This is a genomic window from Cellulosimicrobium sp. Marseille-Q4280, from assembly GCF_943181405.1.
Classification (GTDB): Bacteria; Actinomycetota; Actinomycetes; order Actinomycetales; family Cellulomonadaceae; genus Cellulosimicrobium.
The window spans coordinates 286578-401341 of record NZ_CALPBY010000001.1; the positions used below are offsets into that span (position 1 = coordinate 286578).

Below are 114764 nucleotides of genomic sequence, written 5' to 3' on the forward strand. Positions count from 1 at the left end.
GCCGTGCGGGGCGGGGCGCCGTGCGGCGTCGGGACGGCGGCCGCGCGAGGGTGGCGGTGCGTGGGGCGGGGTGCGGTGAGCGTGGTCATGGTGGCTCCGGGTGCGTCGGGCCGACGGCGGCACCGGGGATCCGGCGGGTCGGCGGGTCAGGGTCTGAACGAGACGGGAAGGTGCGTTCAGGCCTGACAACAGACGCACATGACCGCTCCCGGGAGCACGCCGGACGGCGTGCTGACGGGACGGGTCGAGGTGCTCACGAAATGCAGCATGGCAGGGCGCGGGCAGCACCGCCAAGAGCAAGCGCGGAAAGTCTCACGATCCGGGACGATATCGTCTCGCCGTGCGGGCCTCGGCGGGGTGCGGAGGGGTCAGACGACGCCGTACAGGCGGTCGCCCGCGTCCCCGAGGCCGGGCACGATGTACGCCTTGTCGTTGAGGCGCTCGTCGACGGAGGCCACGACCACGTGCACGTCCACGCGGTCGCCGACGGCGGCCTGCAGCACCTGGAGGCCCTCGGGAGCGGCGAGCAGGCACACGGCCGTGACGTCACGCGCCCCGCGCGCGAAGACGTAGTCGATCGCGGCGACGAGGGTGCCGCCCGTCGCGAGCATCGGGTCGAGCAGGAACACCTGACGACCCGTGAGGTCCTCGGGGAGGCGGTTCGCGTACGTGACCGCCTCGAGGGTCTGCTCGTCGCGCTGCATGCCGAGGAAGCCGACCTCAGCGGTCGGCAGGAGCCGCGTCATGCCCTCCAGCATCCCGAGCCCCGCGCGCAGGATCGGGACGACGAGCGGACGCGGCTCCGCGAGCCGCACGCCCACCGTCGTCGTGACCGGCGTCTCGATCTCGTGCGGCTCGACCCGCACCTCGCGCGTCGCCTCGTACGCGAGGAGCGTGACGAGCTCGTCGACGAGGAGCCGGAACGTCGGCGACGCCGTGTCCTTGTTCCGCAGGACGGTGAGCTTGTGGGCCACCAGAGGGTGGTCGGCGACGTGCAGGCGCATGGCCTCCACGGTACTGGACTGCCGGCGCGGGTCGTCAGCGTCACGTCGGTCTAGCCTGGTGGACGGCTGACACGTCCGGGACGGCTCCGGCCTGCCAGCCCCCTGCCGCTCCCTGGGGCGGCGTTCCGCCGACAGCTCCGGAGGTCCCGTGCCCGACGACGACCCCCACGTCGACGACGCGTCCCGCCCTGGCCTCGCCCTCCCGTGGTCCGAGGGGTCGTTCCCGCCGGCCACCCTCTCCGCCCGCCGCCAGGTGTGGGACGCGCTCATGGGGCTCGCGCTGCACGAGGCGACCCACGCCCTCGCGAGCGACGACGTGCCCGTGGGGGCGCTCGTCGTCGGGCCGGACGGGCGCCTGCTGGGAGCGGGCCGCAACCGCCGCGAGGAGACCGGCGACCCGACGGCGCACGCCGAGGTCCTCGCGCTGCGGCAGGCCGCCGCGACGCTCGGGACGTGGCGGCTCGAGGGGTGCACGCTCGTCGTGACTCTCGAGCCGTGCGTCATGTGCGCCGGGGCGCTGGTCCTGGCGCGGGTCGGGCGGCTCGTGCTCGGCGCGTGGGACCCGAAGGCCGGCGCGACGGGCTCGGTGTGGGACCTCGTGCGGGACCAGTCCGCGAACCACGAGGTCGAGGTCGTACCGGGCGTGCGGGCGGACGAGTGCGGACAGCTCCTGCGGGACTTCTTCGGCACGCAGCGCTGAGCGCGGGTCTCCCGTGGTTCGGGGTGCGCCCGGGAGGGACGACGGCGCCGGGTCTACCATCCGCGGGCCTCGTTCCTCGGCCCGCTCCCGCCAGACCCGCCACGACCCGGCGCCGTCGTCCCTCCCGGCCGCACCGCTGTCTTCTCGCCGCAGCGCGTGGGCCTTCTCGCCTCAGCGCGTGAGCGTCTTCGTGGCGGCGGGTCGGCGTGAGGTCGGGGCGTCCGTCCGGCGGGACGGCGTCAGGTCAGGGCGTCCGCCAGAGCGGTGAGGGTCTCGGAGACGCCGGCCTCGACCTTGAGCGTCGCGAGGGGGTCGCCGCGGGTGGTGCCGCGGTTCACGATGACGACCGGCTTGCCGTCCTTCGCCGCGTGCCGCACGAACCGGAGGCCGCTCATCACCGTGAGCGACGACCCCGCGACGAGCAGCGCGTCGCCCGCGTCGACGAGCGCGTACGCGCGCTCCACGCGCTCGCGCGGCACGTTCTCGCCGAAGTAGACGATCTCCGGCTTGAGGACGCCGCCGCAGAACTCGCACGGCGCGGGCCGGAAGTGCGACGTTCGCTCGATCACGGCGTCGGCGTCCGGCGCGATCTCGACGTCGCCCACGTCGCCGATCGACTCGAGGAAGCCCGGGTTGAGCGCCGAGAGACGCTCCGCGAGGTGCTCGCGCGAGACCACGCGCCCGCACTGCAGGCAGATCACGCGGTCGTAGCGGCCGTGCAGGTCGATGACGTTGCGGCTGCCCGCGTCCTCGTGCAGCAGGTCGACGTTCTGCGTGATGAGACCGACGAGCACGCCCGCCTCCTCGAGGCGCACGAGCGCGCGGTGCCCCGCGTTGGGGTGCGTGCGGTGCACGTGCTGCCAGCCGACGTGGTTACGGGCCCAGTAGTGCCGGCGGAACGCCTCGTCCTGCACGAACTGCTGGTACGTCATGGGATTGCGGGGCGGCGAGTCGGGACCGCGGTAGTCGGGGATGCCCGAGTCGGTCGACACGCCCGCGCCGGTCAGCGCCGTGACGCGCAGGCCCCGCAGCAGCTCCGCCGCGTCCGTGACGGTCCCCGTGCGCGGTGCCGGGCCCGGGCCCGACGGCGGCGGCTGGCTCGGCCGCCACGTGAGCCTCGACGAGACCGTCGGGACGGGTGACGGCGGCGACGGCGGCACGTCGGCGGCGGAGGTCGCGACGTGCGCGGGGGAGGTGGTGGGGGCTGTCTGTGTCGGGTCAGGAGTCGGGTCGGGCACGCTTCCACGGTACGACGGTCCTGCGGGACCGGGTGTTCGGCACCGTGCGTCGAGGCTGGCGGCGCCGCCGTCGCGAGGTAGTAACGCGGTCGTGCGAGGTAGTACCGCGGTCGCGCGGGGTAGTACCGCGGTTGCGCGGGGTAGTACCGCGGTTGCGCGGGGTAGTACCGCGGTTGCGCGAGGTAGTACCGCGGTCAGGCGGGGTAGTACCGCGGTCGTTGTGCCCGACGGCGTGTGGTCGCCTGGCGTGTCGGGGGGTGGGAGCGCCGCGTCGACCATCCGCGCCGTTCGTCCCTCGCGACGGACCCGCCAGACCCGCCACGACGCGGCGCCCCACCTACTCCTCCTGGTATCGCTTCACCCTGGTCTGTGGTCACGTTGACCCCGGTACTACCTCGTGTGACCGGGTACTACCTCGCGTGACCGGGTACTACCTCGCGTGACTGCGGTACTACTTCGCGGGGTCGTCAGGAGGTGGTGGTCGCGTCGTCGTCGGTGTCCGGTGTCGTGTCGTCGCGGCGGCCGCCTCCCATCCCTCCGCCCATGCCGCCGCCCGACCACTCGCCGGCGGTCACGGGGGTCGAGGCGCTGCCGGTGGTGACGGTGTAGGACTCGCCGGTCGTCACGTCGGCCGAGGAGAAGACGACGTTCGAGGTGTCCTTCGTGACCGTGTACGTGACGAGATCGGAGCCGTCGGGGGCCGAGATCGTCACCGTGTCGCCGGCGCTCGCGGTGACGTCCGTCGCGAGCCAGCCCTGTGCGGAGTCGGTGGACGGGGCGACCGCCATGCCCGAGCTGCCGGCGGCGAGGAGCGTGCCGCCGGAGACGGCGAACGTGCCACCGACGTCGAGCGCACCGTTGCCATCGTTCGTCGGGCCGTTGACGACCGTGTCGCCGCCGGAGATCGTCAGCGTGCCGTTCGAGTCGAGCCCGTCACCGCCCGCGTCGACCGCGAGGGTGCCGCCGGAGATCGTCAGCGTCGAGCCGTCGTCCTGCTCCATCCCGCCGGCCCCGCCACCCTGAGGCATGCGGCCACCCGTGCCGCCGCCCTGCGGCATCTCGCCGTCGGTCGGCGGTTCGGGCATCTGGCCGTCGGCCGGCATCTCGGGCGGGGTGCCGCCGTCCGCCGGTGCGCCCTCGGGCGGGGTGGGCGTCGCGCTGTCGGTGCCCGGGGGCACCTGGTCCTGTGTGCCCGACGCCGTGGCGTCGCCCCGGTCGGTCGTCGTGCCCTCGGTCGTCGTGGTCGACCCGACGGTCGCGTTGAGGCCGTCGTCGCTCGCGGTGACGTCGACCGTCCCGCCGCTGACCGTGATGTCGGCGCCCTCGACGCCCTCGACCGACGTGAGGACGGTGAGGTCGCCGCCCGCGAGGGTGACGTCGCCGTCGGCGTGCACGCCGTCGTCGCCGCTCGACAGCTCGACCGTCCCGCCGGACACCGACACGGCGCCGTCCGAGTGCACGCCGTCGTCCGCGGCGTCGACCGTCACGTCCGCGTCGTCGCCGACGACCACGCCGACATCTCCCTTCAGGCCCTTGGCGGACGCGTCCTCCGCGACGGCCTCGCCTGCGCCCCCGGCGGTGGTCACGTCGACCGTCCCACCGGAGACGACGACGTCCGTGACGGACTGGACCCCGTCGTCGCCGGACGCGATCCGGATCGTCCCGCCGCGCACGTCGACGAAGCCGAGCGTCTCGTCGGCGTCCTCCGTGGACTTCAGCCCGTCGGCCGCGGCGGTCACGTCGAGCGTCCCTCCCGTGACGACGAGGTAGTCCTTGCCGCGCACGCCGTCGTCGCCCGCGTCGACCGTGAGGTCGCCGCCCGCGATGACGAGGCCGTCCTTCGAGACGATGCCGTCGTTCGCCGCGGACGTCACGCTCAGCGCGCCGGAGCCACCGATCACGAGGTCGCTCGTCGAGAACAGCGCGCCGTCCGGCTCGGAGTCCGCGTCCTGGCCGGAGTAGGTCGCGGCGTCCGTGAGGCGGTTCGTCGAGCCGTCGGCGAGGACCACGGCGACCTTCTCCGCGTCCTGGACGTCCAGCGCGGCGTTGGCCGTGGCGCTGACGTCGGCGCCGTCGAGCACGACCTGGACGAGCCCGTCGTCGGCGGTGTCCACGACGAACTGGCCGTCGAGCGTCCCGCTCAGCACGTACGTGCCGGGCGCGGTGATCGTCACGGTCGAGCCGTCGACGCTCACGCCCTCGCTCGACCCGCCCTCGACCGACGCGGTGTCGCCGTCGAGCACCACGGTGACGGCAGAGCTCGCGTCGTACGCGAGGTCGGTGTCGTCCGCGGTCACCTCGGTGTTGTCGGCGCGGGCCTCGTCCGGGGTCAGCCCGGCGACGGCCGTCGAGGCGACGGTCGTGGTGGTCGTGGATCCTGCCGTGGTGGACCCGGTGCTCGCCGAGCCGCCCGGCACGGAGCAGCCGGCGAGGACCGCGGCGGCCGCGGCGGCGGTGAGGTAGGTCAGAGGGCGGCGGATACGCATCAGAGGCTCCTGTCGTCGTGCCCGCGCGTGCGGGTGGGGGTCGTGGGGTCGTGGTCGGCCGGCGCGAGGGCCGCGCACGAGACCGTGGAAGAGGGCTCGGTGAGGTGGCGGCGGATGACGCGACGCCACGGGCCGTCGGGGAGGTCCGGCCGCAGGAGCGCCATCCCCGTGCCGTACTTGGAGATCCGCTCGGGCCGGTGGCCGTGCCGCCACAGCAGCCGGTCGAGGCCCGACGGCGTGGAGCCGCCCTTCGTCTCGACGATCACCAGGTGCGGCACCGCCCGCGTGGCGGGTGCGCCGTCGGGCAGGGTGGCGAGCTCCCACGCGAGCCCGGTGTCGACCGTGGCGCGCGCGCCGCCGTCGGGCCCGGGGAGGTGCAGGGTGGTGCGGCGGTAGCGGGAGACGAGGCCGGGCGCGAGGCGCAGGTGCGACGCGGACGGCACGCCCTCGTGGGCGAGGGTCTTGGCGACGAAGGCGTCTCCCTCGCCCAGCGTCGCCGGATCCTCGGGGTGCGGCTCGCGCTGCTTGAGCGTCACGCCGCGCGCGGCGCGCGTCTTGACCTCGAGGAAGCTCTGCCCGGAGTCGAGGTAGGTCCGGGTGCGGACCTTGAAGCGGCGCCGGCGGCGCGTCGCGGTGAGGTGGAACGACACGAGGTCCGGGGTGTCGAAGTAGACCGACTCGTAGCCGAACTGGCGCTCGCCGTCGATCTGCAGGACCCGGGCGTCGCCCGTGGTGACGAGACCGCCCAGGACGGCGACGGCGTCGTCCACGGTGAGGACGTACTTCCGGTCGACCCGGGCGAGGAGCGCCGCGGACGTCACGAGCTCGTCGAGGCCGACGGCGTCGAGCGGGTGGAGGGCGTCGCGGACTCGCCTGTGCGCGGTCGGGGCCCCGGGGACCGCGCGCGCGGTGGTCGAGGACCCGGTGGTCACGGTCGCGGCGGTCACGCCGGCACCTCCACGCGCTCGCCGGGCGGGAGCGGCGTGGGCGGTGCGGTCGTGGCGACCTCGGGGACCGCCAGGTCCGCGTGGTGGCCGGTCGGGCGACGTGCGTCGCGGCGGGCGTCGTAGCGGACGTCGACCCACGTGGTGTCGTTGACGAGGTCGACGCGCTGGACGCTCGCGCCGCGCACCCGTGCACCGAGCAGGTCCTCGACGTGGGCGACGAGGGCGTCCTCGTCGAGGAACGCGCGGTCCAGGACCATGCTCTGGGAGCGGGACCGGCGCAGGACGCGGGGGTGGTCGACGACGGCGATGACCGCCAGGACGAGGGCCGTGCCCGCGACGGAGAGCCAGCCGGTGGTGGCGCCGAGCCCGCCGAGCAGGCCGATCGCGAGCGCGGCGAAGTAGTAGGCGACCTCGGTCTGCGACAGCTCGGTGGAGCGCAGCCGGATGATCGACAGGACGCCGAAGAGCCCGAGGCCGAGCCCGGCGCCGACGGTGCTGGTGGCGAGCGTCGCGGCGACGGCCAGGACCCCGACGTTCACCCCGAGGTACGCGACGACGAGGTCGCGGCGCCGGTGGCGCGGGTGGTAGAGGCCGAAGGCGAGGACCGTCACGGCGACGAGGTCGACGACGTAGAGGAGTGGCTGGGACACGAGGCGGCTCCGGGGCCGGGGCGCTGAGCGCGGTGGTTGCTGACCCGTCCATTCCGCCGCTCGCCGCTGTGAGCCTGCTGTGCGAGGCACAGGACGCGTGTATGAGTCCTGTTCGCTCGCCGCGTCGCCGGGGTTCACCGGAGCGTGGCGCCGGTCGGCTGTGACCCGCGCCATGCGTCGGGCGCCCGGAGCGCCCAGGAAGTGATGTTAGCCTCACCTAAGCATCGACGGCCATGGACGAGAGGCAGGCATGTCGACCACCCCCACGCAGGCTCCTCGGCGAGCGCGCCCGCAGACCGTCCTCGACGTCCTCGAGACGACGTGGATCGCGCCGCACATGGTGCGCGTCGTCGCCGGCGGGCCCGGGTTCGCCGCGTTCCAGGGCAACGAGTACACGGACAAGTACGTCAAGGTGCTGTTCGCGAAGCCCGAGCTCGGCCTCGAGCCGCCGTACGACGTCGCGGCGCTGCGCGAGACGCTCGCCCCCGAGGACCTTCCTGTCACCCGCACGTACACCGTCCGCTGGGTCGACGACGCCGCGCAGCGCCTCGCGATCGACTTCGTCGTCCACGGCGACGAGGGCATCGCGGGGCCGTGGGCAGCGAGCGCTCGGCCGGGGGACCGGATCGTCCTCTCCGGCCCCGGTGGGCTCTACGCCCCGGACCCGGACGTCGACTGGCACCTCCTGGTCGGCGACGACTCGGCAGTCCCCGCGATCTCGGCGGCGCTCGAGGCGATGCCGCGCGACGCCGTCGGGCAGGCCTGGATCGAGGTCGCGACCGAGGCGGACGTCCAGGCGATCGACGCGCCGTCGGGCGTCGAGGTCACCTGGCTCCACCGCGGCGACGCACCCGCCGGGACGACGACGCTCCTGCCCGACGCCGTGCGCGCGGCGCCGTGGCGCGACGGCCGCGTGCAGATCTTCGCGCACGGCGAGCGCGAGGCGATGAAGGCGCTCCGCCGCGTCTTCGCCCAGCGCGGCGTGCCGCGCGCGGACCTGTCCCTGTCCGGCTACTGGGCGTACGGACGCGCCGAGGACCGGTTCCAGGCCGAGAAGCGCGAGCCCATCGGTCAGATCTTCGAGGACTGAGAGAGACCATGAACGCACTGACCCGCCGCGGCGCCGCCGCGCCCCGCCGCGCCGCCCTCGCGGGCGTCTCGGCCCTCGCCCTGCTGGCCCTCGCGGCCTGCTCCGCCGACTCCGGTGACGACACCGGGGACGGCGACGCCGCGCCGTCGGGCACGGAGAGCGCCGCGGGCGAGCAGTTCCCCGTGACGATCGAGACGGCGTTCGGCGAGGTCGAGATCCCCGAGGAGCCGACGCGCGTCGTCGCGCTCGGCTGGGGAGACGCCGAGACGGCGCTCGCGCTGGGCGTCGAGCCCGTCGGAGCGAGCGACTGGCTCGCGTTCGGCGGCGACGGCGTCGGCCCGTGGCTCGCCGACGCCTACACCGAGTCGCCGGAGATCATCGGCACGCTCGAGCCCTCCTACGAGCAGATCGCCCTGCTGGACCCCGACGTCATCCTCGACGTGAAGTCGTCGGGCGACCCCGAACGGTACGAGCGCCTCGCGGAGATCGCGCCGACCGTCGGCGTCCCCGAGGGCGGCGAGGCGTACCTCGCGCCCATGGAGGACCAGGTCTCGATGATCGCCACGGCGCTCGGTCGTGCCGACGCGGGGGAGGACCTGCTCGCCGAGGTCGACGACGCGTTCGCCGGCGCGCGCGAGGAGAACCCCGACTTCGAGGGGAAGACTGCGGTCATCGGGTCCTACTGGGCCGAGGGCTTCGGGGCGTACGTGTCGTCGTCGAGCCGCGGGGAGTTCATGCAGAGCCTCGGGTTCGTCACCAAGCCCGAGATCGACGAGGCCGCCGGCGAGGAGTTCTCCGCCAACCTCGGCACCGAGAATGTCGCCCTGCTCGACGCCGACCTCACCGTGATCCAGCCCATCGGCTTCGAGGCGGCCGACGTCGAGGCGCAGCCCGCGTTCCAGACCGTGCCGTCCGTCGCCGACGGCCGCTACGTGGTGTTCGACGACAAGGACCTGTCCAACGCGTTCTCGCTCGGCACGCCGACCGCCGTCGTGTACGCGATCGACAACGTCGTGCCGCTGTTCGCCGAGGCGCTCGGGGGCAGCTGACCGGTCGGCTGCCGGTCGGCTGCCCGGTCAGCCGGGAGGCCGATTCGGTGTCCGGGGCCCGGACCAGGTATCCTTCCTGGGCCGGTGCACCCGGCGAAGGTAGCGTGTCCGAGCGGCCTAAGGAGCACGCCTCGAAAGCGTGTGTGGGTGAAAGTCCACCGTGAGTTCGAATCTCACCGCTACCGCCACCCGAAGGGCCCCACCCGCGAGATTCTGCGGATATGGGGCCCTTCGTCGTACCCGGCCCTCCGCCTTCACTCCGTTTTGGCCTGTCGAGTGCACCATGAGTGATCCCTCGGGGCGGAGACTGCGGCCAGAGGCGAGCGGTCCTTGACTCAGTCGCCGTTAAACACCAGGTAGCGATGGGGTCGTTCGGCGACCAGCTCGACCATCTCCTTGAGTTCGTGCAACCCGCGCTCGAGACCAGGCGACGTTCGGGCGATCTGCTCGAGCTCGTCAGCGACCAGGCGCAGCTGATGGCGGTTGAAGACCGTGTCGTCGTACTCGTCGACGTTCCCGAGGAATGGGAGCCCCTGCCCCGTCGCCACTCGGAGGATGCCCCCGAGGTCGAGGTTGCCAAGACTGAGCACGGAGCCGCGGTAGTCGCGCACGAGCGCTGTCGTTCCCACGCCCACAAGTGTGCCAACGAGGCGTCGTTCATGGCAGATCACGGTCCACGGCGACCGCCTGGGTGACAAGCTGGTCGATCACTGTCCGCAGGTCCGGGGCGACGTGGGTGCGCTTCACGTAGTGCCTGACGGTCGTGCCCTTGTCGGAGTGGCCGAGCAGCACCGTGGCGTTCCCGATCGTCGTCGAGTTCGCGGCCTGGGTCGCGACGGTGTGTCGGAAGTCGTGCGGAGTCACCCTGGTGCCTATGGCCAGCTGGGCGTCGCGGAGCTGGTCACGAATTCGGCTGGGGGAGCGGGGCGTGCCCCGCGTGGACGGGAACACCAGCTCGTCGGGCCCGCCGTCGAGGCCGACGTCCAGTGCCTCGGTGATCGACGCGACGACGAAGGCCGGCAACGTGATCGTCCGGCGGGACGAGTCCGACTTCGGCTTGCCCTGCCGCACGAGCCGACCCTCGGCCCGGACGACCGTCCCGGTCACCGTGAGCGTCGGGACCTCCGCGCCGAGGTCGACGTCCGCCTCACGCAGCGCCAGGCACTCGGCGATCCGCAGCCCGGTGCCGAGCATCGTGTCGACGATCTGCGGCAGGAGCGTGACATTGCGACGGCCACGGGGCAGCGCAGGTCGGTTCTCCCATTCGCGGACGGCCTTGCGCAGCAGCGTGATGTCCTCGAGCCCGAGCGTGCGGACTTCGGCTCGTCGCGGCTTGCGTACGGTCACCGCGTCGCGGACCGGGTTGAACGGTGCCGCGCCGTAGCGGACGCACATCAGCATGACCTGGGACATGACGTTGCGTGCCTGCCGCGCGGTGTCGTACTTCTGCGCCGTGCTCAGCGCCATGAGCACGCGGTTCACCGCGACGGGTGTGATCTCCCGAACGCGCAGCGCTCCGAACGCGGGTCGCAGGTCCCGTTCGAGGACACCTCGGTACGTCTCCAGCGACTGCGTCGTTATCTGTCCCTCAACGCGCTTCTCGGCGACCCAGTGGTCGAAGACGATGCCCATGCGCGTCGCAGGGGTGACCTTCGCCGTCCCGGTGACCGCGGCCTCCGTACTGGCACGGTGCAGCCTGTCCTCGAGCGCGCGCTGAGCGGCCGCTCCGGATCGGCCTCGAGCTTCGACGGTCCGGAGGTTCCCGGCGAGGTCGCGAAACCTCGCCCGTGCGCGCCACGTACCGGGGGAGATCTCCGTCCGTGTGATCCGGCCCCAGCGGCCAGGCTCGATCGGCGTGCGTGCCATGCCTCAGCCCGCCGTGCCGGAGTCGGTCACGCGGTCGAGCCACTGCTCGACGTCGGTCGGCCGGTACCGGAGCCGCGCCCCGACCCGCACGACCTTGGGGCCGCCGCCCCGGCTGGACCACGCGTACACGCAGTGCAGCGTCACGCCGAGGTGCTCGGCCAGCTCCTCGGGCGTCATGAGGCGTCGGCGGGTCGTCGCGCCCTCGATCTGGCTCACGCTGGTGGTGCTCATGGTGGTTCCCCCTACGTCGTCGTGATGATGGGTGATCTGTTCTCGTGCCGTCGTAGCGGCGCGGTTCCGTAAAGGCCTGTTGGCGGCCAGATTCGGCGGTCTACGCTCTCCTCGAACCCGCCCAAGGCGGCCTACCCGGTAACAGCGCGTCCAGCCCGCAGTGTGGAGAGGGTGGCAGCCCGTTCAAGCCGGGCCGGGTCCGGGAGACCCTCACGCTGCGGGCGTGATCGGGACTCCGCCCTGTTGAGGGATGCGCAGCCCCAGTCGTTGGCCGGCTCCCTTCTGTGCCTTCCACTGCGCGTACTCGCGGGCGCGTGCTGCGGCCGCGTCGGCCAGTGCCTTGTCGCCTGGGTTGGTCCACCCGGAGCCCACGTAGGTCCAGGAGCCGACGACGAGGGTCGTCTCGTCGTCCTCTGCGAGGAGCCGCGTCTCGAGGTCGGCGACGTCCATCGGCGTCCCGTCGCGCTCGGCGTCGGCCTGAGCCGCTGAAACCGGACCCGAGCACGGCGCAGGCGGCCGAGCGGGATCGAGTAGCGCCGGGACTTGCTCGAGAAGTGGCCGCGAAAGCCCAGCATGTGCGCCCACTTCGCGAGCAACCGGTAGGGGCTCTCGACGCCACTGCCCGCAGACGCAGCCCTCGTCGTCCTCCGGGTCTGGCCCGGCGAGGCCGCGACACGCGGTACGGGCGCGCTCGGCGAGCCACCGGCACGTGCGGACCATGCGCTGGTGGTGCGGGCGCGGCATCGCGAGATCGGTCCCCGTGCCTTTGGTCGAGTACTTCGCGAGGTAGCCGGCCACCTGCTCGGGCCAAAGGTCGTCGGAGCCGTCGTCGTTCTCCGGTACGCCAGTGCGCACGCACCGCAGGTCGAGCTGCGTACCGAAGCGCAGCACGCGCGGGATGTTAGCGGCAGATACTGGATCGCGGAGGCGGTACCTGCCGCAGCGAACCATGCCATCACGATGCGGTCGAGTCACGACGCAACGTCCCGGCTCGTCCTAGCGACGGACGGTGTCTATAAACCGATGCAGCACCTCAAAATCGACTCCTGGTCGGAGGTCGCCGCCAAAGATCGCATCGAACGCGCTTCCTTGCTAAGTGGCCTAAGTCATTGGGAGGCCAATAACGATCCGGGCGGACGAGAACTACCTCGCGCCAAGTGCCATGACGATAAAGCCGTCGCCGTCATCCGTCGTCCATAGATCGCTGAAGCGGTGCGACCAGCAATAATTACGACCAATGCACATGGGTAGAAGGCGGGGACAAGGCCACAACTTTCGTGGCCGCTCGCCCGTAAAGGGTCGAAATAGAGTGCAAGTGTACGCCGAAACGGGAAGTGATCAATTTCGCTGAGCGGCGCCGTTGACGGATGCAGACTCTGAGGCTGTGCGCTCGTACCAGGCAAGGACGCGGCGGTGCACCGCCGACTGCACGTACCGAAAAACTGATGGCAGACCAATGCCGAAGAACATGGATGCGAGTGAAACCAGGGAGTATGCCACGACGCACGCTGCGGCGATGAACCCCAGAATTCCACCAAGCGCACTAGTTGACATGAACGGAATGGCAAAGACGGCCCCGGTCGTCGCAATAAGTCCAACAAAACTGAGCACCGTGGCGGCGATTACTCGCGATACCTTTCCGGCTACCGCCTGCAACCCAAGTGCGTGAGCCTCGAGGCGACGAGAGAGTTCTGTACTGTTGGCTTCTGACGCAGTTTGAATTGCAACGATCCGCTGATTGGCAGCTGCCGTGGCCTCGTGAGCGGTGCGCGCATCCTCGAGTGCTTCCTCTTGGATCGCTCGCCTGGCGCGCTCGAGGACTCTGCGCGCGCTTCCCTCGGTAAAAGCCTCAGGATCTGAGTGTGTCTCAAGCATTATCAGCGAACGTACTTGTAGGGACTGCCGAAGTAGAACGTAGTCGACCTCCGAAACTCTCTGAGTGACGCGGAGATCCTCGATCTTCTCCAGATACAATCGCCATACGTGATCCTCGGCGCGCATTATCGAATAGCTGTCAGTGACCAGGTTGCGCACGGGCAAATCCGGCGCCTTGATTTCCTGAGAGACCCACAGGTGCGTCGTTAGGGCAAAGTCGGGCATGCAGAGTGGAATCGACCCGCGGTCGATCTCGTCGAGTTTCTCAAAGGCCCTACCCGCCCTAACAAGAGCCATGTTGTGGGTTACGAAGATTGCGCTCGTCCGGTGGAGCGTCGTGGCGGATCGACCGCGTCGTAGGCGGTAGATTGCCGTGATCGAGCCCAGGTCTTTCTGGCGTGCGCTGGAACTGCTGTAGTTCACATGTTCCTGAAGCGTCCGTTCGAGAAGGTCTTCATCCAGAGTAAGCGCCGCTACGTGAGCTGGTTTAACTCGCACTTCGACGCCTATCGCGTCAAGCCGATCCTCCAAGCTGTCTGATAGCGCGATGACGTCGGTGACCTCCCAGCCCGCTGAGACCATGTATTCTGACGTCTCACCATAGTATCTCGCGGTTCCCCGCCTTACAATCTCCGTACAAGCGGCAAGTATCCCGCGGATCTCCCTGATCGTATGTTCGAAACAGGCGATCTTTGCCCCGCGGCCTGCTGCGAGGCGCGCGAGGTCCGAGGCGAGGTCCTCGAAGGCTGGGCCGCTGGCCCCGACGAGACGCAGAATGACTGTCGTGTCGAGATATATGGTCAAGCCGTCGAGTCTTGCGTCAAATTCTGCCGGGTCAGGGAAGTAGAGCGCGGAAGCAATGATGGCTCCCTTTGCGACGTGGGAAAGATACTCAAAAGCCTGAGCATCTCTTTCCTGCGCCTCGACTACAAAGGAGGCCACCACGAAATCGAGCGGTTCTGAACCATCCTCGATGGGAGGAAGCGAGGTGTTGTTGACCATTGCCGCAAGGAGGGGGGAGGTGTGGCGCTGGATGAAAGACCATAGCGCGTTGCCAAACTCCTCAGGCGAGACCTTGTGTTCGAAGACACGTTCGGCATGGGACGCGCCCTGGTAAATGAGGGCCTCGTACTCCCGGCTAGTTGCTGCCCGAACGCCGCTCAAGTCAAACCTCGCAAGGCGCTCTCGATCGATGTGCAGGACGCCATGCTGGCGCCTCAAGAGTTCGTTGCGGGCGGCACGACGGCTTATGGTCTGCAGCGCGGCGCCGGGCATGGTGAGGGCGAACTCGTCCTCGATCTCTCGTTGTAGCTCGGGTATCGCAACCACGTCGGTGCGTGAGTGGTAGAGCCGGTCAAGCACCATCGGTTCGAACCGGGAGAGGACGTCGCGTCCGAGGCGATTGGCATCAACAGTCAAGATTGCCATGGAGACTGCGGCGTCGGTCACCGTATACCTACCTGGCTCAGGCCAAGCGCCTTGTGCGCCCGGCTAGTCGGATGAGGACGACTCAAGAATGAATATGCGATGACGTGCGCGCGAGGTGAATTCAACGGATGCGAATGGATTCGCAGCAGAACTTGTGCTTTAGGCCGCTTCCGCAATCGCACGGTCGGTAGTTCCCCTCGACATACCCGCGAACTTCAGGATCTTCACGGCCGGCAGAGAACCAATCTGAGATCGAAGCGCCCTCAGAAACGCTTACGCTCATGGATGGTTCCGGAGGGATTCCCCACCGGTCACCCATCTGACTCGTGGAAGTCTGCACCCCCGATACCTCTTCGCTAAATTGCTGCTGGTGCTTGACGAGAGCTGTCCAGATCGGCAGGGAGCTCTTGTCCGTTTTGCGCCCTTCCACATAGGAAGACACCACAGGCACACCCGCGCCGGCCGCGGTTGCGAGCCCAGGCGTACCAGCCAAGAGATCCACCGTAAAACCTGCCAGAATTCCAAACGAAGAGTTCTTGAGCTTTACTCCAAACTCTCTCAGAAATCCTGAAGAAGCTGCAGACTCAGCTCTCTCGATGCTAGGGGTGAGAATCTCACGGTCCTGGTCGCGCGCAAAAAGGTCCAGGGCGTCCGCGTCCCCGACTGGAGCATTCTGGTAAGCGAAGTGGAGATCTCTCCGAAAAGCCCCGAAGGCGTCATCGTCATGTACGCGTGCAATGAGATCCGGTGATAGGCGAGTAAAGATTGGCATCTTGGACGCCAGCAGCGCTGAGGAGACCTGACCGGAGGGGGACGGGGCGCTGTCCAAACCTTCGGAGGCCAGCCACATTTCGTGTCTGAATGGGGCGGTATATGTGGCACCCATAGTGGTTGAGATTGCATACTCGCGCGCAAAATAGCGGATAGCGTGACCCTGGGCCCGTAGTAGTTGCTCATTCCGTTCCCCCCCAACGAAAGCGAATAAGCCTCTAACGTTGTCTTCGGTCGCAAGATCGCTGGGGCTGAATCTGCGAGCGTATGCGTCCATGTCGCCACTAAGCGCCGTGCTCAACATTTCCCTGAGTTGATCGATCCTATTACGTTCCCGCTTGACGAGTAGCTCGCCTGGTGCGAGCACCACAATGCCGCGATCAATCAGCGGCTTCAAATATTCGAGTCTTGCTAGGGCGTTCTCCATGAATGCGCGGGTGGCTCGTACGTTCGGCACTCCGTCAGGCCCAAGGAATCCTGGACGCGCGGACATCATGTGCTCGTTCGTGTACTGTTCGGGTGCGAACCAATCGTAAACCGGATCTCGTACAACAATCTGATCGGTGTAAAGCAGGCTTGTCAACAGTAGGTCGCCGTGTACTGACCCAAGGTTGGCCGATGGCCATCCGCCTAGGTACGATCTGTGACCCTTCGGTGGTTCGGTATTGATTTGCTCGATGTAGAGTTTCTGAACCTCTTCTCCAAGCTCGTACAGGGCTGACCCAGGCACGCTCCAGAAACTGCGCGAGTTCCGCAGCGTGAAAAAGTCCGAGATGAGTTCGACGACATTCGTTGTCACGAGGTGCTCCGTCTATTGCCCAGCCGCTGGTGCGTGGGGGACAGCATAACGATTGCCGCCCCGCGATGAGATCATCCCGCCGGGTGATTTCCGCGCTCTGGACCATGTACTGGCCCAGGCGCGCGGTGAGAACTTTCCGTACTGGCTCAAGGCGCGGCTTCGCCGCGCATCCGCCGTCCGGCGGGGCCCCGCGCTCCGCTCGCAAGCTCGCTGGCGCGCACCCCGCCGGATCGCCAGACGTCACGAAGAAGGCGGCTCCGGAGCTGGTCCGGAACCGCCTCACGCCTTGCACTTCACCCTGCGCGACCTCGCCCGTCGCGACTCGTCTTCACGCCATGCTCGACCACCACGCCTCATCCCGCGGGGCAGTCTCCAGCTCCTCTCTACGAGTCCGGACGTGCTCGATGAACCGGTCTGGGAGTCGGACGCCGTGGTCCACCACATAGTGCCGCAGGCCTTCGGGCCAGACGAACGTCCCGTCCGTGAACTCGAGATTGCCGTTTCGCTGTCCGCAGATTCGGCACGTAGACCAACCCATGTATGCGCTGGCGACGTGACCACGGGCGAGATAGTCGGCGGCCATGTCGCGATCCTCTACGTCCCACTCGGTGTCGACGAAACGGACCGGATTCGGCCAACCCGGTCGCGTGTGCGGCCCGTCCCAGTAGCCCATGACCGTCAAGGTCGCGTTGTGCACCTGCATCACCTCTCCATCCGGCCCCGTACCGACAGCCGAGCATCCGGCCGACTCCAGCCCGTGTCAAGGGCGCCTGCGGCGTCGCTGCGCGATGGCCTGCGCCACCCGTGACCCGGACCTCCGCCGACCTCTTGTGCTCCGCTATCGGTTCGGCGCCTCCGAGTGTCCCCGCCTGGCGTACGGTCACCGCGTGGACGAACTTCCGATTGGCCTGCGACTTCTTTCTGCGGCGGCGACTAAGGAACAACTCATCAACGCTGTCTGGGACCTCCGTGACTCGGCCTACGACGCCCCCGACACATGGACCGCGTTCAGTCAGAGGTGTTCTTCCAGTGCCTTGGCGAAGAGCTCGAACGTGGATCGGCCGACGGGGGCAGCGCTGTGCCGGCCGATTCTCTGGCCCGGGCTGTCGGTAGGGCGCGCGGGTAGTCGAACGCCGGTGAGGCCGCCACTTACCCTCCTCTTTGATGTCCAAGCGCCTCCCGAAGGGTCTGGCGCGCTGCATACCGCGACGAGCCATTTGGCCAGGTCAGGAGCGAGATCGTCCGGTACGAACAACCTCGTCCTAGGTCTGCGACCGAAGCTCACCGCTACCGCCACCCGAAGGGCCTCACCCGCAGAATCTTGCGGCTGTGGCGCCCTTCGTCGTACCCCGGCCCTCCGTCTTCACTCCGTTGTGCTCCGTGGACTGCGCGAGCGGGCGACGTCGGGCGCCCCAGCGCAGCCGCTGCGACCATGATGTGCATGGCCGTCCACGACCTCGGACCCCGCTGGAGATTTCTGCCAGTCACGCTGGGTACCTCGTTGGGCGTTCTGGGACTGGTCCTCGGCAACACGATCTGGAATGCTCCCACTCTCTGGGGGCCCTGCTTGATCGGTGGGTACCTCCTTGGCGGGGGCGTGTTCGCCATTCGGTACTTTCGCCAGCGCGGCGACGACGGCTGAACCCCATGCAGATGCTCCGAGACGCGCGTTAGGCGCGGTGCCGCGCGATCGCCGTGGCGCCGAGAACCCGGCACGGCAGCGGTGCGGGCCCGCCGTCGTCTCCCACCGCGCGGCGGGTGCGGGCGGCGAGCGCGCCGTCGTAGAGCGCGAGGAGCTCGGCAGCGAGAGCGCCCGGGTCGTCGGCGCCCGCGGCCTCGGCGAGCGCGCGCAGCCGGTCGTCGAGCAGCTGCGTGTCGGCGGCGAGCCACCGGTATGCCGGGTGCTCCGGGTCGGTGACCTCGACGGCAGCGGCGAGGAACGCGCAGCCCCGCGCGCCCGCACCGCTCTGAAACGTCTCGAGCGCGTCGAAGACCGAGAGTGCCCGCGCGTCGGGGTCGTCGCCGCAGCGGTCGAGGGCGTCGTCCCACGTGGCGCGCCAGCGCTCGTGACGACGCTGCAGGTACGCCGCGACGAGGTGGTCCTTGCCGGCGAAGTGCGCGTACAGGGTCGCCGGCGCGACCTCGGCTCTCCGCAGGATCGCGTCCACGCCTGTCGCGGCGATCCCGTGCTGGAAGAAGAGCTCCTCCGCGGCGTCGAGCAGTCGCTCCCGCGCCGGCCGCCGTGCGCCCGCTTTGACCATGCGGGTAGTGTAACGATCACTATGGTGAAACGATCGTTACGCCCCACGAGCACCACGCCCGTCGGGCTCGTCGCCTCGGGCGCCGGGTTCATCGCGGTGACCTACGGGATGGTCCGTTACGGATACGGTCTGCAGCTCCCGCAGCTGACCGCGGAGCTCGGGCTCTCGCCCACCGCCGCCGGGGCGATCGCCTCCGGCAGCTTCGCCGCCTACTGCGCGGCCGCGCTGTGGGCCCAGCGGTCGATGGCCCGGCGGTCCCCGAGGGTGGCCCTGTGGTTCGCCGCCGCGCTCGCGGCGTCCGGCGCCCTCCTGGTCGGCGCGTCCTGGTCGACGGCGAGCCTCGCGGTCGGCGTGCTCGTCGCGGGAAGCGCGGCCGGCGCCGCCTCGCCGGCCCTGGTCGCGGCGGTCGGCTCGACGGTTCGAGGCCCGTCGGCGGATCGCGCCCAGGCGGTGGTCAACGCCGGGACCGGTGTCGGCGTCGCGCTGGTCGGCGCGGCGACGCTCGCGGCGCCCTCGGTGTGGCGGCCGGTCTGGTTCTGCGCCGCGGCCGGCGCGCTGCTCACGGCGGTGGTCGTCGACCGGCGCGCCCGGTGGCCGCTGGGCCCGGAGGGCGCGGGCGACGGCGCGCGAGACCCCGACGCCGGCACCGACGCAGCCAGGACGATGCTGCGACCTCTCGTCGCCGCGTTCGTCGCCGGGACGGGCAGTGCCGCGGTGTGGACGTTCGGGCGCTCCCTCGTCACGGACATCGGCGGGCTGCCCGAGCGCACGACGGCCGCCCTGTGGTGCCTGCTCGGAGCGGCCGCGGTCCTCGGCGCGCTAAGCGGTGACGCGGTCCGTGCGCTCGGACTGCGTCGGGCGTGGGTCGTGACCGCGGCGGCGGCGGCGGTCGGCACCGCCGCTCTCGCCCTCGCGCCGGGGAGCGTCCTCGTCGCGGCCGTCGCGGGGGCGTTGTTCGGCGGCGCCTACACCGCGCTCAGCGGCGTCCTCATCGCCTGGGCCGGGATCCTCCGGCCGCTGGCCGCGGGGCGGACCACCGCGACCCTGTTCGTCGCCCTGACCGCCGGGCAGGCCGTCGGCGCCCTGGCGGCCGGAGGTCTCGCCGGGCTGGCCGGCGCACAGTCGGCGTTCTGGGCTGGAGCGGCGCTCCTGCTCGTCGCGGCCTCGATCCGTCCCGCCATGCCGCCATGCCGCCATGCCGCCATGCCGGCGTCCCGGCGTCCCGGCGTCCCGCCGTGCCGGCGGCGCCGGTCGAGCGCACACCGCACAAGGGCTCTGAGGGGCGGACCGCTGGGGAGTGACCGCTGAGCCCGAGCGCGTGGAGCTCCCATCGGGCGAGACCGCGACACGCGAACGTCATCAACCCGTGACGAGATGGTTTCGTTCGGACTCTGGCCGAATCGGGTGTCGGCCGATAGTGTGCAGGAGACCGAACAAACCCCGGAGCCCCAGTCCGGCGCACGAAGAGCAACGAGGCCTTCATGTCGTATCGCTCATCCCCAGCACCCAGACCCTCGAGGCGTGATCCCGTGAACACTGCACCCAGCCGGTCCCGATCCCGTACGGCGGGGGTGGCGCTCGCCGCCGCCACCGCCCTCGCCGCGGGGGCGCTCGCCGCGCCCGCGGCCGCAGCACCCCTGCCCACCGCGAAGCCCGCCGCGTCGGTCGACGGCCCGGCCGACATCAACGGCTACCGCAGCGTCGGCTACGTCATGTCCGACTCGCGCGTCACCCGCGACTTCCAGGTGGCCGACCTCGTCCGCACGGGCGCGATCGAGGACCTCACCCACATCAACTACGCCTTCGGCAACGTCACGTCCGACCTCGTGTGCGACATCGCCGACGTCCCGGGCGAGGGCGACCCGCTCAACGACTTCGTCGCGGAGGTCGCCGCCGCGGACTCGGTGGACGGCAAGGCCGACAAGCCCGGCCAGGCGCTCGCGGGCAACTTCAACCAGCTCCGCAAGCTCAAGGCGGTGAGCCCCGAGACCAAGATCCTCATCTCCCTGGGCGGCTGGACCTGGTCCGACAACTTCTCGGAGGCGGCCTCGACGCCCGAGGGCCGCACCGCGCTCGTCGACTCGTGCCTCGACCTCTACATCGACGGCGACCTGCCGGAGATCGACGGCAAGGGCGGCGCGGGCGCCGCGGCCGGCATCTTCGACGGCATCGACATCGACTGGGAGTGGCCCGTCACCGGCGGGGAGACGGCCAACGCCCGCCCCGAGGACAAGGAGAACTTCCTGCTCCTCATGGAGGAGTTCCGGGCCGAGCTCGACGCGCGCGGCGCGCAGGACGGCGAGGACTACCTCCTCACCGCGTTCGCCCCGGCGGGCGGCTGGAACGCGGGTCAGGGCGGCTGGCTCGACCCGCGCCTGTTCGCCGTCGTGGACTTCCTGAACGTCCAGGGCTACGACTTCCACGGCGGCTGGGTGCCGAACCAGACCGGTCACCAGGGCAACCTGCACCCCGACGGCACCCAGAACTGGGGCCTCGGGCTCGACGGCGCGCTGGCCATGTACGTCAACGCCGGGGCGGACCCGTCGCAGGTCAACGCGGGCCTCGCGGCGTACGGCCACGGCTGGTACGGCGTCGAGGACGGCACGCAGGGCTGGCAGCCGGCCGCGGGGTACGTGGGCACGAAGACGTACGCGGAGCTGCGGTCGTTCGGCGAGGCCTTCTTCGACCCCGAGATCGGCGCCAGCTGGCGCTACGACGGCGACCAGTGGTGGAGCTTCGACGACCCGACGTCGGTCACCGCCAAGGCCGAGTTCGTCGCGACCCAGGGCTACGGCGGCGCGATGTGGTGGGACCTGTCCGGCGACTACCGCAACGAGCTCGGCGACGCGCTCGGCTCGACGCTGCGCGCGGCGACGCCAGGCCCGGGCGTCGCGGACGAGTGCGCCGTGCCCTGGTACGGCACGGGCGTCTACACCGGCGGCGAGGTCGTCTCGCACGAGGGCTCGGAGTACACGGCCCAGTGGTGGACCCGCAACCAGGAGCCGGGTTCGAGCTCGGCCTGGAAGAAGGTCGGCCCGTGCGGCACGGCGCCCGCGGTCGAGGTGGCGGACTGCTCGGCGGAGTGGTCGCGCGAGACCGTCTACACCGGGGGCCAGAAGGTCTCCCGCGCCGGCGTGACCTACGTGGCCCAGTGGTGGACGAAGGGCGAGCTGCCCGGCTCCGTCACGTGGGGCGCGTGGGACCCGGTCGGTCTGTGCGCGTGAGCTGATGACGGCCGGGTGGCCACGCGCGACCCGGCCGGACGACGACGGCGGGCCCGGTCAGGACGACCGGGCCCGCCGTCGTGCTCCGGGCCGCTCAGCCCGCGCGCGCGTCGCGGCGCAGGTAGTTCCAGGCCAGGGCGCAGCAGACGATGCCGTTGACCAGCCCGACGACGACGTCCGCCGGCCCGTGCGCGCCGCGGTACAGGCGCGAGAACCCGATCGCCAGCGGGACGAGGCAGCACAGCACGGTCACGACGACGCGGAGCACGGGGTGCGTGATCCGCTGCGAGAGCAGGGCCAGGGTCAGGTAGAACGCGGCCGACGCGCCGGTGTGCCCGGACGGAAAGCTCGACGTCGGGGGTGCCTCGTCGAGGCGCGAGACGTCGGGCCGCTCCCGGCCCACGACGATCGAGGACGTGAGGAAGATCAGTGCCTGCAGCGCGACGGCGAGGGCGGGCACGATCGCGAACCACCACTGCCGCGTCCGCCACCACACGAGCAGCACCGCGAGCAGCGTCCCGCCGATGATGAACTCCGTGGTCCCGATCAGCGAGAGCACGTCGGTGACGGCGTCCCACGTGGGGGTGCGGCGCTCCTCGAGCCACCGGTTGACCGCCACCTCGCCCGGGAGGTCGCCGAGCGGACCGGTGACGAGGAAGCCTGTCGCGACGATGAGGACCCAGAGCAGGGCGCCGGGCAGGAACGCGCGGAGCCCGACGTCGCGCAGCACCTCCTTCGCCGTGGGCCGGGTCGTGTCGGTCTCGTAACGGTGCACGAAGGAGTGCATCAGTCCTCGTTCCTGGGAGCGGCACCGGGGGTGCCGGGGGGACGGGTGGTCGTCCATCCGTGGTATCCGACGGCGGACGCGCCGGCGACGGCGCCGCCGAGCAGGAGCCCGGCGACCACGTCGGACGGGTAGTGCGCGCCGAGGAGCACGCGGTCGGCGGCGGTGACGAGCCCGAGCGTCGTCGCGCCGACGACCGCCGCCGCGCGGCCGCGGCGGCCGAGCAGCGGCCAGACGAGGACGGTGAGCGCGACGCCGACGGCCGCGGCGTTCATCGCGTGACCGGAGGGGAAGCTGCTGCCGGGGACCGTCGTGACGACCTCGTCCACGACGGGCCGGGCGCGGTCGACGACCTCCTTCGCGCCGAGCCCGAGGGCCCACGCGCCCCAGATGGTGCCCGCGGCCCACGCGGCACGCGACGCGAGCCCGTGCCGGCGCCACGCCCAGACGCACACGCCCATCGCGCCGATGTTGAGCCACCGCGCCGCGAGCACCTCCTGGCCCACGAGCAGCCCGCGCTCGAGCACGGGCCGCTGAGCGGTGAAGCGGGTCGCCGCGGCGACGGCGGCCCGGTCGGCGTCGACCACGAGGCCCGACTCTGCCCGCACGAGCCAGGCCAGCGCGAGGACCGGGACGGAGGCCACGACGCCGTACACCGCGGCGCGCGAGAGCGCGCGTCGTCGCAGCTTGTCGGCGGGCACCCCCGGACACTAGCGGGAGAGAACCGCTCTCGCGCGAGGTCTGCCGGTTCAGGCGGGGAGCGCGGCCACCGCCTCGATCTCGACGAGCGCGCCCGGCCGGCCGATCCCGACGCGCAGCACGGTCACCGCGGCCGGGTGGGGTCCCCACACCTCGCCCACGACGGCGAAGCCCTCCATGAGGTCGGCCTCGGGAGCCAGGTAGATCGCGAGCCGGGCGACGTGCTCGGGGCCCGCGCCCGCGGCGTCGAGCACGGCGAGGACGTTGCGCAGGGCCTGGGCGGTCTGCGGGGCGATCCCGCCCTCGACGAGCTCGCCGTCGGGACCGGTCCCGTTCTGCCCGCCGACGTAGAGCGTGCGGCCGCTCTCGACGATCGTGCCCTGCGAGAACGCCGGGTTCGCGTGCAGCCCCGGCGGGTTGACGTGCGTGACGGTGCTCATCCTGGTCCTCCTGGGTGGTCGATCTGCGGACGGTCTGTCCTCACCGACGGTACGAGCCACCCCCGACACCGTTGAGTGCTGGGCATTTTGTCGTCCATAGGCCTCGTGAACGACAGATACCCAGCACTCAGCGGGCCAGGTCGGTCACGGCTGTGTAGGAATGGACAGGTGAAGCAGTCAGCAGGGCTCGTGCTCCACCGCGAACGGGGCGGCGTCGTGGAGGTGCTGCTCGGGCACATGGGCGGCCCGTTGTGGGCGCGCAAGGACGCCGGGGCGTGGACGATCCCCAAGGGGGAGATCGACCCGGGCGAGGACCCGCACGCCGCGGCGCTGCGCGAGTTCGCCGAAGAGCTCGGCGTGCCGGCACCACCGAGCGACGAGCCCGACCTCGACCTCGGGACGGTGCGGCAGCGCGCGGGCAAGCTCGTCACGGCATGGGCGCGCGAGGGCGACCTCGACGTGTCGGCGGTCGTGAGCAACGCCTTCGCGATCGAGTGGCCGCCGCGGTCGGGCCGCATGCAGGAGTTCCCCGAGCTCGACCGCGCCGGCTGGTTCCCGCTCGCGACGGCACGGGGCCTCGTGGTCACCGGGCAGGTCGAGCTGCTGGACCGGCTCGACGCGGCGCTCGCGACGCGGGAGAGATCGTCCGAACCGCAGTGAACCCGGGCAGTGCGAGGCCCCGGGACCCGACGGGTCCCGGGGCCTGCTCGTGCGGTCCGGTCCTCCGGAGAGAACCGGTCGGCCCGGGAAGGGCTCCGGTCAGCCCAGGAGGTACGGGGCGGCGACGAAGCCGGCCAGGAGGCCGACGGCGACGACCGCGACGGCGGACAGGTGCGATCGGCGTGCCCGTGCGGTCGCGCGGCGCGCGGTGTGGCCCAGGGCTTCGGTCATGGCGGTCATGACGGTCCTCTCGTCGTGGACGGTGTTCCAGGAGGAGAGACCGCGACCGGCGCGATCCATGACGCGGTTTCGGCAACCAGCTGACGCGATCCACGTCACACCTGACCGTCGAAACGCGTCGACCCTGGTTCATCATGATGAACCAGGGTCGTTCAGCACGCGCGCGCAACCGCGCCAGGGCTCAACCGGCGCGCAGGATCAGAGCGTCGCCCTGGCCGCCTCCGCCGCAGAGCGCGGCCGCACCGGTCCCGCCGCCCCGTCGCCGCAGCGCGAGCGCGAGGTGCAGCGCGAGACGCGCGCCCGACGCGCCGACCGGGTGGCCGAGCGCGATCGCGCCGCCGTCGGTGTTGACGACGTCCTCGTCGATCCCGAGGTCGGCGACCGACTGGAGCGCAACGGCCGCGAACGCCTCGTTGATCTCGACGAGGTCGAGGTCCGACGCCGCGAGACCCTCGCGCTTCAGCGCCGCCTCGATCGCGCGCGACGGCTGGGAGTGCAGCGAGCTGTCGGGCCCCGCGACCTGGCCGGCCGCGCCGATCTCCGCGAGCCAGTCCAGCCCGTTGCGCTTCGCGAAGGCGCGGCTCGCGACCACGACGGCTGCCGCGCCGTCGGACAGCGGCGAGCTCGACCCCGCGGTGATGGTGCCGTCCTCGACGAACGCCGGGCGCAGCCGCTCGAGCGCCTCGAGGGTCGTGTCCGCCCGTACGCCCTCGTCGTGGGCGACGACGACCGGCTCGCCCCGGCGCTGCGGCACGGTGACGGGGGCGATCTCCTCCGCGAGGTGACCGGCGTCGCGGGCGGCGGCCGCCCGCTGGTGCGAGCGCAGCGCGTAGGCGTCCTGCTCGGGGCGGCCGATGCCGCGCGTCGCGCAGCCGCGGTCGGTGAGCTCGCCCATCACCTCGCCGCTGAACGGGTCGTTCAGCCCGTCGTGCGTGAGCGAGTCGGCCATCGTCACGTCGCCGAACGCGAAGCCCGCGCGCGACCCCACGACGAGGTGCGGCGCGTTCGTCATGGACTCCTGGCCGCCCGCGACGACGACCGTCGCCTCGCCGGTACGGATGAGCCGTGCCGCGTCGATGATCGCCGTCAGCCCCGACAGGCACAGCTTGTTCACCGTCACGGTCGGCACGTCCCAGCCGATGCCCGCGTGGATCGCGGCCTGGCGGGCGGGTCCCTGCTTGGCGCCCGCCTGGACGACCTGACCGACGATCACCGTGTCGACCTGCTCGGGCGAGACCCCGGCCGCGGCGAGCGCACCGCGGATCGCGTGCGCGCCCAGGTCGGCGGCCGACAACGACGCGAGCGCGCCGCGGAACCGCGCGAACGGCGTGCGGGCCCCGTGCAGGAGGACGGGGGTGACCTCGTCCTCGGGGGTGACGGCTGCGCCGTCGGTCAGGGTGCTGGCGTCGTTGCTCATGGGATCCGTCCGGGAGTGCGGGGGAGGTGCCGAGGGAAGGGCCCGGCGCCGCGAGGAGGGGCGACGCGGCGCCGGGAGCGTGAGGGGCGCGCGCAGTGCGCGCGGCCCGGTCAGGCGAAGGCCGAGACGCCCGTGATGTCGCGACCGACGATGAGGGCCTGCACGGACTCCGTGCCCTCGTACGTGTGCAGGGCCTCGACGTCCGCGAAGTGCCGCGCGGCGCGGTTGCGCAGCAGGATGCCGTTGCCGCCGAGCAGGTCCCGCGCGCTCGACGCGATCTCCCGCGCGCCGCGCGTGCACGTGTACTTCGCGAGCGACGCCTGCGGGCCGGTGAGCTCGCCCGCCTCGTCGAGCCGCGTCATCTGCGCGACGAGGAGCTGCATCTGCGTGAGCGTCGACAGCATCCGGGTGAGGCGCTCCTGGATCATCTGGTTCGCCGCGAGCGGGCGGCCGAACTGCACGCGCTGCGTCGCGTACGCGACCGCGGTCTCGTAGCACGCGACCGCGTGCCCGACGGCGGCCCACGCCACCCCGAGGCGCGTCGCGAACAGCACGCGCGAGGTGTCCTTGAAAGACCGCGCACCGGGAAGGGCGTTCTCGGCAGGGACGAAGACGTCGTCGAGCACGACGTGCGCCTGCCAGATCGCGCGGAGCGACACCTTGCCGGTGATCGTCGTGCCGGTGTAGCCGGGGGAGTCCTGGGGGACGACGAAGCCGTGGACCTGGTTGTCGCCCTCCCCGCCCTCGCCGTCGACGAGCCGCGCCCACACGACCGTGATGTGCCCGGACGAGCCGTTGCCGATCCACTTCTTCTCGCCGTTCAGCACGTAGCCCTCGACGCCGTCCCGGGTCTCGCGACGGGCGGTGGTCTCGAGCGAGACGGAGTCGGAGCCGTGGGTCGGCTCGGTGAGGGCGAACGCGCCGATGATCTCGCCGCGCGCCATGGGCTCGGCGTACCGTGCGCGCTGCTCGTCGGAGCCGAGCATCTGGATCGAGCGGAGCGCGAGCCCGCCCTGGACACCGCAGATCGTCGCGACCGAGCCGTCGCCGCGCGACATCTCCATCGCGGCGAGGCCGGCGCCCATGAGGCTGACGTGCTCGCGACCCTCGACGTCGACGCCGTCGCGCAGGAGGTCGAGCTCACCGAGGCGCTTGACGAGGTCGAGCGGGACCTCGGCTCGCTCCCAGTACTCGTCGATGACGGGCAGCACCTCGTCCTGGACGAAGGCGCGCACGCGCTGCTGGTGCGCACGGTCGGCGTCGGTGGCGTCCGCGAACGCCCCGGCGTAGTCGACGTCGAGCGGCGTGGTGAGGTCGTAGGCGGGTTCGGTGACACCGGGCTTGATCGGCGTGGCGGGCATCGGTGCTCCTGGCTCGGACGGGCTGTCGGCCCGCCGGGAGGGTCCCCCTGCGCAGCCGCTCCCCTCCATCGTGCGCCGATACCCCGTCTCAGGTCAACCCGAGACGCAGTATCACGATGCTCCGGGCGCGGCAGCGCCCTGCGCGGCCGTCGCGGCGCTCTCGCGCAGTGCCGGGTCGCCGAGGAAGGCGCGGACGTCGGCGGCGACGTCGTCGGGCCGCTCCATCGCCGGGAAGTGCCCGCCGCGCGGTCGCTCGTTCCAGAACGGGAGCATGCCGTCGGGGTCGAGGATGCGCCGCATCAGCGGTTCGGTCCCGAACGCCGTCATGCCCTGCGGGCGGTCGTGGTGGCGTCCCCACGCGGCCGCCGAGTGCGCGGTCTCGTAGAGGAGGTTCGCGGCACCGTCGCCGGCCCGCCCGAACCAGCTCACGCTCACGAGGGCGAGCAGGTCGTCGACGTCCACGGCCTCCTCGGGGAGGTCGTGCGCCGGGTCGGTCCACTCGTGGAACTTCTCGACGATCCACGTGAGCTGCATCGCGGGCGAGTCCGTGAGCCCGTACGCGACGCTCAGCGGGCGAGTCGCCTGGACCTGGAGGTAGCCGAAGTCCTCGGTGCGCGCCGCGACGAGGGCCTGGTGCCGCTCGGCCTCGGCGGGCGTCAGGTGGTCGGTCGGCGGCGTGTACGCCGTCGCGATCGCGCCGGGGTCGGTCGACACGAGGGACGCGACGACCCGGTCGCCCGCGTCGAGGCACAGCTGCTCGGCGACGCCCGCGCCGACGTCGCCGCCGAAGACCGCGTACCGCTCGTACCCGAGCGCCCGCACGACCCGGTCGAAAGCGTCCGCGGTGCGGACGATGTCCCAGCCGTGCGAGGCCAGCGGCGTCGAGAGGCCGTACCCCGGCATCGACGGCGCGACGACGTGGAAGGCGGGTGCATCCCCGTCGGGCTCGGCGAGCAGCGGGGCGAGCCGCGCGAACTCCACGCACGACGTGGGATACCCGTGGCAGAGGAGCAACGGGGTCGCGTCCGCGCGCGTCGACCGCACGTGCAGCCCGTGGATCCGCTGTCCGTCCACCTCGGCGACGAACTGCGGCAGGCGGTTGAGCCGGACCTCCTGCGCGCGCCAGTCGAACGTCGTGCGCCAGCGCTCCGCGAGCCGGCGCGCGTAGCCCACGGGCGTCCCGCGGTCCCAGGCGTCCGTCAGCTCGGCGGGCCAGCGCGTGCGCGCCAGCCGCTCCCGGAGGTCGTCGACCTCCTCGGCGCTCACGGCGATCTCGTACGGTCGGACGTCCACGTCGGTACCCATGACAGGTCCTCCTCGGGGTGGTCGTGACCACCTCAGCGAACCGGGGGACGGGCGGGGTGTCTTGAACGGACGCGACACCCTGGCCGTCAGACCGGCTCGCCGCGCTCGCGCGACCGACCCGGCGTGTGCCCCGTCAGACGCTTCAGGTCGCGCGTGAGGTGGGCCTGGTCCGCGTAGCCGAGCCGGTACGCGACGTCGGCGATCGAGCGGCCCTCCTGCAGCCTCGCGACCGCCTCGCGCGCCCGCTCGATCTGGCGCACGCGACGCGGGGCGATCCCGACGGCGCGCGCGAAGTGACGCTCGACCGTGCGGACCGAGCAGCGTGCCGCGCCGCCGTCGAGCGCCGCCTCGACGACGTCGTCGTGCCGCACGACGCCCGCGGCGCTCAGGGCGGCCACGAGCCGGTCGACGTCGGTCGCGCCGAGGCGGACCGACGGGAACGGCCACAGGTCCCCGGCGAGCAGGAAGGCGCCGGGCGACGGCATCGACAACCGGTCCGTGCGGTCCCGCCACGTCGCGACGGGCTCGTGGGCGAAGTACGTGCCGGACGAGAAGCGCACCCCGAGGTTGTGGTTCCCGGCGAGGTACGGGACGGGCGTCGGCTTCGAGGACGGTCCGGAGAGCAGGACGCGGCGGGTGTCCGCGTGGACGGTGAAGACGAGGTCCCACCGGGCGTCCGCGGACGCGACATAGGTCCCGTCGGTGAGGTCCACGGTGGCCCACACGACGTCGACGGCGGGGGAGGATGCGGCGCGCTCCTCGTAGAGGAAGCTCACGCCCGCAAGTCTAGGACGGGGGTGCGACGCCTCCCCGGCGTAGGGTCGCCGCATGGTGACGTGGGACGACGACGCCTCGGCGGGTGCCTGGATCGCGGAGCGGCTCGGGCCTTTCGGGCCGCGCGTCGACGGCACGGTCCCGCGGGGCTACGCGGCGTACGCGTGCGTCCCGTTCCCCGAGGCGCACGGGACTCTGCTGTACGCGACGGAGGACGGCAGCCCGGCGCCGCTCGACGTCCTGGTCGACGTGCTGGAACCGTTCACCGGCGTCCAGCCGGTGCACGCCGGGCTGTGGACGGGGTTCTCGTTCCTCTACGACCACGGCACCGACCCGCGCCACAGCTCGGGGATCGGGGTGCTCGTCGGCTGGGCGGAGGACGAGCCGCGGCCGAGCGAGGAGGAGATCGCCGCCGCGCAGGCCGAGGCGTGGGACCAGCTCGCCCCGACGCTCGTCGAACGACCGGCGGCGCCGATGCTCCTGCTCCCGCACCGCGAGCACCATCTGTGGACGGGCACGCTGGCCGACGTCGCGGCGTTCCGTCACCACGGCCAGGCACCGAGCCTGTGGTGGCCCGAGGACCGGTCGTGGTTCGTCGGATCGGACGTCGACGCGGCCGCGGCCTACCTCGGCGGGAGCGAGGCGCTCGTCGACGCGGTGTGCGCGGAGCCGACGCTCGGCGCGTACCGGGTCGCGCCGTCGGACACGATGCTGTTCGAGGACGACTGAGGCGTCGCTCGCGCCCGTGCGGTCAGGCGGGTGCGCCGGCGGCCAGCTGCTCGGCCGTCGCGCGCCGGTTGATCCGCCACCACACGAAGAACCCGACGAGCGTGAACGCGCCGTAGAACACGTACATGAACGCGGACGCGTAGTAGCCGGCGGACACGAGGAGCGGCACGCCGACGATGTCCACCGCGACCCAGATCAGCCAGAACTCGACCCAGCCCTTGGCCATGCCGTACGTCGCGAGGAGCGAGCCCATGAAGATCCAGGCGTCGGCCCACACCGGTTCGAACGAGCCGAGCGCGCGGAACACGGGAGTGAGCACGGCGGTGCCGACGAGGAGGGCGACCACGAGGGCGATCCGCTGCCGCGCCGTCGCCCACTGCGGGACGACGCTCACGCCGTGGCTGTCGGCGTCCGCGTCACCGAGACGCTGCTGCGTGCGGCGCCACTGCACCCACCCGTAGACGGAGACGATGACGAACATGACCTGGCGGCCGGCCTGGCCGAGCAGGTTCACGGGGTTGGGCGTCGCGAACACCGCGCCGAGGAACACCGTGAGCAGCAGCAGGTTGCCGACGATGCCCACCGGCCACGCCCACACCTTGCGCCGCATGCCGCCCAGCGCCGATGCCAGGCCGAACCCGTTGCCGACGATCTCGCGCCACAGCAGGTGCTGGTCGCCGATCGTGAGCTGCGCGTCGAACAGCGCCATCAGGTCCATCGCTCGTCCCTCGTCCTTCCCGGGCACGAGGCTCCGGGGTGAGGGCGGGCGGGGCGTCGTGGGACCCGTGCGGGCCGCCGACGCCGTCGCTCACCACGGCGAGGAGGACCTCCACGGGTGCGGGCTCGTCGAGTGCTCGACGGACCCGTCCCCTCGGGGACGACCGCGCCGCACGTGCTTCCTCCCATCCGGACTGTCACCGTCGGTCCTGGAGTTCCACCAGGTCAACCGCGCATAGGGCGCGGGTCGCGGACTGTCACCGCCGGCTCGGAATTGCACCGACCCCGGAGCACGTTCGTGCGTACTGCGTTCTGCAACGGCCGATGCTACCCGGGCATTCCCCGAGCGCTCGTGCCCTGCGGGAAGACGGTCTCGAGATCGGCAGGTCGACGCGAGACCGGTCCGACGGCGCGAGATCGGTTCTCTGAACGACCGGTCTCGCGCCGTCCTACCGATCTCGCGATGGGGTCGGGATCAGGCGAGGGCGTCGCGGACCGCGCGGGCGACGTCGTCCGCGACGTCTGCTGCGCTCGCGCCGGCGTCCACGACCGTCACGACGACGCGGCGGCCGTCGGTCGTGCCGGTGCCGCGTGCCGGGGCCCCGGCGGTGTCGTCGGCGGTGAAGCGCCCGGCCGCGGCGCGGCGCAGCTCGGCGAACGCCTCCTCGAGCTGCGGGCGCAGGTCCTGCTCCGGGTTGCGGAGCCAGCGGCGCAGGAGCGCGTTGTGCACGGCGACCACGGACGCGGCGAACGCGATGGACGCGGTGGAGCGCCGCGCGTCGGGCGGCAGGGCGTCGCGCAGGTAGGCGGTGAAAGCACGCTCGTAGCGGTGCGTGGTCACGAGCTCGCGGTCGCGGAGCGCGGGCACCTGCTGCAGCAGGCGGTGGCGCGCGAGCGACGTCTCGCGCTGGCCGACGTGGTGGTCGAACACGAGCCGGGCGGCGCGGCAGACCTCGAGGTACGGGTCGACGGCCGGGTCCGGGACGAGGTTCCCCGCGGCGTCGGGCACGGGCCGGGTCCCCGCGAGCATGACGACCACCTCGTCGAGGAGGAGCTCGTGGTCCGCGAAGACCACGTCCTCCTTCGAGCGGAAACGGCGGAAGAAGGTGGCACGGCTGACCTGTGCGGCGTCGGCGATCTCCTCGACGGTGGTCTGCTCGTACCCCTGGCGGGTGAAGAGCTCGATCGCTGCGTCGACGGCCTGGGCATGGGTGCGGCTGCGGACGTCGGTCATGGACGGGACGGTACACCGGTACCGGGTTCCCGCTCGGGGGAGCGTGCTGGTGGGGGACGCGGCCCGGTGGCACGCTGGCCCGGTGACCGAACCACCCCGCGTGCACTCGATCCACGTCGCGAAGGCCCGGCGGCTGCCCACCCGCACCGTCCCGGCGGTCGAGGCGGAGGAGGGACGCGGGCTCGTCGGCGACCGGTACCACGGCTCGAAGCACCGGCACGTGACCGTGCAGACGCTCGCGGACCTCGCTGCGGCGTCGGCGGAGCTCGGGCAGGAGATCGACCCCGGTCTCACGCGGCGCAACGTGACCCTCACGCACGGTGACCTGCCGACGAAGCCGGGGTCGTTCCTCACGCTCGGCGACGTCGAGCTGCAGGTCCTGCGCATCGCCGCGCCGTGCCGGCTGCTCGACGACTGGATCGCGCCAGGGGCGATGCGCTCGATGCATCGGCGCGGCGGGGTGGTGTGCCGGCTGCTGTCGTCCGGGACGATCCGCGTCGGCGACGAGGCCCGCTGGAGCGCCCCGGCCGACGCCGCGGGGTCGGGTCAGGGCACGAGGCGGTAGAACCGGAAGAACGCGAAGTCGTCGACGGGCAGCACCTCGACGTCCGAGTACCCCGCCTCGCGCGCGTACCGCCGCAGCGTCGCGGGCCGCATGACGGTCCCCGTCCCCGCCGACGGCTGCGTGGAGAGGCCGTCGGGCAGGCACACGAAGAGGCTGTAGCCGTACATGATCCGGTCGACGTCGTCGGCCGGGGCGCTGAACTCGTCGGCGACCGCCTCGTCCATGACGACCACCACGCCGTCGGGCCGTACCGCCCGGCGCACCGCGTCGAGCACCTCGACAGGGCGGGGCAGGTCGTGCACGCACTCGAACGCGAAGGCGGCGTCGAACGCCCGGTCGACCGGCCCCTCGGACGTCGCGAGGAGGGCGAGCTCGGTCGCGTCGCCCAGGTGGAACGTGACGCGGTCACCGAGACCCGCTGCGTCCGCGGCAGCACGTGCCGCCGCGACCGACGGCCGGTCCACGTCGATCCCGTGCACGACGGCGCCCGGGTACGCCCGCGCGATCGCGAGCGTCGACCAGCCGAACCCGCACCCGACGTCGACGACGCGCGCCCCCGGCCGCGACAGCACGTCGTCGATCTCCGGCAGGCTCGCGAGCACCGGTCCCAGCTCGCGCTCGAACCACGGCCGGTTGACGTCGGCCTGGGCCTCGCGCGCGTCGTCGCCGAGCTGGTCCCACGACACGCCGCCGCCCGAGCGGTAGGCGTCCAGCAGGTGCGGGAGCTGCGGCCCGATGGCCCCGAGGAACCGCGCGAGCGGCGCGGAGTACGCGAGCGACGTCGTGTCCGTGAGGACCTCGGCGTGCGCCTCGGGGAGGGCGTAGCGGCGCTCGCGGGCGACGTCGTGCGGGTCGGCGTCGAGCGCGGGCCCGGCGCCCGGGTCCTCGGCCGCGAGGATGCCGGACGCCGCCTGCTGCTCGAGCCACTCGCGTGCGTAGCGTTCGTGCGTGCCGGTCGCCTCGGCGAGGGCCGTGGAGGTCAGCGGGCCGGACGAGGCGAGCGCGCGGTACCAGCCGAGCCGGTCGCCGACGTGCACGGAGAGCACGTCGATCGCGCCGAGCGTCGCGGTGAACAGGCGCTCCGCGAAGGCGTCGACGGGCGACGCGTCGTCCGCCCCTCCGTCTGGATCCCCCTGCTGCACGCTCGTCCGCTCACCGGTCGTCACGACGATCCCGTCCCACGTTGGCCGGGCGTACCGAGAGCGGCAGCGCCCGTCCCCCGACGGTAGACCCGTGAGAGGTCCCGCGTCGACGGGTCGAGCGGCTGAATCTCGACGGCCTTCCCGCCGAGTCTGCACGGACGCTGGTCCGCCCCTCGTCAGGCGGCTTAGGTTCGCCTATCCTGTGCTGCGTGACCCGGGACGAGACGCCGACCGGCGCGTCCCCGGGCGTGCCGACGCTCGCCGTGCGCGACGTGAGCATCCGCCACCACGTCCACCACGACGACGTCGCGCCGGACCTGCCGGGCTCCGCCGACGACGCGCGGAACCACCCGGCGCCGACCCCGAGCGGCGTGACGTTCCAGGTCCGCGCGGGCGAGGCGGTCCTCCTCCTCGGCCCGTCGGGGTGCGGCAAGTCGACCCTTGCGCTCGCGACGAACGGGCTGGTGCCGCACGTGGTCGGCGCCGACCTGAAGGGTTCCGTCCGCGTGCGCGGCAGGTCGACCCAGGACCACGCTCCGCCCGAGCTGTCGCGCGACGTCGCGATGGTGTTCCAGGACCCTGACGCGCAGGTCGTGACGGGGACCGTGCTCGACGAGGTGTGCTTCGGCCCCGAGAACCTGCTGCTGGCGGTCGACGAGGTCCTCGCGCGGGCCGAGTCGGCGCTGCGCACCGTGGGCCTCTGGGACCGGCGCGCCCACGACCCGGCGACGCTCTCCGGCGGCGGCCGGCAGCGCCTCGCCGTCGCGTGCGCGCTCGCGCTCGGCTCTCCGCTCCTCGTGCTCGACGAGCCCACGGCGAACCTCGACCCGGTCGGCACCGAGGAGGTCTACGCCGTGCTGCGCGACGTCGTGGCGCGCGGAGACCGGGCCGTCCTGCTCGTGGAGCACGACCTCGACGCCGCGGTCTCGCTCGTCGACCGGGTCGTGGTGCTCGACGCCGCGGGGCGCCTCGTCCTCGACGGCCCGGCGCGCGACGTGCTCGCCGGCCACGCGGAGGAGCTCGCCGGGCTCGGTGTCTGGCTGCCCACCGCGACGCTCGTCGCGCTGCGGCTGCGCGCGGCCGGCGTCCACCTCGACCCGGTCCCGCTCACGCCGGACGAGCTCGCGGCGGCGCTCGACGCGGTCCCCGTCCTGCCCGACCCGCGCCCGGCCGACCCTCGCCCGACCGGTACCCGGCGGACGGGCGCGCGGGACGGCGTCGGGCACGACCGCGACCGGACGGTGGAGGCGCCCGGCGCCGAGGCCCCTGTGCTCGTCGTCGACCGCCTGACGTTCCGCCGCGGCCGCGGCCGCGCGGCGACGACCGTGCTCCGCGACGTGTCCCTGACCGTCGCGCCCGGTGAGCTCGTCGCCGTCGTGGGCGCGAACGGCGCGGGCAAGACGACGCTCGCCCAGCTCGCCGCGGGCGTGCTGCGGCCGCGTCGCGGCGCGCTCGACGGACGCGTGACCGTCGCCGGCCTCGACCCGACATCCGCCGACCCCCGCGAGCTCGCGCAGCGCGTCGGCTTCGTGTTCCAGAACCCGGAGCACCAGATCGTCACGACCCGCGTCGACGACGAGCTCGCCCTCGGGCTGCGCGTGCGCGGCGTGCCGGAGGACGAGGTCGCGCAGCGCGTCGACGACGTGCTGCGGCGCCTCGGCCTCGCCGACCTGCGCGACCGGCACCCCTTCCTCCTGTCCGGCGGGCAGAAGCGGCGGCTCTCCGTCGGGACCGCGATCGTGTGCCGTCCCGACGTCCTCGTGCTCGACGAGCCGACCTACGGGCAGGACCGCGAGCGGGCGGCCGAGCTGCTCGACCTGCTCACCGCGCTCCACCTCGACGGGACGGCGGTCGTCGTCGTGAGCCACGACATGCAGCTCGTCGCCGAGCACGCGACGCGCGTCGTCGCGCTCGCCGACGGTGCCGTGCTCGCCGACGGCCCGCCGTCCGACGTCCTCGCCGACGAGGACGTGCTGCGCACCGCCGGTCTGCGCACACCGCCGCTCGCGCGCGCCACGCGGCACCTCGCGCACCCCGCGTGGCGGACCGTCACGCGCCTCGCGGACCTGCCCGCCGCAGACCTGACCGTCGCAGCCACGACCTCTGCGGGGGTCACGGCATGACGGCCGCCGCCGTGACGCGCGCGGCCGAGCCCGCGCACCTCGGCACGTTCGCCGGTCCCGCGTGGGACCTGCGCACGTACGACCCGCTCGTCACCGCCTTCGGCCCGCTGCCCGTCGTCGTCTACGTCTTCACGACGCGCGACGTGCTCACCCCGGCCCTCATCGGGCTCGCCGCGCTCACGGTGATCCTCGTGATGGTCCGGCCGCCCGGCCGCGTCGTGGCGTCGCTCCTGGTCGGCCTCCCTGCGCTCGCCGCCGTCATGACGGTGTCGTTCGGCGTGCTCACCGACCCGCGCGACGTCGACGACACGACGCTGCTCCTGACGGTCGGTCCCTTCGAGCTGTGGTCGGGTGCGCTCGCCGTAGGGCTCGCGACGAGCCTGCGCACGTGCGCGCTGCTGCTCCTCGTGCTGATCGGCGGTCTGTCGACGACCGGGCAGGACGTCGTGCGCGCGATGGTCCAGCAGCTCCGGGTGCCGTACCGCGTCGGCTACGCCGCGCTCGCGGCGCTGCGGTTCGTCCCGCGCTTCGGCCACGAGCTCGAGGTCATCCGCGCCGCCCACCGCGTGCGCGGCGTCGACCACGGCCGCGGGCCCCTCGCCGCCGCGCGGCGCCAGGTCGGCTACGCGGTGCCGCTGCTCGCGGGCGGGATCCGGCACGGCGAGCGCGTGTCGCTGGCCATGGAGGCGCGCGCCTTCGGGGCGCACCCCACGCGGACCGAGCGCGTCGTGGTGCCGTTCCGCGTGCGGGACGTCGTGTTCCTGCTCGCGACGTGGGGGCTCGCCGCCGCGGTCGCGCTCGTCGTCGTCCCCGCGCTCTCCGCCTGACCGCTCGACCGTCCGTCCACCACACCTCGACACCCGGAGCCACCATGTCCTCCGCACCTCGCCGTCAGTCCTTGACCACGCGGTACCTCATGACCTGCGCCGCGATCGGTGCCGCGACGGGCGTGCTCCTCGTCCCGGCCAACTTCGTCGCGGCGGCGCTCTCCTCCACCGTGCCCGTGCTGTACTCCGCGATGCTCGGCCTGTGGATCGTCGGGCCCGTGCTCGCCCTCGCGCTCGTGCGCCGCCCGGGTGCGGCCGTGCTGACGATGCTCGTCGCCGGGGTGATCAGCTCGGCGTCGCCGCTCGGGGCGTCGTCCATACTCACGTGCCTCATGGTCGGCGCGGCGCTCGAGGTCGCGTTCCTCGTGACGCTCTACCGCGTGTGGGCCCCGTGGCTCTTCTACGTGGCGACGTTCGTGTTCGCCGCGCTGTACACCTGGTCGGCGTTCGTCGCGTTCGACGCCGCGTCGATGGCGCCGGTCGTGCAGGTGCTCATCGTCGTGCTCATGATCGCGAGCTCGCTCGCCGGGACCTGGGCGGGTCTGCTGCTCGCGCGCCGTCTCGAGCGGGCGGGCGTGGCGCGCGGGCTCGCGCCGGCACGTCGTCCTGCGGCGACTGCGCCCGTCGTCGCGCCGGCCGAGCAGGGCTGACCGGAGCCGAGGAGGACGGGACCAGTCAGCCGCCGAGGAACGCGTTCATCGCGAGGACCGAGAACAGCACGGCCCCGGCGGCGACGGCGATCGCCACGACCCACCCGTTGGCCCGTTCGACGGGTGGCCCGGCCGGCCGGGCGGGTGCGGGCGTGCGGCGGCCACGGCGCGCGCTGAACCGCAGGCCGCGCGCGGCGGCGCGCGTGGGTGGGGTGGGCGGGGTCGTCGCGCGGGCTGGGGTCTGGCTCGTCACGGGTGCCTCCGGGATTCTCGGCGCCGCTACCCGACGCCGTACCCCAGTCTTCTCGGCCGGACGCCCTCCGCGCGTCGCCCGTTCGGTGGATCCTGCCGGCCGCAGGTGTGCGACCTGCGGATGACCTCCCGGTCGGCTCGGTCAGCGCGGCGCGTTCTCCTGGTACCGCGGGCCGCGTCGGCCGCCGCGGGCCACACGCTGGAGGTAGCGCACCTCGCGCAGCGCGACCGCGGCGGCGAGGACGCACGGGATCCACGCCCACACCCGTCCCCGCAGGACGAGTCCCAGGCACAGGACGGCGACGACGACGCCACCGAGCACCGTCGCGACGCTCGACCACCGGGTCCCGGTGCGGACCTCGTCGGCACGCTGCCACCAGCGGCGCAGCCGCTCACCGACGCCGCGGTTCTGCCCGTCCGCGGGCGGACGGCCGTCGGCGGGCGGACGGCCGTCGGCCGCCGTCACGAGGGGTTCCGAGCGGGCCGGGCGAGGGCCACGCCCTCGATGCTGCGCAGGGCCATCCGGAGGGCGTCGGCCCGGGACACCTCGCCCTCGGCGGCCATCGACCAGGCGTTGAACAGGGTCCACCACAGGGTGCGCACGAGCCACGAGACGCTGAGCTGGTCGTCGACCACGCCGTCCGCCTGCCCCCGTCGCAAGAGCGCGCGGACCGGCTCCTCCGCCTCCTCGGCCTCGGCCCAGAACTCGGGCTCGCCGTCGGCCACCTCGTTGAACAGCACCATGTACCAGGGGCCGAGGTCGAAGTACTCGAACGCCAGCCGCCGCAGCGCCGCCGCAGGATCACCGACGTCGAGCCGTGCGGCGGTGATCGCCGCGCGCGTCCGCTCGACCGCCTCGGCGCCGATGGCCTCGACGAGGTCCGCGCGCTCGGGGAAGTAGCGGTGCAGCGTCGTCCGCCCGACGTGCGCCGCCTGGGCGACGTCGGCGAGCGAGGCCGACTTGTCCGCGCTGAGCACCGACGTGGCCGCCTCGAGGATCGCGCGTCGCGTGCGCGCGCGGGCGGCGGTCTCCGTGGTCTCCGGGACCCCGGAGCCCGTTCCGAGGGTGCCGCGGGTCCGGGTCCCGTCGCTCGTCCGTGCCGTCACGTGCCTCACCCTAGCGACCGAGTGGATGGCACACACCTTGCCGACTGTGGAACATGCGTGTTCCACTTAGGATCACTCCGCTCCCGCATCCTTCCCCACAATGCCGTCAACTACAGTTGACAGCAGATCGGATGTCAACCATGGTTGACGGTATGGCCACCACCGACACCGCCGGCCCCCTCGCGGGTCCCGAACGCGCCGCTCCCGAGACCGAGCCGAAGGGGCCTTTCCTCCCGCGCCTCAAGGTGCTCTGGGAGTTCGTCCGTCCGCACCGCCGGACCCTCGCGCTGGGCCTCGTCCTCGGGCTCGGGACCACCGCGGCGACCCTCGCCACACCGATGGTGACGAAGTGGGTGCTCGACACGCTCGGCACCGGGGCGTCGCTCACGCCGGCCGTCCTGACCCTCGTCGGGCTCCTCGTGGTGGGCCTCGTCCTCGGGCTCTGGCAGTGGGTGCTGCTCGGCACGCTCGCCGAGCGTGTCGTGCTCGACGCCCGGTCGTCGATGGTGCGCCGGTACTTCAGCGCGAAGATCGGCGCCCTCACCGGACGGCCCACCGGCGAGCTCGTCACCCGGGTCACGTCGGACACCGTGCTCCTGCGCGAGGCCGCGTCGTCGAGCCTCGTCAACCTCGTGAACTTCGCGGTGTCGCTCGTCGGGACGATCGTGCTCATGGGCGTCCTCGACATGGTCCTGCTCGGCACCACCCTCGCCGCGATCGTCGTCATCGGCGTGCTCGTCGGCGCGCTCATGCCGCGCATCGCCAAGGCCCAGGAGAAGGCGCAGGAGTCGCTCGGCAGCCTCGGCGGCACGCTCGAGGGTGGGCTCCGTGCCGTGCGGACCATCAAGGCGAGCCGCGCCGAGGGCCGCCAGGTCGACCGCGTGCTCGCCGACGCGCAGGAGTCCGCGCGGCACAGCGTCCGCGCCGTGCGGACCGAGGCCGTCGCGTGGACCATCGCGGGCGGCGGCATCCAGCTCGCGATCATCGTGGTCCTCGCCCTCGGTGCGTGGCGCGTCGACCAGGGGCTCCTCGCCGTGTCGGGCCTCGTAGCGTTCCTGCTCTACGCCTTCCAGATCGTCGAGCCCGTCACCGGGCTGACGATGAACGTCACGCAGCTCCAGGCGGGCATCGCGGCTGCCGGCCGCATCCGCGAGGTCCAGGCGATCGAGGCCGAGGAGGACGAGCCGGGTGCGGCCGCGTACCGCGCGGCCACGCCGTCGCCCGCGCCCGCCGGCGCCGAGGCAGGCGAGGAGCGCGACGCAGGCGCGGCGTCGGGCACGGAGGCGGTGCCCGACGACGTCCCGCGCCTCGCGCTGCGCGGCGTCACCGCGCGGTACCTGCCCGGCGGCGAGCCCGTCGTGCACGACCTGGACCTCGACGTGCCGCACCGTGGTCAGGTCGCGATCGTCGGGCCGTCGGGCGCGGGCAAGACGACGACGTTCTCTCTCCTGCTGCGGTTCCTCCAGCCCGAGTCGGGGCAGATCCTGCTCGACGGCGTCCCGTACGACGCGCTGACGTTCGACGACGTGCGCCGCCGGTTCGCGTACGTCGAGCAGGAGACGCCCGTGGTGCCGGGCACGATCCGCGAGAACCTGCAGCTCTCCGACCCGGAGGCGAGCGAGGACGCGATGTGGGAGGCGCTCGAGAAGGTGCGGCTCGCCACGAAGGTCCGCTCGCTCGAGGACGGTCTCGACACGTCGCTCGTCGGCACGACCGTCTCCGGGGGCGAGCGCCAGCGCGTGGCCCTCGCACGCGCCGTCCTGCACGCGCCCGACGTCCTGCTCCTCGACGAGGCCACCGCCCAGGTCGACGGGCTCACCGAGGCCGCGGTGCACGCCGTGATCGAGGACCTCGCGCGCGACCGCGCCGTCGTGACCATCGCGCACCGGCTCTCGACCGTCATCGACGCGGACCTCATCCTCGTCATGGAGGCGGGTCGCGTCCGGGCGCGCGGCACGCACGCCGAGCTGCTCGCGACCGACGAGCTCTACCGCGAGCTCGTCGCCGCGCTGCGCATCGCGACCCAGGAGGCCCCCGCCGCCGCCTGAGCCCTGGTAGTACCTCGGTCCCGCGAGGTAGCACCCCGGTCCTGCGAGGTAGTACCCCGGTCATGGCTCCGGTCGTCGTCGGCGATGAGTTGGCCGGCCCGGCCCGGTCGGAGCAGCGTCAGGACGACGACGGCGGCCCGTGCGGGCCGCGGAGAGCGAGGGTGTGTCATGGGTCGTGTGACGTTCGACGTGGCGGTGTCGGTCGACGGGTTCTCGTCCCGCCCGGACCAGACCGCCGAGCACCCGTTCGGCGAGGGTGTGGACCTGCACGCGTGGATGTTCGAGACCGCGGACGAGAACGCCGAGGAGCTCGCGGCCATCCTGTCCGCCGGTGCCTACGTGATGGGTCGCAACATGTTCGGACCCGACCGGGGAGAGCTCGACCTCGACTGGTCGGGCTGGTGGGGGCCCGAGCCGCCGTACCACGCGCCGGTGTTCGTCCTGTCACACCACGAGCGCGAGCCTCTCGTGATGGAGGGCGGCACGACGTTCACGTTCGTCACGGACGGCATCGAGTCGGCGCTGCGCCAGGCACGCGAGGCAGCGGGGGAGAGGGACGTCTCGGTCACGGGCGGCGCCGCCACCATCAACCAGTTCCTCGCCGCCGGCCTCGTCGACGAGATCCGGCTGCACGTCGTGCCGCAGGTGCTCGGGCACGGCGACCGGGTGTTCGACGGCGTGCCGCCTCAGCAGCTCGAGATCGTGTCCGTGCGCGCCGCCTCGCGGGTCACGCACATGGTCTACCGGCCCGCCGGTCGGCTCGGCTGACCGCTCGCGGCGACCGGACGACGTGCCGAACCCCGGGTTGTGGGGCACCACGGAGCCTGATCGACCCATGACCCGGGGCTCGGCGGGGCGGCGTCGTCACGCTGCGGCGAACGGCAGGAGGAGGGGTGCCGCGACGACCAGGGCGACGGCCGCACCGGCCGCCACCACCGCCCACCACGGGCTCGCGGCGCCGCGTCCCGCCTGCTCGCGCTGCCGCGTGAGGGTCGTCCACGACACGCCGTCGAACCACCGCTCGCTCGCCGCGCTCGTCGTGTCGGGGTACCAGCCGGCCGGTGGCTTGCGCACGTCGCCTCCTCGCGTCGCGATGCTCTCGGGACGTGTGTGTCCCGAAGGAGGCGGATCTTGCGTCGCGCCGACGCGTCGGAGACGTCAGAGCGTGGCGACCTGCCGCGCGCCCTCGGTGGCGATGCGCTCGAAGACGGCCTGGTCTGCGGCGAACTGGGTCCCGGGGATCGGGCGGTGCAGCACGATCTCCGTGATGCCCGCCGCTGCGTACCCGGCCGCCGTCTCGACGAACGCGTCGACGGACTCCAGGGCGGGATCCGGGGTGAATCCTGTGAGCAGGATCCGCTCGACGTCGGACGGGTCTCGTCCGGCGTCGTCGCACACGGACTCGAGGCGCTCGACCTGCCCGCGGACCGCCGCCCGGGACTGTGCCGGCGTCGCGTCGTCACCGAGGCGCCCGTCGCCCGTCGTGACCCACGCCTGCCCGTACCGCGCCGTCAGCCGCAGCCCGCGCGGCCCGGTCGCGGCGATCGCGAACGGAACGCGCGGCGCCTGCACCGAGCCCGGGATCGTGCGTGCCTCGTGCGCGCGGTAGTGGCCCTCGCCGTGCGTCACCGCGGGCTCCGTGAGCAGCCGGTCCAGGAGCACGGTGAAGTCCCGCAGGCGGTCGGCCCGCTCGCGCGCCGACCACGGCTCACCACCCAGCACGCTCGCGTCGAAACCCGTGGTCCCCGCGCCGAGGCCGACCGTGATCCGCCCGTCCGAGACGTCGTCGAGGGTCATGACGTCCTTCGCGAACGTCACCGGCTCGCGGAAGTTGGGCGAGGTCACGAGCGTCCCGAGGCGGACGCGTCCGGTCACTGCTGCCGCCGCAGAGAGCGTCGGCACGGTGCCGAACCACGGGCCGTCGCGAAACGTGCGCCACGACAGGTGGTCGTACGTGTACGCCGTGTGGAACCCCAGGTCGTCGGCCTCGCGCCACACCTCCCGGCCCTCGCGCCACGGGTACACGGGCAGGATCACGGTGCTCACGCGCATGGGACGACACTACGGGCGCGCACCGTCGTCGCGCGTGCGCGCCGTCGCGTCGGGACGGGTCGGCGCCCGTCTAGGGTGGCGGGTGTGATCCAGCACACCGTCGCCTTCCGTCTCGTCCACGCCGCAGACAGCCCCGAGGAGGCCGAGTTCCTCACGACGGGCCGCAGCACTCTCACGGCGATCCCCGGCGTCCGGGACTTCACCGTCTCGCGCCAGGTCAGCGCGAAGAGCCCGCTCGCGTTCCAGTTCTCCATGGTGTTCGACGACGACGCGGCGTACGCCGCGTACGACGCCCACCCCGCGCACCGGGCCTTCGTCGCGGAGCGCTGGGTGCCCGAGGTCGCGGAGTTCCAGGAGCTCGACCTCGTGCGTCTCGACGCCTGAGCCGGCACCGAAGGACTGAGCGGGCACCGAGGGGTGCGTGCCGCCTCAGGCGCGTGCCGCGTGCCGGCCCCGCCGCGCAGGGGCGGGGGCGCCGTCGTCCTCCGACGCCGCGCCGTCCTGCGGCTCGTCCCGGCGTCCGCTCGGGACGAACGCGATCGCGACGAGCGCCGCGACGGCCACCAGGCCGGGGATCGCCACGGACGGTCGTTGCACCGCAGCGACGAGCGGGCCGACCCCGGGGACGCGCACCACCGGGACGAGCGCCTCGTCCACGACGTACGGGACGGCGTCGGGCGCGTCGTTGGCGTCCCCCTGCATCACGACGCTCGCGGCACCGGCAGACGCCGGTTCCGCGCTGACGACGCGGTGCGTGATGAGCCGGCCGGTCGCGTCCTCCAGGGTGGCGACGTCCCCGGTTGCGAGACGCCCGGCGTCGACGCTCCGGCTGATCACGACGTCCCCCACGTCGTACGTCGGGCGCATCGACCCCGAGGTCACGACGAGCGTCTGCACGACGCCCGCCTGGACGAGCACGAAGAGCACCAGGCCGAGCACTCCCGCCACGGCCGCGACCGTCAGCGCGACGTCGGCGAGACGCCTCACGACGCTCACGGAGCCGCCGCCCACGACTGCGTGACCGGCACCTCGGGGCGAGGCGCGAGCGTCTGACCGGCACCCGTGCCGAGCGTCCTCCCGGCCCCCCAGCAGTACACCTCGTCGTCGCTCGCGGTCGCGCACGCGTGCGACTCGCCGACGACGACGGACGTGAACGTCACGCCCTCGGGCAGCAGGGACCTGTCCACCGCGACGGGGGTGTCCGTCGACCCTCCGATGCCGACCGCGGTGCTGCCCAGCTGGCCGTCGGTGTTGCTCCCCCAGCAGTAGGCCGCGCCGTCGGTGGCCAGCGCGCACGCGGTTCCGCCTCCTGCCGCGACGTCGGTGACCACGACGCCCGCCGGCAGGGCGACCCGAGCCGGTGCGTCCTGCGTGCCCGTGATCCCGCCACCGTCGCCGATCTGGCCGTTCGCCCGGATTCCCCAGCAGTACGCCGACCCGCCGGCGGCCGCGCACGTGTGGAACGTCCCGCCGTCGATGTCCGTGACAGGCCGCGCGGTCATCGCGCCCGGCACCACGGCGGTGGGAGCGAGGACGGCCGTCCCGTTCTCGCCGTCGCCGACCTGACCCTCCTGGTTGCGGCCCCAGCAGTACGGCTCGCCGGCGGCCAGCACGCACGCGTTCTGGAAGTCCGTCGTGACGTGGTCGATCTGGACGCCTGGCGGGAGCTCGCTCGTTGGGTCGTCCGCGCTCGTCGGCAGGGCGATGGGGGCGTTGGCCCGGCTCTGCGGGTCGGACGGGTCGGTCGGGCGGGGGAACCCGACGTTGAGCCCCCAGCACGCGGCAGAGGCGTCGTCCGCGACCGCGCAGCTGGCGAACTCTCCCGCTCCGACGGTCGTGACCGTGCGACCGAACAGGGGGGACTCGTACTCGTTGGCGCCGGTTCCGGCCGGCTGGGCGTAGACGGCCACCGGGACCGGGGAGGGGGGTGCCTCCCAGGGCTGTGCCGTGTCGAAGTTGCCGAGAACACCGACGCCCCAGCAGTACGCGGCACCCCCCGCGACCGCGCAGGCGCGTGCGTTGCCCGTGTCGATGTCGGTCATGACCGCACCGCCCGTCGCGCCCGGCGCGACCGCGACGGGGACGTCCGAGGTCGTCGACGTGCCGTCGCCCAGCTGTCCGCTGCCGCCCTCGCCCCAGCACCAGCCCGCACCGGCCACGAGCGCGCACGTGAAACCCTCTCCCGCCGCGAGCATCTCCGGTGCGACGGTCGCGTCGACCACGACGGTCGCGCGGGCGTGCACGGGATCGGTCCACGTCGCTGACGTCGGTCGCACGACGGCCGGGCCGAGAAGTCCCACGACGAGCAGCACCGCCAGCACGGCGAGCGCGGCGAGCAACGGGCGCGGCGCGGGCCGGGTCGTACGGTCGCCCTCCGCCGGGATCCGGCGGACTCCGTCCGCTCGGGACACGCGGCCCCCTTCCGCCCGGGTCACGTCGTCTCGCCTCGGTCGGTGGGCCGTCGGCCTCGGTGCAGGACCGCGCCCAGCGCGACGAGCGCGAGCGCGGCGGCACCGATGGCGGCGACGTCCGCCCCGGTGGTCGCGAGCGGCGGTCCGCCGCTCCCTCCCCCACCCCCCGCGCCGTCGTCCGTCCCGCCGCCCTCCGCGTCGTCACCGACGAGATCGAGGCGGTAGACGACGGTCCCGCTCGTGTCAGGGGGCGCGCTGTCGGACAACGTCATCCCGACGCGGACGTGCACGATGCCCGTCGCCGGGACCGGGACCGGGACCGGGACCTGGAGCGCGGAGTCCGAGGAGGAGACCGGCCCCTCGACGAGCAGCGTCGCACCCGACGCGCACCCGGCCGCCGTCCACGGCTCGTCGCAGGACTCGACGACTGTCGTCAGGTGCGGCACGAGCTCGCCCTGCGCGCTGACGTCGGCCCGCACGATCGTCGCGGCCGACGGCGCGTCCACCCGGAGCGTCGTGACCGCGGACGAGGTCTCGCCCGGGGCGAGCGCGTCGAACACGAGGAGCTCGGGGTCCACGACGGCGTCGGCACCGGACGCGGGCAGCGCCGGGCCGACGTGCACCACGACGGCGAGGAGGGCGCCGCCGAGCGCACGTCGCGCGTTCCGTCGCGAGCGGGAGGGCACGTCGTCTCGTCAGGTCACGGGGTGACGGGCGCGACGGACACGCCGTCGACGGTGACCGCGAGCTCGCCCGACGCGTCCTGGACGACGGTGTCGTCGGCCGTGACGGTGACCTCGAACGCCACCGAGTCGCCCGGGGCGAGGTCCGCCGGGTCGTTGCCGCCGGTCGCGTACGCGACCGACGCCGTGACGCCGTCGGGCAGGAAGGGCGTGACCGTGATCGCGCTGACGTCGGCCGTCCACGTGCTCGTGGGGTCGTTGCGCACGTAGCCGGTCAGGACGGTGGTCTCCTCCGGGGCGACCTGCGCACCGCCGAGGTCCAGCTCGATCGTCGCGACGCCCTCCTCGGTGCCGTCCCACGTGTCCGACTCGGCCCAGGTCGTCGGCTCGACCGGTGCGCTCTGGTCCGCGGGCACGGCGCCCTGGATGTTGAACGTCCCCGTCGAGACGTCGGCCTGGAAGAAGACCTGGTCGGTCCACTGCGCGCTCGTGAGCGCGGCGCCCAGTCCGAGGACGGCCAGCCCGGCCAGCCCGATCTTGATCTTGCGCGCTCTCGTCGCCTGCATGGGTGCCTCCGTCGGTCGTGGGTCGGTCGGGTGAAACGTTTCGGCCCGCTTCCGCACGCTCTCCGATGCGAGGCGACCCTGCAACCGGAAGGCGTGCTCGACCGGCGGTCCCGGCCGACGAGCGGTGTGACAGGCTGAGCGCCATGACCCAGATCGACCTGCGCATCTTCACCGAGCCTCAGCAGGGCGCCTCCTACGAGGACATCCTTGCCGTGGCGAAGGCGACCGAGGACCTCGGTTTCGACGCCTTCTTCCGCTCCGACCACTACCTCGTCATGGGCGACGGCGACGGCCTGCCCGGCCCCACCGACGCCTGGACGACGCTCGCCGGGCTGGCGCGCGAGACGAGCCGCATCCGCCTGGGCACGCTCGTGTCCTCGGCGACGTTCCGCCATCCCGGCGTCCTCGCGATCCAGGTGGCGCAGGTCGACCAGATGTCCGGCGGCCGGGTGGAGCTCGGCCTCGGCGCCGGCTGGTTCGCGCGCGAGCACGAGGCGTACGGCATCCCGTTCCCGGAGAAGCGGTTCGGGATCCTCGAGGAGCAGCTCGCGGTGATCACCGGCCTGTGGGAGACCCCCGTCGGTGAGACCTTCTCCTTCAGCGGCGAGCACTACACGCTCACCGACTCGCCGGCGCTGCCCAAGCCCGCGCAGGAGCGCATCCCCGTGATCGTGGGCGGCCACGGCCCCCGGCGCACCCCCGCCCTCGCGGCGCGGTACGCGAGCGAGTACAACGCGGCGTTCCCGGACCCCGGCGTGCTTCCCGAGCGGTTCGAGAACGTGCGCGCGGCGTGCCTCGACGCCGACCGCGACCCCGACTCGCTCGCCTACTCGGCGGCGTTCGTCGTGGCCGTGGGCAAGGACGAGGCGGAGTACGCGCGTCGCGCCGCGGCGATCGGCCGCGACCCGGAGGAGCTGCGCCGCAACGGGATCGCCGGGACGGTCTCCGAGGCGGCGGACAAGCTCGCCGCAGCGGCCGAGCAGGGCGCGACGCGCTTCTACCTCCAGGTGCTCGACCTGCACGACCTGGACCACCTCCAGCTCGTCGCGGACGAGGTGCGCCCTCAGCTCGGCTGAGCACCACAGGCACGACCGCGGTGCCGCGTCGCGCGTCCGAGGGCTGGACACGCGACGCGGCGCCCCGGTGAATTCTCGGTTTCGGCCGGTGAACGGGTTGTTTCCGGCCTGTGGAGTCGCGACGTCCGCGCAGCCGGGTCGTGCGACGGCGAGCGACCTCCGGACGCGAGGGCGCACAACGACCCGTGGTCCGGTCGGGTGCTCCGGCGCCGGTCCGTTCGACGTCCGCGACCGGCACTGGCGTACCAGGACACGACCCGGCGCCGGCGAGCCTTCACCCGTGACACCACCCCGGGTGCCGGATACGTTCGCCGCAGACGACGAGGTGGCCCGCTCCCGAAGCGGGCCACCTCGACCCGTCTCCGGCCTCGTCCCGCGGGACGCGACCGGCAGGGGGCTCGACCGCACGCACGCAGGACCACTCACGACGCCGACGACGTCGCCGCACTCCGGGCGCAGAGAGCCCCGGCGTGGGCTCACGCCCGCGCCGACCCTCGGCACCCGTCTCTCGAGCCCACCGAGACCCGAGGACACGCGATGGCCGTCTCCGAGTTCGACCGTCTGGTCGTCACACCACGCCGCACCGAGTACGTGCGGCCCGAGCCCTTCGGTCCGCGCACCGAGCCCGAGCGCCTGACCGGCCCGCCCCGCGACGAGAACTCCGCGGCGCGCTCGCCGTCGCTCGTCATGATCATGCTGCTCGCGACGCTCGGGGTCGTCGCGTACGCGGTCTTCCTCCTCAACCCCGCCAACCGCGGCGACGCCCTCCCGTACGCCATGGTCATCACCGCCGAGACGGTGCTCGTCGCGCAGGCGCTCCTCGCCATGTGGACCGTGCTGTCCAGCGGCCACGACCCGCGCGGCTTCTCGTTCCACCACGCGAAGGACAGGCTCTTCGACGTCCCCGAGATCATCCGCGACGGCGCCGAGGACGACCCGACCCGCTGGAACCTGTACCTCCACGACCGGCCCGTCACGATCGACGTCCTCATCACCACGTACGGCGAGGACCTCGACACCATCGCGCGCACCGTGCGGGCCGCGGTCGCGATGCGCGGCAACCACCGCACGTGGGTGCTCGACGACGGCCGGTCCGACGACGTGCGCGACCTCGCCGCGCAGCTCGGCGCCCGCTACGTGCGGCGCCTGTCGAGCAACGGGGCGAAGGCCGGCAACGTCAACCACGCGCTCGCCATCGCGAAGGGCGACCTGTTCGTCATCCTCGACGCCGACTTCGTCGCGCGTCCCGAGTTCCTCGTCGAGACCGTGCCGTTCTTCGTCAAGGACGACGTCGCGTTCGTCCAGACGCCGCAGACCTACGGCAACCTCGACAACCTCATCTCGCGCGGCGCCGGGTACATGCAGGCCGTGTTCTACCGGTTCGTCCAGCCCGGGCGGAACCGGTTCAACGCCGCGTTCTGCGTCGGCACCAACGTCATCTTCCGCCGCGCCGCGATCGACGACATCGGCGGCATGCACACCGACTCCAAGTCGGAGGACGTGTGGACCTCGCTCATGCTCCACGAGCGCGGGTGGCGGACCGTGTACATCCCCACGACGCTCGCCGTCGGCGACACCCCCGAGACCGTCGAGGCCTACACCAAGCAGCAGCTGCGCTGGGCGACCGGTGGGTTCGAGATCATGCTCCAGCACAACCCGCTGAGCCCGCGCCGCAACCTCACGCTCGACCAGCGCCTGCAGTACACGGTGACGGCGACGCACTACCTGGCGGGCATCGCACCGCTCGTGCTGCTCCTCGTGCCGCCGCTGCAGATCTACCTGGACCTCACCCCGATGAACCTGACGATCTCGTGGGGCACCTGGCTGCTCTACTACGCCGGGTTCTACGTGCTGCAGATCGCCATCGCGTTCTTCACGCTCGGCTCGTTCCGGTGGGAGGTGCTCATGCTCGCGTCCGTGTCGTTCCCCATCTACACCCGGGCCCTGTGGAACGCGATGACGGGCAAGGAGCAGGCGTGGCACGTCACCGGGCAGAAGGGGAGGGCGTCCTCGCCGTTCAACTTCATGATGCCGCAGGTGCTGTTCTTCGCGTTCCTGCTCATCACGTCGGCGGTGGCGGTGTGGAAGGAGTGGGGCGATCCCCTGCCGAGCCTCGCGCTCGCGTGGAACGTCACCAACACGTTCATCCTCGGCGCGTTCGTCGTCACGGCGTTCCGCGAGTCGTCGGCGGCGAAGCGGGCAGCTCGTGGTGCTCGTGGTGCTCGTGGCGTCCGGGGGCGGGGAGGGGCGGCCGCTCGTCCCCACCACCTCGCGGGCGGCACGGCGTCGTGCGTCGTCCGTGACCGACGGCGCGCCCGCGCCGATCGCCGCTCGTCCTGCCGGAGGTGTCGCATGACCTGGTCCAACCGATTGCGCCTCGTCGCGGGGCTGCTCGCCGTCGTGCTCGTGTGCGCCGCGCTGACGCTCGTCATGAACAGGCGCCTCAGCCAGGCCACGAGCGAGACCGCCACGATCCGGGCCGAGTCCCTCGGGATCGGTACCGACTACGCCGGGACGGTGACCGAGTCGCTGGTCGACGAGGGCGACGAGGTCACCGAGGGCGACCCGCTCTTCACGGTGAGCAGCCTGACGCTGCAGCACGACCTGGCGATCGGCCTCGTGAGCGCCGACACCAAGGCGTACCAGGTGAGCGAGGACGGGACGATCACGCTCGTCGCGCCGTACGACGCCGTCGTGACCGAGCTGTCCGCGCGCGAGGGCGCGTTCGTCGAAGCCGGGTCGACGATCGCGACGCTGGACCGTGCGGGCTCGTTGTTCGTCGACGCCGAGGTGTCGCTCGACCCGAGCGACTACGCGCGCGTGCGTCAGGGCGCCCCGGTGACCATCGTGCTGCCCGACCAGAGCGAGATCCCCGGAGAGGTCGCGTCCGTGTCCGTGACGAACGCGGACGACACGGCGGAGGCGACCGTCGAGATCACGAGCGACGCGCTCGTCGACGCCGGGCAGGACGGCGCCGCGCAGTCCGGCCTCCTGAGTCCCGGGACGCCCGTGACCGCGAGCATCGAGCTGTACGACGACGGCGTGCTCGCCGGCGTCAACGAGACCTTCGGCCAGTTCCTCCGGAAGGTCGGGCTGTGACGCCCCGCCGGGGTGCCTCGCGTGATCGACCCGTGCGTCGTGACGTCGACCTGCGGAGGGTCGATCTCGCGCGCCCGGGTCGATCTTGTGGGCACCGGCCGCTGGTCGGGCGCGCTGCGGGCCTCGCCGCCCTGGCCGGCGCGCTCGCGCTCGGCGGCTGCGCGCTGTTCACGTCGGACGCCACGCCCGGCGACGCGGGTGAGGAGCGCGCGGTGGTGCCGGCTGCGGCGGACCTGACGGGGACCGCACCTGAGGTGGACCCGGCGATCCTGCCGCAGGAGTCCGTCGCGCCCGAGCCCGCGATGCGCCTCGCCGACGGGCTCCTGCCACCGACGAACCGCTGGTTCTCCGGGCTGGTGTTCGGCGAGGAGCCGCTTCCCGTCTTCCCGGTGCCCCTGGCGTTCGGGGTCACCGACGGCGGGTTCGGGGTCGGGCTGCCGGAGGTCCAGATCACCGAGACGTCGATCCTCGGCCCGTTCGTGCCGCAGGTCGGGGTGGACGTCGGGGCGACGGCGTCGCGCGTGACGGCGTACGACACCGCCTCGGTGACGCTCGAGCTGCAGGACGCCTCGGGGGCGGCCGTGGGGACGGTGCTGCTCGTCGAGGGCTCGCCCGTGCTCCGCTACACCGCGGCGACGGACCAGACGGCGGGCCTCACGCAGGCGTTCGCCGCGTCGGACGGGCTCGTGACCGCCGACGTCGACGGGCGCGAGTGGCTGCTCGTGGGACCGGGCGGCCCCTCGGACGAGTCCGTGCTCGGCGAGGACGGTCGCTCGCTCGACCTCGCCGCGGGGGAGTCGGTCGCCTTCCTCCCCGTCCCGGACGACCTGCCCGACGACGCGCTGACGACGCTCGCCGAGGCGGCCGCCGCCACCGTCACGGGGACGACGCTCGCCTACGGCGTGGCGGACGACGCCGTGACCACCGCGATCACGTACGCGACCGACGGCGGGGCGGACGGCCCGGGGACCGTCGTCGTGCGCCTGCCGCACCAGCGCGAGAGCGACGGCGCGGAGTGCGGGCTGGGGACCTACGCGACCGTCCGAGGCACGGTCGAGGTGTGCACCGCGAGCACGCTCGCGTGGGCGAGCCCCGCCGTCGAACCCGCCGGGACGCTGGACGTCGCGGTCCTCGACGAGGACGCCCAGGCCGAGCTCGCGGACCAGGTGCGCGCCGACTGGGGCGCGCACGAGCCGCTGCCGTCGGACACGTACTTCGGCGGCAAGTCCCTCGCGCGCGACGCCAACCTGCTCTCGCTCGCCGAGCAGCTCGGCGTCGACGAGGTGTCCGGGCCGCTCCGCGAGGAGCTGACCGCGGCGCTGCGCGAGTGGGCGGAACCGGACGGGTGCTCGGTGCGCTACGCGCGGTGCTTCGTCTACGACCCCGCGGTGCGCGGCGTGGTCGGGAAGACCCCGTCCTTCGGGTCGGAGGAGTTCAACGACCACCACTTCCACTACGGCTACTTCCTCTACGCGGCGGGCGTCGTGGCGGCGGAGGACCCGGCGCTCGCGGCCGACCTCGCGCCCGTCCTCGACCTCCTCGCGGCGGACGTCGCCGCGGGGGCCGGGAGCGACGATCTCCCGGCGCTGCGCGTGTTCGACGCCTACGCCGGGCACTCGTGGGCGTCGGGGTACTCACCGTTCGCCGACGGGAACAACCAGGAGTCGGCGTCCGAGGCGGTGTCGGCGTGGAACGGGCTCGCGCTCTGGGCGGCGGCGTCCGGGGACGACGAGCTCGAGGCGCAGGCGCGCTGGCTGCTGTCGGCCGAGGCGGCCTCCGCGAAGGCCTACTGGACCGACTTCGACCGCGACGACCCGGCGATCGACGGCTTCACGCCGAGCGTGACGTCGCTCGTGTGGGGCGGCAAGCGGGACTACGCGACGTGGTTCAGCGCCGAGCCGGGCGCCATGCTCGGCATCCTCGTGCTGCCCTCGCAGCCCGTCGCGGACTACCTCGCGGGGGATCCCGAGCGCATCCGGGCTAACCTCGACGCCGAGCTCGACGGCGCGCGCGACGCCGCGGCGTCGTGGGACGTGATGTTCGGCGACCAGCTCCTCATGTACGCGTCGCTCGCCGGACCCGACGACGCGACGTCGGCCCTGGAGGTCGCGCGCTCGCTGCCGGAGGAACGCATCGACGACGGCAGCACCCGCTCGTACCTCCTGGCGTTCCTCCTCACGCACGCCGCGGGCTGAGTCGACCTGCCGAACCCCGGGTTGCGTGGCACCTGAAGCGTTCCGTGCCGCTCAACCCGGGGTTCGGCGTGCTGTCAGGTATCTGCGCGGGGCCCGGAAACGGGTCGGTGACGTGCGGGCACTACCCTGCACCGGGGGTTTCCCACGAACGGCACGGACAGGAGAGTCATGAGCGCCATCGGGTGGCGGGTGCACGGGAACGGCAAGACGGTCGCGCCGGGGGACGTCGTCGACCCGGACGAGCGGCTGTCGTGGCCGCGGACCATCGGCATCGGCATGCAGCACGTCGTCGCCATGTTCGGCGCGACGTTCCTCGTGCCGCTCATCACCGGGTTCTCCCCGGCGACGACGCTCTTCTTCTCCGCGATCGGGACCGTCGGGTTCCTGCTCATCACGCGGAACCGGCTGCCGAGCTACCTGGGGTCGAGCTTCGCGTTCATCGCGCCGATCAGCGCCGCGACCGCGTCGCAGGGACAGTCGGTCGCGGTCGGCGGCATCCTCGTCACCGGTCTGGTGCTCGCGGTGATCGGGCTGGTGGTGCACCTCGCGGGTGCCCGCTGGATCGACGTCGTCATGCCGCCGATCGTCACCGGCACGATCGTCGCGCTCATCGGGCTCAACCTCGCACCGGTGGCGTGGGGCACGTGCACGCAGGAGGTGGTCGACGGCGAGATCGTCCAGTCGTGCACCAACGGATTCCGCGCGGCGCCCGTGACGGCGTTCATCACCCTCGCGTCGATCATCCTCGTCACGGTGCTCTTCAAGGGCATCCTCGGCCGCCTGTCGATCCTCGTCGGCGTCGTGATCGGGTACGTGGCCGCCATGATCCAGGGCGAGGTCGACTTCACGGCCGTGCGCGAGGCCGGCTGGTTCGGCCTGCCCGAGTTCGTCACGCCGACGTTCGACGTCGCGGTGCTCGGCCTGTTCGTCCCCGTCGTGCTCGTGCTCGTCGCGGAGAACGTCGGTCACGTGAAGTCGGTCGCCGCGATGACGGGAAGGAACCTCGACGACCTCACGGGCCGCGCGCTCTTCGCGGACGGGCTCGCGACGACGTTCGCCGGCGTCGGCGGCGGGTCGGGCACCACGACGTACGCCGAGAACATCGGGGTGATGGCCGCGACGCGCGTCTACTCGACCGCGGCGTACTGGGTCGCCGCGGCGACCGCCCTCGTGCTGTCGCTGTCGCCGAAGTTCGGCGCGCTCATCGCGACGATCCCCGCCGGGGTGCTCGGCGGCGCGACGACGATGCTCTACGGGATGATCGGCATCCTCGGCGCGCGGATCTGGGTGCAGAACCGGGTCGACTTCTCCGACCCCGTGAACCTCACGACCGCCGCCGTGCCGCTCGTCATCGGCATCGCGAACTTCACCTGGGTCCTCGGCGACCTGTCGTTCGAGGGCATCGCGCTCGGCACGGCCGCCGCGCTCGTGATCTACCACCTCATGCGGAACATCGCCCGGTGGCGCGGCACGAGCCAGGAGCCCGCCAGCCCGGCGTCGGCACCGGGCGGTGACGAACCGGCTGTCCACGACGCGCACTGACCCTGCCGAACCCCGGGTCGTGCGTCAGACGGAGTCCGTCCTGCCGCACGACCCCGGGTTCGCGGCCGACGCGTCGCGGGCAGCCCCGGGTTCGGCGAGCCGACGTCAGAGGCGCAGGCCCAGCGTCATGCCGCCGTCGTCGCCGGAGAGCTCCGTGAAGCCGAGGTGCCGGTAGAACCCCACGGCGCCGACGTTCGCGTGCGCCACGCCCAGGTGGACCCCCGGCACGCCGTCGGCGCGCAGCGCGTCGAACAGGGTCCCGAGCAGTCGCCGACCGTTGCCGCCCCCCTGCGCAGCGGGCAGGAGGTCGACGTGCAGGTGCGCGGGGAACTCGTCGACCACGCCGGGTTCCGGGCGGTGCGGCGTGTGGATCTGCTGCACGAGCGCCTCGTCCGGCGAGCCGTCGGGGAACGAGCCCAGCGGGTACCGCTCGCGCAGCGGCGGCCACCAGTCGCGCTCGCACGCGGCGTCGAACGCGACGGTGTCCCGCGCGCCGACGACATAGCCGACGGCGTCGCCGCCGTCGTCGAGGACGAACGCGAGACGCGGCTCGAGCGCGAGGTACGCCCCGAGGTAGACCTCGCCCAGCAGACGCGGGTCGGCGTAGAGATCGCTCGCGTCGTTGCCCGACGCGCCGGTGCGCAGGCAGATGTCGTAGAGGCGGTCGACCTCCGCGGGGTCGTCGACGCGCGCGGGACGGAGGGGCAGGGGGTTCATGAGGCAGCCGTTCGGGTGTCGCAGGGGTTCCGCCAGGCGGCGGACCGTCAGCCCTCCGCGGGCGGGACGGGCAGCGGGCGCGGCGTGATCTGGTCGGCCGGCACGCAGCCCTCCGGGTTCTCCAGCGGGACGTCCGCGGCGATCCCGATGAGCTCGAGGTCCACGAGGTCCTCGAAGTCGGCGCCGACGTACAGCGTCACGCTGGCGTCCTGGCGGGTGTCGAGCACGTACCCGGGCTCGGGGTAGTGGGCACCGAGCGTGTAGGCGGGGGCGATGCCTCCGGCCCCGAAGTGGATCTGCGTCCTCGCGAGGGCGTCGGGCTCGCCGTCACCGTCCAGGTCCTCGGCGTTCCCCGTGCCGACGACGGTGAACCCGCGCTCCGTGAGCACGTCCTGGTTGATGCCCGCGAGGGGCTCGTCCCGGCCCGACGCGTTGACGATCGTGACGTGCACGTCGCCCGACGCCGCCGGGAGGGCGCCCTCAGGGAGGCAGGGCACGTCGACGTCCGCGAGGGCGTCGACCACCTCCGGCGTGGAGAACGGCCGCGAGAACGGCGCGTCGATCGCGCCCGTGTACACCGCGAGCGCACCGAGGCCGGTGACCGCCAGGGCGGCGATGAGCAGCCCGAACACGACGGCCTGGCGCTCGTGGATGCGCCGGCGGCGCACGGAGCGGGCGCGGTCGGGCTCGGTGGTCACGCCAGAAACCTACCCGACGGCGCGGTCATCGGAGCGTCAGGACGCGGGCGTGGAGGATCGCGCGCTGCTGGAGCGCTGCACGGACCGCCCGGTGCAGCCCGTCCTCGAGATAGAGGACGCCGTCGTACTCGACGACGTGCGCGAAGAGGTCGCCGTAGAACGTCGAGTCCTCGGCGAGCAGCGCGTCGAGGTCGAGGGTGCGCTTGGTCGTCACGAGCTCGTCGAGACGCACCTGCCGGGGCGGCACGTCCGTCCAGTCCTTGACGCTCACCTTGCCGTGGTCCGGGTAGGGGCGCCCGTCTCCGACGGCCTTGAAGATCATGCGGCACATCCTAGGTGGCCGACGGCGGCCCGCACCCCGCGCTTCCGCGGGCGGTCACGCGGTCGTCACGTTCTCCCCACGAAGCGTCCGGCGCCCCGGGCCGGATCCGCCGGTCAGGATGTCGTCAGGGACCGGAGACCGGGCGTCAGGGTTCCGTCAGGACGGACCCGAGGCGCGTGCCGGCGGACGTAGAACGGCAGGGAGCGCGGATGTCGCGCTCCGGCCGCCGCGCTGAGCGCGACCGGCCGCCCGTCGTCGCGAAGGCGTCCTGCTCATGGCCGACCTGGCCTACCTCCTCCTCACCGTCGCGTTCTTCGCCGCGGTCGCGCTCGTCGCGCGCCGGCACGGATCGTCGGGAGGCACCCGGTGATGCTCCTCGACTGGGTCGCGCTCGCCGCGATCGTCGGCACGCTCGGCTACCTCTTCGTCGCGCTGCTGCGCAGCGACCGGGCACGGTGAGCGCGCCGTGCCCACGGACGTGACCACCGCACTGGACAGCGCACTGAGCACGGCGGCGAGCACCGGCACGGACCCCACGGTCGTGTGGGCCGCCGTCGGGCAGGTCGCGCTGCTCGTCGTCGCGCTCGCCGCCGTGCACGCCCCGCTCGGCGCGTACATGGCCCGCGTCTACACGTCGCCGCGCCACCTCCGGCTCGAGCGGGCGGGCTACCGCGCCGCGCGCGTCGACCCCGACGCCGAGCAGACCTGGAGCACCTACCTCTTCTCCCTGCTGGGCTTCTCCCTCGTCTCCGTGCTCGTGCTCTACGGGCTCGGACGCCTGCAGGAGCACCTCCCGCTCGACCTCGGGTTCACCGGGCTCGACCCGGCCGGCGCCTGGAACTCCGCCGTCTCGTTCGTGACCAACACGAACTGGCAGTGGTACTCCGGAGAGGCGGCCGCCGGGCACCTGCTGCAGATGGCCGGCTTCGCCGTGCAGAACTTCGTCTCCGCGGCGGTCGGGATGTCGGTGGCGATCGCGCTCGTCCGCGGGTTCGCGCGCTCCGGCACCGACGCCCGCATCGGCAACTTCTGGACCGACCTCACGCGCTCCGTCGTCCGGATCCTCCTGCCGATCGCGTTCGTCGCGGCCGTGGTCCTCGTCGCGAACGGCGTGATCCAGAACCTGAACCCCCACACCGCCGTCGAGACGCTCGCGGGCGGGACCCAGCACGTGCTCGGCGGGCCCGTGGCGTCCCAGGAGGCGATCAAGGAGCTCGGCACCAACGGCGGCGGGTTCTTCAACGCCAACTCCGCCCACCCGCTCGAGAACCCCCACCCCTTCACCAACCTCCTGGAGATCTTCCTGCTCCTCGTCATCCCCGTCACGCTGCCCCGCACGTTCGGGCTCATGGTCGGCGACCGCCGCCAGGGCTGGGCGATCCTCGGCGCCATGGGTGCGCTGTTCACGGTCGCCCTGGCCCTCACGACGTGGGCCGAGCTCGCCGGCCCGGGAGCCGCGCCCGCGGCCGCAGGTGCGGCCATGGAGGGCAAGGAGACCCGGTTCGGGCTCGCGGCGAGCGCGTTGTTCGCCACCGCCACGACCGGCACCTCGACCGGCGCGGTCAACGCCATGCACGACTCGCTCACCGCGCCGGGCGGGGGAGTGGTCCTCTTCACCATGCTCCTCGGCGAGATCGCGCCGGGCGGCGTGGGCGCCGGTCTCTACGGGATGCTCGTCCTCGCGATCGTCGCCGTGTTCGTCGCCGGGCTCATGGTCGGCCGCACGCCCGAGTACCTCGGCAAGAAGATCGGCCGCCGCGAGATCACGCTCGTCGCGCTGTACATCCTCACGACGCCCGCCGTCGTCCTCGTCGGCACCGCGCTGTCCGTCGTGCTGCCCGCCGGTCTCGCCGGCCAGCAGGAGACCGGCCCGCACGGCCTGTCCGAGATCCTCTACGCGTTCGCGTCCGCGGGGAACAACAACGGGTCCGCGTTCGGCGGGCTGACCACCGGCACGCCGTACTACGAGACGCTGCTCGGCCTCGCGATGCTCGTCGGCCGCTTCGTGCCCATCGCGCTCGTCCTCGCGCTCGCCGGCCGGCTCGCGAGCCAGAAGGCCGTCCCCGCGTCGGCCGGAACGCTCCCGACCCACCAGCCGCTGTTCGTCGGCCTGCTCGGCACCGTCGCGCTCGTCGTCGTCGGCCTCACCTTCATCCCCGTCCTGTCCCTCGGTCCCGTCGTGGAGTCCTTGTCATGAGCACGTCGTCCTCTTCGTCCGAGCGTCCGGTGGTGGCGTCACCTCCGAGCGCCCGTGGTTCCGTCCCCGACGGCGGCGGCTCGCCCTCCGGTGGTTCCGTGCCCGACGGCGGTGGGTCGGGTTCTGCAGGTCCCGTGCCCGACGGCCGTCGGTCGCGGCCGGCGCGGGCGCTCACCGGGGCGCAGGTGCGGGCGGCGCTGCCGGCCGCGGTGCGCAAGCTCGACCCGCGGGTGCTGTACCGGTCGCCCGTGCTGTTCGTCGTCGAGCTCGGGGCCGTCGCGACGACGGTGCTCGCGGTCGTCGAGCCGACGGCGTTCGCGTGGTGGATCACCGCGTGGCTGTGGGCGACCGTGCTGTTCGCGACGCTCGCCGAGTCGGTCGCGGAGGCGCGGGGGAAGGCGCAGGCGTCGAGCCTGCGCGCGACCCAGCGCAGCACGACGGCTCGGCGCGTCGTCTCGGCGAGCGCCGCCGGTCCGGTTACCGACGCGGCCGCCGCAGGACGCCTGCACGCGCTGCCCGCGACCGACGTCGCGTCGTCGGAGCTGCGCGTGGGCGACGTCGTCGTGGTCGAGGCGGGCGGGACGATCCCTGGCGACGGCGACGTCGTCGAGGGTGTCGCGTCGGTCGACGAGTCCGCCATCACCGGGGAGTCCGCACCCGTGATCCGCGAGTCGGGCGGTGACCGGTCCGCCGTGACGGGAGGGACCGTCGTGCTCTCCGACCGGATCGTCGTGCGCATCACCGCGCCCGCGGGGCAGACGTTCGTCGACCGGATGATCGCGCTCGTCGAGGGCAGCGAGCGCCAGCGGACGCCCAACGAGATCGCGCTGAACATCCTCCTGACGTCGCTGACGATCGTGTTCGTGCTCGCGGTGGCGACGCTCCAGCCGTTCGCCGCGTACTCGGGGGCGAAGCAGTCGATGGTTGTGCTCGTCGCGCTGCTCGTGTGCCTCATCCCGACGACGATCGGCGCGCTGCTGTCGGCGATCGGCATCGCGGGAATGGACCGTCTCGTGCGGCGCAACGTGCTCGCGATGTCGGGCCGTGCCGTCGAGGCCGCGGGCGACGTCGACGTGCTCCTGCTCGACAAGACCGGCACCATCACCCACGGCAACAGGTTCGCGACCGAGGTCCTGCCCGTCGGCGACGTCTCGGTGGACGAGCTCGCGGCGGCGGCGCGCCTCGCGTCGCTCGCCGACGAGACGCCCGAGGGGCGCAGCATCGTCGACCTCGTGGAGCGCACGTTCCCGGGTGCCGGCCTGCACGACGACGCGGGCGACCTCGCCCGGACGGGCGACCCCTCGCCGTCGGCCACCGACGACAGGCGCGACGAGCTGGCGGGCGCGACGCTCGTCGCGTTCACCGCGCAGACGCGCATGTCCGGGGTGGACCTGCCTGTGGCCCTGCCTGCGAACCTGCCCGGTGCGGGCGGCCCCCGGCGCCTGCGCAAGGGGGCGGGCAGCGCGGTCGAGCGGTGGGTGCTGTCGACCGGCGGCACGCTCGCCGGCCGCGAGGCCGACGCGCTGGCCGCCCACGTGGACGCCGTGAGCTCGCAGGGCGGCACGCCGCTCGTCGTCGCGGAGCAGGTGGGCGACGGACCCGCCCGGGTGCTGGGCGTCGTCCGGCTCAAGGACGTCGTCAAGGACGGGCTGCGCGAGCGGTTCGACGAGCTGCGCGCGATGGGCATCCGCAGCGTCATGGTCACGGGCGACAACGCGGTGACCGCCCGCGCGATCGCCGCCGAGGCGGGCGTCGACGACGTCCTGGCCGAGGCGACGCCCGAGGACAAGCTCGCGCTCATCCGACGCGAGCAGGAGGGCGGGCGGCTCGTCGCGATGGCCGGCGACGGGACGAACGACGCGCCCGCGCTCGCGCAGGCAGACGTCGGCGTCGCGATGAACACCGGGACGACCGCCGCCAAGGAGGCGGGGAACATGGTCGACCTCGACTCGAACCCGACGAAGCTCCTCGAGATCGTCGAGATCGGCAAGCAGCTGCTCATCACGCGCGGTGCGCTGACCACGTTCTCCGTGGCGAACGACGTCGCGAAGTACTTCGCGATCCTGCCCGCCATGTTCATGGGCGTGTTCCCCGCGCTCGGCGTGCTCAACGTCATGCGCCTGTCGAGCCCCGAGTCGGCGATCCTCTCCGCGGTGATCTTCAACGCGCTGGTCATCGTCGCGCTCGTCCCGCTCGCGCTGCGCGGCGTGCGGTACCGCCCGGCGTCCGCGTCGTCGATGCTGCGACGCAACCTGCTGATCTACGGCGTCGGGGGGCTCGTCGCCCCGTTCGTCGGCATCAAGCTCGTCGACCTGCTGGTCTCCCTCCTCCCGGGCTTCTGACCGCGCCACGCGGCCGGTTCGGCCGTCGCTACGGCCGGCACTCCCCACCACCCACCACCCACGACACGAGATCGAAGGACTCCTCATGCCCAGCACCTCGCCCACCCGTCCCGACGGCGGTCCCGCGGGAACGCCCCGCGCGTCGGTCGGCGGCGGCGTCGTCTCGCTCACCCGGCAGTCGTTCGCCGGGCTGCGCGTCCTCCTCCTCATGACCCTGCTGCTCGGCGGTCTCTACCCGCTCGCGGTGCTGGCCGTCGGCCAGCTCGGGTTCGGCTGGCAGGCAAACGGCTCGCTCGTGCGCGCCGACGGGTCGCGCGCGACCGCCGTCGACGACGCGGGTCCCGACGGCGCGCCGGTCGTCGGGTCGGCCCTCGTCGGCCAGGACTTCGGCGTGCCGGGCGCCGACCCGCAGTGGTTCCACGGACGTCCCTCGGCGGCGGGCGACGGGTACGACACCCTCGCGTCAGGCGGCTCGAACCTGGGGCCGAACAACCCCGACCTCGTCGCCGCGATCGAGGAGCGGCGGGCCGCGGTCGCCGCGGAGGACGGCGTCGACCCGGCCGTCGTCCCCCCGGACGCGCTCACGGCGTCGGCCTCGGGGCTCGACCCGCACGTCTCCCCGGCGTACGCCGAGCAGCAGGTCGAGCGTGTCGCGACGGCGCGCGGTCTGGACGTGGCGGAGGTCCGCGAGCTCGTCGAGGCCGAGGCGGCCGGGCGCGTGCTCGGCGTTGTCGGCGACCCTCGCGTGAACGTCCTGTCGCTCAACCTCGCGCTCGACCGGCTCGACGCGTCGGGCGCCGCGGGGACCCCGTGACTCCCGCACCCGTCCGGGTCGTGGTGGACTGCACGCATGGACGCTGAGCAGCCGCGCCGAGGTCGTCTCTCGGTCTACCTCGGCGCGGCGCCGGGCGTCGGCAAGACCTTCGCGATGCTCGACGAGGCCCACCGCCGCCGTGCCCGCGGCACGAACGTCGTGGTGGGCCTCGTCGAGACCCACGGACGCGACGCGACCGCCGCCAAGATCGGCGACCTCGAGGTCGTGCCGCGCCGCGTCGTCGGGCACCGCGGCGTGGAGCTCACCGAGCTCGACGCCGACGCGGTCCTCCTGCGGCGCCCCGACGTCGTGCTCGTCGACGAGCTCGCCCACACCAACGCCCCCGGGTCTCGTCACCCCAAGCGGTGGCAGGACGTGCACGACCTGCTCGCCGCGGGGATCGACGTCGTGACGACCGTCAACGTCCAGCACCTCGAGTCGCTCACCGAGGACGTCGAGGCGATCACCGGCGTGCGGCAGCGCGAGACCGTGCCCGACCACGTGGTCCGCGAGGCCGACCAGATCCAGCTCGTCGACCTCTCGCCGCAGGCGCTGCGGCGCCGGCTCGCGCACGGCAACGTGTACCGGGCCGAGCAGATCGACGCGTCGCTGTCGTCGTACTTCCGCGAGGGCAACCTCACGGCCCTGCGCGAGCTCGCGCTGCTGTGGCTCGCCGACCGCGTCGACGACGCCCTCACGCGCTACCGGGCCGACCACGCGATCTCCGGCACGTGGCCCGCGCGCGAGCGGGTCGTCGTCGCCCTCACCGGCGGACCGGAGAGCGCGACGCTGCTGCGCCGCGGCGCCCGGATCGCCGAGCGCGCCGCCGGTTCGGAGCTGCTCGCCGTCCACGTCCTCGCGACCGACGGGCTGGCCGCGGCGTCCCCTGCGGCGCTCGCGGCCGACCGCGAGCTCGTCGAGTCCCTCGGCGGGACGTTCCACACGGTCGTGGGGGAGGACGTGCCGTCCGCGGTCGTCGACTTCGCGCGCGGGGTCAACGCGACGATGGTCGTGGTCGGGGTGTCGCGGCACTCCCGGTGGCGCGAGGCGCTGCTCGGCTCGACGAGCGCCGAGATCGCGCGGCTCGCGGGATCGCTCGACGTGCACCTCGTGACCCACGAGCGGGCGCGCGCGGGCAGGGTCTCGCGGCGCGCCCTCAGCCCGCTCTCGGCCCGACGGCGCGTGGCCGGCTGGGTGCTCGCCCCGACGGCGCCGGCGCTGCTCACCGCGCTGTTCGTCGGCACGGGGGAGCTCGTCGGCCTGTCGACACAGGTGCTCGTGTTCCTGGCGCTCACCGTCGGGGTCGCGCTGGTCGGCGGGATGTGGCCGGCGCTCGCGTGCGCCGTGGTGTCGTTCCTGTGCATCAACTGGTTCTTCACGGCGCCCACCGGTCTGCTCACCGTCGCCGACCCGGAGAACCTGCTCTCGCTCCTGCTGTTCGTGCTCGTCGCGGTCGCCGTCGCGTCGGTCGTCGACCTGTCGGCGCGGCGGTCCGTCCAGGCGTCGCGCGCCCGGGCCGAGGCGTCGACGCTCGCGGGGCTGTCCCGCTCGGTGCTGTCGGGGGAGGACACCGCCGACGCCGTCGTCTCCCGCCTCGCCGAGACGTTCGCGCTGCGCCGGGTCGCGCTGGAGGAGCGCGCGGGCGGGGGCGGTGCGGCGGCCGGGTGGTCGACGATCGCCGAGGCGTCGCGCCCGGTCGACGAGCCGAGGCGCGACGTCGCGGGCCGCGCCCGTGCGAGGGGGCGCGACACCCACGGCGACGACGACCGGACGCTCGTCCGGGTCGACGACGACCGCCGCCTCGTGCTCGACGGTCGCCCCCTGCCGGCCGGGGACCGGCAGGTGCTCGACGCGTTCGGCGCCCAGGCGGGCATCGTCCTGGAGTACCGGCGCCTGCGCGAGCAGGCCGCGCGCGCCGCGGTGCTCGCCGAGGCGGACGCGACGCGCACGGCCCTGCTCGCGGCGGTGTCGCACGACCTGCGGACGCCGCTCGCCGCGATCCGCACGGCCGTGGACGGGCTACGCCTCCCGGACGTCGCGCTCGCGCCCGAGGACGAGGACGCGCTCGTCGAGACCGTCGCGACGGCGACCGGGCGGCTCGAGCAGCTCATCGACAACCTGCTCGACCTGTCACGGCTCCAGACGGGCGCCGTCGTGCCGGTCCTGCGAGCCGTGTCGCTCGACGAGGTCGTGCCGTTCGCCGTCGAGCCCGCGGCCGACCGCGTCGAGCTCGCCGTGCCGGACGACCTGCCCCTGGTGCGCACCGACCCGGGGCTGCTCGAGCGCGTGGTCGCGAACGTCGTCGGGAACGCGGTGCGCTTCTCGCCCGGCGACGTGCGGGTCACGGCTTCGGTCTCGCGGGACGGCGTCGAGCTGCGCGTCGTCGACCGCGGCCCGGGGCTGGACGACGCCGCGAAGGAGCGCATGTTCGAGCCGTTCCAGCGGCTCGGGGACACGAGCGGGAGCGGTGTCGGGCTCGGCCTCGCCGTGGCACAGGGCTTCGCGCGGGCCGTGGGTGCGACGATCCTCCCCGAGGACACCCCGGGCGGCGGCCTGACCATGGTCGTCACGGTCCCGGTGGCGGACCCCGGGCCGCGGACCGCCGACGCGTCCGGGGCGGCCGACAGGGACGAGGAGGAGCGATGAGCGCCGAGCGCGAGACGGCGGGGAACCGGGTGCTCGTCGTCGACGACGACCCGGGCCTGCTGCGGGCCATGGAGATCACGCTGCGCGTGCACGGCTGGGACGTCACGACGGCGGCGAGCGGGCGCGCGGGGATCGACGCCGCGGCGACGGCCCACCCCGACGTCGTGCTCCTCGACCTCGGTCTGCCGGACGTCAGCGGGATCGACGTCATCACCGCGGTCCGGGGCTGGAGCCGGGTCCCGATCATCGTGCTCTCGGCGCGCCAGCTCGGCGACGACAAGGTCGACGCGCTCGACGCGGGTGCCGACGACTACGTGACGAAGCCGTTCGCGATGCCCGAGCTGATGGCGCGGCTGCGGGCCGCGGTGCGTCGCGCGTCGAGCGAGCCGGTGCCCGACGACCCGGTCGTCGAGGCCGGCGACCTGCGCATCGACCTCGCGCGCCGCCAGGTGCAGCGCCGCGGCCACGAGGTGCGTCTCACGCCGACCGAGTGGGCGCTGCTGGAGCTGCTCGTGCAGCACCGGGGGCGCGTCGTCGGGCGCGAGCAGATGCTGCGCGAGGTGTGGGGACCCGCGGCGACGCGCGACACGCACTACCTGCGCGTGTACGTCGCGCAGCTCCGGCGCAAGCTCGAGGACGACCCGGCGTCGCCGCGGCACCTGCTCACGACGCCGGGCATGGGCTACCGGTTCGAGGTCTGAGCCGTCACCCGATCACCGCGGCGCTCTCCGGGTGTCGGAAGAGCCGTGGCCGGGACCGCAGCGCCAGGGCCGAGCCGAGCGTGATCGGGCCGAGCCGGCCGAGAAACATGAGGCCGACGAGGATCAGCTGGTGCGGGGCCGAGAGGTCTGCCGTGATGCCTGTCGACAGGCCTGTGGTGGAGAACGCCGACGTCACCTCGAAGAGGACGCGGTCGAGGCCGAGCGGTGACGTCGCGGTGATGATCAGCGTCGACAGCAGCACCGCGGCGACGCCGAGCAGCGCGACGCTGACGGCCTGGCGCTGCGTCGCGGCGGCGACGCGCCGGTCGAACGCCGTGACGTCGGGGTCGCCGCGCAGCTCCGACCAGATGACGAACGCGAGCACCGCGAACGTGACGACCTTGATGCCTCCCGCGGTGCTGGCGCTGCCTCCGCCGACGAACATGAGGATGTCCGTGCCGAGCCATGTCCCGCTGTTCATCGCGGAGGTGTCGAGGGAGTTGTAGCCGGCGGTCCGCGCCATGACGGACTGCGTGAACGCGGCGAGGACCCGGTCGCCCACGCCGAGGGCGCCGAGCGTGCGGGGGTTCGCCCACTCGGCGACGAGGAAGAAGAGGGTCCCGCCGGCGAGCAGCACACCGCTCGTGACGAGGGTCAGCTTCGTGTGCAGGCTCCAGCGCGACGCACCGGTCCGGCGACGGCGGGCACGGTAGAGCTCGAACAGCACGGGGAACCCGATGCCGCCGAGGACCACGGCGAGGCACAGCGGCACGCACGTCCACGGGTCGCCGACGAAGCCCACGAGCGAGTCGGAGTACAGCGCGAAGCCGGCGTTGTTGAAGGCCGAGACGGCGTGGAAGACGCCGTGCCACAGGGCCTCGCCGGGTGTCGCCCCGTACCCCACGACGAGCCGCGCGGCCACGAGCAGCGCGACGCCGCCCTCGACGGCGACGGTGACCCGCAGGACGCCGATCAGCACCGAGCGCACGTCGCCGAGCCCGACGCTGCGGGTCGACGCCGCGGCTACCAGCCGTGTCCGCAGGTCCAGGCGCCGGGACACGAGCAGCCCGAGGAGCGAGGCCGCCGTCATGACGCCGAAGCCGCCGAGCTGGATGAGCACGAGGATCACGACCTGGCCGAACGGGGTCCAGAACGACCCGGTGTCGACCACCGCGAGCCCCGTGACGCACACCGCCGACGTCGCGGTGAACAGCGCCTCGAGCGGCGTCGCGAGCCGGCCGGTCGTGGAGACCGGGAGCAGGAGGAGGAGGGTCCCGACGGCGATCGCCGCGGCGAACCCGCCGACGACCAGGCGCCCGGGCCGGGCCCCCTCCGACCGGAGCGGAGCACCGCGCGGCGACGGTCGACGGAGGATCGGGAGCAGACGCACGACCCCGGTCTACCGGACGACAGCGGCCCTCACGACGATCTTGACGGGATCATGACGCCGCGGGCGTCACCCGGCCTGCGCGACGAACCGCGCAGCGCCGGTCGGGGGCGCCCACCCGTCAGCGGCCGGTCAGCTCGGCCCGGTCCCACCACCACGCCGTCGCGATCCAGCCCGCGGCTGCGACGAGCGGTGCCGTCGCGAGCTGGAGGGCGGAGACGGTCGTACCCGGCCCGCCCATCCCGAGCCACAGTCCCGGCACGGCCCAGGGGAACCACGGACCGGCGCCCGTGAGGGTCACCACCTGCGTCACGACGACGACGCCGAGGACCGCGCCGACGCCCGCGAGCGCGTCACGGCCCCAGGTCGCGACGAGGCCGAACGGCAGCGCGGTGAGCGCAGCCAGGACGCCGCCCAGCGCGGCGCGACCGGCACCGGGCCACGGCGTGCCGGCACCGGGACCGGTGGCGGCACCGACGAGCAGTGCGACGACGACCGACCCGAGGCTCGCGGCGACGGCCCACGCCAGGACCGCCAGAAGCTTGGCCGACGCGAGCTCCGCCCGGGAGGAGCGGCCGGTGAGCAGCGGCTCCACCGTGCCCTCCGTGAGCTCCCGCCCGAACGACCAGCTGACGACGAAGCCCGTCGCGAGGAGCGACGCCACCGCGAGCACCTGCCCGCTCAGTCCCGTCACGGCCTCCCAGCCGACGCCGGGCACCATCGGGCGCACCTTGAGGGCGAGCGTGCTGTCGCCGCCGTGCTCGGCCGCGGCGGCGAGGCCGACAGCCAGCAGGGGGACCACCAGCACGAGGGCGGACGTCGCGACGCGCACGACCGTCGACCGGACGAGCTTGAGGAGCTCCGCGCCGAGAGCCACGCCGAGACCCGCGGCGTGGGCCTCGGACCGCGTCGCGCTCACGGTGTCACCTCGGGCACGGCGCCGCCGGTCGACGCCGCGTGCACGGTGCGGAAGAACTGCCGCTCGAGGTCCACGCCGTCCGGCGCGAGGGTGCCGGCCACCCGTCCGTCGTGGACGACGGTGATCGTCGATGCGGTCCGGGCCATCTCGTCCAGGTGGTGGCTCGACACGAGCACCGCCGTGCCGCCCGCGGCCCGCCGCAGGAGCGTCTCCCGGACCTCGATGACGCCGGCCGGGTCGAGCGCGCTCGTGGGCTCGTCGAGCACGAGGAGGGCCGGGTCGTGCACGAGCGCGGCCGCGAGGGCGAGTCGCTGGCGGTTGCCGTCGGAGAGCGTGCGGGCACGCCGGTCCGCCCAGCGGTCGAGCGCGAGGGCGGCGAGGAGCTCGTCGGTGCGATGGTCCGCGTCCTGGCGCGCGCAGCCGTGCAGCCGGGCCGCCGTGCGGAGGTTCTCCCGCACGGTCAGCTCGCCGTACGCGTGACCGCTGCCGACGTGACCGACCCTGGCCCGGACGCCCGCCGGGGCTCGCCAGGCCGGCACGCCCCAGAGCTCGGCCGTGCCGGCGCCCGGTCGCAGCAGCCCGACGAGCAGCCGCAACAGGGTCGACTTGCCGGCGCCGTTGAGACCGACGAGCGCGTGCACCTCGCCGGGGCGCACCTCGAGGTCGACGCCCCGCAGCGCGGGCACGTCGCCGAACGCCCGCGCGAGCCCGACGGCGCGGACGGCCGGTCGGTCGTCCGTCGTCTCAGGCACGGTGCTCGCCGGCCTCGTGCGTCGTAGCGGCCGCGAGGGTCGTGCGGTCCTGGATCGCGTCGACCGGGGGTGTGCCGACCGGGGGTGGGTCGGTCCGGGGCGCGTCGGCGCGCCCCGGGACCAGCACGTCGAGCGCCCGGCCCAGGACCGTGGACAGCTCCTCCTCGCCGGTGTCCGCCCAGTGGAGCAGCGCGGCGGTCAGCGCGGCGAGCGTCGCGCCGACGGCGGCGCGCGCCTCCAGCGGGTCGCACCCGTCGGCGACGAGCTGCTCCACGACCGCCTCCTCCGTGCGCGCGTTGTTCTGCCAGACGGCGCCGCGCAGCGCCGGGGTTCGTGCCACGATCCGCGTGCGTCGGCGCACGACGTCGACCGCGCCGGGAGGGATGCCGCGCCACGCGGAGCGCAGCCCGGCGACGGTGCGTCGCAGCGCACTCTCGCTGCGCGGCTGCTGGGCGACGGCCGCGACGAGGAGCGGGTCGTACGGGTCGTCGAGCACCACGCGCTCCTTCGCGCCGAAGTGGCGGAAGAACGTCATCTCGGTGACGCCGGCCGCGGCTGCGACCTGGGCCACGGAGGTCTCGTCGTATCCCTGGCGCTCGAAGAGCCCGAGCGCGTGGACGACGAGCGCGTCGCGCGTGCGCTCGCGTCGGCCGGGCTGGGAGCGGTCCGTCATGGCTCGATGTTAGTCACTAACATTGGGAGACGCGAGAGCAGGACGGCGCGTCCGCCGCTCGAGCAGTGACAGCCGGTGGCGCCAGGCTCCGGGTCTGGTGTTTCGCCGCGACGACGTGGAGGCTCTGTGGCAATGTCGTGACGACGGCGGCGCACGACGACGTGCGCCGAGGTGGGCTGTGTGGGTCGGAGGACAGCACTATGGGGGATCGTCGAACGGCGAGCGGCGGCACGACACGGCTCGGCCGGTCGCGGCAGGAACGGCGCGCGCGCCGGTTCCGTCGCGCCTGGGGAGCGGTCGGGACGGCGCTGCTCACGCTCCCGCTCGTCCTCGCGCCGGCGCTGCCGGCGGCGGCGGCGTCCTGGGCCATCGGCAAGTCGGAGACGAGCACCGGGCCGTACCAGCCCGGGCAGACCGTCACGTGGGTCGTGACGATCTCGTGCTCCGACCCGAACCAGGACCCCTGCACCCCGACCACCATGACGGACCCGATGCCGGAGTACGTCGACCTCGTCAGCGCGTCGATCCAGAGCGCCGGGACCGGCACCGTCAACCCGCAGATCGACGTCGACCAGGACACGGACACCGTGACCTACACGGCCGACAGCGTGAACAACGGTCAGCAGTCGCAGATCCTCATCACCGGGACCGTCTCCGACGACATCCCGTACAGCCAGGACGGCGTGCCGATCACCAACACGGCGACGGTGGACTCGGACAACGCCGAGCCCGCGTCGGCGAGCGACGACATCGTCCCCGAGGTCCCGCTGGTCCTCGACTCCGAGACGACGAAGTCCATCGACCCGCCAGGCGCGATCGCGAGCCCCGGCACCCCGGCGACGGTGACCATCGGCGGCACGAACACGTCGAACGACCCGGTGGACTCCCTGATCATCACCGAGCCCACGCCGGGGACCGACCCGAACCCGTTCACCTATCTCGGCTTCACCGGCTGGGGAGCCGTCATGTGGCCCGCGGGCGCGACGTCTGCGGACGTGACGTTCACCTGTGCCGACGGGTCGACCCCGACCGGCAGCAGCAGTGTCCCGAACACGCTGCCCGATCCGCCGGCCGGCTGCGAGGTCGAGGGCTTCACGGTCGAGTTCGACGGGACCATCGAGATCGGGGCCTCTGCGTCGATCCCGTTCGGCGTCGAGCAGACCGACGCGGTCACCGGGCTCACCGACAGCACCACGCTGACCAACACGACGTCGTCGAGCGTGGTCGACGGCGCCGACGAGTCGGAGCCGACGGAAGCCAGCGACACGTACGTCATCACGCCGCCGAACAACTCCGTCACGCCGACCAAGTCGTTCGACCCCGCCGTGGTCAGCGCCGGGTCCCCGACGACGGTCACCCTCGGTGCGACCAACGACGGCGACCCGACGACGTCGATGACGATCACCGAGCCCTCGCCGGGCACGGACAGCCCGTTCGAGGGCGACGACCCGCTGACCTTCACGGGCTGGGGCACCGACGGTGCCGGGGCTGGTGTCGTGTGGCCGAACGACGCCGACGCCGCGAGCGTCACCTTCACGTGCGCCGACGGGACGACGACCGACCCGATCGCCGCGGAGGCGGAGGACACGCTCCCGGACCCGCCAGCCGGTTGCGTCGTCGTCGGGTTCTCGATCGAGTACACCGGGAGCATCGTCACCGGTGCCCAGGCGACCGTCCCGTTCACCGCGGACACCGACCCGGACCAGGTCGAGGACAACGTCCTGCACCCGAACGAGATCACGGTGGACATCCCCAACGCCTCGGGCACCGCGGACGCGACCCTCGAGACGCTGACCGACCGGCTCGCCACGGAGACGACCAAGTCCATCTCGCCGTCCACGATCCCTGCGCTGCCGGGCCAGACGGTCGTCGTCGGTCTCCCCACGCAGCTCCTGCCCTTCGGCGAGGACGGGTCCACGACGAACGCCGACCAGGTCGTCATCCAGGACCCGACCGAACCCGGCGCCTCGCCGGAGTTCTGGGGCACCTTCACCGCGTCGTCGGTGCGGTCCACCGACGTTCCGGCCGGCACCGAGCTGACGATCAACTACTGGAACGGTTCCGAGTGGGTCGAGGCGCCCGACTGCGGCAGCCCGGTCGAGGGTGCGGCGACGGTGAACTGCGACCTGCCGGACGACGCCCAGGGCGTGCAGTTCGTCTACGACGACACGACGGGTGAGGGCATCCCGCCCGGCGAGAGCTTCGCCCCGAACTTCGTCGCCACGTACGACGGGCCGGAGGACCGCGAGGAGCCGATCGCCAACTGCGGCGCGTCGAGCGCGTCGAGCGACGCCGTCGCCCCGACCGACCCGGCCGAGGGCTGCGACACCGTGGACCCGTTCCCCGTGCCGGTGGGTCCGGGTGACCTCGATTTCATCGACAAGACCTTCCTCGCGCCGGAGGGTCAGAGCGGAGAGCCCTACACCCTGCGCGCCCGCACGCAGGACGAGATCACCGCACAGATCACCTGGTCGACCAACGGGTTCGAAGGCGTGGACCCGATGGTGATCAGCGACATCGCGGACCCGGTCGCGGCGGACGACCCCGCCATCGCAGGGTCGTTCTACGACGCCTTCAACCTGGTGCAGATCGCCGTCGACGACCCCCTGATCCAGTACGACCAGATCGAGAGCGTCGAGCTGTTCGTCGACGGCGCCTGGGTCGAGGCCTCGGGCGACCCGTGCCCGGAGGCGTGCGACGGTACCTTCCCGGGCTACACGCTGACGGCCGACGAGCAGGAGAGCGCGACGTCGGCGCGCCTGACGTACACCGAGTCGCCGGGGCGTGCGGCGTTCCCCTCGGACCCGACGGTGCCGGCCGCAGGGTCAGGCGTGGCCCGGTCGACGCAGGCGGACGGGCGGCACCTCGACCTCACGTTCCAGCTCCGTGACGACCGCCGCAGCGGCGGCCCGGCGCTCGGCGAGCAGCAGGGCGAGATCTACAACAACCCTGACGACCCGGGCCTCGTCAACGACACCGCGCGCGGCACCGCGACGTTCCAGGGGACGGACCGGACCGACACGGACGACGACGACGTCCTCATCCTCGACCAGCCCATCAACGTCGGGATCACCAAGGACTGGACCGGTGGTCCGCTGTCGGTCCCGCCGGAGGGCACCCCGTACGAGGACTTCCCGACGACGGTCGCCACCATCACCGCCTCGAACAACTCCGTGGCCCGGGTGGACCAGCTGCGCATCGCCGAGCCGTCGTACGCCAACGACGACCTCGTGGTCGAGCCGCAGGTCGCAGCCGGCACCAACCCGTTCGACGCGTTCACGCTGACGGACATCGTCGACGTCGTCCCGCCGGACGGCACCGAGACGACCACCGTGACGCTGACGACGGTCGGCGGCATCACCACCGACTACACCGAGGCCGAGGCCGAGGCGTTGACCGCCGCGCAGCTCGAGGACGTCGTCGGCGTCGAGGTCACCTTCGACGGGCGCATCGCGTCCACCGAGTCCGGCGACAACGAAGGCGTCCTGGAGATGCAGCTCAAGCTGCGCGAGCTCGACCGGTACACCGGCGAGCGGGTCACCGTGGACCACGACCCCAACCCGGTGCCGAACGGCGCCGGCGCCGAGGTCTCCGACCCGGGCGGAACGACGGCCCAGACGCCGCAGGCCTGGGACACCGCGGAGATGGAGCTCCAGGACGCGTCGATCTCGATGGTGGAGACCAAGTCGTTCAGCCCGGGCACGATCGTCGAGCCCGGCACGGACGCCGAGGAGAACCCGACGTCGATCCTGACGATCACCGGTCAGCCGACCGGCCCCTCGCGCGCGGTCGAGATGACGCTCACCGACGTGGACGGGAGCTTCTGGAACCAGTACGACCTGCTCGGGTTCGACGGCTCGACCCTCACCGCGCCGATCGACCAGGTCCAGGTGGACGCCTACACGGGCGGGACCTACGACGAGGCGAGCGACACCTTCACCGGGGGCACGTGGACCGACGGGGAGGCGTCCGGCACCTTCGCGCTGCCCGACGGCGTGGACGCGGCCGACGTCGTCGGTCTGCGGTTCACGTTCACCCGGGCCGACGGCGCGATCTGGGAGAACCCCGCCAACCCGACCCAGGCCGTGAACCTCGAGGTGCAGGTGCGCGACACGCTGCGTTCCGACCCGAGCACCACGGTGCCGAGCGACCTGGCCCTCAACGACCCGGCGCCGGGCGAGGCCGCGCCGGGCGTCGCCACCAACGACGTGACCGCCACGGTCACGGGCGCGGACCTGGTCTTCAACCCGGAGGACCCGGAGAACCCCGTCCCGGTGTCCAGCACCGCGGAGGCCTCGGGGACGATCACCTACCAGCACACCGAGAACGGCGTGAAGATCGTCAAGGACTTCGACACCGACATCACCGGCGGCACCAAGCCACCGAACACGCCGTTCCCCATGAACATCACGGTGACGAACGTCGGGAACCGGCCGATCTACGACCCGGTGATCGTCGACGACCCGATGCCGACGGACGCCGACGGGCCGCAGCTGCGGCTCGCCGACGTCGAGGAGCCCTTCTCGTACGCGCTCACGGAGCCCGGTACGCCACCTGTCGGCCAGCCCAACGGGCCGCAGATGCCCACCGACCCTGCGAACGTGGCCGTGGACCAGACCGGCAACATCGCGGGCCTGACCTTCACCTTCCCCGAGGGCACCGTGCTCGAGGTGGGGCAGGTCTACACGATCACCGTCCAGGTGCAGTTCCGCACGACCCTGGCCGCGAACACGGTGGTCGAGAACACCGCCGGGGTCACCGGCGACCGGCCGTGGGACGTCTGCCAGGCCCAGTCCGGCGAGGACGGCAGCACCATCGACGGCCGCCTCGACGAGGACACCGGGGCGTGCGAGGCAGACTCCGACGTGACGCCCGTCCCGTCCGGCGTCCTGTCCGAGTCGAAGCTCGTCAAGGCGACGAACGACGAGTACCCGCTCGGCATCATGGTCGATCCCGACCAGCCGGGGAGCGTCACCCCGGAGGACTGCCAGCCGAACGCGGCCGGGTTCTACGCCTACCCCTGCACGCCGATCATCCCGCCGGGTCAGAACGAGACGTGGCGGGTCCGGGTGGACAACGTGGGCAACCTTCCCATGGACAAGGTGGTGCTCTACGACCGTCTGCCGACCCCGGGCGACACCTCGTCCGACCCGACCAGCGCTTCGGAGCGCGGGTCGCAGTGGACGCCGATCCTCACGAACGACCCGCCGCCGCAGGTCGTCAACGCGCCGCCCGGCAGCACGACGACGTTCTACTACACGACCGTCGACGACTACTGCCCCGACGACCTGGTCGACCCGGTGAACGAGCCCACCTGCCCGGACGACCCGGAGACGGGCTGGGCCGTGCTGACCGCGGACACCTCGGAGGAGACCTACGAGCAGATCACCGCGATCAAGACCGTGATCGAGATGGCGCCGGACAACCTGTTCCAGCCGGGCAGCTTCATCGCGCTGGAGGCGACGACGACCACCCCGCCCGAGGTCCCAGAGGCGGGTGACCGGTCGATCGCCTTCAACTCGGCCGCTGCGTCCGGCGTCGTCGTGACCCAGACGGGGGAGATCAACTCCCTGCGCGCGGAGGGGGTCAAGGTCGGCGTCGCCACGGCGTCCGGCCCGCTCGAGGTGACCAAGCTCGTCACGGGTGACGGCGCGGAGAACGCGCCGAGCTCGTTCGACCTGGAGGTGCAGTGCACGTCCGCCGTCGGGACGTGGGTCGAGACCGAGCTCGACCCGATCCCGATCACGGTGACGCCGGGGACCCCGGTCGTCGTGCCGAACCTGCCGTACGGCGCGGAGTGCGTCATCACCGAGGGCGCGGACGCCGGGCAGACCCGCCTGGTGCTCGAGCCGAGCAGCGTCACGATCGACAGCGAGGACCCGGACGACCCGACGTCGATCACGGCGATCAACGTGTACGACCTGTCGAGCATCGTGATCGACAAGGAGGTCGTCACCGACGCGGTGGACCAGGACGGCGAGCCCGTCCCGTTCGGCCCGTTCGACGTCGAGGTCGACTGCACGTTCCTCGGCGAGGAGGTCTACGCCGAGGGCTACGGCCCGGGGCCCGGACCGATGGAGATCACTCTCGAGGACGGCGACTCGGTGACGCTCGCCGGGCTGCCCGTGGGTGCCGAGTGCACCGTCGACGAGACGGGTGCCGGGAACGCGTCGTCCACCACGATCACGGTCGACCAGGGCCTCCCGGGGCACCCGGTGACCACGGACGGCCCGTCGACGGACCTCACGCTCGTCGGTGACGTCCTGGGTGCGAGCACCAACGACGTCACCCTGACCAACACCTACGACGTCGGCGGTCTCGCGCTCCAGAAGGTGCTCGACGGCGAGGGCGCAGACGCATACGGCCAGGGGCCGTTCACCATCCACGTGGAGTGCACCTTCGACGACGGTGACGGCACCGGGCCGCAGACGGTCTACGACGCCGACATCGTGCTCGGCGGCGCGGGCCCGCTCGAGGCGGACGTCGCGAACCTGCCCACGGGCGCGGTGTGCGACATCGAGGAGACCGACAGCGGCGGCGCGACCAACCCGGACGAAGAGGCGGTCGTCGTCCCGGACCAGGTGACCGTCGGCAGTGGCGAGATCGCGGACGTCGTCATCACCAACACGTTCGACGTCGGCGCGATCGAGGTCGACAAGGAGCTCGCCGGGCTCGGCGCGCTCTACGGCCCCGGCCCGTTCGAGGTCGAGCTCGTGTGCACCTATGGCGACGAGGGCGAGGAAGTCCCTCTGACGATCCCCGGCGGCGCGACGCGCGTGCTCGTGCCGGGCGACCCCGTCGTCTACGACGGGCTGCCCGTCGGTGCGGAGTGTGTCCTGACGGAGACGGACGACTTCGGGGCGTCGTCGACGACGGTCACCGTCGACGGCGGCGAGCCGGTCGACGGCGCGACGGTGGAGATCACGGTCCCGCCGGTGACCGACGGCGACCCGACGACCGTTGCGGTGACGTACACCAACACGTTCGAGACCGCGCCGCTCGTGGTGGAGAAGGTCGTCGACGGCGAGGGGGCGGCGTTCGCGCCGCCGATGCCGGAGCTGCCGCCGTTCCCCGAGGTCCCCGACGGACCGATCGACCCCGAGACGCTCCTGCAGCTCCTGGAGGAGCTGGTGGAGTACCTCGAGGCCGTGCCGTACGAGGAGCTCCCGTACGCGGTCTCCCTGGAGTGCACCACCTCGCAGGGCGCACCGGTGGAGGTCATCCCCGGCGGTCCGGACCGGCGGTTCGGTCCGGGCTTCCCCGCGATCTACTTCGGGCTCCAGGACGGTGACACGTGCACCCTCACGGAGACCGAGGACGGCGGCGCGACGTCGACCTCGATCGACCCGAACCCGGTGACGATCGTCGGCGCGGAGCTCCCCGCGGAGCCCGTCCAGGCCGTCGTGACCAACACCTACGACGTGGGCTCGCTCGTGGTGGACAAGGTCGTGGACGGCGAGGGTGCCGAGGCGTTCGGCGCGGGACCGTTCGAGGTCACGCTCGAGTGCACCTTCGAGGGGGCGCCGATCGAGGTGCCGGGCGGACCGACCCGCGAGCTCGTCCCGGGCGAGCCGGTGACGTACGACGGGCTGCCGATCGGTGCGGAGTGCGTCGTGACCGAGACCGCCGCGGGCGGCGCGTCGTCGTCGACGGTGTCCGCGGTCGAGGGCGGCGAGCCGGGCGTCGTGGCGATCGCGGCGGACCCGGCCGCGGTGACCGTGACCAACACGTTCGACGTCGGTCAGGTCGTCGTGACCAAGGAGCTCGACGGTCCCGGGGCGACCGAGCACGAGGGTGACGAGTTCGTCGTCGCGCTCGCGTGCACCTGGGACGTCGACGGCGTCGAGACGGACGTGGTCCTGCCGGGCGGTGCGGAGCGCACGCTCTCCGCGGCGGACGACTGGACCGCCGTCTACGAGCAGGTCCCGCAGGGCGCGACGTGCACGGTCGCGGAGACGGACTCCGGTGACGCGGAGAGCGTCGCGATCGTCGTCGACGGAGCGGAGGTCACGACCGACCCCGCGGACGGCGTCCCGACGTCCGACCCGTTCGGCGTCCCCAACGGGGACGACGCCCAGGTCGACGCGAGCGTGACGAACACGTTCCCGAGCTCGGGCGGCGACCTCCCGCGGACGGGTTCGACGGTGCTCGCCGTGACGGCCTTGGCGGTCCTGCTCCTCGCGACCGGTGCGATCCTCGTGGCCGCACGCAAGCGCGAGGACGCCTGACACGAGGGCTCGCAGGGGGCTCGTCGGGGCTCGTCGGCACCGTCCGGCGAGCCCCGACGGCGTCCTGCACGGGATGATCACGGACGGAAGCGGCCAGCCCCCTGCCGTTGCGACGCTCGGGGCCGTAGGCTGGGGGGAGCCGTCGGCGGCACCGCCGGCGCTCATGTCCCGGCGCGTCGGACCGTCGGGACGTCCGAGAGGCCCGTCGCACCCGTGCGACGGGCCTCTGCGGTGCCGCCACCAGGTCGTCGAGCGGTAGCACGACGAAGGGCCCGTCGCGAGGCGACGAGCCCTTCGGTCCTGCGGAGGATGGGGGATTCGAACCCCCGAGGGCTTTTAACCCAACACGCTTTCCAAGCGTGCGCCATAGGCCACTAGGCGAATCCTCCTGGTGCACCACCGATCCTGATCACGGACCGGGGTAGCGCAACGAGGATACCGGACCGCGGTCCCAGGGCCGAATCGCGCCCCCTCCCGTGCCGGCGTGCACGCCTGCACGGTGCCCGACGGCGGTCGCCCGGCCCGGTTTCTGGCGAGGCCCGGTCCTGGGCTAGGCTGGGTGCAGACCCCTCGTGCGGCATCATCTCGCCGAACTCCCCCAGGGCCGGAAGGCAGCAAGGGTAGGTGAGCTCTGGTGGGTGCGCGAGGGGTCCTTCATGTCTGCGGCCGGCACCACGGATCGACGTCGCTCCCATCATGTGACCAGAATGGCGTCCACATCTTGGACGATCCGGCTCGGGGATTGGCGCCCACGCGCCTCACGTGCCCATGATGAACGACATGAGCTCGCTCCCCGTCGCCGCACCGGTCCCGCACGCAGCGTCCTGCGTCGCGGTGCCGTGTTGTCGCCGCGCACGGGGCGCCGGGCGAATGTGCGGCTGCTGACACCCGCGCCGTCGTCCCCCGCAGGGTCTCCCTGCACCTGACCGACCTGCTCCGTCGCCCCGCGCGCCCGGACCGGTCCACCGCTCGCCACGTGGCTGATGGCCCGTCGGAAGCACCCCGCACCCGATCCCGCAGGCACCCCTGCACCCCGTCGTGCCGACCTCGCGCGACCCCGTCGAAGGGCATCCCATGTCGTTCTCCACCACATCGTCCTCCACCGCCCGCAAGCGTCTGACCTGGGCGGCGGTCGCCGTCGCGTCCACCCTGGCCCTGACGGCGTGCTCCTCCGGCGACGACTCCGCGAGCACCTCCACCGGCGGCTCGGACGACCCGATCCGTGTCGGCGTGGTCGGCGCGGCCGACGACAAGTGGGCCGTGTTCCAGGAGCAGGCCGAGGCCGAGGGCATCGAGATCGAGCTGGTCGACCTCCAGGACTACACGCAGGCGAACCCGGCGCTGTCCCAGGGCGAGCTCGACGTCAACCAGTTCCAGCACCTGCAGTTCCTCGCGGGCTACAACGTGGACGCCGGGGACGACCTCCAGCCGATCGGCGCGACGGCCGTCTACCCGCTCGCGCTCTACTCGACCAAGCACACGTCCCTCGAGGAGATCCCGGACGGCGGTCAGGTGGCCGTCCCGAACGACCCGACGAACCTCGCCCGTGCGCTCCTCGTGCTGCAGGAGGCGGGCCTGATCGAGCTCGAGGACGGCGGGAGCTCGATCTCCACCGAGGCGGACGTGCTGCCGAGCTCCAAGGTGACCGTCACCCCGGTGGACGCGGCGCAGACCCCGATCCAGCTCCAGTCCGTCGACGCGTCGATCATCAACAACGACTTCGTCGAGGACGCCGGCCTCACGCCCGAGGACGCGCTCTTCGAGGACGACCCCGACTCCGACGCCGCCAAGCCCTACATCAACGTGTGGGTCGCGCGCGCCGAGGACTCCGGCGACGAGACGCTGCTCAAGCTCGCCGAGATCTCCCACTCGGCGGAGGTCGTCGAGGCCGAGGACGCCGCGTCCGGCGGCACCGCCGTCATCAAGGAGAACTCGCCTACCGAGCTGCAGGAGATCCTCGCCGGCATCGAGGACGACATCCGCAACGCCTCCTGACCCGAGCGACGCGGGGGTGGGCGGGCGACCGCCCGCCCTCGCGCGTCGTCGGGCCCGGGGGAGGACGATGGCAGACGGACCACGCACCCCGGCCAGGCGGCCCGGACCGATCCCCGCACCGGCACCCCGGAGGCCCGGCCTCCGACGAGAGGACCCGACCGTGACCGACGGCCCCCGCGACCCGGGTGGTGACGAGCAGCCCGCGATCGAGCTGCGCCACGTGAGCAAGACCTTCGGCGAGGGCGACGACGCCGTCCACGCCGTCGACGACGTCTCCCTGACCGTCCGGCGCGGAGAGATCTTCGGCGTCATCGGGTACTCGGGTGCCGGCAAGTCCACGCTCGTGCGGCTCGTCAACGCCCTCGAGACCGTGACGAGCGGCGAGGTCGTCGTCGACGGCCAGGTGATCACGGGCCTGCCCGAGCGGCGTGTGCGCGAGGTGCGCTCGCGCATCGGCATGGTCTTCCAGCAGTTCAACCTGCTGTCCTCGCGCACGGTCGCCGGGAACGTCGCCTACCCGCTCAAGGTGGCCGGGTGGTCGCGCGAGCAGCGGGCGGCGCGCGTCGCCGAGATGCTCGCCTTCGTCGGGCTCTCCGACAAGGCGAAGGCGTACCCGCGGCAGCTCTCCGGCGGCCAGAAGCAGCGCGTGGGCATCGCCCGCGCGCTCGCGGCGTCGCCCACGATCCTCCTGGCCGACGAGGCGACGTCCGCGCTCGACCCGGAGACCACGCGCGAGGTGCTCGCGCTCCTGCGGCGCGTCAACGCCGAGCTCGGGATCACCATCGTCGTCATCACCCACGAGATGGAGGTCGTGCGCTCGACGTGCCACCGCGTCGCAGTGATGGAGCACGGCAAGGTGGTCGAGACGGGCGACGTGTACGACGTCTTCTCCGCGCCCAGCGCCGACGCGGCCCAGCGGTTCGTCGGCACGGCCCTGCACGACCGGCCCTCCCGCGAGACGCTCGCGCGCCTGCGCGAGCGCCACCCCGGCCGTCTCGTCACGGTCGGCGTGCGCGAGGGGGCGAGCACGGGGACCGACCTGTTCCGCCTGCTGCGCGAGCACGACGTCGACGGTTCCGTCGTCTTCGGCGGCATCTCCGAGGTGGGGGAGCGGCCGTTCGGCTCGTTGACCGTGGAGCTCGACGCGCCGGAGGACCGTGTCGCGCCGTTCCTCACCGCGCTCGCGGAGCGTGCCGACGTCGTGGACCTCGGCACGGCGGCGCACCCGCTCGAGGACCCGCGCGTCGCGCGGCTCGCTGCCGGCCGCGGTGACGCCGGTGACGACGACGGGCCGCCCGGAGACGGGGGCGACCTCGGCGACCCGTACGGCACCGGTCGCGACACCCTCTACCGCCACGGCAACCTCGGAGGCCGCTGATGAACCGCGACTGGTCCACCCTCTGGCCGATCCTGTGGGAGGCCTTCGGCCAGACGCTCCAGATGGTGTCCGTGGCGCTGCTCACGGGCGGCCTCGCCGGTCTGGCGCTCGGCATCGCGCTCTACGTGACGCGCCAGGGCAACGTGCTCGAGAACCGCTGGGTGTTCGGTGTCCTCAACGTCCTCGTCAACATCGTGCGGCCGATCCCCTTCATCATCTTCGTCACGCTGCTCGGGCCGGTGACGCTCCAGGTGGTCGGGACGACGCTCGGCACCGAGGCGTTCATCTTCCCGCTGTCGGTGATGACGGCGTTCGGCACGAGCCGCATCGTCGAGCAGAACCTCGTGGGCATCGACCCCGGGGTCGTCGAGGCGGCGCGCGCGATGGGTGCGTCCTCGTGGCGCATCATCACGACGGTGCTCGTCCCCGAGGCACTCGCCCCGCTCATCCTCGGGTACACGTTCCTCTTCATCGCGGTGCTCGACATGTCGGCGATCGCCGGGATCATCGGCGGCGGCGGCCTGGGCAACTTCGCGATCGTGTACGGCTACCAGCGGTACAACTGGGGCGTCGTGGTCGTGACCGTGATCGTCATCATCGCGATCGTCCAGCTTGCGCAGCTCCTCGGGAACTGGCTCGCGCGCAAGGCTCTGCACCGCTGACGAGCCCGCGAGATCGACCCCTGCGTCGCGAGATCGACCCTCTGAAGGTCGATCTCGCGACGTACAGGTCGATCTCGGGGCAGAGCGCCGGTAGCGGCCTCGTGCCTGTCGGCGCCGACGTCTAGAGTGGCCGGGGTGAGCACCGCCCTGTACCGCCGCTACCGGCCCGAGACCTTCGCCGAGGTGATCGGTCAGGACCACGTGACCGCGCCGCTCATGCAGGCGCTGCGCAGCGGCAGGGTGAACCACGCGTACCTCTTCTCGGGCCCGCGCGGCTGCGGCAAGACGACCAGCGCGCGCATCCTCGCGCGCACCCTCAACTGTGCGCAGAACACGCCCCAGACCCCGATCGACACCCCGTGCGGAGTGTGCCCGTCGTGCGTCGACCTCGCACGCGGCGGTCCGGGCAGCCTCGACGTCGTCGAGATCGACGCGGCCTCGCACGGCGGCGTCGACGACGCGCGCGACCTGCGCGAGCGCGCGACGTTCGCCCCGACGCGCGACCGGTACAAGATCTTCATCATCGACGAGGCGCACATGGTCTCGCCCGCCGGGTTCAACGCGCTGCTCAAGATCGTCGAGGAGCCGCCGGAGCACATCAAGTTCGTCTTCGCGACGACGGAGCCCGACAAGGTCATCGGCACCATCCGCTCGCGCACCCACCACTACCCCTTCCGTCTGGTCCCGCCGGACGTGCTCGGCCCGTACCTCGAGGAGCTCTGCACCGCGGAGGGCGTGGGCGTCGGGTCGGGCGTCTTCCCGCTCGTCACGCGCGCGGGCGGCGGCAGCGTCCGCGACTCGCTGTCCGTCATGGACCAGCTCATCGCCGGCGCGGAGAACGGCCAGGTCGACTACGAGCGCGCCGTCGCGCTGCTCGGCTACACGCACGCCACGCTGCTCGACGACGTCGTGGACGCCCTCGCGGCGCGCGACGGCGCGAGCATCTTCCGCGTCGTCGACCAGGTCATCGCGACGGGGCACGAGCCGCGCCGCTTCGTCGAGGACGTCCTCGAGCGCCTGCGCGACCTCATCGTCATCGCCGTCTCCGGCGAGGAGGCGCAGGCCGTCCTGCGCGACCACCCCGCCGACCAGCTCGCGCGCATGCGCACCCAGGCCCAGAACCTCGGGATGTCCGAGCTCTCGCGCGCCGCCGACCTCGTCAACGCAGCGCTCACGGAGATGGCGGGCGCGACGTCCCCGCGGCTGCACCTCGAGCTGCTCGTCGCACGGCTCCTCCTGCCCGGCGCCGACGACGGCGCCGCGGGCTTCGCCGCCCGCCTCGACCGCCTCGAGCGCGGCGGCCTCGGTGCGGCACCCGCCGGCCCGGTCCCCGCCGCACCGGGCCCCGTCGTGTCCGGGCCGGTCGCCACCCTGCGTCCTGTGCCCGACGCCGCCGCGTCCGGGCCGGCGGTCTCCTCGCCGGAGCCCGGGCTCACCGGTGCCGCCGCCGTCCGTGCGGCGCTGCGCCCGGCCAGGGGAACCCTGCCTCCGCCTGCTGCGGCGACGTCGGCCCCCGCCCCGGCCGGCCCGACACCGGCCGCTGCCGTCGAGCAGCCCGGCCCCGTCGCGCAGGCCACCCCCGTCGAGCAGCCCGGCTCCGTCGCGCAGGCCACCCCCGTGGAGCAGACCGACGCCGTCGAGCAGGCCACCCCCGTCGAGCAGGCCACCGCGCCGTCGCAGCCGACGGGCGAGGGCACGGCGACGACGCAGGCGCCGGAGGGCGATGCCGAGCGCGTCCCGGCCGAGCGCGCACCAGGTCGCGGAGCCGCGCACATCCCGGCCGTCGAGGAGTCGGCGTCGGATGCGGAACCGACGGCGGAGCGGACGGACGAGCCCGCGGGTGCGCCGGCCGCCGAGCCGACGGAGGACCGGGCGGAAGGACGGGCGGAGCCTCCCGCCGAGGAGCCGACCGGAGCGTCGCCGGGAGCGGGTCCGGTAGAGCCGGCGGAGTCGCCGAGCGCGGCGCAGGCGGCCGCGCCCGCCGGGCAGCGCGAGGAGACGACGACCGCGGTCCCGTCGGGCGTGGCGTCCGGGGCACCGTCGATGACGACGGAGGAGCTGCGGCGGCGCTGGCCCGAGGTGCTCGAGACGCTGAGCTCGAGCCGCGCGACGTGGTCGCTCGTCAGCATGAACGCGCAGGTGGCGGAGCTGCACCCGGACGTGCTGTTCCTGGCGTTCCCGTCGCCGGGGCTCGCCCGGACGTTCTCGTCCTCGCGGCACACGGCGGCCGTCCAGGACGCCGTCTACCAGACGCTCGGTCTCCAGCTGCGGGTCGAGGCGCGCCTCGCCGAGGACGGTCATGGCCAGGGTCACGGAGGGGGCGGAGGCGGGGGCGGGGGCGGCTCGGCCCCCGTCGCCGGACCCGGGGATCCGGGGGGTGCCGCGGTGCCGGACCCGGGCGCAGATGTCGAGCCCGCGTCGTGGCCCGCTGACGACGCGGTCCCTGCGAACACCTCGCCGGGCGACGACGTCGCACCACCGGCCGGCGTGTCCTCTCCCGCGCGGGCGAGCGCCGCCCCGGTGCTCGCGAGCTCGCCGGTGGGCTCCAGCAGCGCGGTGCTGGACGCCTCGCGCGGCGGAGCCGTGGCGCTGCAGGAGCGACCGGTCCACCAGGAGTCGTCCCCGTCACCTCGGGCCACGGTGATCGACGCGGCCGACGCGGCATGGCTCGCGGGCGCACCGGCGACGATCGCCGTGACGGCGCCGTCGGATGCCGCTGGATCCGTCGACCCGTCCTCGCTCGGCGCAGCGCCGTCGCGCGGAGCCGCGCCCTCACCCGGTACGACGGCGCGCACCGCCGTCGCGGACGACCGGCCTGGTCCCTCGGGCGGCGCGGTCGATGCTGCCGACGAGGCGTGGCTGGCCGGTGCGTCGCTGTCCGAGCCACCCGCGGACCTCGACGACGGCCCGGAGCCGGAGCCGGTCGTCGAGCAGGAACGCCAGCGGCCCGCACCGGCGCCCGCGGCGGGGGAGACGCCCCGGCAGGCCGCGGAGCGCCGCGAGGCGGAGCGCCGTGCCTCCGTCCGGGCGACGACGCCCGTGCGCGTCGCACCGGAGGACGACGCGCCCTCCGCCGACGACCCGGACATCGTCTCCACGGGTCTGGTCGGCGCGCAGCTCGTCGTGCGGCTCCTCGACGGCAAGATCGTCGAGGAGATCCAGGACCCGGGCGCCTGACCGTGCCGCGCGGTGCGCTGCACCACGTCGAGCTGTGGGTTCCCGACCTCTCCCGCGCGGAGCGGTCCTGGGGATGGCTGTTGACCGCGCTCGGCTACGTGCCCTACCAGCGCTGGGAAGGCGGCCGGAGCTGGCGGCTCGGTCCGACGTACGTGGTCGTCGAGCAGAGCCCCGCCCTGGCTGCGGACGAGCACGACCGCACGCTGCCCGGCCTCAACCATCTGGCCTTCGACACCGGCTCGCGCAGCGACGTCGACGCTCTCGTGGCAGCGGCGGGCGAGCACGGGTGGGCGCTGCTCTTCGGCGACCGGCATCCGTTCGCGGGCGGTCCCGACCACTACGCCGCCTATCTCGAGGACACGGACGGCTTCGAGGTCGAGCTCGTCGCGACGTCCGGAGCGGCGGCCGGGCACGTCGGCGACGCCCCGTAGGCTGGGGGAGTGTACGAAGGCGCTGTCCAGGACCTGATCGACGAGCTCGGCCGACTCCCCGGCGTCGGGCCCAAGAGCGCGCAGCGCATCGCGTTCCACCTCCTCGCGACCGACGCCGTGGACGTGCGGCGCCTCGTCGACGCGCTCACCGAGGTCAAGGCGCGCGTCCGGTTCTGCGACACGTGCGGGAACGTCGCCGAGTCCGAGCAGTGCCGCATCTGCGCCGACCCGCGGCGCTCGGTCGACGTGATCTGCGTCGTCGAGGAGCCCAAGGACGTCGTCGCGATCGAGCGCACGCGCGAGTTCCGCGGGAAGTACCACGTGCTCGGCGGCGCCATCAACCCGATCGAGAACGTCGGACCGGGTGACCTGCGGATCGCGCAGCTCATGACGCGCCTCGCGGACGGGCAGGTCACGGAGGTCATCCTCGCGACCGACCCGAACGTCGAGGGCGAGGCCACCGCGACCTACCTCGCGCGCATGCTCGGCCCGATGGGTCTGCGCGTGACTCGCCTCGCCTCCGGACTACCTGTCGGGGGAGACTTGGAGTACGCCGACGAGGTGACCCTCGGGCGGGCGTTCGAGGGACGTCGCCTGATCGGCGGCTGACGGAAGGGACCGGCATGGGCGAGATCCAGCACGACCCGGAGCTGCGCGAGATCGCCGAGGAGACGGCCGCGGAGGCCCGCGCGTACCTCACGACGACGGCACAGGTCGCCGCCGGCGCGACCCCGGGGGCGGTGCTCCCGCTGCTGCTCCTCGCGCTGTCCGACGTCCTGGCCGTCGGCGCACGGCTCGGGGCGATGGGCGACGTCGTGCCCGTCGAGCGGTTCGAGCCGGACGCCGGCCCGGACACCGACCTCGACCCGCTGCGCACCGCGCTGTCCCGGCTGTTCGACGGCTTCGACGACTACGTCGAGATCACGGACCCGCTCGTCGGCGCCGACGTCGGGGCGGCGTCGTTGTCCGGCGACCTGGCGTGCGTCGCCGAGTGCCTCGCGAAGGGCTTGCAGCACTTCGAGGCGGGACGCGAGCTCGAAGGGCTGTGGTGGTGGCAGTTCTCCTACGTGTCGCTGTGGGGCGAGCGCGCCGCGAGCGGCCTGCGCGTCCTGCAGAGCGCCCTCGCCCACCTGCGGCTCGACGTCGAGGACGACGTCGCGGCAGAGGCGGAGTACGACGCCCTGCAGTCCTGACCGACCGGCTCAGGAGGCGTTCGCCTGGGCCTGCTCGTAGTGGTCGGCCAGACCGGCGAGGTAGGGCTCCCACTCGACGGTCGCGACGTCCCGCCCTTCGCGCACCGCGGTGAGCCGCTCGAGGTAGTACTCCCACCCCGGGCCGACGTTCCGGGCGTCGTCGGACGGGCCGAGCACCTGGCGGAACGTCAGCGTCGTGACGCCGTCCTCCTCGGCGAGGTCGAACGCGAGGTGCCAGGTCTGGTCCCCCATGGCGGTGTCCCCGGCGAACCGGTGCGGGGGCTCGCACCGCGTGATGCGGTACTCCTCGGGCTCGGGGTCGTCCCCCTCGGCGGTCATGAAGAACTGGACGCGGCCCGTCGAGGGGTCGCCCTCCCAGTACCCGATCCACCGGGCGAGCCGCTCCGGCTCGGTGAGGCTCGCCCACACGTCGGCGGCGGGGGCGCGGAACGTGCGCGTGACGACGAGCTCGGGGCCCGCCGGCCCGTGCTCGACCGTCCCGTGCGGCACGGGGCCCGTGGGGGCGGAGGGGGTCGGGGTCGTCGGGTCGCTCATGCGATCTCCTCGTGTCGGCCCGCGCCCGGCTCGGCGCGGCGCTCTCGGGTGGTGCGGCGGACCTCGAGGTCGAGGCCGTCGAGGGCTCGGGCAGGGACGGGTGGCACGACGCCGGCGAGGGCCGCGACGATCGCGCTCACGGGGGCGAGGGCGTCGGGGCGCAGCGAGTAGACGCGACGCCTCCCGTCGGGCACGACGGCGACGAGCCCGGCCTCGCGCAGGACCCGCAGGTGCCGGCTCACCCCCGGCCGGGAGACACCGGGCTGCGAGGCCGCGAGGTCGCCGGCCGACAGGTCTCCGCGGCGCAGCGCGAGGAGGAGATCCCGACGGACCGGGTCGGACAGGGCCTCGAACGCGTCCACCCACGAAGCGTAACCGATCGGTTACGCGTTGTCAGTGGACCCGGTGGACACGGAGGACGCTGACGCCGTGGTACCACTAGTGGGTGCTGCCAGCCTTCGTCCTCCCGTCCACCGGCGGGCTCGAGATCGACGGCCTGACGATCGCCCTCCTCGTGCTCGCCGCGCTCACGGCGGGATGGATCGACGCCGTGGTCGGCGGGGGCGGGCTGATCCAGCTCCCCGCGCTGCTGCTCGTCCCGGGCATCAGCCCGGTCCAGGCGCTCGCGACGAACAAGCTCGCGAGCATCATGGGCACGTCGGTCAGCGCGGCGACGTTCTACCGGCGCGTGGGTCCCGACCTGCGCACCGCCGGCCCGATGGCGCTCGCCGCCCTGGTGGGCGCGATCGGGGGAGCGGCGCTCGCGTCCCGGATCCCGGCCGACCTGTTCACGCCGATCATCCTCGTCGTGCTCGTGGCCGTCGCCACCTACACGATCGCGAAGCCGAAGCTGGGCCACGCGACGAACCTGCGCTGGGAGGGCAACGGCCACCGGTGGGCCGCGGCGGGCATCGGGCTCGTCATCGGCACCTACGACGGCCTGCTCGGTCCTGGGACGGGCACCTTCTTCGTCATCTCGCTCGTGAGCATCCTGGGGTACGCGTTCCTGCCGGCGTCCGCGCTCGCGAAGATCGCGAACTTCGCGACCAATGCGGGCGCGCTGATCTTCTTCGTCCCGTACGGCGCGGTCCTGTGGGGGCTCGGCCTCCTGATGGGCGCGGCGAACCTGCTCGGCGCGTACGTCGGCGCGCGCATGGCGGTCGCGAAGGGGAGCGGGTTCGTCCGCGTCGTCTTCGTCGTCGTGGTCGGTGCGCTGATCCTCAAGCTCGGGTCCGACGTCGTGCGCGACCTGGTCTGAACGCTCGCCCTCAGCGGCGGGTCGACTCGAGCGGGACGACGCGAGTGGGACGACGCGGGAGGGACGACGCGGGCCCCGACCCGGCGGCCGTCGTGCAGCAGGGGCGTGCTGCACGTCAGGCGTGCCCGGGTCGGGGCCGTCGTCGGCGGGGGTGCTGAGCGGCCCCCCGCCTGCTCTCGCGCAGGGCGGTCACACCGAGCGGTGCGGCCATCCCGTCGCGATGGTCTCCTCGTCCTCCCCCTCGGTCGCGACCTGCGACGTGTCCACGCCGTCCGGCGCGGGGGAGTCCGGCAGCGGTGGCGCCACGCTCCGGTCGAGGAGATCGGGCCGGTCGCTCACGGTCGTCACGCCGCTCGTGACCTTGTAGCCCTTCCTGCGCGCCGCGCGGGCGCGCTCGCCCGCCGAGCGCAGGCGCGGGTTGACGTACTCGTCGATGCCGAAGTTGACGAGCGACAGCGCCATGCCGAGCAGCGCGATGCACAGGCCGGCGGGGACGTACCACCACCAGTAGTCGGGGAACGCGCCGTTCTGCTGCGCCCAGAAGAGGATCGTGCCCCAGTTGAGGTTGGTGATGGGGATGACGCCGATGAACGCGAGCGTCGTCAGGCCCAGCACCGCGGCGGTCACCGTGCCGACGAAGCTCGACGCGATGATGGCCGTGAGGTTCGGGAGCATCTCGACGGCGATGATCCGGTGGATCGGCTCGCCGTTGGCCCGCGCCGCCTGGATGAAGTCGCGGTTGCGCAGCGACATGGTCTGGGCGCGCAGCACGCGACCGCCCCACGCCCAGCCCGTGATGGCGAGCACGGTCGAGATGAGGAGCAGGCTCGGGTTCTCGTACTGCGACGCGACGATGATCATCAGCGGCAGGCCGGGGAGCACGAGGAAGACGTTCGTCAGCGCGGACAGCGACTCGGAGCGCCAGCCGGCCACGTACCCGGCCGTGACGCCGACCACCACGGCGACCAGCGTCGCGATGATGCCGGACACGAACCCCACCACGAGCACGCCGCGCGTGCCGTAGATGATCTGGCTGAGCACGTCCTCGCCCATGTGCGTCGTGCCGAGCCAGTGCTGGCCCGACGGCGGCTGCTTGAGCGCCGTGAAGTCCTTGTCGAGCGGCCCGTACGGCGCGATGAGGTCGCCGAACACGGCCAGCACGGTGAAGAACCCGAGGATCGCGAGCCCGGTCAGCGACTTGCCGTTGCGGAACATCGCGAAGCCGCGCCCGAGGCGGGCTCTGCGCGAGCGGGCACGCGGGCTCGCCCCCGTGGGCGCCGGGGCGGACGACGTGGGACCGGTCGTCGTCCGGACGGGCGACGTCGGCCCGGAGGTCGGCGCGTCCGGCGCGGACGGCGTGCCGTTCGTGGAGGTCGAGGTGGACGTCATGGCTCAGGCCTCCGTCGCGCGGGTGCGCGGGTCGAGGGCGGCGTGCGCGACGTCCGCCAGGATGTTCGCCACGAGGACGGACAGCGTGATGACGAGGAACAGGCCCTGCATGAGCGGGTAGTCCTTCGCGTTCGTGGCGTCGAGGAGGAGCTTGCCGACACCCGGGTAGGAGAAGACGAGCTCCATGACGAGCGTGCCGCCGACGATGAACCCGAGGGACAGCGCGAAGCTCGACAGCTGCGGCAGGACGGCGTTGCGCGATGCGTAGCCGGACAGGACGCGGCGCGGGCTCAGGCCCTTGGCCTGCGCCACGGTCACGTAGTCCTCGTCGAGCACGGTGATGAGCATGTTGCGCATCCCGAGGACCCAGCCGCCGAGCGACGCGACGACGATCGTCAGCGCGGGCAGCGTGCCGTGCTGGATCACGTCCCACGCGAACTCGAACGACCACTCCGGGCTCGCGCCCTTGCTGTACGCGTGGGACGCGGGGAACCAGCCGAGCGCGCTGGAGAAGACGGCGATCGCGATGAGGCCCATCCAGAAGTACGGGACGGTCGACATGAACGTCGCGACCGGGACGATCGCGTCCGCACGGCTGCCGCGGCGCCAGCCGACGACCGCGCCCAGGGCGCTGCCGAGGAAGAAGCTGATGATCGTCGCGATGCCGACCAGGCCGAGCGTCCAGGGCAGGGCGACCGCGATGACGTCCCCGACGGGAGCGAGGCCCTTGGAGAACGAGCGCCCGAGGTCGCCGGAGAGCATGAGCCCCCAGTAGTCGACGTACTGCTGGAACAGCGACCTGTCCTCGTCGAGACCGAAGAGCGTGCGCAGCGAGGCCGCGGCCTCCGGGCTGACCTTGCCCTGGTTCTTCGCCAGGTAGGCGGAGACCGGGTCGCCCTTCATCATGCGGGGCAGGAAGAAGTTGATGGTGATGGCCGCCCAGGCGGTGAACAGGTAGAAGGCGGTGCGGCGGGCGAAGAATCTCACGGTCGGCTCCTCGACGCGTCGGTCGCCGCCCCGGCACCGGAGAAGTGGACCTCCGGGTTCGGCGAGGCGTCGCGCAGCGCGCGGGTGTAGGGGTGCTGGGGGTCGAGGATCACGTCGTCGGCGGGGCCGTGCTCCACGACGACGCCGTGGTGCAGGACCATGATCTCGTCGCTGAAGTGCCGCGCCGTCGCGAGGTCGTGCGTGATGTAGAGGACCCCGAGGTTCGACGCGCGCTGCAGCTCGGCGAGCAGGTTGAGCACGCCGAGACGGATCGAGACGTCGAGCATCGAGACGGGCTCGTCGGCGATGAGCAGCGACGGCCGCGACGCAAGCGCGCGTGCGATGGCGACGCGCTGGCGCTGACCGCCGGACAGCTCGTGCGGGCGGCGCTCGACCACCCCGGCGTCGAGGTGCACGCGCTCGAGGAGGCGGTGCACCTCGTCGTCGACCTCGTCCTTCGGGACCACGTGGTCGAGGAGCAGCGGCCGCTCGAGGTGGTGCCGGATCGTGTGCGACGGGTTGAGCGACGCGAACGGGTCCTGGAAGACCATGCGCACCTGCTGCCGGTAGCGGCGCAGCGCCCGGCCCCGCTGGGGGATCGGCGAGCCGTCGAGCAGGATGCTGCCCGACGTCGCGCGCTCCAGCTGGGTGAGGATCTTCGCGATCGTCGACTTGCCGCTCCCGCTCTGCCCGACGAGCGCGACCGTGCGCCCGGAGGTGAGGGTGAAGCTGACGTCGTCGAGCGCGAGCATGTCGCCCGCGCCGCGGACGCGGTAGCGCTTGCTGACGTGGGAGAGCTCGAGCGTGGTCATGCGACCGCACCTCCTGCCGCGCCGGCGTGGTGCCCGCGCACGAACCCGCCGCGCTCGCCCGTGAGGCTGGGGAACGAGCCGAGGAGCGTGCGCGTGTACTCGTGTTGCGCGTGGTGGTAGATGTTCGACGCCGTGTCGAGCTCGACGATGCGGCCCTGTCGCATCACGGCGATGCGGTCGGAGATCTCGAGCAGCAGCGGCAGGTCGTGGGTGATGAAGATGACGGAGAACCCGAACTGCCTGCGCAGGTCCGAGATCTGCTGGAGGATCTCGCGCTGCACGAGCACGTCGAGCGCGGTGGTCGGCTCGTCCATGATCATGAGCTGCGGCTTGAGGGCGAGCGCCATCGCGATCATCACGCGTTGGCGCATGCCGCCCGACAGCTCGTGCGGGTACGAGCGCAGGCGCTCGCGGCCCACGCCGACGAGGTCGAGCAGGTCGCCGCACTCGCGCGTCCGCTCGGCGCGGCTCATCCCGGGGCGGTGGGTCTCGAAGACGTCGCCGAGCTGCTTGCCGATCTTCGTGACCGGGTTGAGCGCGTTCATCGCGCCCTGGAAGACCATCGACGCCTTGTCCCAGCGGAACCGGCGCAGCGCGGTCTCGGACAGCGCGGCGATGTCGACGTCCTCGCCGGACTCGTCGTGGAAGACCGCGTGGCCCGACGGGATGACGGCGGGCGGCTTGAGGAGGCGCTGCACGCCGTACGCGAGCGAGGTCTTGCCGCAGCCGGACTCGCCGGCGAGACCGAGGATCTCGCCGCGGTGCAGCGTGAAGGAGACGTCGGACACGGCCTCGACCGGGGGGTCGACGTCGTAGACCACGCTGAAGTCCGTGACGGTCAGCAGGGGATCGGTGTTCACTCGTCCAACCTGTTCGTGGGGTGCGGGCGGTGCGGGGCGCGAGCACGCGTGCGTGGTGCTGCGCCGTGACGCGGCGGGTGCGCCGAGGACCGGGGCCCTAGCGCGCCCGCCGCGCGATGGTCACGACGGGTCGTGCGTCACTCCACCGGCTCGAGCTCGGTGAGGATGAGCACGGCCGACGGCTGCGTCGGGTCCGCGTTGGTGTACGGGTCGGCGTCGCTCGGCCAGCCCGTGTAGTTCCGCGTGTTGAACTCGCTGATGAACGGGCGCGTGCCGATCGGCATCGCCGGGACGTCCTCGACGAAGATCTTCTGGACCTTCTCGATCGCGGCGGTGCGCGTGGCGTCGTCCGTCGCGTTGGCGAACTCGTCGAGCGCGGCGGTCGCCTCGGGGTTGTCGTAGCGGCCGAAGTTGTAGTCCGCGGCCTCCCCGACCGGCTTGAGCCAGCGGCCGTCCATCATGTCGCTGTACAGGTCGTACGGGGTCGCGCCCGTCTCGGTCCAGTGCAGGATCGCGTCGAAGTCGCCCGTGCCCTTCGCGGCCCACCAGGAGTCGGAGTCGGGCGTCGTGACGGTGGCCTCGACGCCGAGCGCCTTGACCGACTCGGCGATGAGGCTGATGCCCGTGACGTAGTCGTTCCAGCCCTGCGGGACGGTGAGCTCGAACGTGACGGGCTCGCCGTCCGGGTCGACGAGCGCCTCACCGTCGAGGGTGTAGCCGGCGTCCTCGAGGACCTTCTTGGCGCCGTCCACGTCGACCGCGTACTCCTCGCCCTGGAACTCCTCGGCGATGTACGGGTCGCCCGCGGGCTGGGGGAGGCCGGTGACCGAGGTGAGCAGGGGCACGCCGTCCTCGCGCGCGATCTGCTGGTGCTGCGTGCGGTCGACCACCATGTTCACCGCCTGGCGGAACGCCACGTCGCTGAACGGCTTCTTCGTCGTGTTGACGAACATCGCGTCGACGCCGAGGCCGGCGGGGGCCCAGTAGACGTTGTGGTCCGGGTCCTTCTCGACGTAGGCCGACTGCACGTTGGGGAGGAACGCCTGCGCCCAGTCGGCGTCGCCGTTGGCGAGCGCGGTCGTCAGGGCGCTGTTGTCGTTGTACGACACGTAGTACAGCGTCGGGACCGCGAGCTCGCCGCCCCAGTAGTCGTCGCGCGCGGTGAGCTCGACGCTCTCCGTGCTGAAGCTCTCGAGCGTGTACGGGCCGGTGCCGACGGGCTCGGGGTTGACCTCCGTCGTCGGGTCGGCGACGCCCTCCCACACGTGCTTCGGCACGACGTAGCGGTGCAGCACCTTGTCCTGCTTCGCGTACATCGAGCTCGTGAACGTCAGCGTGACGACGTCGCCGTCGACCGTGACGCTCTCGAGCGGCAGCGCCGCGGTGTTGAGCTCCGGCGTGTCGAGGAGGATCTGGTAGGAGAACGCGATGTCGTCGGCGGTGAGCGGCTCGCCGTCGTTCCACGTCACGTCGCTCTGCGTGGTGAGCTGGACGGACGTGTAGTCGTCGGACCACACGATCTCCGACGCGAGCCACGGCTTGACCGGGTCGCTCGGGCTCACGACGTTGACGAAGCCCACTGGCTCGTAGATCGCGTTGACGTAGCCGAGCTTGAGCGCCGACGAGTCCCCGATCCACGGGTTGTTCGACTCGGTCGCGATCGCGCCGTCGGGCTTGGCGATCGTCAGGGCGGCGCCGCCGGCGCCGGTGGTCGTGTCGGTGTCGCCGTCGCCGGACGACGCCGAGCAGCCGGTGAGCACGAGGGCAGTCGCGACGCCGAGCGCGATCGCGGAGGCCTTCAACCTCATGAGTCTCTCCTTCGAGAACGTCGGCCCGGCCGGTGCCGGGACGAAAGGGGGCGGTGCAGGGGTGGTGCCGCGGTCCGGTGGTGGTGCTACTCCCGTCCGGTGGTGCTCTCCAGCGCCCGGACCGCGGTGTCCAGGCGGAGGTCGTCGATCGAGCGCCCGACCCGGAGCCGGTACGTCCCGGCGGGCAGGTCCCAGCGCTCGCTGTCGGTGTCCCACACCTCGAACCTCCGGCGCGGGACGGTCACGGTGACGTGGGCGGACCCGCCCGCCGCGACGTCGACGGAGGCGAACCCGCCGAGCCAGCGCGACGGTCGGTCGCGGTGCGCGACCGGGGCCTCGAGGTAGACCTGGACGGTCTCGCGACCGTGTCGGGTCCCGGTGTTGGTGACACGGACGACGACGGCGGCGTCGCCGTCGGGCGTCCAGGTCGCGGGTGCGACCTCGTCGTAGGACCAGGTGGTCCAGCCGAGGCCGTGCCCGAAGGGCGCCGCGGGCACGCGGCCCGAGCGCACCCAGGCGCGGTGGCCGACGTGCACGCCGTCGGTGTACTCGACCACGCCACCGGCGGGGACGGCGTGGGGGACCGGGACGTCGGCCGCGTCCGCGGGGAGCGTCCACGGCAGGCGTCCGGTCGGCTCGACGGCGCCCGCGAGGACGTCGGCGATCGAGTGCCCGGCCTCCTGGCCCGGGAACCAGACCCACAGCACGGTGCGCGCGCGGTCGAGCCACGGGAGGAGGACGGGGGCGCCGGCGTTGACCACGACGACCGCGTCCGGGTCGGCGTCGAGCACGCGCTCGACGAGCTCGTCCTGACGGCCGGGCAGCGCGAGCGAGGTCCGGTCCCAGCCCTCCGACTCGACCTCCTCGTTCGTCCCGACGACGACGACGGTGAGGTCCGCCGCGCGGGCGGCGTCGACCGCCTCGGCGATCTCCTGCTCGACGGACGGGGCCGGGACGCGGTGCCGCAGCTCGGCGCGCACCATGTTGCCGTAGCCCTGTGCGCGGGTGACGAGGAGCGACGCGGTGACGCGGACGCAGCGCGGGGCGTCGACGTGCACGAGCGCCGGGACGCCGACCGGGTTGTTGATCGAGGAGTCGAGGATGACCTCGACGCCCGAGCGGTGCGGGTCGTGCGCGACGACGACGCCGTCGACCTCGATCGTGTGACCGGGCACGGTGCCGACCTCGAGCGTGTGGTCGCCCGGCTCGTCGAGCAGGACGTCCGCCTCGAGCACGACGGTGTCGACCGTGTCCGGCAGGTCGCGCAGGAAGCCGTCCCAGTGCGCGAGGACCTCCTTGCGCAACGTCGCGCCCTCGGCGTCGAGCCACGTGACCTGGAGGGCCTGGTCGGGGAGGGACCGTGCGGTCAGGTCGAGGCGCGGTGCCAGACGGCGCGCGTCGCCCCCGCGGGACACGGTGAGCGACGCGTCGGGCCAGCGGGCGGCGAGTCCCTCGGCCGGGGTGACGACGTGCGTCGGGACGACCGTCGAGCTGCCCCCGCCGAGCACGTGCGGACGCACCGCGTTGGGGCCGGCGAGCGCGATCGAGCGCGGCGGGGGTCGGTCCCAGACGGGGTTCTCGGCGTCGGACCGCAGGACGACCGTGCCGCGCGCGGCGGTGCGGCGCACGAGCTCGCGCAGGTCGCCGTCGTACGTCAGGGGACGGGCCGGCTCGTCGAGCGCGCCCACCCGGCGGGCGAGGAGGAGGAGGCGCGCGACCTTGTCGTCGATCTCCGCCTCGGGCACGAGGCCGTCCTCGACGGCGCGCACGAGCCGGTCCTCCCAGGGCCCGCCGGGACCCGGCATGACGAGGTCGAGCCCGCCGTTCGCCGACTCCGCGGTGGTGTGCGTCGCGACCCAGTCCGAGACGACCGCGCCGTCGAACCCGAGCTCGCGCTTGAGGACGTCGGTGACGAGGTGCCGGTGGGCCGTCATCGGCGCCGTCTCGGTGTCGTCGTCCACCTGGTTGTACGCCGCCATGACCGACCACGCGCCGGCGTCGACCGCCGCCTCGAACGGGGCGAGGTAGACCTCGCGCAGCGTGCGCGGGTCGACGTGCGCGACGTAGCTCGTGCGGTCCGTCTCGGAGTCGTTGGCGACGTAGTGCTTGACGCACGCCGCGACGCCCTCGTCCTGGAGGCCGCGCACGACACCCGTGCCGATCTCCGCCGTGAGGAACGGGTCCTCGGCGTAGCACTCGAAGTGCCGGCCGCCCACGGGTGTGCGCTGGATGTTGACCTGGGGGGCGAGCACGACGTCGACGCCGTGGGTGCGCGCCTCGCGGGCGAAGGCCCGGCCGGTCTCGTGCGCGACGTCGCGGTCCCACGTCGCGCTGATCGCGCTGGGGGAGGGGAACAGGATCGAGGTCTCGCCCTCGACCTCGCTCGTGCCGCGGACGCCGACGGGGCCGTCGGACAGGACGACCGGGCGCAGCGCCAGTCCGTCGTGGCCGTGCGTGCGCCACATCGACTGCCCGGTGAGGAGCCGGACCTTCTCGCGGAGCGGCAGACGCTGCGCACGGGTGCGCAGGTCGTCGAGCTCCGGGGAGGCGTCGGCTCCCGGGCGGGACTGCGGTGTCACGAAGGCTCCTCGTCGTCGAGCGGCTGTGGCGATGAACTTACCGTGCAGTTAGTAAGTTGGCAAGAATCTGCGTCTCCGCAGGTCAGCGGGCATTTGTTCGACGGATGACGCCGACAGCGTGCTGCAGGAAGCGTCTGGGCATGCGTAGGATCACCCCGGCGCAGGCCCGTCGACGGCGGCCGGCCGGACGGGCTGCGCCGGAGACGGCAGACGGCAGCACCGTCAGCAGGGCGGACGACGGCGACAGCGGCGACGACGAACGGAGGCGACGATGCCCAGCAGCACGAGCGAGAGGCGTCCCCGGATGCGCGCGGCGACCGTGCGCCGTCGTGAGGAGATCCTCCGCGCCGCGATGGTGACGTTCGGCAGCCGCGGCTACCACAACGGGCCGCTCGCCGAGATCGCCGAGCAGGTCGGCATGACGCACGCCGGGATCCTCCACCACTTCGGGTCCAAGGACGACCTCCTGCTCGAGGTCCTGCGGTACCGCGACGAGACCGACGTCGCCGAGCTCGAGCCCCAGCACATCCCCGGCGGGCTGGAGATGTTCCGCCACCTCGTGCGGACCGCGTTCCTCAACGCCCAGCGCGCCGGCATCGTCCAGGCGTACGCCGTGCTGTCGGCCGAGTCCGTCACCGACGGGCACCCGGCGCGTGAGTTCTTCGAGATCCGCTACCGCACCCTGCGCGCCGAGGCCGTCGAGGCGTTCGAGGAGCTGTGCGCCGCGCGCGGCGTCGAGGCGCCGGCGACCGTGCGGCACGCGGCCGCCGCGATCCTCGCCGTCATGGACGGGCTCCAGGTCCAGTGGCTCCTCGACCCCACGCTCGTCGACCTCGGCGAGGTGAGCGAGTTCGCCATCGAGGCGATCGTCGCGGCCGTCGTCGAACCGAGGCCGTCGCCGCTCTGACCCGACCCCCGGCCCCGCGCGCGACCACGGTCCCGCGCGCGACCTCGGTCCCGCTCCCGACCGACCAGGGACCCTGTCGGGTGCTGCGGGCACCCGCGAGGATCGAGTCGTGCAGACCCTCGCCCAGGCGTTGACCCTCCAGTCCGACGCGGCCCGGGCCAAGGTCGCCGCCGCCCGGCACCCGGGTCGCTACCTCGTCGCGTCGGCGCTCGCGGGCGCCTACGTCGGGGTCGGCGTCGTGCTCATGGTGGCCACGGCCGGACCGTTCCTCGCCGCCGGCGCGCCGGCCGAGCGGCTCGTCGCAGGTTCCGTCTTCGCGGCGGCGCTGACCCTCGTCGTGCTCGCCGGCGCCGAGCTCGCGACGTCGGCGATGATGATCCTCGCGCAGGGCGTCGCGACGCGCACGGTCCGGCTCGGTCCCGCGATCGGGACGCTGACGTCCTGTCTCGCCGGGAACCTCGCCGGCTCGATGGCGTTCGCCTGGCTCGTGGTGCAGTCGGGCGTCCTGCGCACGAACGCCGCCGCGGGCGACATGGTCGCCACGATGCTCACCGCCAAGGCGCACGAGACCGGACCCGAGCTCCTCGCGCGCGGCATCCTGTGCAACGTCCTCGTGTGCGCCGCGATCTGGGCGTGCGGCCGGCTGACCTCCGAGGCGGGCAGGGCGATCGTGATCTTCTGGGCCGTCCTCGCGTTCATCGCCTCGGGCTTCGAGCACGTGGTCGCCAACATGACGACCTTCTCGCTCGGCCTCTTCACGGGCGACGGCTGGACGACGTGGGCCGACTTCGGGCGCAACGTCGCCTGGGTGGGACTCGGCAACCTCGTCGGCGGCGCGGTCGTCGTCGGCCTGGGGTACGCCGTCGTCGCGGGCGGCGACCGGGCCGGGAGGGCGGGTCCTCGCGGGCCGTCGCCCGGTGCGGTGCCGACCTCTCCGGTCCGTCCCGCGCGCAGCGCACGGGTGTAGTGTCGAGAACGTGGTTGATCGCCGGATCGGCCCACGCGAGGCCGATCGAACCAGCTCTCGCCCGCACCGCGACGACCCTGTCGCGGAGGACGACGGGTCGGACGCGCGGTGGGACGACGACGGTGGTTCCGAACCCGACCTGGAGGACGAGTCCCCGATCTCCTTGACTGGGACGCCTGGCGCCTCACCGCCCGCTGAGACAGCGGCGGATGCGAGCCGGCGAGCCGGCTCCGATGATCGGACGACGCCATGACCGCCACGACCGCCCTGTCCTTCGACCAGGTCGACGAGAGCACGCTGCACCTGCGCGGCGTCCTCGACACCATGCTGCCGCGCGAGCTCGGCACCGACGACGCGCCCGACGTCTACACCGTCTCGGCGGTCTTCTCGCGCCGGGTCTCGGGGCAGGAGCAGGGGCTCATCGAGCTGCCCGCCGTCACCGAGCTGCTGGCCGACCGGGGCTATCCCGGGATCCGGCTCACGGTCGAGGACCGCCGCCTCGTCATCGCGAACACGAACCTGGCGATGCTCGAGGCCGGGTTGGCACGGGAGATCGCGGCCGTGCTCCGCGACGTCGCGACGACGATCGCGACCGAGCGCACCCGCCGGGCCGACGAGCTCGCCGGGTGGCGCGCCACCGAGGTCCAGCGCGCTGCCACGGTCAAGACCGAGTCCGATCGTGTCCGCTTCGAGTGACCGGCCGACGGCGACCGGACCCGCGCCGCGCACGAGCGCGGCGACCCGCTCCGTAGCGCGCGACTACTCGGTCCTCGCGAAGATCGTCCGCGAGTCCGGGCTGCTCCGCCGCCGGTACACGTACTACTGGCTGCGGATGATCCTCACGCTCGCCGCGCTCGTCGGCGTCTGGACCGCGATCGTGGTCGTGGGCGACTCGTGGTGGCAGCTCGCCCTCGCCGCCGCGCTCTCGCTCGTCCTCGCCCAGCTCGCGTTCCTCGGGCACGACAGCGCGCACCGGCAGATCTTCCGCTCCCGGGCGTGGAACGACTGGACGGCGCGCGTCCTGGCGAACGGGCTCGTCGGGCTGAGCCACGCGTGGTGGACGGCCAAGCACGACGCCCACCACGCAGCCCCCAACCAGGAGGGCCACGACCCGGACATCAAGCCGGGCGTCATCGCCTTCACGCCCGCCGTCCTCGCCAGCCGCCGCGGCTGGCGCGGGTGGCTCGCCCGCCGGCAGGGCTGGTACTTCTTCCCGCTGCTCGCCCTCGAAGGACTCCACCTGCACGTCTCGAGCGTGCGGTCCGTCCTCCGCCGGGGCCGCGTGCCGCACCGGGGCGTGGAGGTCCCGGTCCTGCTGGCCCGGCTCGTCCTGTACCTGGTGGCCCTCGGCCTGCTGCTGCCTCCGGCCGTCGCCGGCGCGTTCCTCGCGGTGCAGCTCGTCGTGTTCGGCATCCTCCTCGGCGGCGCGTTCGCACCGAACCACAAGGGGATGCCCATCGTCCCGGCCACCGCCGACGTCGACTTCCTGCGCCGGCAGGTGCTCATGTCGCGCAACATCCGCGGGAACGCGGTCGTGGACCTCCTCATGGGAGGGCTCAACCGGCAGGTCGAGCACCACCTGTTCCCCAGCATGCCGCGCCCCAACCTCAAGCGGGTCCAGCCCCTCGTCCGCGAGTACTGCTCCCAGCTCGGCGTGACGTACACGGAGGTGGGGTTCTTCGCGTCCTACCGGATCGTCGTCGGCTATCTCAACGACGTGCAGGGCCGCGCACGCGACCCGTTCACGTGCCCCCTCGCCGCCGACCTCGGCCGCTAGCGGTCCGGGCGGACGTCCAGGCGATCCACGGCGGCTCCCAGGAGTCCTCCCAGGAAGCGCGCGTACGATCAGGACATCCGCGGCGAACGTGCCCCTCCTGAGGCGCGCGGGCCCGGAACCCCGGAGGAGGCCGTCATGGCCACCACCCCGCTCACCCCCGCGACCAACGGTCATCCCGGCGGCTACCGCCACGACCGCGCCGACCGGTCCCGCGAGACCGGGATCGAGAACGGGCAGGCGAAGGCCCCACGCAGCCGTGCCGGCGCCACCTGGGTCGGCATCTGCATCGCCGCCCTCGTCCTCGTCGCCCTCATCGTCTTCATGCTCCAGAACACCCAGCCCGTCGTCGTGTCGTTCCTCGGCATGCAGGGCTCCGTCCCGCTCGCGCTCGCCCTCCTCATCGCGGGGGTCGGCGTGGGCGTCGTCGCGCTGGTCGTCGGGACCGTGCGCATCAGCCAGCTCCGCCGACGGCTGTCGCGCACCACCGCCTGACCGTCGGCCGACCGGAGCCGTGTCCCGGCGGCCGCGCCGGGCGCGCCGGACCGGATGGCGGGACGGACTTGGCCCCGGCCCGGGCCGCGTGCCTATCATCGAGCGTCCCACAAGCACCCGGCGGGCCGTTGAGAGAGACGGAGGCCGGCGACAGACGGAGCAGCACGTGGCACTTGTCGTGCAGAAGTACGGCGGATCGTCGGTATCCGACGCCGAGAGCATCAAGCGGGTGGCCAAGCGCATCGCCGAGGCGAAGCGGGCCGGTAACGACGTCGTGGTCGTCGTCTCCGCCATGGGAGACACGACGGACGAGCTCATCGACCTCGCGCAGCAGGTCACCCCTCTCCCGCCGCAGCGCGAGATGGACATCCTCCTCACGGCGGGCGAGCGCATCTCGATGTCGCTGCTCGCGATGGCGATCACCAACCTCGGCGTCCGCGCCAAGTCGTTCACCGGCCAGCAGGCGGGCGTCATCACCGACGCCGTGCACGGCAAGGCGCGCATCGTCGACGTCGTGCCGCACCGCATCCGCGAGACGATCGAGAAGGGCCAGGTCGCGATCGTCGCGGGCTTCCAGGGCGTCACCGAGTCGACCAACGACGTCACGACGCTCGGCCGCGGCGGCTCGGACACGACCGCCGTCGCGCTGGCCGCGGGCCTCGACGCCGACGTGTGCGAGATCTACACCGACGTCGACGGCGTGTTCACGGCCGACCCGCGCATCGTCCCGAGCGCGCGCAAGATCGACCGCATCACGTACGAGGAGATGCTCGAGATGGCGGCGAGCGGGGCCAAGGTGCTCGCGCTGCGCTGCGTCGAGTACGGCCGTCGGTACGGCGTGCCGATCCACGTCCGCTCGTCGTTCTCCGGCAAGGAGGGCACGTTCGTCAGCGCCGACGCGTACACCGCCCGGCACCCCGCACCCACCCCTGGAACCAGCTCCGCCGACATCCCCGAGGAGACCGTCATGGAAGCCCCGATCATCTCCGGCGTCGCGCACGACCGCAGCGAGGCCAAGATCACGGTCGTCGGCGTGCCCGACGTCCCGGGCACGGCCGCGCGGATCTTCGAGGTCGTCGCGGGCTCGGGCGTGAACATCGACATGATCGTGCAGAACGTGTCGGCCGCGCGCACCGGGTTGACCGACATCTCGTTCTCGTTGCCCGAGGGGGACGGCCCGGCCGCGATGTCGGCGCTCAGCGCGCTGCAGGCGGAGATCGGCTTCGGCTCGCTCCAGTTCGACGACCAGATCGGCAAGCTCTCGCTCGTCGGCGCGGGCATGAAGTCGCACCCCGGTGTCTCGGCGAAGCTGTTCGGCGCGCTGCGCGACGCGGGCGTCAACATCGAGATGATCTCGACCTCGGAGATCCGGATCTCCGTCGTCACGCGCGAGGACTCGCTGGACGACGCGGTGCGCGCCGTGCACACCGCGTTCGAGCTCGACACCGCCGACGGCGAGGCCGTCGTCTACGCCGGCACCGGCCGCTGACCCGAGGACGAGAGGAACCGATCATGAGCACCCAGAACGACTCTGCCTCGGCAGGCCTGAGCGTCGCCGTCGTCGGCGCGACCGGGCAGGTCGGCGCGGTCATGCGCCGCCTGCTCGACGAGCGCGACGTCCCCGTGGCGAGCGTCCGCTACTTCGCGTCCGCGCGCTCCGCGGGCTCGACCCTGCCGTGGCGCGGCTCCGACGTCGTCGTGGAGGACGTCGCCGCGACGTCGACCGACGACCTGCGCGGGATCGACGTCGCGCTGTTCTCCGCGGGCGGCGCGACGTCGAGGGCCCACGCCGAGCGCTTCGCCGCGGCGGGCGCCGTCGTCATCGACAACTCCTCCGCGTGGCGCATGGACCCCGACGTCCCGCTCGTCGTCTCCGAGGTCAACCCGGCCGCGCTGCGCGAGGCGCGCAAGGGCATCGTCGCGAACCCGAACTGCACGACGATGGCCGCGATGCCCGTCCTCAAGCCGCTCGCCGACGAGGCGGGGCTCGAGCGCCTGATCGTCGCGACCTACCAGGCCGTCTCCGGCGCCGGGCTCGCCGGTGCCGAGGAGCTCCGGGCGCAGGCCGTGGCGGGTGCCGCCGCGGACGGCGAGGGCGCGGGGCTCACCGGCCTCGTGCACGACGGCTCCGCCGTCGCCCTCCCGGCGCCGTCGGCCTTCCCCCGCAACGTCGCGTTCAACGTCGTCCCGCTCGCCGGGTCGATCGTCGACGACGGCCTCGAGGAGACGGACGAGGAGAAGAAGCTCCGCAACGAGTCGCGCAAGATCCTCGGCCTGCCCGAGCTCGCCGTCGCCGGGACCTGCGTGCGCGTGCCGGTGTTCACCGGCCACTCGCTCGCGATCCACGCCGAGTTCGGCACGGCGATCACTCCCGACCGGGCCCGCGAGATCCTCGCGGACGCCCCCGGCGTCGCGCTGTCGGACGTGCCGAACCCGCTCGAGGCGGCCGGCAAGGACCCGTCGTTCGTGGGCCGCATCCGCACGGACCAGTCCGTCCCGGGCGGCCGTGGGCTCGTCCTGTTCGTGTCGAACGACAACCTGCGCAAGGGCGCGGCGCTCAACGCCGTGCAGCTCGCCGAGCTCGTCGCGGCGGACCTCGACGGCGTCCGCGCCGCCTTCGCCCCCGCCCTGGCGAGGTAGTACCGCAGTCCCCGCAGCAGGTCCTCGGTCGGCCCAGGTGTCCTGGGCCGGCCGAGCAGTACCGGCAGCTCGCGGGCTAGGGCCTCGTTCGCAGGCTGCGATGCATGGCGGCGCGCGGTGCCTCGGCGGCTGCCCGGTGGCGGTCCGGCGACAGGTAAAGCTGTTTGACACGTCGTCCAGATACGTAAAAAACAAGCGCGGAAGTTTACCTGTCCGTTAGTGTGCACTCCATGGCCTGGCACCCGGACGTCCGGTACGACGACCTGCCGCTGCTCCCTCCGCGGGTCGAGCTCGAGTCACGGCGCGTGCTGAAGGCGACGATCGGGGCCCGTGACGCGCTCGCTCGCTTCGACGCGCGGGCACGGGCATTGCCCAACCCGACGGTTCTCATCAACGCGATCCCGCTGCTCGAGGCGCAGGCGAGCTCGGAGATCGAGAACATCGTCACGACGACGGACGAACTCTTCTCCGCCGCCGTGACCGACGTGGCGGCCACTCCGGCCGCGCGCGAGGCACTTCGCTACCGGTCCGCGCTCCGCCGCGGGTACGAGCAGGTCGGCCGTCGTCCCCTGACTGCGAACACGGCCGCTGAGGTCTGCGCTGTGATCCGCGGCCATGACGAGGGATTCCGTCGCGGCGAGGTCTTCATCGGTGACCCGGCCACGCGACGTCGCGTGTACACGCCGCCCGCTGGACGGGAGGCGATGGACCGTCTGCTCGACAACTGGTCCGCGTTCCTCAACGAGCCGACAGACCTCGACCCGCTGGTGCGGATGGCCGCGGCGCACTACCAGTTCGAGGCGATCCACCCATTCACCGACGGGAACGGACGCACCGGTCGGATCATGAACGTGCTCATGCTGTGCGACGCAGGCTTACTGCACCTTCCGCTGCTCTACCTCTCGCGCTACATCATCGAGTCCAAGGACGAGTACTACCGGTTGCTTCGGACCGTGACGGCCGACGGCGCGTGGGAGGACTGGGTCCTCTACGTCATCGAGGGGGTGCGTGCCACGTGCGTCCGCACGAGTGAACTGATCGACCGTATCGAGGACGTGCAGGCGACGGTTCTTGACGACATCCGGGGCGTCGTCGGGTCCGCGAACCACGACCTCGCCGCACTGCTCATGGAGCACCCGTACGCGCGGTCGCTCGACGTCATGGAGCGCTGCGGGGTCTCGAGACCCACCGCGGTGAAGTGGCTGCGAGGACTCGTCGCCGGAGGAACGCTGCACGAGCTCAAGATCGGTCGCCAGGTCTTGTTCATCAACCAGCCGATGATGAGCGTGCTGACGGACTGAACCGCACGGTGCCGGTGCGGTGGAGCAGTCCGCGGCGCTCGACGAGGCTCTGCTCGTCCACCTCGGCCTCGCCCGACCGACTACCTCGGCCGACGCGTGCCGAGCGTCGGCGCGAGCACCCACAGCGCGACCGCCGCGAGCACGTGCCACACGGCGTGGCCCTGCAGCGTGACGCCCAGCGGCCCGTCGGTGTCGCACAGCGGCCAGCCGGCGCGGGTCAGCGTCCCGATCGTCCCGCCCAGGGCGAGGAGCACGAGGGCGGTGACCGTGCGCCGTCGGACGGCAGGTCGGCGCCTCGCCCGCACGACGCTCGCTGCCACCGCGAGCACCGCCACGACCACCTGCGCCGCGGTCGATGCCGGGACGCTCACCGCGGCGAGCGCGACGCCGGCGAGCGTCGGCGCGAGCCACCACCACGTGCGCATCCGGCGTCCGGTGAGGTCGGCGACGGCGTCCGCCGCGACGAGTGCGAGCGTGCCGAGCAGCGGCGGGTCGTGCGCCACGGGGTTCCACGACGGCGACGGCCCGTGCTGGACGACCGAGCCGACGCCGATCAGGACGACCAGCACGCCGAAGGTGAGCCGCACGTGTCGGGCGGCCGCGTCGTCGGGCACGGGAGGCGTGGTGCTGCCCGACCGCGCGTGGCGGCGGGCGCGGACCGTCGCCCCGACGACCGCCGCTCCCGCGACGACGAACGCGAGGCTCGTCCACGTGCTGAGCGGCTCGGCCCACGGCGTCCCGCCGGCGAGCTCGCACGCTCTGTCCATGCTGCCTCCCCGCGAGCCTCGACTCCACACCAGCGCACCACCTCGCGCAACCGGGGTATCACCTCGCGCAACCGGGGTACTACCTCGCGCACCCGGGGTGCTGCTTCGCCGGAACTCGGTACTCCCTGGCAATGAGGGTTGCGCCGCGAGGTGGGTCTGTGGTTCATTAGTCAAGTAATGAACCACTGAACACGCGAACCGGGAGAGGATGGGCGCCATGTTCGACGGTCCGGAACCCATCTACCTCCAGATCGCCCAGATGATCCGGGCGCAGGTCCTCGCGGGCGAGACGGCAGAGGAGGAGCAGGTCATGTCGACGACGGAGTTCGCGACGACGTTCCGCATCAACCCTGCGACCGCGGCCAAGGCGTTCGCGCTGCTCGTCGACGAGGGCGTGCTCTACAAGAGGCGGGGGCTCGGCATGTTCGTCGCCCCCGGGGCGCGCGACCGCCTGCTGCAGAGCCACCGCGAGAGCTTCTTCGCCGAGGTCCTCGACCCGGCCCTGGTCCAGGCCGACCTGCTCGACATCCCCACGGCCGAGATCGTGGCCCACGTCCTCGGCCGCCCGCGCCGCGACGACGGCCCTTCCGACCACCCGACCCACGACACCCCGAGGTGACCCCGTGACCGCCCGGCCCAGCTCCACCCCGAGCGCCGCCCCGACCGTCCCCGAGCCCTTCGGCGTCGAGCTGCGCGACGTCGTCGTCCGCTACGGGCGGTCCGACGACCTCGCGCTCGACGGTGCCACCCTGACGATCCGGCCCGGGACGATCACCGGCCTGCTCGGCCGCAACGGCGCCGGCAAGACGACGCTCGCCGCGCTCCTCGCCGCGTTCCGCCGGCCGACCTCGGGCAGCGTGCGCCTCGGGTCCGACGCCGAGCTCGAGGACCCGTTCGAGAACCCCTGGACCACCATGCACACCCAGCTCGTCCGCGAGAGCGGCGACGTGTGGGGCGACAGCAAGGCGAAGGACACGCTCGACTACTACGCCGCGCTCCGACCGCACTGGGACGCGGACCTCGCCGGCCGGCTCCTCGACGAGTTCGAGATCTCGCCCCGCAAGCACCCGGACCAGATGTCGCGGGGCAAGCGCTCGGCCCTCGGCGCGGTGATCGGCCTCGCGTCGCGCGCACCGCTGACGATCTTCGACGAGGTCTACCTCGGCATGGACGCCCCGAGCCGGTACGCGTTCTACGACGCGCTCCTCGCGGACTACGCCGAGCACCCGCGCACGATCGTCCTCTCGAGCCACCTGATCGACGAGGTCGAGCGGCTCTTCGAGGACGTCGTCGTCATCGACCGCGGGAAGGTGCTGCTCGCCGAGCCCGCCGAGGACGTCCGCGGGCGGGGCGTCAGCCTCACAGGTCCCACCGAGCTCGTCGACCGGTTCGTCGACGGGCGCGAGGTGCTCGCCCGGCAGCGCCTCGGCGGCACCGCCCAGGTCACGCTCTTCGGCACGTTCGGCGCCGACGAGCGGGCGGCGGCGACGGGGGCCGGCCTCGAGGTCGGGAGCGTGCCCGTGCAGGACCTGTTCGTCCACCTGACCCGACGACCCGGGTCCGACCGGGAGGAGGCACGATGAGCACCGAGACCCACCCGGCGCCCTCGGCGGACCGCGCGGCGGAGCGCGCCGCCCTGGTCGCCGCGGCGCACCGTCGCGGCGTCCGCGCGACGGCCGAGTACGCCGTCGGCGCGACGTGGGTCATCGGCCTGTGGTTCTGGGTGATCGCCCTCCTCATCGGCGGCATCATCCTGTTCGTCATGCAGCGCGCCGGCGACGTGGAGATCACGGCGGTCGGTGGCCCGGCGGAGTCGGCGCCCTACTTCCTGCTCGTCATGGGGATCGTCATGCCGCTGGCGATGATCGCGCTGCACGTCGCGGCGGGCGGGACCCGTCGGTCGTTCCTCCACGGCCTCGTCGTCTCCGGCGTCGTGATCGGCGCGACCTTCGGCCTCGCGGCCGCCGCGGTCGCGTGGGTCACGTGGTGGGCGGCGGACCGGTACGGCTGGCCGACCGAGCCGGAGATCGACCGTCTCTACACCGACGGCTCGCAGCTCGGGCTGGTCTTCCTCGTGCAGTCCGTGTTCTGCGCGGTCTACTTCCTCGTGGGGGCCGTCGTGGCGCTGGGCTACTACCGGGCGGGGTTCTGGCGCGGCACCGGCGTCGCGCTCCTCTCGCTCGTCCCGCTCGCGGTCGCCGAGCTCACCCTGCAGTCGGGCTGGTTCGGCCGGGCGCTGGCCAGCGCGGTCGGCCTGCCCGTGCTCCCCGTGTGGGGTGCTGCGCTCGGCGGCCTCGCGGCCGTCGCGCTCGCTGCGCTCCTTCTCCGCGCCGTCCTGCGGGACGTCGCCATCCGGCCTGTCGAGTTCGCCCGGAGCGTCACGACGGGCTGAACCGCACTCCCGGCACAAACCGAGCACGACCTCGTCCGACGGCGCTCCCGCCGCTCGGCGGGTCCCGCACACCCTCCCGGAGGTTCGCATGACCACCGCACCACGCCCGGCGGCCGCTGCCGCCACGGCGGTCGCCACGGCCGCCGCCACGAGCTCGCCCGACGCCGTCGCCCCCGTCATCGAGGTCCGGCACCTGCGCAAGACGTACCCGGGCCCGAAGGGCTCGGCCGCGCGCAAGGTCGCCGTCGAGGACGTGAGCTTCTCCGTCGCGCCGGGGGAGATCTTCGGCATCCTCGGCCCGAACGGGGCCGGCAAGACCACCACCGTCGAGTGCCTCGCCGGCCTGCGCGAGGCCGACGGCGGCTCCGTACGCGTCTTCGGCGTCGACCCGCAGACCCACCCGGAGCGGGTCCGCGACGCCCTCGGGATCCAGCTCCAGGAGTCGGCGCTCAACGAGAGGATCACCGTCGCCGAGGCGATGCGCCTCTTCGCGTCGTTCTACGAGGCGCCCGCCGACGCCGACGAGCTGCTCGAGCTGCTCGAGCTCGCGGAGCACCGCGGCGTCGCGTACGCGAAGCTGTCGGGCGGTCAGAAGCAGCGACTGTCGATCGCGCTCGCGCTCGTGGGCAACCCGCGCGTCGCGATCCTCGACGAGCTGACGACCGGTCTCGACCCGCAGGCCCGGCGCACCACCTGGGACCTCGTGGAGCGCGTGCGCGCCCGTGGCGTGACGGTTCTTCTCGTCACGCACTTCATGGACGAGGCGGAGCGCCTGTGCGACCGGCTCGTCGTCATCGACCGCGGACGCGTCGTCGCCTCGGGGAGCCCGGCCGAGCTGATCGACGCGCTCGACGACTCGCGGACGATGCGGCTCCGCGTCCCGGCCGTCGACCACGACGTCACGCTGCACACGCTCGCCGGTCTCGCCGACGTCGAGCGCATCGAGGTGGTCGACGCCGTGCGCCCGGCAGACCGCGAGATCGAGGTGCGCGGGTCGCGCCGGGTGCTGCCCGCCGTCGTCCTCGCGCTCGCCGAGCACGACATCGTGCCCGACGACGTCCGCACCCTCTCCCGGTCCCTCGAGGACGTCTTCGTGGCCGTGACCGGCCGCACGTACGACCCCACCGCGGCCGCCACCCCCGCCACGGCTGCGGCCCCCACCGCTGCTGCCCTCACCGCCGACCCCGCGGCCACGACCGCCGTCGGTGCCCACCGCGAAGGAGCCTCCCGATGACCACCGCGACCCTCTCCCCGTCGTTGCCGACGACCCGCGTTGCCGGGTGGCGCGGCTTCGGCACCCTCCTGACGACCGAGGCGCGGCTCTGGCTGCGCGACCCCGGGAGCGTGTTCTTCTCGCTCGCGTTCCCGACCGTCCTGCTCGTGGGCGTGGGCTTCGCGATCCCCGGCATGCGCGAGCCGATCGAGGGGATGGGCGCGCCGTGGGACGGCCTCACGGCGATCGCGACTTACGTCCCGGTGGTGCTCGCCGCGGCGGTCGCGACACCCGCCCTCACGACGATGCCCGTCTACTTCGCGACCTTCCGCGAGAAGGGCCTGCTGCGACGGCTGTCCACGACGCCCATGCGCCCGCAGGGCATCGTCGTCGCGCACCTCGTCATCAACCTCGTCGCGATCTTCGCCGCGGCCGCGGTCTCGCTCGTCGTCTGCCAGCTCGTGTTCGGCCTGGCCGCGCCCCGCCAGCTCGGGACGGTCCTGCTGGCCTTCCTGCTCACCGTCCTGTCGATGCTGTCGCTCGGGACGCTCGTGGCGGCGCGGGCGCCCAAGGCGAGCACCGCCTCGGCGGTCGGCACGCTGATCTACTTCCCGATGCTGTTCCTGTCGGGGATGTGGACGCCGGGCCCGATCATGCCCGACGCCCTGCGCGAGGTCGGGCAGTACACACCCCTCGGGGCGGCGTCCCAGGCGCTGACCGAGGGCTGGTTCGCGGACGGGTTCCCCACGCTGCAGATCGTCGTCATGGCGGTGTGGACCGCCGTCCTGCTCCCGCTGGCGATCAAGTTCTTCCGCTGGACGTGACGATCGCGCGGCGTGCCGAACCCCGGGTTGTGTCCCGATCCACGAGCTGATCGGGACACAACCCGGGGTTTCGGCACCGCGATCGGCCGCCCTCGGGCGGCGAGCGCCGCCGGCCGTGCCTAGCGTGGCGGCATGCGGCCCTTCCTGCTCCTCGCGTCCCGGGCCGAGGACGTCGCCGCCGACGGCGAGCACGACGCCGTGCTCCGCTTCTCGGGCCTGCGCCCGGGCGAGCTGCACCGTGTGCGCATGGAGGCGGGGCCGCTCCCACCGCTCGACCTCGACGACTACTCGGGCGTGATCGTCGGCGGCAGCCCGTTCGACTCGTCGAGGCCGGAGACCGAGAAGTCCGCCGTCCAGCGCCGCGTCGAGCGCGAGCTCGCGCCGCTGCTCGACGAGATCGTCGACCGGGACGTCCCGTTCCTCGGCGCGTGCTACGGCGTCGGGACGCTCGGGATGCACCAGGGCGCGGTCCTCGACGACACGTTCGCCGAGCCGATCTCGCCGGTGACGGTCCGGCTGACGCCCGAGGGCCGTGCCGACCCGTTGCTCGCCGACCTGCCGGACGCGTTCGAGGCGTACGTCGGGCACAAGGAGGCCGTGCGGGAGCTGCCGCCGCACGCGGTGCTGCTCGCGTCGTCGGACACGTGCCCCGTGCAGATGTTCCGCATCAAGGAGAACCTCTACGCGACGCAGTTCCACCCCGAGCTCGACCTCGACGGCATCCTCACGCGCATCGGCGTGTACCAGGGCTACGGCTACTTCCCGCCGGGTGCCGCCGGAGAGGTCGAGGCGGTGGTGCGGCGCGGCGACGTCCGGTTCCCGGGGCGGATCCTCGCGTCCTTCGTGCGGCGGTACGCCCGGGACTGAGCCGGCGTCGAGCGGGGTCGTGGCGACCCGCGGTGGTCAGCGCCCGGTGGGCTGCTCCGCGCCCGCGAGCGCGTCGGTACCGACGGCGTCGTCGGCGAGCGCCTCGGCCTCCGTCGCGAGGGCCTTCGCGCGGCGGTGCTCGCGGACCGACCAGGCGACGGCCGCGGCCCAGACGACGGCGACGAGGCCGAGGACGACGCCCTGGACCGCGCCGCTCGCGTCCACCCAGTCGGAGCGCAGGAGCGTGCGGACGTTCGTCAGGACGATGACGCCGCCGACGGCCGACCCGAGGATGCGCGGCGGCAGGTGCCGCACGAGCCAGGCGGCGATCGGCGCGGCGACGAGACCGCCGAGCAGCAGGGCGAGCACCCAGGTGAGGTCGATGCCCTGCGTGCCGAGCGAGAGGAGGAAGCCGAGCGACGCGGCGACGGCGACGAGGAACTCGCTCGTGTCGATCGAGCCGATGACCTTGCGGGGCTCGATGCGCCCCGAGGCGAGCAGCGCGGGCGTCCCGACCGGGCCCCAGCCACCACCGCCCGTCGCGTCGACGAAGCCGGCGACCAGCCCGAGCGGACCGAGGAAGCGCTTGCGCAGCGGCAGGCCCAGACGGCCCGTGGGCAGCCCGGCGACGGTGAACCGCGTGAGCACGTAGAGCCCGAGCGCGAGGAGGAGCAGCGACATCACCGGGGCGGCGACGTCGGTGGAGAGGCTCGAGAGGAACGTGGCCCCGGCGAACGCGCCGACCGCGCCGGGAACGCCGATGCGCAGCACGACCTTCCAGTCGACGTTCCCGAAGCGCCAGTGCGCGGCGCCCGAGGCGAGCGTCGTGCCGATCTCGGCGAGGTGGATCGTCGCCGAGGCGGCGGCCGGGTTGGTCCCGATGGCGAGGAGGAGGGTCGTGGACGTCACGCCGTAGGCCATGCCGAGGCTGCCGTCGACGAGCTGCGCGCCGAGGCCCACGAGGGCGAGCAGGATGAGGGTCCGCACCGCAGTCCTCCGTGGTCGGTCGGCCGGGCAGCGCCCGAGGTCTCCGACAAGGTTGACCGAGGAGGTCCAGTATGTGAAGCGCCGACCACATCGTGGGCGAGTGTTAACGGGTCGTCCGGGGCGGTGCCGTCGGTGCCGTCAGTGCCGTCAGTGCCGTCAGCGCCGCGGGTGTCGTGTCACGGGTTCTCCCACGCGTCGGCGCGCGCCGCGAGAGCGTGGACGCCGTCGGGCAGGTCGCGGCGCACGACGTCCGCGATCGTGACGCGGTCGAGGACGTCGCGCACGCTCGCGCGCAGCGCCACCCAGACCTCCAGCAGCGCCGCTGCCGACCCCTCGTACTCGAGGCTCGGCGGACGCTCGTCGCGCACGGTGACGAGCGGGCCGTCGACGGCGCGGAACACGTCGGCGAGCGTGACCTCCGTCGCGGGCCGGGCGAGCCGGTGCCCGCCCGAACGACCGCGGACGCTCGCGACGATGCCGGCGCGTCGCAGGTCGCCGAGGATCCGTTCGAGGAAGCTCACGGGCAGGCCCTGACCGGCCGCGAGGTCCTCCGCCCGCACGGGGTCGCCGTGCGGGGACGCCGCGAGCTCGGCGCACGCCCGCACCGCATAGTCTGCCTTCGCCGAGACACGCATGAGGCCATTGTGCCGTGGGTCGCACCGCTCCCGGGCGGGCGCGACGACGACCTGCCGGTCCGCCACGGTCCGCGATCCGATCTCACCCGGTCGGGCCGCTGCTCCGGGGCCCGTGGACGGCCTACGCTGTGACCCGTGGACGTGCGTGAACGCAACAACGTGCGGGTCGTGGGCACGCCGGGCGCGCCCACGATCGTGTTCGCGCACGGGTTCGGGTGCGACCAGTCGATGTGGCGCTTCGTCGCCCCGGTCTTCGCCGCGGACCACCGCGTGGTCCTCTTCGACCACTCGGGCTGCGGCGCGGCGCACCCGACCTCCTTCGACCCCGTGCGGCACGCCGACCTGAGGGGGTACGCGGCCGACGTCGTCGAGGTCGTCGAGGCCGTCGCGGACGAGCCGGTGATCTTCGTCGGCCACTCGGTGAGCTCGATCATCGGGCTGCTCGCCGCGGCCGACCGACCGGACCTGTTCGACCGTCTCGTGCTCGTCGGCCCGAGTCCTCGCTACATCGATGACGAGGGCTACCGCGGCGGTTTCAGCGCCGCCGAGATCGACGAGCTGCTCGAGACGATGGACGCGAACTACCTCGACTGGACCCAGGCGATGGCACCGGTCATCGTGGGCAACCCGGACCGTCCGGCGCTCGGCGACGAGCTCGCGGAGGTGTTCCGCCGCAACGACCCGGCCGTCGCACGCCAGTTCGCCCGCGTGACGTTCCTCGGCGACAACCGCGCGGACCTCGCGCGGGTGCGCACGCGCAGCCTCGTCGTGCAGAGCCGTGAGGACGCCATCGCGCCGCCGGAGGTCGGGCGCTACGTGCACGAGCACCTGCCGGGGAGCGACCTCGTCGTCATCGACGCCGTCGGCCACTGCCCGAACCTCTCGCACCCGACCGCGCTCGTGGGCGCGATGCGGGACTGGCTCGGGACACCCTGATGCCGAGGTCGCGGGCCGAGCGGTGGATGCTCGCGCCTGTCGCCCTGGCGCTCCTCGACGCCGACGCCCGGATCGTCGACGCGAACGACGAGCTGCTCCGCCTCCTCGACGTGCCCGACGTCGACGCGGTCGCGGGGCGACGCGTGGGCGACCTCCTCACCGTCGGCGGCCGCATCTACTGGGAGACGCATCTCGAGCCGCGCCTGCACGAGGCCGGCAGGGTGGACGAGGTCGCCGTCGAGCTGCGCACGCCGGGCGGACGGGAGCCCGTCCTGCTCACGGCGATCGAGCGCGACTGCCACGGCGAGCGCCTCGTCGACGTCGCGATGCTCGGCGCGCGCGAGCGCTCGCGCTTCGAGCACGAGCTCGTCGGTGCACGCCGCGCGGCCGAGGCGGCGGAGCGCCAGGTGCGGTTGCTGCACGGCACCGCCGCCGAGCTCGCGAGCGCCGCAGGGGTCGACGGCGTGGCGCGGGTCCTGCTGCGGGTCGCGGGGGCCCTGCTCGGCGCCCGGAGCGCGGCGCTGTGGGTCGCTCGCGACGGCGGTCCGTTGCGCCGCTGGGGGGAGGCCGACGAGGTCGAGCCGCCGACGGTCGACGAGATCGCCGAGACCACCACGCGCCCGGACGGGAAGGTCGTCGTGCCCCTGCGGACGGCCGGGGCGCTGCTCGGAGTGCTGGTCCTGACTCCCCGCGACGCGCCGGGCGCGGAACCCCTGGACCCCGCCACGCTCGCCGCCGCGGGCCAGGTCGCGGCGCTCGCGCTCGCCCGGGCGCACATGCACGAGCAGAGCGTCTCGGTCGCGTCGGAGCTGCAGCGCGCGATGCTCGCGGACGGGATCGTGCACGACCCGCGCGTCCAGGTCCTCGCGCGCTACCGACCGGGCGTCGACGACCTCCAGGTCGGCGGCGACTGGTACGACACGTTCCGCGTCACGCCCGACACCCTGGCGCTCTCGGTGGGGGACGTCGTGGGTCGCGGCCTCGCCGCGGCGACGGCCATGGGCCAGCTCCGCACGGCCGCCCGCGCGGCCGCGGACGCGGAGCTGGGGCCGGTGCAGGTCGTCGAGCGGCTCGACCGGTTCGTCGACCGCACGGGCACCGGCTTCATGACGAGCCTCGTGTACGCGGAGCTGGACCTGGTCGAGGGGGTCCTGCGGTACTCGTGCGCCGGTCACCTGCCCCCGCTGCACGTGCGGCCCGACGGCGACGCGACCTACCTGTGGAACGCGCGGTCGACCCCGCTCGGGGTCCGAGCCCCGACCCCACGGGCGGCGGACACGCTGCGCCTGGCGCCCGGCGACCTCGTCGTGCTCTACACCGACGGCGTGGTCGAGCGGCGCGACCGCTCGCTCGAGAGCGGGCTGGACGAGCTCGCGGAGATCGTCACGAACGCGTTCGCCGCCGGCCTGACCGGCGAGGAGGTCCTGGCCGCTCTCGTCGCCCAGGCACCCGAGCACGACGACGCGTGCCTCCTCGCGGTGCGCTGGCTCGGCCCCGGCACGGGCTCAGCGGACGAAGAACGGGCCGTCTGACGGCTGCGCGAGCCAGTCCGTCGCGTGGCCGAGGCGCTGGACCGACGAGCGGGCGACGTCGGCCGGGAGCGCGTCCGGGGCGAACCAGCCGACGGCGAGGGACTCGTCGTCGGCGACGTGCGCGGCCGCGGCCACAGCCGGGGACGTCGGCCGGCACAGGAACGCGAGGTCCAGGTACTGCGACCGGTCCCCGTTCGGGTACTGCACCGGTTCGGTCACGGTCACCGCGACGAGCGCCTCGACGACGACCTCCACCCCTGTCTCCTCGAGCACCTCGCGCGCCAGGCCGACCGCCGGGTCCTCGCCCGGCTCGAGGATCCCGCTGATCACGGCCCACTGCCCGCTGTCCGCGCGCTGCCCCAGCAGCACCCGTCCGTCGTCGTCCACGACGATCGCCGACACCCCCGGCATCCACAGGAGGTCGGTCCCGACACGGGACCGGAGGGCGGTGACGAACTCGGGGATCGGCATGGCCCGAGCCTAGGACGTCACCGTGCCGGGACCGCCACGCGAGACGGCCCGTCCGCCCCTCGGAGGCCCCGTGCTATCGTCCCCTCGTGACTTCTCAGTGGTATTGGCGCTTTACGCAGGCTCCCGGTGGGGCCGTGCGGGCGTTCGCCTGACCACAGATCACCACCCGGAGCCAGCACAGGGCCTTGGACGCGGACCGCGTCCGGGCCCTTCGTCGTCCAGACGGGCCGCTCCGGGGATCACGGGCGGTAGCAGGCCG

102 protein-coding genes, 2 tRNA genes, 1 other RNA gene, 1 pseudogene and 1 riboswitch (1 of these 107 only partly in view) are annotated in these 114764 nt (G+C 72.9%); of the genes and pseudogenes, 51 read left to right on the top strand and 55 right to left on the bottom strand.

Annotated elements, in window-relative coordinates; genetic code table 11:
• Nucleotides 1-89 carry the beginning of a winged helix-turn-helix domain-containing protein gene (locus tag NFS20_RS01270; RefSeq protein WP_251149939.1) on the bottom strand. It extends 598 nt beyond the left edge of the window, so only the first 89 of its 687 coding nucleotides appear in the window; its start codon is at nt 87-89; its stop codon lies off the left edge, out of view.
• A 279-nt stretch (nt 90-368) separates the two neighbouring features.
• Entirely contained in the window at nt 369-1004 is a 636-nt protein-coding gene (gene upp / locus NFS20_RS01275; protein ID WP_251149940.1) for a uracil phosphoribosyltransferase, read from the bottom strand.
• Between the two features lie 268 nt (nt 1005-1272).
• Here upp and NFS20_RS01280 point away from each other — a divergent pair, with 268 nt between their 5' ends.
• Nucleotides 1273-1704 carry a nucleoside deaminase gene (locus tag NFS20_RS01280; RefSeq protein ID WP_251150561.1) on the top strand — a complete coding sequence of 144 codons (432 nt, stop codon included), beginning with the start codon at nt 1273-1275 and terminating at the stop codon, nt 1702-1704.
• Between the two features lie 239 nt (nt 1705-1943).
• Here NFS20_RS01280 and NFS20_RS01285 read toward each other — a convergent pair whose 3' ends face one another.
• From NFS20_RS01285 to NFS20_RS01300, 4 genes are all read right to left on the bottom strand, one after another.
• On the bottom strand, nt 1944-2738 hold the full coding sequence (locus NFS20_RS01285) for an NAD-dependent protein deacetylase (protein WP_251150562.1): 795 nt from the start codon (nt 2736-2738) through the stop codon (nt 1944-1946).
• A 671-nt stretch (nt 2739-3409) separates the two neighbouring features.
• Nucleotides 3410-5428 (bottom strand): carbohydrate-binding domain-containing protein, encoded by a 2019-nt coding sequence (locus NFS20_RS01290; protein WP_251149941.1) that lies wholly within the window; start codon nt 5426-5428, stop codon nt 3410-3412.
• Nucleotides 5428-6375, bottom strand: a complete 948-nt coding sequence (locus tag NFS20_RS01295; RefSeq protein ID WP_251149942.1) for a polyphosphate polymerase domain-containing protein — start codon at nt 6373-6375, stop codon at nt 5428-5430. Before NFS20_RS01295 ends, NFS20_RS01290 begins: the two co-directional genes overlap by 1 nt.
• The gene (locus tag NFS20_RS01300; RefSeq protein ID WP_251149943.1) at nt 6372-7025 is read right to left on the bottom strand and encodes a DUF4956 domain-containing protein; all 654 of its coding nucleotides are present in this window, start codon (nt 7023-7025) and stop codon (nt 6372-6374) included. The genes NFS20_RS01295 and NFS20_RS01300 overlap by 4 nt, the downstream gene beginning before the upstream one ends.
• Before the next feature lie 250 nt (nt 7026-7275).
• On the opposite strand from NFS20_RS01300, the gene NFS20_RS01305 reads away from it, so the two are divergent.
• The 3 genes from NFS20_RS01305 to NFS20_RS01315 all read left to right on the top strand — a co-directional run bounded on the left by NFS20_RS01305 (nt 7276) and on the right by NFS20_RS01315 (nt 9352).
• The gene (locus NFS20_RS01305; RefSeq protein ID WP_251149944.1) at nt 7276-8115 is read left to right on the top strand and encodes a siderophore-interacting protein; all 840 of its coding nucleotides are present in this window, start codon (nt 7276-7278) and stop codon (nt 8113-8115) included.
• Nucleotides 8116-8123: 8 nt separating this feature from the next.
• Nucleotides 8124-9164 carry an iron-siderophore ABC transporter substrate-binding protein gene (locus tag NFS20_RS01310; RefSeq protein WP_251149945.1) on the top strand — a complete coding sequence of 347 codons (1041 nt, stop codon included), beginning with the start codon at nt 8124-8126 and terminating at the stop codon, nt 9162-9164.
• Nucleotides 9165-9262: 98 nt separating this feature from the next.
• Nucleotides 9263-9352, top strand: a tRNA-Ser gene (locus NFS20_RS01315).
• 147 nt (nt 9353-9499) lie between these two features.
• Here NFS20_RS01315 and NFS20_RS01320 read toward each other — a convergent pair.
• The 9 genes and pseudogenes from NFS20_RS01320 to NFS20_RS01355 all read right to left on the bottom strand — a co-directional run bounded on the left by NFS20_RS01320 (nt 9500) and on the right by NFS20_RS01355 (nt 18395).
• Nucleotides 9500-9793 carry a hypothetical protein gene (locus NFS20_RS01320; RefSeq protein ID WP_251149946.1) on the bottom strand — a complete coding sequence of 98 codons (294 nt, stop codon included), beginning with the start codon at nt 9791-9793 and terminating at the stop codon, nt 9500-9502.
• A 28-nt stretch (nt 9794-9821) separates the two neighbouring features.
• Entirely contained in the window at nt 9822-11030 is a 1209-nt protein-coding gene (locus NFS20_RS01325; RefSeq protein ID WP_251149947.1) for a tyrosine-type recombinase/integrase, read from the bottom strand.
• 3 nt (nt 11031-11033) lie between these two features.
• The gene (locus NFS20_RS01330; RefSeq protein ID WP_251149948.1) at nt 11034-11261 is read right to left on the bottom strand and encodes a helix-turn-helix transcriptional regulator; all 228 of its coding nucleotides are present in this window, start codon (nt 11259-11261) and stop codon (nt 11034-11036) included.
• A gap of 131 nt (nt 11262-11392) precedes the next feature.
• A complete protein-coding gene (locus tag NFS20_RS22225; RefSeq protein WP_353050416.1) occupies nt 11393-11836 on the bottom strand; it encodes a replication initiator in 444 nt (147 codons plus the stop codon).
• Between the two features lie 76 nt (nt 11837-11912).
• Nucleotides 11913-12212 (bottom strand): annotated as a pseudogene (locus NFS20_RS22230) (replication initiator); the annotation flags it as partial.
• Between the two features lie 387 nt (nt 12213-12599).
• Entirely contained in the window at nt 12600-14585 is a 1986-nt protein-coding gene (locus NFS20_RS01340) for a hypothetical protein (RefSeq protein ID WP_251149950.1), read from the bottom strand.
• A 100-nt stretch (nt 14586-14685) separates the two neighbouring features.
• Nucleotides 14686-16134: a hypothetical protein gene (locus NFS20_RS01345; RefSeq protein WP_251149951.1), complete on the bottom strand. Its 1449-nt coding sequence runs from the start codon at nt 16132-16134 to the stop codon at nt 14686-14688.
• Nucleotides 16135-16462: 328 nt separating this feature from the next.
• Nucleotides 16463-16837, bottom strand: a complete 375-nt coding sequence (locus NFS20_RS01350) for a hypothetical protein (protein WP_251149952.1) — start codon at nt 16835-16837, stop codon at nt 16463-16465.
• A gap of 967 nt (nt 16838-17804) precedes the next feature.
• Nucleotides 17805-18395 carry a TetR/AcrR family transcriptional regulator gene (locus NFS20_RS01355; protein WP_251149953.1) on the bottom strand — a complete coding sequence of 197 codons (591 nt, stop codon included), beginning with the start codon at nt 18393-18395 and terminating at the stop codon, nt 17805-17807.
• A 24-nt stretch (nt 18396-18419) separates the two neighbouring features.
• Here NFS20_RS01355 and NFS20_RS01360 point away from each other — a divergent pair, with 24 nt between their 5' ends.
• Together NFS20_RS01360 and NFS20_RS01365 are read left to right on the top strand one after the other, a co-directional pair.
• Nucleotides 18420-19703, top strand: a complete 1284-nt coding sequence (locus NFS20_RS01360; protein ID WP_251149954.1) for a YbfB/YjiJ family MFS transporter — start codon at nt 18420-18422, stop codon at nt 19701-19703.
• 221 nt (nt 19704-19924) lie between these two features.
• On the top strand, nt 19925-21619 hold the full coding sequence (locus NFS20_RS01365; protein WP_251149955.1) for a glycosyl hydrolase family 18 protein: 1695 nt from the start codon (nt 19925-19927) through the stop codon (nt 21617-21619).
• Nucleotides 21620-21713: 94 nt separating this feature from the next.
• Here the strand turns inward: NFS20_RS01365 and NFS20_RS01370 are convergent, their stop codons facing one another.
• The 3 genes from NFS20_RS01370 to NFS20_RS01380 are packed head-to-tail and all read right to left on the bottom strand — an operon-like array spanning nt 21714 to nt 23542.
• Nucleotides 21714-22406 carry a phosphatase PAP2 family protein gene (locus NFS20_RS01370; protein WP_251149956.1) on the bottom strand — a complete coding sequence of 231 codons (693 nt, stop codon included), beginning with the start codon at nt 22404-22406 and terminating at the stop codon, nt 21714-21716.
• A complete protein-coding gene (locus NFS20_RS01375) occupies nt 22406-23104 on the bottom strand; it encodes a phosphatase PAP2 family protein (protein ID WP_251149957.1) in 699 nt (232 codons plus the stop codon). The genes NFS20_RS01370 and NFS20_RS01375 overlap by 1 nt, the downstream gene beginning before the upstream one ends.
• Before the next feature lie 48 nt (nt 23105-23152).
• Nucleotides 23153-23542 (bottom strand): RidA family protein, encoded by a 390-nt coding sequence (locus NFS20_RS01380; protein ID WP_251149958.1) that lies wholly within the window; start codon nt 23540-23542, stop codon nt 23153-23155.
• A 168-nt stretch (nt 23543-23710) separates the two neighbouring features.
• On the opposite strand from NFS20_RS01380, the gene NFS20_RS01385 reads away from it, so the two are divergent.
• A complete protein-coding gene (locus NFS20_RS01385; RefSeq protein WP_251149959.1) occupies nt 23711-24202 on the top strand; it encodes an NUDIX hydrolase in 492 nt (163 codons plus the stop codon).
• A 99-nt stretch (nt 24203-24301) separates the two neighbouring features.
• On the opposite strand, the gene NFS20_RS01390 is transcribed toward NFS20_RS01385, so the two are convergent.
• From NFS20_RS01390 to NFS20_RS01410, 5 genes are all read right to left on the bottom strand, one after another.
• Nucleotides 24302-24442, bottom strand: a complete 141-nt coding sequence (locus NFS20_RS01390) for a hypothetical protein (protein ID WP_251149960.1) — start codon at nt 24440-24442, stop codon at nt 24302-24304.
• Nucleotides 24443-24623: 181 nt separating this feature from the next.
• A complete protein-coding gene (locus NFS20_RS01395) occupies nt 24624-25859 on the bottom strand; it encodes an acetyl-CoA C-acyltransferase (RefSeq protein WP_251149961.1) in 1236 nt (411 codons plus the stop codon).
• Between the two features lie 110 nt (nt 25860-25969).
• Nucleotides 25970-27220, bottom strand: coding sequence for an acyl-CoA dehydrogenase family protein (locus NFS20_RS01400; protein ID WP_251149962.1), 1251 nt, complete (start codon nt 27218-27220; stop codon nt 25970-25972).
• A gap of 111 nt (nt 27221-27331) precedes the next feature.
• Nucleotides 27332-28525 carry an epoxide hydrolase family protein gene (locus NFS20_RS01405; RefSeq protein WP_251149963.1) on the bottom strand — a complete coding sequence of 398 codons (1194 nt, stop codon included), beginning with the start codon at nt 28523-28525 and terminating at the stop codon, nt 27332-27334.
• Between the two features lie 86 nt (nt 28526-28611).
• The gene (locus NFS20_RS01410) at nt 28612-29301 is read right to left on the bottom strand and encodes an AraC family transcriptional regulator (RefSeq protein ID WP_251149964.1); all 690 of its coding nucleotides are present in this window, start codon (nt 29299-29301) and stop codon (nt 28612-28614) included.
• Between the two features lie 52 nt (nt 29302-29353).
• On the opposite strand from NFS20_RS01410, the gene NFS20_RS01415 reads away from it, so the two are divergent.
• Nucleotides 29354-30028, top strand: coding sequence for a hypothetical protein (locus NFS20_RS01415; protein WP_251149965.1), 675 nt, complete (start codon nt 29354-29356; stop codon nt 30026-30028).
• Between the two features lie 22 nt (nt 30029-30050).
• On the opposite strand, the gene pnuC is transcribed toward NFS20_RS01415, so the two are convergent.
• Complete coding sequence (gene pnuC, locus NFS20_RS01420) at nt 30051-30746, bottom strand: nicotinamide riboside transporter PnuC (protein ID WP_251149966.1); 696 nt, start codon at nt 30744-30746, stop codon at nt 30051-30053.
• Nucleotides 30747-30916: 170 nt separating this feature from the next.
• A riboswitch (FMN riboswitch) is annotated at nt 30917-31043 on the bottom strand.
• 177 nt (nt 31044-31220) lie between these two features.
• A complete protein-coding gene (locus NFS20_RS01425) occupies nt 31221-31979 on the bottom strand; it encodes a TetR/AcrR family transcriptional regulator (protein ID WP_251149967.1) in 759 nt (252 codons plus the stop codon).
• An 82-nt stretch (nt 31980-32061) separates the two neighbouring features.
• Between NFS20_RS01425 and NFS20_RS01430 the strand changes: the two genes are divergently transcribed.
• Entirely contained in the window at nt 32062-32544 is a 483-nt protein-coding gene (locus NFS20_RS01430; RefSeq protein ID WP_251149968.1) for an MOSC domain-containing protein, read from the top strand.
• Here NFS20_RS01430 and NFS20_RS01435 read toward each other — a convergent pair.
• On the bottom strand, nt 32526-33710 hold the full coding sequence (locus tag NFS20_RS01435; protein WP_251149969.1) for a class I SAM-dependent methyltransferase: 1185 nt from the start codon (nt 33708-33710) through the stop codon (nt 32526-32528). The genes NFS20_RS01430 and NFS20_RS01435 overlap by 19 nt on opposite strands.
• A gap of 185 nt (nt 33711-33895) precedes the next feature.
• On the opposite strand from NFS20_RS01435, the gene NFS20_RS01440 reads away from it, so the two are divergent.
• The 3 genes from NFS20_RS01440 to NFS20_RS01450 are packed head-to-tail and all read left to right on the top strand — an operon-like array spanning nt 33896 to nt 37286.
• A complete protein-coding gene (locus NFS20_RS01440) occupies nt 33896-35809 on the top strand; it encodes an ABC transporter ATP-binding protein (protein WP_251149970.1) in 1914 nt (637 codons plus the stop codon).
• A complete protein-coding gene (locus NFS20_RS01445; protein ID WP_251149971.1) occupies nt 35806-36636 on the top strand; it encodes an energy-coupling factor transporter transmembrane component T in 831 nt (276 codons plus the stop codon). The genes NFS20_RS01440 and NFS20_RS01445 overlap by 4 nt, the downstream gene beginning before the upstream one ends.
• A 44-nt stretch (nt 36637-36680) precedes the next feature.
• Nucleotides 36681-37286 carry an ECF transporter S component gene (locus NFS20_RS01450; protein WP_251149972.1) on the top strand — a complete coding sequence of 202 codons (606 nt, stop codon included), beginning with the start codon at nt 36681-36683 and terminating at the stop codon, nt 37284-37286.
• A 25-nt stretch (nt 37287-37311) separates the two neighbouring features.
• Here NFS20_RS01450 and NFS20_RS01455 read toward each other — a convergent pair whose 3' ends face one another.
• The 3 genes from NFS20_RS01455 to NFS20_RS01465 form a co-directional block, all read right to left on the bottom strand.
• The gene (locus NFS20_RS01455) at nt 37312-37539 is read right to left on the bottom strand and encodes a hypothetical protein (protein ID WP_251149973.1); all 228 of its coding nucleotides are present in this window, start codon (nt 37537-37539) and stop codon (nt 37312-37314) included.
• A 141-nt stretch (nt 37540-37680) separates the two neighbouring features.
• On the bottom strand, nt 37681-38004 hold the full coding sequence (locus tag NFS20_RS01460) for a hypothetical protein (protein ID WP_251149974.1): 324 nt from the start codon (nt 38002-38004) through the stop codon (nt 37681-37683).
• Nucleotides 38001-38645 carry a TetR/AcrR family transcriptional regulator gene (locus NFS20_RS01465; RefSeq protein ID WP_251149975.1) on the bottom strand — a complete coding sequence of 215 codons (645 nt, stop codon included), beginning with the start codon at nt 38643-38645 and terminating at the stop codon, nt 38001-38003. The genes NFS20_RS01460 and NFS20_RS01465 overlap by 4 nt, the downstream gene beginning before the upstream one ends.
• A gap of 152 nt (nt 38646-38797) precedes the next feature.
• Between NFS20_RS01465 and NFS20_RS01470 the strand changes: the two genes are divergently transcribed.
• Both NFS20_RS01470 and NFS20_RS01475 read left to right on the top strand, forming a co-directional pair.
• Nucleotides 38798-40693 (top strand): ABC transporter ATP-binding protein, encoded by a 1896-nt coding sequence (locus tag NFS20_RS01470; protein ID WP_251149976.1) that lies wholly within the window; start codon nt 38798-38800, stop codon nt 40691-40693.
• 168 nt (nt 40694-40861) lie between these two features.
• Nucleotides 40862-41461 carry a dihydrofolate reductase family protein gene (locus NFS20_RS01475; RefSeq protein WP_251149977.1) on the top strand — a complete coding sequence of 200 codons (600 nt, stop codon included), beginning with the start codon at nt 40862-40864 and terminating at the stop codon, nt 41459-41461.
• 96 nt (nt 41462-41557) lie between these two features.
• Here the strand turns inward: NFS20_RS01475 and NFS20_RS01480 are convergent, their stop codons facing one another.
• Together NFS20_RS01480 and NFS20_RS01485 are read right to left on the bottom strand one after the other, a co-directional pair.
• Nucleotides 41558-41767, bottom strand: coding sequence for a DUF2510 domain-containing protein (locus NFS20_RS01480; RefSeq protein ID WP_251149978.1), 210 nt, complete (start codon nt 41765-41767; stop codon nt 41558-41560).
• A gap of 84 nt (nt 41768-41851) precedes the next feature.
• Nucleotides 41852-42745: an LLM class flavin-dependent oxidoreductase gene (locus NFS20_RS01485; protein WP_251149979.1), complete on the bottom strand. Its 894-nt coding sequence runs from the start codon at nt 42743-42745 to the stop codon at nt 41852-41854.
• 84 nt (nt 42746-42829) lie between these two features.
• On the opposite strand from NFS20_RS01485, the gene NFS20_RS01490 reads away from it, so the two are divergent.
• Nucleotides 42830-43129 (top strand): Dabb family protein, encoded by a 300-nt coding sequence (locus tag NFS20_RS01490; protein WP_251149980.1) that lies wholly within the window; start codon nt 42830-42832, stop codon nt 43127-43129.
• A 45-nt stretch (nt 43130-43174) separates the two neighbouring features.
• On the opposite strand, the gene NFS20_RS01495 is transcribed toward NFS20_RS01490, so the two are convergent.
• From NFS20_RS01495 to NFS20_RS01510, 4 genes are read right to left on the bottom strand one after another with little or no spacing between them, the layout of a single operon-like run.
• Nucleotides 43175-43741 carry a signal peptidase I gene (locus NFS20_RS01495; protein ID WP_251149981.1) on the bottom strand — a complete coding sequence of 189 codons (567 nt, stop codon included), beginning with the start codon at nt 43739-43741 and terminating at the stop codon, nt 43175-43177.
• Nucleotides 43738-45156, bottom strand: a complete 1419-nt coding sequence (locus NFS20_RS01500) for an RCC1 domain-containing protein (protein ID WP_251149982.1) — start codon at nt 45154-45156, stop codon at nt 43738-43740. Before NFS20_RS01500 ends, NFS20_RS01495 begins: the two co-directional genes overlap by 4 nt.
• A gap of 20 nt (nt 45157-45176) precedes the next feature.
• The gene (locus NFS20_RS01505) at nt 45177-45842 is read right to left on the bottom strand and encodes a hypothetical protein (protein WP_251149983.1); all 666 of its coding nucleotides are present in this window, start codon (nt 45840-45842) and stop codon (nt 45177-45179) included.
• 14 nt (nt 45843-45856) lie between these two features.
• Nucleotides 45857-46405: a hypothetical protein gene (locus NFS20_RS01510; RefSeq protein WP_251149984.1), complete on the bottom strand. Its 549-nt coding sequence runs from the start codon at nt 46403-46405 to the stop codon at nt 45857-45859.
• A 152-nt stretch (nt 46406-46557) separates the two neighbouring features.
• On the opposite strand from NFS20_RS01510, the gene NFS20_RS01515 reads away from it, so the two are divergent.
• The 4 genes from NFS20_RS01515 to NFS20_RS01530 all read left to right on the top strand — a co-directional run bounded on the left by NFS20_RS01515 (nt 46558) and on the right by NFS20_RS01530 (nt 54317).
• Nucleotides 46558-47481: an LLM class F420-dependent oxidoreductase gene (locus NFS20_RS01515; RefSeq protein ID WP_251150563.1), complete on the top strand. Its 924-nt coding sequence runs from the start codon at nt 46558-46560 to the stop codon at nt 47479-47481.
• Between the two features lie 537 nt (nt 47482-48018).
• The gene (locus NFS20_RS01520; RefSeq protein WP_251149985.1) at nt 48019-50580 is read left to right on the top strand and encodes a glycosyltransferase; all 2562 of its coding nucleotides are present in this window, start codon (nt 48019-48021) and stop codon (nt 50578-50580) included.
• A 32-nt stretch (nt 50581-50612) separates the two neighbouring features.
• Entirely contained in the window at nt 50613-52775 is a 2163-nt protein-coding gene (locus tag NFS20_RS01525; RefSeq protein WP_251149986.1) for a glycosyl hydrolase, read from the top strand.
• 168 nt (nt 52776-52943) lie between these two features.
• The gene (locus NFS20_RS01530) at nt 52944-54317 is read left to right on the top strand and encodes a uracil-xanthine permease family protein (protein ID WP_251149987.1); all 1374 of its coding nucleotides are present in this window, start codon (nt 52944-52946) and stop codon (nt 54315-54317) included.
• A 105-nt stretch (nt 54318-54422) separates the two neighbouring features.
• Here the strand turns inward: NFS20_RS01530 and NFS20_RS01535 are convergent, their stop codons facing one another.
• From NFS20_RS01535 to NFS20_RS01545, 3 genes are read right to left on the bottom strand one after another with little or no spacing between them, the layout of a single operon-like run.
• Nucleotides 54423-55034, bottom strand: a complete 612-nt coding sequence (locus tag NFS20_RS01535) for a GNAT family N-acetyltransferase (protein WP_251149988.1) — start codon at nt 55032-55034, stop codon at nt 54423-54425.
• 47 nt (nt 55035-55081) lie between these two features.
• Nucleotides 55082-55732 carry a LytR C-terminal domain-containing protein gene (locus tag NFS20_RS01540; protein ID WP_251149989.1) on the bottom strand — a complete coding sequence of 217 codons (651 nt, stop codon included), beginning with the start codon at nt 55730-55732 and terminating at the stop codon, nt 55082-55084.
• A 25-nt stretch (nt 55733-55757) separates the two neighbouring features.
• Complete coding sequence (locus tag NFS20_RS01545) at nt 55758-56054, bottom strand: type II toxin-antitoxin system VapB family antitoxin (protein WP_251149990.1); 297 nt, start codon at nt 56052-56054, stop codon at nt 55758-55760.
• Nucleotides 56055-56423: 369 nt separating this feature from the next.
• Here NFS20_RS01545 and NFS20_RS01550 point away from each other — a divergent pair, with 369 nt between their 5' ends.
• From NFS20_RS01550 to NFS20_RS01575, 6 genes are all read left to right on the top strand, one after another.
• Entirely contained in the window at nt 56424-56513 is a 90-nt protein-coding gene (locus tag NFS20_RS01550; RefSeq protein WP_251149991.1) for a potassium-transporting ATPase subunit F, read from the top strand.
• 82 nt (nt 56514-56595) lie between these two features.
• Complete coding sequence (gene kdpA, locus NFS20_RS01555) at nt 56596-58251, top strand: potassium-transporting ATPase subunit KdpA (protein ID WP_251150564.1); 1656 nt, start codon at nt 56596-56598, stop codon at nt 58249-58251.
• On the top strand, nt 58248-60593 hold the full coding sequence (gene kdpB, locus NFS20_RS01560; protein ID WP_502800763.1) for a potassium-transporting ATPase subunit KdpB: 2346 nt from the start codon (nt 58248-58250) through the stop codon (nt 60591-60593). Before kdpA ends, kdpB begins: the two co-directional genes overlap by 4 nt.
• A gap of 85 nt (nt 60594-60678) precedes the next feature.
• Nucleotides 60679-61407 carry a K(+)-transporting ATPase subunit C gene (gene kdpC, locus NFS20_RS01565; RefSeq protein ID WP_285821091.1) on the top strand — a complete coding sequence of 243 codons (729 nt, stop codon included), beginning with the start codon at nt 60679-60681 and terminating at the stop codon, nt 61405-61407.
• A 36-nt stretch (nt 61408-61443) separates the two neighbouring features.
• Nucleotides 61444-64053 (top strand): DUF4118 domain-containing protein, encoded by a 2610-nt coding sequence (locus NFS20_RS01570; RefSeq protein WP_251149993.1) that lies wholly within the window; start codon nt 61444-61446, stop codon nt 64051-64053.
• Nucleotides 64050-64754, top strand: coding sequence for a response regulator (locus tag NFS20_RS01575; RefSeq protein ID WP_251149994.1), 705 nt, complete (start codon nt 64050-64052; stop codon nt 64752-64754). The genes NFS20_RS01570 and NFS20_RS01575 overlap by 4 nt, the downstream gene beginning before the upstream one ends.
• Nucleotides 64755-64758: 4 nt before the next feature.
• Here the strand turns inward: NFS20_RS01575 and NFS20_RS01580 are convergent, their stop codons facing one another.
• The 4 genes from NFS20_RS01580 to NFS20_RS01595 all read right to left on the bottom strand — a co-directional run bounded on the left by NFS20_RS01580 (nt 64759) and on the right by NFS20_RS01595 (nt 68485).
• Nucleotides 64759-66144, bottom strand: a complete 1386-nt coding sequence (locus NFS20_RS01580) for a TrkH family potassium uptake protein (RefSeq protein ID WP_353050401.1) — start codon at nt 66142-66144, stop codon at nt 64759-64761.
• Nucleotides 66145-66262: 118 nt separating this feature from the next.
• A complete protein-coding gene (locus NFS20_RS01585; RefSeq protein ID WP_251149995.1) occupies nt 66263-67060 on the bottom strand; it encodes an ABC transporter permease in 798 nt (265 codons plus the stop codon).
• Nucleotides 67057-67812 (bottom strand): ABC transporter ATP-binding protein, encoded by a 756-nt coding sequence (locus tag NFS20_RS01590; protein ID WP_251149996.1) that lies wholly within the window; start codon nt 67810-67812, stop codon nt 67057-67059. Before NFS20_RS01590 ends, NFS20_RS01585 begins: the two co-directional genes overlap by 4 nt.
• Complete coding sequence (locus NFS20_RS01595) at nt 67805-68485, bottom strand: TetR/AcrR family transcriptional regulator (protein ID WP_251149997.1); 681 nt, start codon at nt 68483-68485, stop codon at nt 67805-67807. Before NFS20_RS01595 ends, NFS20_RS01590 begins: the two co-directional genes overlap by 8 nt.
• A gap of 200 nt (nt 68486-68685) precedes the next feature.
• Here NFS20_RS01595 and NFS20_RS01600 point away from each other — a divergent pair, with 200 nt between their 5' ends.
• Nucleotides 68686-76713, top strand: a complete 8028-nt coding sequence (locus NFS20_RS01600) for a DUF5979 domain-containing protein (RefSeq protein WP_251149998.1) — start codon at nt 68686-68688, stop codon at nt 76711-76713.
• A 303-nt stretch (nt 76714-77016) separates the two neighbouring features.
• On the opposite strand, the gene NFS20_RS01605 is transcribed toward NFS20_RS01600, so the two are convergent.
• Nucleotides 77017-77102 (bottom strand) — tRNA-Ser (locus NFS20_RS01605).
• A gap of 172 nt (nt 77103-77274) precedes the next feature.
• Between NFS20_RS01605 and ffs the strand changes: the two genes are divergently transcribed.
• The 8 genes from ffs to NFS20_RS01645 all read left to right on the top strand — a co-directional run bounded on the left by ffs (nt 77275) and on the right by NFS20_RS01645 (nt 85549).
• Nucleotides 77275-77371: signal recognition particle sRNA small type (gene ffs, locus NFS20_RS01610), an RNA gene on the top strand.
• A 416-nt stretch (nt 77372-77787) separates the two neighbouring features.
• The gene (locus NFS20_RS01615) at nt 77788-78708 is read left to right on the top strand and encodes a MetQ/NlpA family ABC transporter substrate-binding protein (RefSeq protein WP_251149999.1); all 921 of its coding nucleotides are present in this window, start codon (nt 77788-77790) and stop codon (nt 78706-78708) included.
• A 160-nt stretch (nt 78709-78868) separates the two neighbouring features.
• A complete protein-coding gene (locus tag NFS20_RS01620; RefSeq protein ID WP_502800764.1) occupies nt 78869-80086 on the top strand; it encodes a methionine ABC transporter ATP-binding protein in 1218 nt (405 codons plus the stop codon).
• Nucleotides 80086-80748: a methionine ABC transporter permease gene (locus NFS20_RS01625; protein ID WP_251150000.1), complete on the top strand. Its 663-nt coding sequence runs from the start codon at nt 80086-80088 to the stop codon at nt 80746-80748. The genes NFS20_RS01620 and NFS20_RS01625 overlap by 1 nt, the downstream gene beginning before the upstream one ends.
• A gap of 135 nt (nt 80749-80883) precedes the next feature.
• Complete coding sequence (locus tag NFS20_RS01630) at nt 80884-83925, top strand: DNA polymerase III subunit gamma and tau (RefSeq protein WP_251150001.1); 3042 nt, start codon at nt 80884-80886, stop codon at nt 83923-83925.
• Nucleotides 83926-83927: 2 nt separating this feature from the next.
• On the top strand, nt 83928-84356 hold the full coding sequence (locus tag NFS20_RS01635; RefSeq protein ID WP_251150002.1) for a VOC family protein: 429 nt from the start codon (nt 83928-83930) through the stop codon (nt 84354-84356).
• Between the two features lie 9 nt (nt 84357-84365).
• Nucleotides 84366-84965 carry a recombination mediator RecR gene (gene recR, locus NFS20_RS01640; RefSeq protein WP_251150003.1) on the top strand — a complete coding sequence of 200 codons (600 nt, stop codon included), beginning with the start codon at nt 84366-84368 and terminating at the stop codon, nt 84963-84965.
• Nucleotides 84966-84979: 14 nt separating this feature from the next.
• Entirely contained in the window at nt 84980-85549 is a 570-nt protein-coding gene (locus NFS20_RS01645; RefSeq protein ID WP_251150004.1) for a DUF5063 domain-containing protein, read from the top strand.
• 9 nt (nt 85550-85558) lie between these two features.
• On the opposite strand, the gene NFS20_RS01650 is transcribed toward NFS20_RS01645, so the two are convergent.
• Both NFS20_RS01650 and NFS20_RS01655 read right to left on the bottom strand, forming a co-directional pair.
• Nucleotides 85559-86104: an SRPBCC family protein gene (locus tag NFS20_RS01650; protein ID WP_251150005.1), complete on the bottom strand. Its 546-nt coding sequence runs from the start codon at nt 86102-86104 to the stop codon at nt 85559-85561.
• Nucleotides 86101-86466, bottom strand: a complete 366-nt coding sequence (locus tag NFS20_RS01655; RefSeq protein ID WP_251150006.1) for an ArsR/SmtB family transcription factor — start codon at nt 86464-86466, stop codon at nt 86101-86103. The genes NFS20_RS01650 and NFS20_RS01655 overlap by 4 nt, the downstream gene beginning before the upstream one ends.
• 83 nt (nt 86467-86549) lie before the next feature.
• Here NFS20_RS01655 and NFS20_RS01660 point away from each other — a divergent pair, with 83 nt between their 5' ends.
• Nucleotides 86550-87362 carry a TSUP family transporter gene (locus NFS20_RS01660; RefSeq protein ID WP_502800765.1) on the top strand — a complete coding sequence of 271 codons (813 nt, stop codon included), beginning with the start codon at nt 86550-86552 and terminating at the stop codon, nt 87360-87362.
• A 189-nt stretch (nt 87363-87551) separates the two neighbouring features.
• Here NFS20_RS01660 and NFS20_RS01665 read toward each other — a convergent pair whose 3' ends face one another.
• The 6 genes from NFS20_RS01665 to NFS20_RS01690 form a co-directional block, all read right to left on the bottom strand.
• A complete protein-coding gene (locus NFS20_RS01665) occupies nt 87552-88577 on the bottom strand; it encodes an ABC transporter permease (protein ID WP_251150569.1) in 1026 nt (341 codons plus the stop codon).
• 177 nt (nt 88578-88754) lie between these two features.
• Nucleotides 88755-89738, bottom strand: a complete 984-nt coding sequence (locus NFS20_RS01670) for an ABC transporter permease (protein ID WP_251150007.1) — start codon at nt 89736-89738, stop codon at nt 88755-88757.
• On the bottom strand, nt 89735-90550 hold the full coding sequence (locus tag NFS20_RS01675; protein WP_251150008.1) for an ABC transporter ATP-binding protein: 816 nt from the start codon (nt 90548-90550) through the stop codon (nt 89735-89737). The genes NFS20_RS01670 and NFS20_RS01675 overlap by 4 nt, the downstream gene beginning before the upstream one ends.
• Nucleotides 90547-91410, bottom strand: a complete 864-nt coding sequence (locus NFS20_RS01680; RefSeq protein WP_251150009.1) for an ABC transporter ATP-binding protein — start codon at nt 91408-91410, stop codon at nt 90547-90549. The genes NFS20_RS01675 and NFS20_RS01680 overlap by 4 nt, the downstream gene beginning before the upstream one ends.
• Before the next feature lie 137 nt (nt 91411-91547).
• Nucleotides 91548-93218: an ABC transporter substrate-binding protein gene (locus NFS20_RS01685; protein ID WP_251150010.1), complete on the bottom strand. Its 1671-nt coding sequence runs from the start codon at nt 93216-93218 to the stop codon at nt 91548-91550.
• Between the two features lie 86 nt (nt 93219-93304).
• On the bottom strand, nt 93305-95797 hold the full coding sequence (locus NFS20_RS01690) for a beta-glucosidase family protein (protein WP_251150011.1): 2493 nt from the start codon (nt 95795-95797) through the stop codon (nt 93305-93307).
• A 271-nt stretch (nt 95798-96068) separates the two neighbouring features.
• On the opposite strand from NFS20_RS01690, the gene NFS20_RS01695 reads away from it, so the two are divergent.
• The 8 genes from NFS20_RS01695 to NFS20_RS01730 all read left to right on the top strand — a co-directional run bounded on the left by NFS20_RS01695 (nt 96069) and on the right by NFS20_RS01730 (nt 103881).
• Nucleotides 96069-96704 carry a TetR/AcrR family transcriptional regulator gene (locus NFS20_RS01695; protein WP_251150012.1) on the top strand — a complete coding sequence of 212 codons (636 nt, stop codon included), beginning with the start codon at nt 96069-96071 and terminating at the stop codon, nt 96702-96704.
• A 109-nt stretch (nt 96705-96813) separates the two neighbouring features.
• Nucleotides 96814-97671, top strand: coding sequence for a formate/nitrite transporter family protein (locus NFS20_RS01700; RefSeq protein ID WP_251150013.1), 858 nt, complete (start codon nt 96814-96816; stop codon nt 97669-97671).
• Between the two features lie 249 nt (nt 97672-97920).
• Nucleotides 97921-98367, top strand: coding sequence for a hypothetical protein (locus NFS20_RS01705; protein WP_251150014.1), 447 nt, complete (start codon nt 97921-97923; stop codon nt 98365-98367).
• Nucleotides 98351-99448, top strand: coding sequence for a fatty acid desaturase family protein (locus tag NFS20_RS01710; protein WP_251150015.1), 1098 nt, complete (start codon nt 98351-98353; stop codon nt 99446-99448). The genes NFS20_RS01705 and NFS20_RS01710 overlap by 17 nt, the downstream gene beginning before the upstream one ends.
• A 135-nt stretch (nt 99449-99583) precedes the next feature.
• Nucleotides 99584-99940, top strand: coding sequence for a LapA family protein (locus tag NFS20_RS01715; protein ID WP_251150016.1), 357 nt, complete (start codon nt 99584-99586; stop codon nt 99938-99940).
• A gap of 166 nt (nt 99941-100106) precedes the next feature.
• A complete protein-coding gene (locus NFS20_RS01720; RefSeq protein WP_251150017.1) occupies nt 100107-101429 on the top strand; it encodes an aspartate kinase in 1323 nt (440 codons plus the stop codon).
• Nucleotides 101430-101452: 23 nt separating this feature from the next.
• Nucleotides 101453-102580: an aspartate-semialdehyde dehydrogenase gene (locus tag NFS20_RS01725; RefSeq protein ID WP_251150018.1), complete on the top strand. Its 1128-nt coding sequence runs from the start codon at nt 101453-101455 to the stop codon at nt 102578-102580.
• A 230-nt stretch (nt 102581-102810) separates the two neighbouring features.
• Complete coding sequence (locus tag NFS20_RS01730) at nt 102811-103881, top strand: Fic family protein (RefSeq protein WP_251150019.1); 1071 nt, start codon at nt 102811-102813, stop codon at nt 103879-103881.
• Nucleotides 103882-103961: 80 nt separating this feature from the next.
• Here NFS20_RS01730 and NFS20_RS01735 read toward each other — a convergent pair whose 3' ends face one another.
• Complete coding sequence (locus tag NFS20_RS01735) at nt 103962-104648, bottom strand: hypothetical protein (protein WP_251150020.1); 687 nt, start codon at nt 104646-104648, stop codon at nt 103962-103964.
• Nucleotides 104649-104865: 217 nt separating this feature from the next.
• On the opposite strand from NFS20_RS01735, the gene NFS20_RS01740 reads away from it, so the two are divergent.
• The 6 genes from NFS20_RS01740 (at nt 104866) to NFS20_RS01765 (ending at nt 109944) form a co-directional block, all read left to right on the top strand.
• Entirely contained in the window at nt 104866-105267 is a 402-nt protein-coding gene (locus NFS20_RS01740; RefSeq protein ID WP_251150021.1) for a GntR family transcriptional regulator, read from the top strand.
• Nucleotides 105268-105271: 4 nt separating this feature from the next.
• Nucleotides 105272-106231 (top strand): ATP-binding cassette domain-containing protein, encoded by a 960-nt coding sequence (locus NFS20_RS01745; protein ID WP_251150022.1) that lies wholly within the window; start codon nt 105272-105274, stop codon nt 106229-106231.
• Entirely contained in the window at nt 106228-107040 is an 813-nt protein-coding gene (locus NFS20_RS01750) for a hypothetical protein (RefSeq protein WP_251150023.1), read from the top strand. Before NFS20_RS01745 ends, NFS20_RS01750 begins: the two co-directional genes overlap by 4 nt.
• 88 nt (nt 107041-107128) lie before the next feature.
• The gene (locus NFS20_RS01755) at nt 107129-108274 is read left to right on the top strand and encodes an ABC transporter ATP-binding protein (RefSeq protein WP_251150024.1); all 1146 of its coding nucleotides are present in this window, start codon (nt 107129-107131) and stop codon (nt 108272-108274) included.
• On the top strand, nt 108271-109077 hold the full coding sequence (locus NFS20_RS01760) for an ABC transporter permease (protein WP_251150025.1): 807 nt from the start codon (nt 108271-108273) through the stop codon (nt 109075-109077). Before NFS20_RS01755 ends, NFS20_RS01760 begins: the two co-directional genes overlap by 4 nt.
• Before the next feature lie 132 nt (nt 109078-109209).
• Nucleotides 109210-109944: a glutamine amidotransferase gene (locus NFS20_RS01765; protein WP_251150026.1), complete on the top strand. Its 735-nt coding sequence runs from the start codon at nt 109210-109212 to the stop codon at nt 109942-109944.
• Between the two features lie 36 nt (nt 109945-109980).
• Here NFS20_RS01765 and NFS20_RS01770 read toward each other — a convergent pair whose 3' ends face one another.
• Both NFS20_RS01770 and NFS20_RS01775 read right to left on the bottom strand, forming a co-directional pair.
• A complete protein-coding gene (locus tag NFS20_RS01770) occupies nt 109981-110931 on the bottom strand; it encodes a sulfite exporter TauE/SafE family protein (protein WP_251150027.1) in 951 nt (316 codons plus the stop codon).
• Nucleotides 110932-111107: 176 nt separating this feature from the next.
• Nucleotides 111108-111566 carry an RrF2 family transcriptional regulator gene (locus NFS20_RS01775; RefSeq protein ID WP_251150028.1) on the bottom strand — a complete coding sequence of 153 codons (459 nt, stop codon included), beginning with the start codon at nt 111564-111566 and terminating at the stop codon, nt 111108-111110.
• Between the two features lie 135 nt (nt 111567-111701).
• Between NFS20_RS01775 and NFS20_RS01780 the strand changes: the two genes are divergently transcribed.
• On the top strand, nt 111702-112502 hold the full coding sequence (locus NFS20_RS01780) for an alpha/beta fold hydrolase (protein ID WP_251150029.1): 801 nt from the start codon (nt 111702-111704) through the stop codon (nt 112500-112502).
• The gene (locus NFS20_RS01785) at nt 112502-114034 is read left to right on the top strand and encodes a SpoIIE family protein phosphatase (protein WP_251150030.1); all 1533 of its coding nucleotides are present in this window, start codon (nt 112502-112504) and stop codon (nt 114032-114034) included. The genes NFS20_RS01780 and NFS20_RS01785 overlap by 1 nt, the downstream gene beginning before the upstream one ends.
• On the opposite strand, the gene NFS20_RS01790 is transcribed toward NFS20_RS01785, so the two are convergent.
• The gene (locus NFS20_RS01790; RefSeq protein WP_251150031.1) at nt 114008-114505 is read right to left on the bottom strand and encodes an NUDIX domain-containing protein; all 498 of its coding nucleotides are present in this window, start codon (nt 114503-114505) and stop codon (nt 114008-114010) included. The genes NFS20_RS01785 and NFS20_RS01790 overlap by 27 nt on opposite strands.
• Nucleotides 114506-114764 lie beyond the last annotated feature (259 nt).

Excerpts from the sequence above, each read along its gene's own strand:
- NFS20_RS01650 (WP_251150005.1), bottom strand. The coding sequence starts at position 86,104 with ATGAGCGACCCGACGACCCCGACCCCCTCCGCCCCCACGGGCCCCGTG.
- NFS20_RS01765 (WP_251150026.1), top strand. The coding sequence starts at position 109,210 with ATGCGGCCCTTCCTGCTCCTCGCGTCCCGGGCCGAGGACGTCGCCGCC.
- NFS20_RS01280 (WP_251150561.1), top strand. The coding sequence starts at position 1,273 with ATGGGGCTCGCGCTGCACGAGGCGACCCACGCCCTCGCGAGCGACGAC.
- NFS20_RS01475 (WP_251149977.1), top strand. The coding sequence starts at position 40,862 with ATGGGTCGTGTGACGTTCGACGTGGCGGTGTCGGTCGACGGGTTCTCG.
- NFS20_RS01645 (WP_251150004.1), top strand. The coding sequence starts at position 84,980 with ATGGGCGAGATCCAGCACGACCCGGAGCTGCGCGAGATCGCCGAGGAG.
- NFS20_RS01485 (WP_251149979.1), bottom strand. The coding sequence starts at position 42,745 with ATGCGCGTGAGCACCGTGATCCTGCCCGTGTACCCGTGGCGCGAGGGC.
- NFS20_RS01325 (WP_251149947.1), bottom strand. The coding sequence starts at position 11,030 with ATGGCACGCACGCCGATCGAGCCTGGCCGCTGGGGCCGGATCACACGG.
- NFS20_RS01350 (WP_251149952.1), bottom strand. The coding sequence starts at position 16,837 with ATGCAGGTGCACAACGCGACCTTGACGGTCATGGGCTACTGGGACGGG.
- NFS20_RS22225 (WP_353050416.1), bottom strand. The coding sequence starts at position 11,836 with ATGCTGGGCTTTCGCGGCCACTTCTCGAGCAAGTCCCGGCGCTACTCG.
- kdpB (WP_502800763.1), top strand. The coding sequence starts at position 58,248 with ATGAGCACGTCGTCCTCTTCGTCCGAGCGTCCGGTGGTGGCGTCACCT.
- NFS20_RS01665 (WP_251150569.1), bottom strand. The coding sequence starts at position 88,577 with ATGTTCCGCAACGGCAAGTCGCTGACCGGGCTCGCGATCCTCGGGTTC.
- NFS20_RS01740 (WP_251150021.1), top strand. The coding sequence starts at position 104,866 with ATGTTCGACGGTCCGGAACCCATCTACCTCCAGATCGCCCAGATGATC.
- NFS20_RS01725 (WP_251150018.1), top strand. The coding sequence starts at position 101,453 with ATGAGCACCCAGAACGACTCTGCCTCGGCAGGCCTGAGCGTCGCCGTC.
- NFS20_RS01425 (WP_251149967.1), bottom strand. The coding sequence starts at position 31,979 with ATGACCGACGTCCGCAGCCGCACCCATGCCCAGGCCGTCGACGCAGCG.
- NFS20_RS01775 (WP_251150028.1), bottom strand. The coding sequence starts at position 111,566 with ATGCGTGTCTCGGCGAAGGCAGACTATGCGGTGCGGGCGTGCGCCGAG.
- NFS20_RS01570 (WP_251149993.1), top strand. The coding sequence starts at position 61,444 with ATGGACGCTGAGCAGCCGCGCCGAGGTCGTCTCTCGGTCTACCTCGGC.
- NFS20_RS01735 (WP_251150020.1), bottom strand. The coding sequence starts at position 104,648 with ATGGACAGAGCGTGCGAGCTCGCCGGCGGGACGCCGTGGGCCGAGCCG.
- NFS20_RS01785 (WP_251150030.1), top strand. The coding sequence starts at position 112,502 with ATGCCGAGGTCGCGGGCCGAGCGGTGGATGCTCGCGCCTGTCGCCCTG.
- NFS20_RS01755 (WP_251150024.1), top strand. The coding sequence starts at position 107,129 with ATGACCACCGCACCACGCCCGGCGGCCGCTGCCGCCACGGCGGTCGCC.
- NFS20_RS01715 (WP_251150016.1), top strand. The coding sequence starts at position 99,584 with ATGGCCACCACCCCGCTCACCCCCGCGACCAACGGTCATCCCGGCGGC.
- NFS20_RS01390 (WP_251149960.1), bottom strand. The coding sequence starts at position 24,442 with ATGACCGCCATGACCGAAGCCCTGGGCCACACCGCGCGCCGCGCGACC.
- NFS20_RS01600 (WP_251149998.1), top strand. The coding sequence starts at position 68,686 with ATGGGGGATCGTCGAACGGCGAGCGGCGGCACGACACGGCTCGGCCGG.
- NFS20_RS01400 (WP_251149962.1), bottom strand. The coding sequence starts at position 27,220 with ATGCCCGCCACGCCGATCAAGCCCGGTGTCACCGAACCCGCCTACGAC.
- NFS20_RS01520 (WP_251149985.1), top strand. The coding sequence starts at position 48,019 with ATGGCCGTCTCCGAGTTCGACCGTCTGGTCGTCACACCACGCCGCACC.
- NFS20_RS01615 (WP_251149999.1), top strand. The coding sequence starts at position 77,788 with ATGTCGTTCTCCACCACATCGTCCTCCACCGCCCGCAAGCGTCTGACC.
- NFS20_RS01535 (WP_251149988.1), bottom strand. The coding sequence starts at position 55,034 with ATGAACCCCCTGCCCCTCCGTCCCGCGCGCGTCGACGACCCCGCGGAG.
- NFS20_RS01595 (WP_251149997.1), bottom strand. The coding sequence starts at position 68,485 with ATGACGGACCGCTCCCAGCCCGGCCGACGCGAGCGCACGCGCGACGCG.
- NFS20_RS01330 (WP_251149948.1), bottom strand. The coding sequence starts at position 11,261 with ATGAGCACCACCAGCGTGAGCCAGATCGAGGGCGCGACGACCCGCCGA.
- NFS20_RS01685 (WP_251150010.1), bottom strand. The coding sequence starts at position 93,218 with ATGAGGTTGAAGGCCTCCGCGATCGCGCTCGGCGTCGCGACTGCCCTC.
- NFS20_RS01470 (WP_251149976.1), top strand. The coding sequence starts at position 38,798 with ATGGCCACCACCGACACCGCCGGCCCCCTCGCGGGTCCCGAACGCGCC.
- NFS20_RS01790 (WP_251150031.1), bottom strand. The coding sequence starts at position 114,505 with ATGCCGATCCCCGAGTTCGTCACCGCCCTCCGGTCCCGTGTCGGGACC.
- NFS20_RS01290 (WP_251149941.1), bottom strand. The coding sequence starts at position 5,428 with ATGCGTATCCGCCGCCCTCTGACCTACCTCACCGCCGCCGCGGCCGCC.
- NFS20_RS01380 (WP_251149958.1), bottom strand. The coding sequence starts at position 23,542 with ATGAGCACCGTCACGCACGTCAACCCGCCGGGGCTGCACGCGAACCCG.
- NFS20_RS01695 (WP_251150012.1), top strand. The coding sequence starts at position 96,069 with ATGCCCAGCAGCACGAGCGAGAGGCGTCCCCGGATGCGCGCGGCGACC.
- NFS20_RS01705 (WP_251150014.1), top strand. The coding sequence starts at position 97,921 with ATGACCGCCACGACCGCCCTGTCCTTCGACCAGGTCGACGAGAGCACG.
- NFS20_RS01730 (WP_251150019.1), top strand. The coding sequence starts at position 102,811 with ATGGCCTGGCACCCGGACGTCCGGTACGACGACCTGCCGCTGCTCCCT.
- kdpC (WP_285821091.1), top strand. The coding sequence starts at position 60,679 with ATGCCCAGCACCTCGCCCACCCGTCCCGACGGCGGTCCCGCGGGAACG.
- NFS20_RS01545 (WP_251149990.1), bottom strand. The coding sequence starts at position 56,054 with ATGATCTTCAAGGCCGTCGGAGACGGGCGCCCCTACCCGGACCACGGC.
- NFS20_RS01310 (WP_251149945.1), top strand. The coding sequence starts at position 8,124 with ATGAACGCACTGACCCGCCGCGGCGCCGCCGCGCCCCGCCGCGCCGCC.
- NFS20_RS01370 (WP_251149956.1), bottom strand. The coding sequence starts at position 22,406 with ATGCACTCCTTCGTGCACCGTTACGAGACCGACACGACCCGGCCCACG.
- NFS20_RS01530 (WP_251149987.1), top strand. The coding sequence starts at position 52,944 with ATGAGCGCCATCGGGTGGCGGGTGCACGGGAACGGCAAGACGGTCGCG.
- NFS20_RS01405 (WP_251149963.1), bottom strand. The coding sequence starts at position 28,525 with ATGGGTACCGACGTGGACGTCCGACCGTACGAGATCGCCGTGAGCGCC.
- NFS20_RS01415 (WP_251149965.1), top strand. The coding sequence starts at position 29,354 with ATGGTGACGTGGGACGACGACGCCTCGGCGGGTGCCTGGATCGCGGAG.
- pnuC (WP_251149966.1), bottom strand. The coding sequence starts at position 30,746 with ATGGACCTGATGGCGCTGTTCGACGCGCAGCTCACGATCGGCGACCAG.
- NFS20_RS01575 (WP_251149994.1), top strand. The coding sequence starts at position 64,050 with ATGAGCGCCGAGCGCGAGACGGCGGGGAACCGGGTGCTCGTCGTCGAC.
- NFS20_RS01355 (WP_251149953.1), bottom strand. The coding sequence starts at position 18,395 with ATGGTCAAAGCGGGCGCACGGCGGCCGGCGCGGGAGCGACTGCTCGAC.
- NFS20_RS01750 (WP_251150023.1), top strand. The coding sequence starts at position 106,228 with ATGAGCACCGAGACCCACCCGGCGCCCTCGGCGGACCGCGCGGCGGAG.
- NFS20_RS01450 (WP_251149972.1), top strand. The coding sequence starts at position 36,681 with ATGTCCTCCGCACCTCGCCGTCAGTCCTTGACCACGCGGTACCTCATG.
- NFS20_RS01305 (WP_251149944.1), top strand. The coding sequence starts at position 7,276 with ATGTCGACCACCCCCACGCAGGCTCCTCGGCGAGCGCGCCCGCAGACC.
- NFS20_RS01625 (WP_251150000.1), top strand. The coding sequence starts at position 80,086 with ATGAACCGCGACTGGTCCACCCTCTGGCCGATCCTGTGGGAGGCCTTC.
- upp (WP_251149940.1), bottom strand. The coding sequence starts at position 1,004 with ATGCGCCTGCACGTCGCCGACCACCCTCTGGTGGCCCACAAGCTCACC.
- NFS20_RS01445 (WP_251149971.1), top strand. The coding sequence starts at position 35,806 with ATGACGGCCGCCGCCGTGACGCGCGCGGCCGAGCCCGCGCACCTCGGC.
- NFS20_RS01510 (WP_251149984.1), bottom strand. The coding sequence starts at position 46,405 with ATGCAGGCGACGAGAGCGCGCAAGATCAAGATCGGGCTGGCCGGGCTG.
- NFS20_RS01760 (WP_251150025.1), top strand. The coding sequence starts at position 108,271 with ATGACCACCGCGACCCTCTCCCCGTCGTTGCCGACGACCCGCGTTGCC.
- NFS20_RS01550 (WP_251149991.1), top strand. The coding sequence starts at position 56,424 with ATGCTCCTCGACTGGGTCGCGCTCGCCGCGATCGTCGGCACGCTCGGC.
- NFS20_RS01395 (WP_251149961.1), bottom strand. The coding sequence starts at position 25,859 with ATGAGCAACGACGCCAGCACCCTGACCGACGGCGCAGCCGTCACCCCC.
- NFS20_RS01675 (WP_251150008.1), bottom strand. The coding sequence starts at position 90,550 with ATGACCACGCTCGAGCTCTCCCACGTCAGCAAGCGCTACCGCGTCCGC.